Raw genomic sequence first — 115,343 nt, forward strand, 5'->3', positions numbered from 1 at the left:
AAATAACCTCACCCGGAATCACAAGTGGAATGCCTGGCGGATAAATCATAATAGAATCGGCACTTATTCGGCCAATTGCTTCATATATATTGATCGTTTCATGCAACTGCTGACTTGCCTGCTGTGGTGTCATGGCAAGTTCATTCATTTTCTCATTTAAAACATTTGGCAAATGGATCGGCTGTTGTTTGGCAAAACGTTGTTCAATATCCTTTAATGCATGGACTAACTTCGTCAGGGATTGTTCACTGTCCTTATAGCTAATGACACACATCACGACATAACCTTCCGCAAGTTCAGCTTGGATACCATAGTGTTTTTTTAATAATGTATACACTTCAAAGCCTGTTAGCCCTAAGTCATTTACGCGAATGACTAGCTTTGTCCAGTCATACCCTTGCTTGAACTTTTTGTTAACATAATCTGACTTTAATACTTCGTAGCGTGAATTTATTTCAAGTATTTCAATCGCCTGCATGACAACTGGCTTCAATGCTTCAAAGCGTTCGCGGCCAAATAATGCGAGTTCTTTTCTTGCGACATCGAGTGAGCTCATTAATAAATAGCTGGCACTTGTTGTTTGCAACATATTTATAACTTTTTGCATATGATTACTAGGAATTAAAGTTGTCTTTTGCAGCAAAAGCGAGCTTTGTGTAAGGGAGCCCCCTGTTTTATGCATGCTAAGTACAACCAAATCCGCGCCCGCTTTAATCGCATCAAGTGCTTCTGGCAATACAGTTAAATGCGCGCCATGTGCACTATCAACTAATACAATTGTATTTTGTTCATGCGCTAATTCACAAATTTTCTTAAGTCCATTCATCGCCCCAAAATACGTTGGGTAGGTGACTAAAATCGCTTTTGCGTGTGGATTTTCCACGAGCGCTTTTTTGGCACTGTCGACAGAAATACCATGTGCAATGCCGAACTTTTCATCGATTTCGGGCTGAATAAATACCGGCTTGGCGCCACTTAGCAAAATACCGTTCATGACGGATTTATGGCAGTTACGTGGAACGAGTATTGTGTCGTTTTGCTTACACGTTGCTAAAATCATGGCCAAAATTCCAACTGTCGTACCGTTCACTAAAAAATACGCTTCATCTGCATCAAAGGCCTGTGCCGCTAAGCGATGAGCTTCTTTAATAACACTTTCAGGATGGCTCAATAAATCGAGCTCCTGCATGGAATTGGCGTCCATTCGCAATGTCATTTCACCAAGCGTATCGTTTAGTGGATGATCATCGATTCCGCGCTTATGGCCGGGTACGTCAAATGGGGTAATGTCTTTTTTTGCATAGCTTACGAGTGCGTCGTAAAGCGGTGTGCGCTGCTGTGTAGTGACGAATTCATCCGCCACTACACGCTCTACAACTAGCATTATTGTACCTTTACTAAAAGCTGGTGTTTTAAGTCGCTTACTTTATCTGTTCTTTCCCAAGGGACATCTAGTTCGGTACGTCCAAAATGACCATACGCAGCAACTTGTTTGTATTGCGGTTTACGTAAATCGAGCATGTTAATAATGCCGTTTGGTGTTAAGTCAAAAATTTGACGAATCGCACGAATGATTTCCTGTGTTGAAACCTTTTCGGTACCGAATGTTTCAACGGCGATACTAATTGGTTCACTTACCCCAATGGCATACGAAAGCTGAATTTCACATTTATCAGCTAAGCCTGCTGCGACAATATTCTTTGCCACATAGCGCGCTGCATATGCTGCAGAACGATCTACTTTTGTGCAGTCTTTACCTGAAAATGCTCCGCCGCCGTGACGAGCTGCCCCGCCGTACGTATCAACAATGATTTTACGTCCTGTTAAACCAGCATCTCCGTGAGGTCCGCCTACAACGAAGCGTCCTGTTGGATTAATTAAAATGCGGAAGTCATCATTCATCGCAAATTCACGCGCAGTTTGTTTAATAATGTGCTCAGCTACGTAAGACTTAAACGCCTCTTCTTCAAAGTCATCATCATGCTGAATTGACATTAATACGGTATCTACCTTCGGGGTAACTGATGTGTAATCAATTGTCACTTGTGATTTCATATCGGGACGAGCCCACTTAAATTCACCTGACTTACGTAATTTGCTTGCACGCTTCACAAGTGCGTGTGCCATCTCAATTGCAAGTGGCATATAGTTTTGCGTTTCATTTGTCGCAAAGCCAAACATAATGCCTTGGTCACCGGCACCAACCTCTTGCGTATCACTTGAAGCATCTACACCCATTGCGATATCTGGAGATTGTGTGTGTACCAGTACTTGTACGTTACAGTTGTTACCGTCAATGCCAAATTTGTCATCTGTGTAACCAATATCAGTTAACGTTTGACGGGCGATTGCCTCAAAATCAATTACGGCTTTTGTCGTAATCTCTCCACCAACAATCACGGTATTCGTTGTTGTAAATACTTCACAAGCAACGCGTGATAGTGGATCTTGTGCTAACGCTGCATCTAGCACTGCATCTGAAATTTGGTCTGCGATTTTATCTGGATGCCCTTCCGATACGGACTCCGATGTAAATAATACTTTTTCTAACAATTGTCACTTCTCCTAACATTCATCATATTTACTTGAATTTAGGCACAAAAAAAGCTCACCCAATTTTTAAGGAAAGCTTCGAAAAGTATCATCTGCTGTTCCTCTTATTGTTCACAAAATAATTTTTGTGCTCAGGTTCGGCCCACAGGATTCTACCCTGCTTGAATAAAATTGTTTGGCCACCACATCTTCGACCCCTCGTCTCAGTGGTTATTAATAAGAGCTATATTCTTTATGCTGAGACTCATACTAAGTTATAAAGATTTTAAAGTCAACAGTATTTTTGATAAATTTTTAGGATTGATATGCTAGAAAATGGATCCCTATTGCTAGAATACTACTCAATATGCAAAATAATAAAGGTTTTTTATGATTGTATTTTAATGCAATATTACTCATAAATATAAATTCAAAGGTTTTCCATTAGTAATAGAAGAAACTCCTATATTATTTGGTACTAATTGTGTTACGAAAACAAAAAGCCATTTAAAGAATGACACTTTTCAAGCAGGAATTTTCCATACAATTGAATACTGAAAATACGCTTCAACACACTAAAGTTCTAAAATTCATAATATATAGACATTTAATTTGCAACCGAATCAAGTCAAAAAAACACTAAAAAGACCATCACCTCACACCTGTGAAATGATGGCCTATTTTAAACTTATACTTTAAACTTATACTTTAAACTTTCCAATTTCCTGCTGTAATTCTGCCGCGCTATCAACTAACGCTAGGGCAATGCCACTTACTTCTTGCATCGTTGCCGACTGCTCCTCCATCGCTGCTGCAATGGAATCGACGCTTTGTGAAGCTGCATCTGCCCCAATAGCAATTTCATTGACCGATGCCGAAACTTCTTCAGCACTTGCTGATAGCTGCTCCGCTGTTGCTGAAATGTCTTGGATTTGATTTGTCATGACACTTACAGCACCAACGATTTCATGGAATGATTCTCCGGCATTTCCGATAATCTTTACACCTTCTTTTACAGAGCCTAACGCACTCGATACCGCCTGTTCAACGTTTGCTGTATCACGCTGGATTTCCACTGTTAACCCAACAATTGAGTTTGCCGATTGCTTCGAGCTTTCCGCTAAGTGACGGACTTCATCTGCCACAACCGCGAAGCCTTTCCCGTGCTCTCCTGCACGTGCTGCTTCGATTGCTGCGTTGAGAGCAAGTAAATTTGTTTGATCGGTAATATCGGTAATCACTTTTGTCATATGCTCAATTTCAATCGTTTGCTGAGCTAGTTTTTGCACTAATTCATTTACCGTTGCCGTTGAATCGTTAATTGTCGTCATCTGGACTTTTGCTTGTTCAATTGTGTCGACACCCTTTGAAGCGGTTTGACTAGCATCCAACGCTGAATTATGCAGAACTTGTGATGATTCTGCGATACGCTGAACACCTTGAGCCGTTTCTTCCATCGCACGTGCACTTTCACTTGATGCGGATGCCGATGCTTGAGCTGAATCTGAAGTTGCCTCTAATTGCTTTGTGACATCTTCTGTTGTTGCCGTAATTTCTTCCGTACTTGCCGATAGTTCCTCAGATGCTGCCGTTAACTGCTGGGCATTTCCCTGTACAGATTGAATCAGCTGATGCAAGTTATCCTTCATTTTATTGAAAATCATACCAAGTTGGCCGATTTCATCTTTTGAAATCACTTTAATGTCTTGCTGTGTTAAATCGCCATCCGCAATGAATTCTGCCGCATGCATTAATCGACTAAGTGGATGAATGATTGTACGGCGGATAAAAATAATTAAAACAATTGCTACTACAATTGCTAATACAACACTTACTAATGACACAATTCTTGTATAGCTAATCGCCTTTTCTGATTCCTCTTTTATTTTTACCAGCTGTTGTTCTTGATAACTAACCATCTCAGTTGCCGCTTCTAAAATCCCTTCATTAGCTACAACAAGATCTGAATTGACAATGTTAAAACTCACCATAATATCATCATTACGATCTAATGAAGCGAGTAATTTTTCTACACCTTCATTAAAGGTAGCATTATGTACTTTAATTTCAGCAATTAAGCCTTTCATTAATTCTGAGCTAACCATGCCCTCTAACGTATGAATATTTTCATCAAGTGCCGCTGCGTGCGTTGTTAGTAAATCACGGTTTCCCTGTGAATCTTCTAAAATTAATGCACGTGAATAAGCACCTTGAAAAGCTAAATTTGCACGAATATCATCGACAATCCCAATTTGCTCCACACGATTATCTAAAGCATCTGATTGTTTGTTTTCTACTGTCGATAAGTTTATAAAAACAAGGATTGTTGTCAAAATCATCAAACCGATGATGGTATAAAACGATAAATTCAACTTTAAACCGACCTTCATAATTAATCCCCCATTTTACTATATTTTTATTTTAATAGTAGCATTGATTAATAGTATTTCAGTTGAAATTTATGAACATTTTTAGTTTTTTAGTTCTATAACGAACTGTCTAAAAATTAAAGACACAAATCATTAATCCAAATCGGGTGTGCCCCTTTCTTCTATCTTTTCTAGTTGTTCTATTCCCGTTTTCTTCTATAATGAAAAGGAAAAAGGAGTGATTCGATTGTTCGAGCAAAAAACAGTCATTATTACCGGCGCGGCACAAGGTATGGGGCGCGCGATTGCTAAACATTTTGCAAAAGCGAAAGCAAATGTTGTGGTGGCAGACATCGAAGAAAACGGACAGACTTTAGTAAATCAACTAATTGAGGAGGGCTACTCCGCCATTTTTGTAAAAACGGATGTACGCAGTGAACAGCAAATCAAACAGTTGATCCATACTGCAGCAACTCAATTTAATGGCCTTCATGTCATCATTAATAATGCAGGTAAAGGTAATTGGCAATCACCACTAACACTCTCTTTGGACGAATGGGATGATGTCGTAAACACGAATTTACGTAGCGTATTTTTATGCGCGCGTGAAGCGGTCCATTATATGAAGGAAGGTGGGGCGATTATTAATATGGCTTCCACACGCGCCTTTATGTCAGAGCCCCATTCTGAAAGCTATGCTGCGACAAAGGCTGGCATCATCGGCTTAACTCATGCACTTGCCAGTTCACTAAGTGCATACAACATTACAGTCAATGCCATTTCACCGGGATGGATTGAAACCGGCGACTACAGTGAATTACGCGACATCGATCATAAGCAACACTTTTCAAATCGAGTTGGGACACCGGATGATATTGCGCGCGCATGCTTTTACCTAGCGAATCCGCTCAACAATTTCGTAACGGGCACGAATTTAACAATTGATGGTGGTATGACAAAGAAAATGCTATACGAGGAATGAAAAAAAGCGAACGCTCCTATTACTTAGCGTTCGCTTTCTTCATTATTTTAAAAGCTTTTGTAAATATTCAATTTCGGCATCTAGTACGCCGTGCCCACCATCGAGTAACTTCATCGTTGTATTTAGGAATGTTTGCTAGATAAATAGACAAAAAGCTGTGCCTTTTTTGGCTCAGCTTTTTGCTTATTCTCTAACTATTTTGCTTTAGCAAATGTTTGTAAAAACAGCTCGATTGGCTGTACACCTGTAATCATGTATTTATCATCAATAACAAACACAGGCACACTACGAATCCCTTCGTGCCCAGCTTCCATACGGTCTTGGTCAACCGCATCTGCATACTCTCCATTGACAAGCACTTGTTTTGCTTGATCTGTATCTAATCCAATAGCTTCTACTACACTTAGTAAGTCTTGTTCTAGATTTAAATCCTTTCCTTCTGTGAAAATCGCGCGGAAGAAACCTTCAGTAGCTTCCTGAGATTTGCCGAATGTTGCGGCCCATTTCGTCAATTGATGTGCTTTTTTAGTGTTCGGTGCTTTCATCGTATCGTAGTTGTATTGTAAGCCCATTTCCGCCGCTTGAGCACGTAAGCCTTTTGTTGTTTCTAGTGTTTCCTCGCGTGTACGGCCAAACTTCTTTGCGAGTAAATCCACAGTGGGCGTCGATTTTTCAGTTGAGGCATCCGGCGTTAATTGGAATGCCTTTAATTCAAATTCTACCGCTTCCCCACTTTGTTCGATTGCTTGATCTAAGCGGCGTTTTCCCATATAGCTAAATGGGCAAGTAAAATCTGCATATAATTGAACTTTCATAACGTTCATCCCCTTTGTTCTTGTTAGCATCAGTATAGGTACCTTAACGTTTTACAACAATATGCAAATACCCGTTTTCGTCGGTTAAGCAACATCTAACGGAATCTGTTGCCGAAAAAAGTCCTGCTAGGGCGTAACTAGCAGGACTTACTATTATTATTTCTTCGTTTCTTTTTCTAACTCTTTTAAAATCAATTCGCCTTCGATATCAATGTTCGGTAGGATTTTATCTAACCTTTTTGGCATATACCAAGCCGCTTTGCCTAGTAAAATCATGACCGCCGGCACAATCATCATACGTACAATAAAGGCATCAAAGATTCCCCCGAACGTTAACGCTAAACCGATAATTTTAGTCATTGGGTCTGGTATACCGCAATCATAATCAGACCTAGCTGTTACAACACCGCCGATAGGTTTTAATTTTGTTGACAGCTACTTTTTCTCATGGTATATTTATTTCGAATTCAAGATAAATGATTTCAAAACAAATTCTGCAATCCTTCCCTTTTACATTTAGGGAATTTTATTTTACTTATATATCTCAAATTCGAGATAATTTTAGGAGGAAAAGAACATGACAAACTGGACAATCGATCAATCACACTCAACGGTAGGCTTTGAAGTAAAACACATGATGGTATCAAAAGTGAAAGGCCAATTCGACAGCTACACAGCAAATCTTGACGTAGCAAACCCAGCAGATTTATCGGACGCATCAATTAGCTTCATTTTTGATGTAGCAAGCATCAATACAAAAAGCACGGACCGCGACAATCACTTGAAATCAGCGGACTTCTTTGATGTAGACACGTTCCCAAGCATTTCATTCACTTCTACAAACGTAGAAAAAGATGGCACTGACTACAAAGTAACGGGTGATTTAACAATCAAGGATGTAACAAAACCAGTTACATTTGATGTAGAATTCGGTGGTAAAGGTACTAATCCATGGGGCGTAGAAGTTTACGGCTTCGAGGCTTCAGCAAAAATCAACCGCGAAGAATTTGGCCTAACATGGAATCAAGCGCTTGAAACAGGCGGCGTGTTAGTAGGAAAAGACATTAAAATCAATGTGGAACTAGAGGTTAACCCGGAACAATAATTTTTGGGGCTACACGATTCTTTGTAACTTTGCCAAACTAGAAAAAGCATCTCCAGCACATGGGAGATGCTTTTCTTTATACACCGTTAGCTGCTGCACTTTGATCGGCCTTCACACAATCAATCGCAACGACTAACGAGATGATAATCATTTCCCACTTTTCCTCAAACACCTGAATCTGATACGTATCGCCCCATGTAAGCCATTCTTTACTCACACGGCCTATCGTTTCACCATCTTTTACAACATCAAATTCCATATCCCACACATTGCCGGTCACTTCAATCCCCTCACCAACAACAGAATACTTCGCTTTAAAAAAGCTAAATTCTTTTTTAATCGTAAAGAGATTGCGTCCTTCTACTTCCACATAAAACGTCGGTAACCAACTCAATGTTTTCTTTGTGATTAGAGCTCGCTCGTTTTGTTGCATATCACGAATGGTAAATGTTTTCGGAATTTGCAGGAAGCTGCCTTCGATTTTATACACTTCTTGCTGTAATTCATCGAATACATTAAAACGCCCGCGCATGCTCATGATTTTTTGTTTTAAGTAGAAAGATTTCATTAAAACCCGCCCCTTTTCGATTGCTTTAGTACATATACGAATTCACGTATAAAAAGATTCAACCTTGTTATAACACCTAAATTCATTCTATCAAACTTCAAATTGAAGTAATTTTTACAATTGTCTGATAGTTGACGCTTTTTAAATTTACAAAATTAGTATATATTAAAGTTGATTCAATAACTTTTCAAATCTGGAGGGATATTTATGAGGGTAAAGTCTAGGTATTCAGTATTGTTAGCAAGTGCATTATCCATCGCTTTATTAGTTGGGTGTGGCGATTCAGATTCTGGAAGCGACGTTCAATTAAACGATTTATCCATCGCTGATATTGAAACAAAAGCAAAAGAAGAAGGTAAAATCAACTCAGTTGGGATGCCTGACGCGTGGGCAAACTGGAAAGAAACCTGGGAAGAGGTATCCGACAAATATGGCTTAAAGCATGTCGATACAGATATGTCGAGTGCTGAAGAACTTGCAAAATTTGAAGCTGAAAAAGACAACGCTTCTGCCGATTTAGGTGACGTAGGTATTGCTTATGGCCCAATCGCAGAAGAAAAAGAACTTACACATAAATATAAAACTTCGTACTGGGATGATATTCCGGACTGGGCAAAGGATGATGACGGGGACTGGATCGTAGGCTATACCGGTTCGATCGCATTCATTGCAGACAAAAACAAAGTGCCGAACATTCCAAAATCTTGGAAAGAACTTCTTGAATCAAACTATACCGTGACAATTGGTGATGCCCTAACAGCAAACCAAGCACAATTTGGGATTTTAGCAGCAGCGATGGCAAATGGTGGTGACGAGTCAAACATCCAACCAGGGATCGATTATTTCGCTGAATTAGCAAAGCAAAAGCGTTTATCCGTAGTTGACCCTACTGTAGCGACACTTGAAAAAGGTGAAAATGAAGTTGCAATTGTTTGGGACTTCAACGGCTTAGGCTACCGCTCACAAATCGACGAGTCTCGCTTCGATGTGACAATTCCGTCTGATGCATCTGTTGTATCAGGCTACGCAACAATCATTAACCGTTATGCTAAAAATCCACATTCTGCGGCACTTGTGCGTGAATATATCCTTTCAGATGAAGGCCAAGATAACTTAGCAAAAGGGTTCGCTCGTCCAATTCGTGAAAACGCGAAACTTTCAGAAGAAGGTAGCAGCAGCCTATTAGATGCTTCCTTATATACAAACGTTCAGCCAATTGAAGATTATGATGCATGGAGTGATACAACTGCCTCATTACCAAGCGTATGGCAGGAACAAGTATTAGTACATGTTAAATAACTTCAAAACGCTCTATTTAGAAGACAAATTGCATATTTAATAGCATTAGGCAGCTTGCTTGCTAGCGGCTGTCTAATTTCACCTTTTCATATCATTCATCTTGATAGCTGCTTAGTAGAAACAAAGGAGTGATTGTATGAAGCGCTTGAATTCCGCCCTTATTTTTCTTATTCCTCTTATACTAATCGTTTTATTTTATTTTTTCCTACCGCTCATTTATATGCTGTTTTCTAGCTTTATGTCGAATAAAAGCGTATCATTCGAAAACTATATGAGCATTTTTACGAGTAAGTTTTTACTGCTAAGCTTTTGGAATAGTATTAAACTATCCTTCCTATCAGCGATTGTTGCACTCATTGCTGCTTTACTCGGAGTGTATGCCATTTACTCGTATTCTGAAACCGTGCGTGAACGTATTTTAGTCATTATTAATTTAACCTCAAATTTTTCAGGTGTTCCACTAGCATTCGCCTTCATTATTTTATTAGGTAATAGTGGCTTCATCACCATTATTATGAACAAAATGAATTGGAATTTCGACTTCTCGATTTATAGTTGGAGTGGCCTTGTGCTGATTTATATCTACTTCCAGTTACCGCTAGCAATCATGCTCTTATATCCGATTTATTACGGGATTCAGCAAAATTTGAAGGATGCGGCCACTCTTTTAAAGGCAACACCGTTTGTCTTTTGGCGTAAAATTGGCATTCCGATCATTCTTCCTAGCGTAGCCGGTACCTTTGCAATTCTTTTTGCAAATGCGATGGGGGCTTATGCCTCTGCCTACGCATTAACCGGTAGTAGCTATAACTTAGCCGCGATTCGAATCGGTAATTTACTATCAGGTGATATTTTTGCCAACCCAGAGCTTGCCAGTGCGATTGCCGTTGTCTTAGGCTCCATTATGGTAACAAGTATGCTGCTTAGTGAATGGCTTACAAAACGTGCGAGAAAGGATTTGATTCGTAAATGAAATTTTTCAACTTCCTTGTCTTTATATGCATTTTGATTTATTTAGCCGTTCCATTACTTGCAACAGGTCTTTATGCGGTTTCAACGTCTTGGAACCATTCGATTTTACCTGAAGGGTTAACGTTTAAATGGGTCGCACAGCTTTTTCAAGATGAGCATTTTTTAATGGCATTCGGGCGTTCGGTTTTACTGAGCGGGGGCTCTGTTTTACTATCGATTATCCTTGTCATTCCGGCAATTTGCATCATTTTATTGTACTATCCAAAATTAGAAAAATGGTTGCAACTCATTGTGGTTTTAATTTATTCATTCCCAGGCATTATTTTATCAGTTGGGTTAATTCGCTTATATTCAGGCACAATGATGCCGTTATTAGCCGTTATTGTCGGCGTTTATATCGTTCTGATTTTACCGTACATGTACCAAGGAACAAAAAATGCACTGAGCAATGTACAGGGCCGTCAGTTAATGGATGCCGCGGAACTGCTCGGCGCTTCGAAGTGGGTTGCCTTTAAGCGCGTTCTTCTGCCATCGATTTATCCCGGTATTTTCGTTGCAACCTTGCTCTCATTCTCCATTTTATTTGGCGAGTTTGTGTTAATCAATTTAGTCGTTGGTGCGAAGTTTAAAACGCTGCAAATCTATTTAATGGAGAAACTCACGGAAAGTGGGCATATTGCTAGTGCGATTGTATTAATTTACGTGATTTTAATGTCGATTTTGACACTAACTATTGCAAGAATTTCAAGTAAGATGAAAGGCGCTGAAATCAAATGAGTAGTGTATCCCTAAAAAACATTTCAAAATCCTTTAAAGATACGAGTGTCTTACAAAATATTGATATGCATATTGAAGACGGGCAATTTGTTACATTACTCGGACCAAGTGGATGCGGGAAAAGTACAATTTTACGTATTTTATCAGGGCTTGTTGAGCAAGATGCTGGTGAAATTTTCGTCGATGCTACCGAAATTTCATCGCTTGCCGCTAGTAAGCGTAATATTGGCATGGTGTTTCAATCCTATGCGCTGTTTCCAAACTTGAATGTCTTCGATAATGTCGCATTTGGTTTACAAGTTCAAAAGCTACCGAAAAAGGAAATACAGGCGGAGGTTCAAAAGATTTTGCATCTCGTTGACCTCGAAGACAAAGCAGATTCATTTCCACATGAGCTTTCTGGTGGTCAACAACAGCGTGTCGCGTTAGCGCGTTCAATCATTGTCAAACCACGCGTGCTCTTACTAGACGAACCACTAAGTGCCCTTGATGCACAAATCCGTAAAAGACTTCAAGATAAGTTACGCGAAATTCAGCAGGAGCTTAAAATGACGATGATTTTAGTGACGCATGACCAAGAAGAGGCGATGCATGTGTCAGATAAAATTTTCGTCATGAGTAAAGGAAAAATCGCACAGTATGGCACACCGCTTGAAATTTACACGCAGCCGAAATCCGATTTTATCGCCAGCTTTATCGGTAATTATAATATTTTCACTCATGAGCAACTTGTTGCCATTCTTGCGCAAGAACCGATTACAAAAGCAAGAAAATATGCCATTCGTCCAGAAGCAATTCACACGAATCGTCAGCCAAATAGCTATACATTTGAAGCGACGGCAAAGCAATCGATTATGAGTGGCAACATTATTAAAACTGTATTCGAGAAAAACAATCAATTATTTTCGATTGAGCAGCTGCATCGTGATGCCGTTCAATTTGTTGAAAACGAGCCCTATACGCTTTATGTAGAAACGGAAAATGTCATGCCACTAACAGAATAATTAGAAGGCTGGTGTTCGAGTCTAAGCTTTTTAAACGTATTATTAGCACATGATGTTGCGATTACATTAAGCTCAGATGCCCATCAGATGATTTAGGCACTTTCATCCAGGAAAACGCCACGTTGCTAAATGGTCGAAGGATAGCTCGTTTTGAAAAACGGCAAAGATTGTGAGACAAGTTGGTGCTTTAAAAAACACGCAAAACCAATTACAAAAGCCACTACCCAGTTGAATAACAACCGGTAGCGGCTTTTATTGATTAAGCGAGCTCTAATTACCCAACCGAATCCAATGCAAAATGCATAACTTTTGGTGCTGTTGAATCGCATAGAATGTAAGGCTTGGCTACTTCGAGATTCATTTTCCCTGAGTTTTTATGGCTCGTAAAAGCTGTTGAATACAAGATCGTGTTGAATTTCGAGCAGGCTTGACGGATTTTTTCAAATGGACCCGTTCCATCAACGACCTCTACTTCATAGCCAAATTCCGCAAAATATTTCTTATAGCGTTCAGAAATACGGATATTGCCAATAATCAGTAGTTCCTTATCCTTCATTACTTGGGTCTTCGTCTTACGTGTCACCTTGCGTCCACCATCTAACAGCTTTTTCTCGATGGTATCAGCCGCAATGTACTGCTCTTCTACTTCCATGCATTCAATGAAGCGGTTGTACTCATCCACCCACACCATGTCGCCAAGTTCAAGCTGCACGGTTTTTGGGACATCATGGAGCTGGACGTATTCCTGATTTTGCTTGAGTACATAAATGTCATCTTCCATTTCAGAAACAGAAGCTAGCTGCTTATATTTATACAAGCTTGAACCCTTGTACATCAGGCCACTTTGCTCCACGTATTGCACCTGTTCTTCCTCATCAACAATAATGAAGCTATGCGCTAGTAAATCCTGATTTAGCTCTAGGTAGCGCTGATTTTCATTTAACCCACGTACAACATAACCATTTGCCAACGCCATTAAGACGTATAAGGGTTCATGACGCTTTACATGGATGGATGGTAGCCAATCATCGAGCTGTATGGACCGATTTCGGTAATAGCTCACGAGTTCTTCAGATGCATTAATACTAATGACCTGATCGTGCTTAATAAACGCTGTATCGCGATATTTGATTTGCGTTAGCTTACCATTTACCTTCGCAAAGGCTTGGTTATGGCGCTCTTCAATAGCCACAAAATGTGTAATCGTATGGTCTTGTGGCCCTTCTGTGTAGAAATAAATAAACGGGCGCACAAACTCAATGTCCTTCGTCACCTCGACAAACTGCGCATCGCTTAAATACGTATTTGACGGGATGTGCAGGATTTCATGCCATTCCCCATCACCGAAATTCACAAAGTGCCCGCGCTCATCGACACGGCAATGGCCAACACGATTCGAAGACAAATCATTTTTCGGACGTGCAAGACTGCGTTCCTGCATCATATTTTCTGCGATTGCAATGAAGTCCTTCATGTCCTTTTCTTCATCGAGCGTCATATGCTGAATGAAATCACGGCCTTTTTGGAGCCACTTGGCAAAGGTTAACTCTTCGGTTTGAAGCTTCAACCGTTTTTCTGCAGTTAGTTGTTGCTGCAGCGAGCTCACATTACCAACGAGACGCTCATTTTCACTTAATGCGTTCTCTAGCTTTCTCTCCGCCGTATCTCGTTCTTTTTGGTATATCTTTTTGGCCTCTTTCGCCTCTTCTTTTACTATTTTCAGTTGCTGCTTGAGCTCGTTCGTTTGCTCGCCTATTTTCTTCTCTACTTCTGCACTTGTCACCGTTGCAGCAGCTTTCGTCGTTAATTCTTTTTTTAGTAGCTGTGCCTTCTCAAGCTGCTCATCAAATTTTTCTTTTTGCTTATCCAGCTTTTGTTGTAGCTCGGCGAATTTTTTTGCTTGCTGCATTTCCTTTTGTTCGAATTTTTCGACTTTTTTCGACAGATAATTATCATAGCAAACGCTTAACACTTCTTCTTTTTTTACCATCAGGAAGGGTACATCGTTTTGCAACTCATCAATGAAATCCAGTTCAGCCTCAAGTTCTGGCAATAAAAAGGCATCTGTTACATAGCGAATGGTTTTTACATAGGTCGCCATTGCAAACAGCATGGACGTCATAAAATTAGAATTCTTTAAAACAAAGAAACCAGTTAAATCCTCTTCTAGCGCAGCTTTCACATAGCTTTTCGCAAACGTTGCCTCTGGGTGCTCGCACTTGCAATCCACAATACGCTTTTCATCTAAACGATGATGAATTTCGTTAACAAATAAAAAGTAGATTAAGCTCTGAACTGAAATGACAAACGACTGATCATATAGGCTGATATGAAGTTCCCCATCGTAAAAGGCATCTTCCGTAAACGGAATCAACTCTTCGCCTTCTTTATGAGCAATCACATAGTTCGCTACATTTTTTTCAACGATATAGTCGGCAGCAAATGGAAGCACACTAAAATCCGTTAATATGCGATGAAGGGATACTTGCTGTAAAAATTGCTCCACCGATTCACGCTGCTCTTTCATATTGGCTTTTGTATTGACGGTTTTACTTAATTTAAGAAAAATCGCTCGCTGCTTCTTTCGATTCGCTAACAGCTCTAAAAACTCCTGTGGCTTGTTTTCGTATAAGTCCATATACTCCGTAATAAAGGCAATTTCTAAATTGGATAGCTCTAAAAACCAGTCTTCATGTGCCAGCTTTGAAAAACGTTGCACCTTTTTTTGTAAAACATCTTTTTTCCATGTATCCTGCATCATCATATTTTTGCTCCTTTGTCAGGTAAATTTTGTATACCCTTATTGTACAAAATAACGAAGACAGATAGTGTCCACTTAGCTGGAATCCTCCATTTAATATAAGTTTTTGTTTTTATCCACAGAAATTATGTTATTTTCTAAGATAACCTTATACACCCTAAAAGAACTATCCACATAGTACATTTCTACTTCGTTACAACGATTTGTCACACTGAAATACATAAAATCCCGTGATTTCATTGGCATTACATCTCTCAAATAGCGCATTTTTAATATATTTGTAAAGAAACTGTAACATTCATCTGATATAATTTGTTATAGTAATATATTAAAAACAATAAAAATAACATTCACATAAATTGAGGTATATATACATATGAAGAAAATTATGAAGACCCTTGCAAGCTTTGCATTCGGGACAGCGATTTTATTTACAACAATTTCTGGTGCATCTGCAGCGAGCCATACAGTAAAAAGTGGCGATACATTATCAAGTATCGCAAGACAATACGGCACAACTTATCAAGCAATTATGAGCAACAACGGTTTAATGACGACGAATATTAAAATTGGCCAAACACTTGAGGTAAGTGGCAAAAAAGTAGCCACATCCGCAAAGACATCAGCAAGCTATGCAAATGTTGTATCCATAGCAAAACAATATTTAGGCGTGAACTATCGCTTCGGCGGATCAACTCCTGCTGGCTTTGATTGTTCAGGCTTCGTGACATACGTGTTAAATAAATCAGGCAAACAAACATACCGCACAACAGCAGCGGGCTTCTACAATAAAGCAACAAAGGTATCGAATCCAAAAGTGGGCGATTTAGTGTTCTTCAGTAACACCTTTAAAAAGGGCATCTCACATGTTGGGATCTATATCGGTGACGGCAAAATGATTAACGCAAGTGGTTCAAAGGTGAACATTTCGTCGATTCACTCTGGCTACTGGAAATCGAAATTCACAGCATACGGTCGTATTTAACGTAATTTCCCCCCTCCTAGTACTTTACTACGAGGGGATTTTTGTCGTTGAGTTACATAACGTTATATAACAAAACTATTACAAAATAATATCTAACTTTAATATTACTGAAAAGTAATTGAAATATTACTTTGTTATGATAAGCCTAGTTGGTTCAAGTCTGAGCCAAAAATTATAAAATTAACGAGGTTAACTATATATCATGAATAAATTTTTTAAGACCATTGCAGCATTTGCACTAGGTACTTCTCTATTATTTACATCTGTATCAGGCGCAGATGCAGCGGCAACTACATATACCGTAAAAAGTGGCGATACATTATCTGGAATCGCTAAAAAATACGGGACGACTTACAAATCGATTATGAGCACAAATGGCTTAAAATCGACAAACATAAAAGTTGGACAAAAACTAAACGTTAGCTCAAAAACAGCAACAACTACTAAAAAAACAACGGCAACGGCAACAGCCACAACTTCAACTAACAGCAATAAAGTCGTGAATGTCGCAAAAAAATATCTCGGCACACGCTATGTATACGGTGGATCAACGCCTTCAGGATTTGACTGCTCAGGTTTCGTGTCTTACGTATTTTCAAAATCAGGCAAATCAATGGGCCGCCAAACTGCTGCTAGCTTCTATAAAAAAGCAACAAAGGTATCGAACCCAAAAGTAGGCGATTTAGTGTTCTTCAGTAACACTTCGAAAAAAGGCGTTTCACATGTCGGGATTTACATCGGCAGCGGTAAAATGATTAACGCGAGCGGTTCAAAGGTCAACATTTCATCGATTCACTCTGGCTATTGGAAATCAAAATTCACTGGATACGGTCGTATTTAATTTTATAAACACAAAAAGCCTATTTACACACTCTATTGAAGCTGTGTAAATAGGCTTGTTTTATGATTTTATTTGTTTAGCATATCATATACTTGCGCAACATCTTTATCGCCACGACCTGAAATATTAATAATAATCGAATCTTCTGGTGATAACGTTGGCGCGAATTTTAACGCATACGCCACAGCATGTGATGATTCAAGCGCTGGAATGATTCCTTCTACACGGGATAATGTTTGAAATCCTGCTAACACTTCTTCATTTGAAACCGCCACATATTCCGCGCGACCTGTTGTTTTTAAATGGCTATGCTCTGGACCAACCCCTGGATAGTCTAAACCCGCTGCAATCGAATAAGTTGGAAGTGGATTACCCTCTTCATCTTGAAGAACTAGACAACGGAATCCGTGTAAATTCCCAGGTGTCCCGTGTTGCATCGTTGCAGCTTTATCAGGTTCGACACCAATTAAACGCACGCCCTGGTCATCAATATATTCGGCAAATGCGCCAATCGCATTACTACCACCGCCACAGCAAGCTAGAACTGCAGTCGGCAACTTGCCTTCTTTTTGCAGGTGCTGCTCCTTCGATTCACGACTGATTACCGATTGGAAATGCTTCACCATCGTCGGGAATGGGTGCGGACCTACCGCCGATCCTAATAAGTAAAACGTATGGTCGTAATTGGCAACTAAATCTGCAAATGCCTCATCTACAGCATCCTTTAAACGTGCTTGTCCTTTTTCCACCGCAACCACTTTTGCTCCTAGTAATTCCATACGAAACACATTTAATTCCTGACGTTTTGTATCCTCTGCGCCCATATAAATCGTGCAATCCATATCAAACATTGCACATACAGTCGCTGTTGCTACTCCGTGTTGTCCCGCCCCAGTTTCAGCAATGACCCGCTTTGCCCCCATGCGCTTTGCTAACAGAATTTGGCCTAATACGTTATTAATTTTGTGAGAGCCGGTATGATTTAAATCTTCACGCTTTAAATAAATTTTCGCACCACCAAGTTGCTGCGTTAAATTTTCTGCATAATATAATGGCGATTTACGCCCTACATATTCTTCAAGGTAGTAATTTAATTCCGCAACAAACTCTGGATCTTCCTTATACTTTTCAAAATTTTCTTCTAAAACATCAAGCACCTGTTGTAAATCCGGCGGTACAAAGCTTCCCCCAAATTCACCAAAATACCCTTTACCTACGACTGTCTCCATCTAAAATTCCCCCTAAACTAATATGAACCGGCATATTATTAAAGCTATTCGCCATTTCCATCAATTCATCTTATGTGTAATCTCCCCATTTCATGTACGCTAAGTTGAAAAGAAAAGAAAGCATTCTTAAACCTCCTTGCATATTTATAAAAGATACATGACATGAATGGGAGGTATGTATGAACATGACACATTTTAAATATTGGACACCTTTTATAAGTCCCCGCGATCCTTGCCCTCCAATTAAGGTGAAAAGCTATTCAACGCCACCTCATCTCTATTTGTCATTCCAGCCTCCTGGGTTGCCACAATTTCAGACGCCCGAAGAAGCGTTAAAACATGGCACACTCTGGCCACAGCTTTATAGCCCTTATCCAAATCCGCAAAAAGGAATGAGTACAGATGAGTAAAAAAATGCCCGATGAATTTTATCAGCGCCTCGAGGAATTACAGGCCATTGATTTTGTGCTCGTCGATTTAAATCTCTACTTAGATACCCATCCGGATGATCACGAAGCAATCCAGCAGTTCAATGAATATGCAAAGAAAAGCATGACGTTAAAAACCACCTTTGAACAGAAATTCGGTCCTTTAATGCATTTCGGGATGAGCTATTCAAATTACCCGTTCAATTGGGTCGACACGCCCTGGCCATGGCAAGTCTAGCGAAAAGGAGAAATCTGTATGTGGTACTACGAAAAAAAATTGCAATACCCCGTAAAGGTGAGCACCTGCAATCCAACGCTCGCAAAATATTTAATCGAGCAATACGGTGGAGCGGACGGGGAACTAGCTGCCGCCTTGCGCTATATGAATCAGCGCTACACGATTCCTGACAAAGTTGTTGGTCTGTTAACGGACATTGCGACAGAAGAATTTTCGCATCTCGAGATGATTGCCACGATGATATACAAGCTGACAAAAGATGCCACACCCGAGCAGCTAAAAGAAGCCGGCCTGGCAGACCATTACGTCAATCACGATAAAGCGCTATTTTACCAAAACGCGGCTGGTGTCCCTTTCACCGCCAGTTACATTCAAGCAAAAGGCGACCCAATCGCCGATTTATACGAGGACATTGCCGCTGAGGAAAAGGCCCGCGCCACGTATCAATGGATTATTGATATGTCAGATGATGTAGACTTAAACGACAGCCTTAAATTTTTACGCGAACGAGAAATTGTTCACTCCCTTCGCTTTAGAGAAGCGGTTGAAATGTTAAAAGACGATCGCGATACAAAGAAAGTGTTTTAAGCTACCTGGACTAATTTAAAACCCGTGCCCTTCTATGCTAAAGCTTCAGCTAGAAGGGCTTTCAATTGTTTAGACTCTCCCCATTTCATATGCACAAAAGCTTTTCATTATGGGTATTCTTACTGTAAGGAAACTTATAGAAGGATGTGTGCACTATGTTGAAGGAAATTTATGCAGATTTACATATACATATTGGGCGAACGGAAACAGGACGAGCTGTGAAAATCACGGGTAGTAAAAACTTAACGCTACAAACGATTTTAAAAACTGCCACTGCGCGTAAAGGCTTAGATTTAATCGGTATTATCGACTGCCACTCACCTGAAGTAATAGAAGAAATCGAGCAACTGATTCAAGAAAAGCTAGCCTACGAGCTCACTTGCGGCGGTGTGCGCTATGAAAGCACAACGCTTATTTTAGGCGCTGAAATTGAAATTTATGATGAACATTGCCAAGGCCCGATTCATGTCCTTGCCTTTATGCCAACGATTGCGGCCATGAAAGTTTTTTCAAACTGGATGCGCGCGCACGTAAAAAATATTCATTTAAGTTCGCAACGCATCTATTGTGAGGGGCGTACCTTACAGCACAAAGTACATGAACTTAACGGTTTGTTCATTCCTGCGCATGTATTTACACCTTTTAAAAGTCTTTTTGGCAGAGGCGTAAAGAAAAGCTTAACGGAAGTGTTTGATCCGGATCTCATTGATGCTATCGAGCTTGGACTTAGCTCTGATACGTATATGGTAGAAGGGATAAAAGAATTAGCCCGCTATAGCTTCGTCACAAATTCCGATGCCCACTCTGTTGGCAAACTTGCGCGCGAATATCAAAAATTAAGCCTAATGGATGCCAATTTCGAGGAACTAAAAAAAGCGCTACATCAAACAGATGGACGCATGATTACGGCGAATTATGGGCTAAATCCATTACTCGGCAAATACCACGAAACAGTATGCGCCAATTGCGGGGAGCAGGTCGCTGAAAATGAAACTACGCATTGCCCCTATTGTGGAAAACAACAGCTTATTAAAGGCGTTGCCAAAAGAATCCGTGAGTTATCTAGCACACCGAAGCCCGAAATAATTAGACCACCCTACATTCACCAAGTCCCTCTCGATTTTATACCTGGGATCGGGCCGAAGACGATTGAAAAACTACTAAATGCTTTTGGTACGGAAATGAATATCTTGCACAAAGTAACCGTTACGGAATTACAAGAAATCATTCCAGAAAAACTAGCTGCTCGCATCGACCTCGCAAGAACTGGAAAACTTGGGATTACGGTTGGCGGTGGTGGGGTTTACGGGAAAGTGGATTTTGGGGAATAATTCTTTTGAAAATTAAATATATTCCAACTTTTCGAAGTCTATAACATTGCTTGCTTTTTTCATGTATACTAAACAAGCTTTAGGTAAAAAGGATATTAAAAACAAATTTACCATTAGTCTTATTTTACTAAAATTTACATTTCACACAAGGAGACCTACTATGATTTTTTTGAATACAACTTATGTTTCACCTTTACTTGAACAAACGTTGCTCGAAAATAATGTTGCGATTTATGATACGCAGCGACAAATATTTTTAAAAACAACACAAGAACAAAAGACAGCCATTTTAAATTCAGAAGATGCATTTTCCGCCTACAAAATTCATTTTCCTGATACTAAAACAACAAAGCTAGCTGAGTTATTAAAAAACAAGATTTCTTTTCGAAAGCATTTAGCAACACAGCAATCCGATTTTTTCTTTAAAGAAATAACGTTTGCAGAACTCCATACCGTTGACGCTAACACATTTCCTTATCCATTAATTATTAAGCCTGCTATTGGTTATTCAAGCTTAGGCGTATATCGCATCAATCATGCTGACCATTTTAAACATATTTGCGACACACTAAAAGAAACCATGCTCCTCACAATGAATCTATCTCACTTAAATGAGCAGCTATTCTTAATAGAGAGCTTCATACCCGGACAAGAATTTGCTATAGATATGTACTATAACGAGGAACTTGAACCAGTTGTTTTAAATGTTTTTACACGCTTATTTAAGGATGCACACGATATGAGCGACCGGATTTATTACACTTCAAAGGAAACATTGGAATCTTATTTAGCACCTATCACCGAGTATTTAACAAAACTCAGAACTATTTTTCAAATAGAAGAGTCCTTACCCCTACATATTGAGCTAAGAATTGATGGATTTGGAAAAATTATGCCTATTGAAATTAACCCACTACGTTTTGCAGGTGAAGGGACAACCGAGCTTGGGCATTTTGCTTATAACGTCAATCCGTACGACTACTTCTTCAATAACAAACAGCCTAACTGGCAAGTTTTAGTTGAACAAATGGATGATGCAATTTATTGTTTCACCTGCGCGGTACTAGATACCCCGCTTTCAGATGCTTTTGAAATCGATCATAGCGAGCTTAAAAAGCACTTTCATCAGCTACTGGAATATCGTCACTTACCAAAGGAAGTTGGCGCTACATTTGCAGTAATTTTCTACAAATGCGACACACTTGAAGCACTGCAGCCTATATTAACGCTGGACTTCGATGCTTTTTTAACACTAAAACAACAACAAGGAGTTACTAATGCTTAAAAACAGAAAATCTTTAAAAACAAAAATCTTATTGTCTATTATAAGTATTCTATTACTATCAACTACGATTTTCACGGCCATTTTGTTTAACGTTTCAAATAACTTAATTGAAAAATACATTTTGCCCCAATACCAAGAAAATTTAGTACTGCATATGAATAACTTTAATGAGCTATTTCCTGCAGACTTAGTCAATCAGGCAAAAGAAAATGAAGAACAATACGCAGAGCTGTTAGCGCGTACAAATGATTTCCAAAAAGAACTTGAAATTGAAAACGCGTATATTATGAGTAAGGTAGACGGTGAAGAGGTTATTTTAGTACTAGGTAATGCCGATGAGTATTTAACACCACTTGCCTTTACACCCGATCAAGCACAGGCATTACATACAGAGGATTTAATTTTAAGTGAGATTTACGAGGATGATTACGGGAAGCACATTTCAACTTTCCTACAAATTCCCGGGACCGATTCTGTTTTAGGGCTTGATGCAGATGCGGACTTTATTAGTGATATGAATACCACTCTGTTATTTTTAGCTCTTTCAATTGCTGTTCTGACAATGATCATCGGTGCAATTTTAGCAATCTTTGTTGCTCGATCAATTGTGAACCCAATCAAAAATCTTGTTGCCCACACTGAGCAAGTCGCACAGGGTGACTTAACAAAAACACTTGCTAGTGAAACAAAAGATGAAATCGGTCGTTTAGTAACAAGCTTTAGTATCATGCAACAGCAACTACAAACAACACTTGGTCATGTCAACGAGACCGCACAGCACGTTGCCGGTGGTGCCGAAACATTACAGCAGAGCGTCAGCCAAGTGACAGAAACAACAACCCATGTTTCAAGCGCCATTCAAGAAATTGCAGCAAACACCGAGCAGGTTTCCTCAGACGCCAAACAAACATTAGCATTTGTCTCTGCCTTTACGAATCAAATTAATGCAATTTCTAAAACAACGACACACTTAACAAATGAAGCGATTCATGCTTCAAATGTAGCGATAGATGGAAAAGATAGCATCCAAAAATCTGTAGAGGGCATTGATATCATTAGTCAAACTGCCAAAACATCATTAACGATTACAGAAAAAATGAACACACGCGCACAGGAAGTTAGTCAAATCACAAAAATCATTTCTAGTATTTCTGATCAAATTAACTTACTTGCCCTAAATGCTGCCATCGAAGCAGCACGCGCTGGTGAATACGGGAAAGGCTTCGCAGTCGTATCCGATGAAATCCGTTCACTAGCCGAGCAATCTGCAAAATCAGCTAGCAGTATTTCAACGCTAATTGGTGAAATGCAAAGTGATTCACACAATACCGTTGTTGCGATTACGAATGTTGTCACTAAAATCGATGAAGAAAGTTCAACAATTTATAATGCTGGCGAAACCTTCAAGGATATTTCATCATTAGTTAATACGATTAAAAACGACATTCAATCTGTAACAGCTACGATCCAACAAATGTCCTCGAGCTCACAACAACTGGTTGATACAACAAATATCACTGTCGATGCACTCCAGGTAACAAACAACAATTCACAAAGCATCGCTGCTTCGATGCAGGAGCAATCCGCATCTACAGAAGAAATGCTGAGTATCACGGTTGAATTAAATGACCTGATTAACCATTTAACACAACAAATTCGTCATTTCAAATTATAACTTCAACGCAAAAAGCCAAAACCCACATTGACCCGGGTTTTGGCTTTTTCTATAAAACAAATGGCTTTGCTATTATTTCAGTTGTTATTGTCTAGCTAGCTCATTATAAGTTTAGTTCATAGGATACTGCTGCAATAATTCTTCACTACGCGCTATCGTTCTTGTATAGGTTTCTTTTGCCGCATCTAATTTTGCCGTGTCATCGTTCATGCTCAATTGTTTGGCTTGCATCGATTTTAAATCTTGCAACCACTTTTGTTGATCCAGCTGCAAATGTGCCTTTTCTTGACCGGATAATTTGCGATTTAACGTTTCATAGACATTATTTAAAGACGCCTTTGCCTGCATATAAGCATCTTCGTAATGCATTAGAGCTTCTGTTTGTTCATCCTTAGCCAAAAGTTCTTGTTCTGATGGCAGGTCATTCATTGCACTTTTTAACTGTTGAAGCTCGCTGTGCAACGCTTCTGTCTCACTTGAAGCAGAAGCATTTCCGGCTACTGCCTCTTCTTTTTTCGGAGCTGCTTTCTCCTCTTTTGCTGTTCCTTGCTGTTGTAGCGTGTCAATTTCTTCATTTTTTGCTGTTACCGTTGATTTCATGTAAACAAACGCAACGATTAATAACACAACCATTACGACATTGACAACGAAAGAAGCCATCGCAACTACTTTCCAATCCTTCATTATGTACACCTCAAGACTATTTTCTTCTTTTCAAGTATACCGTGAAGGGCTTACCTCTTCCTGCGTTTTTACCAAAAAAATGATTTTTGTTGATAAAAATGTGATATTCACTGTTATTGAGTGTATTTCAAGTAATTACGCTCATCTCTGAATTGGACAATTTTTTCTCGTAGCTTTTTGGTCGTTTAATAACTTCTCGCGTAATGCCTTATCACTCGCGTAAATATACAGTCCATGAATCCCGCGTTTCATTAAAATATTAATTGAATTTAACACGATTTTTTCTTTTGCTTCAGCAATATTTTGTATACCTTCAGAGCCTGTATACGCTCCCTTATCCATATATTTACTTGTATCAATAACAATTTCATCTTTCGCTGCATCATATTGAACAGATGGCCCAAGTACAACGCCTACATAATTTAGGTCAAAGCCTTGAATCGTATAAATCGAGCCGACTTCATTGATGGTCGCCTTTTCTTCTGCCCATGCTTTAGTGCTCCCTGTTGAATTCCACGGCAGCTTATATTCTCCATTCGATTCCGTTACGTAATACGTTTCACCGTCTTTTTTATGTAAATAATCAAACGTCGATACAACACGGCTCAAACCAAACTCCTGGTTTTTTGCAATGATTGCTGCATGCATTTCTTCCATTGTCTTAAATATTTTCAGTTCGTACTTATCATCTTTTGGAAGAGGGAGTAACACCTTAGATTTAAATTGATTAATCCAATTGATTACAGCGTCATTTGCTTTCATACGAAACTGGTTCGTTAAAGGGTACACTTCTGCACTTGTGCTTAGCTTTTTCATTTCCTCTAATTTCGCAACGCCCCACAAGCTTTTAAACTTTAACACTTGGTCTTGATCAAAAATCACAATGACTACCTTTGCCCGTTTTAATAGCTCCTCAAGATGATTTTCATATTGAAAACTATTGAACTTATCAGGCTTCGTTAATAAAAGATGTGCTTCATCGACTAAAACGACATCTACTTTTTGATTTTCTTTATCCAACTTGTTAATTAATTTCGTAGGTTTTTCAAAGCTTGATACACTCAGATGCTTCACTTGGCGTGCGATGTCTTTATAGGTTTTTAGCATTTCTTCATGATGAACAACTAAGTAATTTTTTGTTTCATATAGATTTGATGAAGCTTCACTCTTTTGTTCTTGAATCGTATTAAAAATCGAACTTATCACGACACTTTTCCCTACACCTGCTTCGCCTTCAATCACAAGTAGGCTGCCATATTCACCAGAAGATGCTTTTACTTGTTTCTCGCAAAATGCTAGTACCTTTTCTTTTAAATCTTGCTGTTCGATAGATAATTCTTTGAACGGAGACAGCTTAAAAATGTCCTTATTTTCAATAACATGGAGCTCATGGTCAACAAGCTTTTGTTCATGTAGCTTTTTCCAAAGCTCTTTAAATAAGTCTTGATCATAATATGGTTTGTTGTGATAGTTGTGGGTGAAATCATTTACCGTTTTACTTTTATTTTGAAGTGTATATTTCTCATCCCCTAAAAAATAATTTATTAGCTTTGTTTCCAAATGAAACGTTGCGGAACGATTAAAGGTATCGTGCTTTATAAGATTAATACGATCAATATTTTTTCGAGATTTCAAATGTGCCTTCATACGTTTTTTAAAATATACGGTTTCCCCTATGTAAGCTTCTTTGTTTCCATTCAAAACGTAAATAACCGGATAGTTCAAAAATTGTTCGTCTCGATTAATATTATCCATGCTTTCTGATTTGAATGGCCATGATAGGATTTCAATTGCTGACATGTTTACACCTTCTTAATTATTATTAGAATTAGGTATATAAAAACAATTATTACCAATATATTATCGAATTACTGTAGCTATATAATATATTATTAATTATATACAGAGGTCTACAGACTAGACATATAAATCGACTATTTACTTACTTGTTTTTACCCCCAACAGTCATAATAAAAAGCCAAAATCCGCATCTACTAAGGATTTTGGCTTTTTCTATCTTAGTTCAAGTTGTAACTTTTCATTCAAATAAGACGAACGCATCATACACATCATATTTCGGCAATCCGTCATTATCGATTTCTATTTAAAGTGTAAACCGTTTCACAACATCGTTTAATTCTGTTGCGACATTGGCTAAGCTTTGGCTAGATTGCTGCATATCCTCCATAGATGCGGCCTGCTCTTCAGATGCGGCCGATACCATTTCGCAGTTTTTCGAATTATTTTCAGCAATGGATAAAATCTCCGCCGCACTTTGTGTAAATGTTTCAAAGTCGTCTACAATATGTTCCACCGACGCAGCTGTTTGATTTAATACCGGCGCTACTTCTGATGTATTTGTTAAAATATCTTGGAACTTGCGCGCAGTATTTTCTGTAATTTCTAACCCATTATCGGCCTCGTTATATACGACATTCATAATTTCAACAGACTGTGCTGTGTCGCCTTTAATATTTGTTAAAATCGTACCGACTGATTTCGTAGCTTCAATTGATTGTTCTGCAAGTTTTCGTACTTCATCGGCTACCACTGCGAAGCCTTTTCCGTGTTCACCTGCGCGTGCTGCTTCAATCGCTGCATTTAGCGCCAGTAAATTCGTTTGCTGGGAAATGCTGTCGATTACTTTTAAAATTTCATCAACTTCTCCTACTTGATTAGCGAGTGCTTGTACGACACGATTTGATTGCTGGATCGAGTCCTTAATTTGTTTCATTTGTTCAAGGTTTTCCCCAACAATCGTCGAGCCTTCATTCGCCTCTTTAATGGCTGTCGATACTAGGTTCTCTACCTCTCTAATGTTTTCATGAATCATCGTAAAGCCACTCGCAACACGGTTAATCACAATTGCATTTTCTTCTAAACGATGTTGCGTTTGCTCCGCGCCTGCTGAAATTTCTTGAATCGACGATACGACATGCTCGGCTGCAGAACTCGATTCTTCAACGTTTAACATTAGCTGTTTTGACGTCTGGTCGACATGTGATGAAGAAGACTGCACCTTTTTCATTGCATCACGAATCGATTGAAACGTTTCATTAAATGCAATCGTTAACTGCCCTAATTCATCTTTTGATTGGTAGCTGCCCTGTATCGTAAAATCACCATTTTGTGCTTTTTGTAATTGCTCACGTAATTGTTTTAACGGATTTGTTACCATACGTGAAACACTTAAGCTAAATATTATTAAAAGCGTTAGCGAGCCTAGGTTAATAAAGGCATTTCTCATTTTATTTGTATTAGCTGAAGCAATACTCTCAGCAACAATTTGTTCAGTTTGCGTAACTTTAAACTGCTGTAATTGTTGTAAAATCGACACTAGCTCCATGCGTGAATTTTTAACCTTTTCACGATATAGCTGATACGATGCCTCATTATTCCCCGCTAACGCTAACTGCATCACCTGTTCTTGGTCATCCGCTAAACTATTAACTGTTGTATAAAATTGTTCAAGCTTACCTTTTTCCTCCGCTGTTAATGGCAAGTTCTCGTATTTTTCAAAATCTGCGTATACTTTGTCAATGCCATTGTTAATTTCGTCATATAAGTTTTGTTTTTCCTGGAGTGTTTCAGCTGATATCATTTCAATAATGATCGTATTAATGCGTAAGTTTACCGCAACCGCATTACCCAGCCAATCGTTCGGTATAAACTTTTCTTCATAAATGGTTTCTATATCCTTCGACATCGATTGCACTTGATAATACGATAATGTCGCAATTGCTAATGAAATAATTATTCCAATAGAAACAATTATTAATAGCTTACTCTTAACTTTTAAATTTTTTAGAACGTTCATTGTAGTCCCCTTTGTGAAATGTAGTTTTCCCTTCGGTATACTAGTCCTATAAATTTCTTAATGATGAAAAGTCACCGTAAAATGTAAATTACTCATTAAAAACATATGGGAATTAAATACTTTTCTAGAATTATAACACTATATATATTACTCCTACAATCTGTAGATTAATTTGGGATTTTATAAATTAATTTGTTAAACCTACACCGTTTAATTCAATCGATTGCGAATAAACAAGTTTAAAAAATACCGAGTCCCTACGCCATTTAAAATGTGCGAGGGACTCGGTATATTCATGTGAAGCTTAAATTATATTTGTTTGCAATTTTTCTACAAGCTTTTCTAACCAAACAATTTCATGCTCAATAGAATGATGGATATATGATTGCAAATAATGAGCATTTCCTTGCAGTGACTGGTTTTCTGATAGCTGTGCGTACATGTTATTTAAATTCGTTTGCTTTGTGTAATAGTCAGCTATTTTCTTTTCTAAAATAGTGATGATCCGGTTTTTATCGGCATGTCGGATAAACACAATGCCGACAACCATGTCTGATACCTTATTGGCCTTTTCGAATAATTCATAAATTTTTAATGGAAGTTGCTCTCTCCCTTTGTCCGTGATCGCAAATACTTGCTTGTCCGGGCGGTTTTCTTCCTTTATGATTTCTCGTGGCTCGACTAATCCTTGTTTTGTAAGGGAATCAAAATGATAATACAGCTTACTTTCTGTCAAATTCCCCATTTTATCGAATGGAATGGGCTCGGATAATTCCTTTTTCAATTTATACGGGTAATTATCACCTTGCATCAGCTTACTTAAAATATAAATTTGAATCGACATGATCTACCTCCATCCTTCACTTTACCGAATAAAACGAAAAGCTTCAACCACTTAGAAGGATTGAAGCTTTTTGATTACTTAGAAATGACTGGTGATGGCTCGATTGGCTGCTTTTTGTGTAAAAGCGTGACGATTAATGCATTAATTAGCACTGCGCCTACGCCTACTGCTACTAAGCCCCAAAGGAATGGTGCTTGATCGGTTGAACCGAACATCACCGCAGAGTATGATTGCACGGAATGGTACATTGGTGTGATGTAGCTTACAACATCGAAATAGCTATACATCATCTCACGCGGCATTGTCGCACCGTTGGCAATTGTTTGTGACAGTAGTACAGGAATATTTAAAATCATACCTGCTTCACCAATTAAGAATGTGAAGATGGCACAGAAGTTAAACGCTACCATGTATAGTAACACTTGCTGACCGTAAACTTGGAAAATAACATCTGTATTTAAATCGGCAATTAAAAATGCAATCCCTACTGCAAAAATTGAAGATACAATCGCAATGATTAATGCTGATAATTGTACATAACCGAAAAGTTTTGCTTTTGACGCTTTACTACGGCTTTGATTGTATGCTTGTACTAACTGCATCGCGGCAATCATAGCCCCAACATAACATGCCATTGTTAAAAACATTGGTAGCATATTATTGTGCATACCGTCTGGCACATCGTTCATGATGACATAGTTACCTACATATGCGTCTTCAATTTGTTTGGCAATTTCATCAGCTTGCTCCTCAGGTACGTTCATATTTAAGAGAACGCCTTTTGCTGTTTGTGTAGAGAAGCTTGCACTTAACTGATTGTTGATTTCTGTTACTACAGAATTCATTGAGGATGCAACCATTGTGGCACTTGCTTCATTGACGGTGAAATCAATTTGTGCCGATTGCCCTTTTTGTGCACTTTCCGAGAAGTCTTCTGGAATGTGAATAACTAATGCGTATTTATTGTCGCCTAATTTATCTAATGCTTTTTCGTTCGAAATATTTGTTGTTATTTCAAACGGTAAGCTTTCTGCTAGCTGCTCGGCAATTTGAGTACCTGCTTCGCCTTTATCATCATTTACAAGCGCAACTTTTAACTCATCCATGTTTCCTGGTAATGCTGTGTAACCTAATAAAAAGATTAATAGCATCGCTACAGCATAGAATATACCCATGAAAACAGACGCCCCGAAGCCTTGTAAACGCATAAACTGTTTAAATTTCATTCGTTTAATTCCCTTTCTTTCTTTCAATCTCATAACAATATACTCTAATTAGAGTACTTTACTTGAACTATATTATATTATTATTCTAGAAAAGTAAAGTTCGTGGTCCTATTGTGTTGGAATTGGAACGACAAAAAAGACGCTGATTCCAAAATGGAGTCAACGTCTTTTTAATCCCTGTAGCCGGGTCAGGTTATTTAATTTTCTCCTTTTAACTCACTTTAGTTCCAACAATGATATGCATCACTTTTACAATAAAAAAACGCACGAAAGGCTGCTCACCTTTTCGTGCGTTTAATTTATTATTATGCCTTTTTTACCGGTTTAAAGATTGATAATCCGTAAACAACAAACCCAACAACCCCAATACCTAAAATCGTATTGAATGAAGCACCTGTGTAGAAGCCGCTACCGAAGTAGAAGATATCACGTAAGCCTTCAGATGCGAAGCGTAGTGGAATCCATGGACGAATGAAGTTTACAAAGAAGTCTGGTAACATTTCTTGTGGTGTCATTAATACACCCATACCTAACAGCATTACAACCATTAATAAGGTAATCGCTGGCTTGCCGACCCATGCCGTAATGGCAGATACTAGTAAGTAGAAGCAGAATGCCGCAAAGGATACGAATAACGCCACTACCCAATAGCCTGGCATATTAATTCCTGCGATTTGTGCAAGTGTTGCTACTGTAAAGCCTGAGAATAATGCGATGATTACACCGAATAAAATCTGACCAAACATTAATTCAATCGTTTCTTTACGTGTAAGCATTTCACGTTTTAAAATACCTGATGTTGTTAAGAATAAGACAAATCCACCGATTAACGCCCCTACCCAAGCTGGTACTGCCATTAATACTGGCGCACTACCATTTGCTGTTGAAGCGGTAATTTCATTAAATACTTGTTCTTGTGCCACAATTGGATTTACTAAAACTGCAGCTTGTGTTGCATCGATTTTTTTATCGCCCATTTGTTCAACAAAGCTTGTTGAATACTGACTGTTAATTTGTGCAATTAGGCCATTCAAAGCTGTTTTTGCAACATTTGAACCTTGCGCATTAAAGCCTTGGTTTAAATATACTTTTAATGTTGCGGCTTCATTATTCGTTAACGCATTTTGTAAGGTATCATTATAACCTTCTGGAATAACGAATGCTGCGTAGTATTCTTTATCCGCAAATAATTGTTCAATGTCGGCCTCGTTTTCCGTAGTAAATGCAAGTACTGGCTCAGCCCCGTCTACACCTTTACCCATTTGTTCGACTGCAGCTTTTACCGCGTCTACATGTTGCCCTTCATCATTAACGATAAATGCGACTGGTAAATTTCTTACCTGTGGATCGCCTTGCGCGAATAAGTTCACCGAAAATAGCGCGATAATTAGTATAACAGCGATGGGAGCGGCCCATGCTAGTTTTTCTTTAAATAGTCTCAATGCCCAACACTCCTTTAAGTTCTCAACACATTGTTTATTGTTACCCGTTTATTTTATAATTATCACAATACCATAGCAATAAACAAAATCAGACACATTGTTCATTTTTCGAAAACTAGGAGGCGTCATTTTGAGTATATATATCGAAAAAAATCGCAAAACGAAGCAGCTTATTCAACAGTCATTTATTCAGCTATTAGCAGAAAAGCCGTTTGATAGTATTACGGTTGGAGATATTTCGAAAGTTGCTAGTATTAACCGCGGAACGTTTTATTTACATTATCTCGACAAATACGATTTACTGGATAAAATCGAACAGCAGCTCTTCGAGAATTTAGGCAATCATATTGACGAATTACAATCACGCTACTTGGCTACGCAAAATTTCCAAGAGCATCAAGAGCAACTTGCCGCATCTCTTTTTGGCTCGATTCAAGCGCAAGCTCCGCTCCTGAAAATTTTCTTAAGCCACCATGGCCGCGCTGGGTTTCACTTTCGATTCCGCGATGCCTTTTCACAAAAAGTACGGGTAAACCTCGAGCAAAACGAAGCGATTCAAAGTCGACTCAACCTGTCGATGGATTATTTTCTAGCGTTCATCACATCTGCCTTTTTAGGACTGGTGGAGCAGTGGGTACAAAACGGGCTCGACAAAACACCGGAAGAGATGACGTCGCTTTATGTTAATATTATTCGGTTTATCCAGAGAAGTGAGGGATAAGGTGAAGTAATTTATGTGTAGCCGAGCGCTGGGCAACACGTACTTTAGAACATGCATCCCTGTGAAAATTCGCAAATAAAAAACCGCGCAACCTTAATTACTCTAAGGTTGCGCGGTTTTCATTTACTACTTATTTTTTCTCTTCAATCGCTTCGATTAATGTTGCAAAAATTGCAGCTTCTTCTACATCTTCATCCGTAATCTCGTTTAAGATTTCGAAATCCTCTGTATCTACAAGTAAAATGCTCATGCCTTCTTTAATGAATTCGTCGGCTTCTACTTCGCCTTCGTAATATTGGTATGATGCGCATACAACGTTCGCGCCCGCTTCTTCATCGAAAAAAGTGTAAAGCTTATCTGAGTTGCCATATACCTCTTCTAAAGCAGCGGCTAATTCAGGTGTACCCGCGCTCCATGTTACTTCGTTATTAATTGTTGCTGCTACTAATGACTCTACAAATTCATCGACTGTGTTCATATTAAATAACCTCCATTGCGCCTTTCAAACGGCGGTAGTGTTGCTACTGTATCATAGATTGAATGGTGGTGCTAGGTTGTGACATTTATTCTATTTCCGTTTTGCATTCTTTAAAACATGTCGCACGATAAACAGTTTTTTAAAATTAAATTAAGTATCTCTGTTTATTTTATTTGCTAATGGATTTTATTCCTATACACCTATATAATTCCCTATAACAAACCAAAAAGGCAGGTCGATTCGATGCTTAAAAAATTCTCACAAAAGTCAGGTCAACTTTTAAACGGCGCAATTTCTACTACAGGGAATTTACTTAGTAAAGGCGTTGAAAAAACCGGCTACGATAAGCCCGCAGAGTGGATTAAAGAGGCGTCTGATAAAGCAGGGCGCGCTACAGAAGCGAGTCTTTCGTTAACTGGACAAGTTGCGGAAGGCGCATACAAAACGGCAAAAGGACAAATCCAAAAAGATTCAAACACGAGAGCTGATGGTGTCGATGAACTAAAGGGCGCGGGAAAATCGCTCGTTAAGGGCATTGGTGGCTTTTTAAAAGAAGGGGCAACAAGCTCCTATGAAACAGCTTCTGGGCTAATTACAAAAGACTATGGCCGCGCAAAAAATGGCGCATGGCGCTTATCTCAATTAGCGGCTGTATCGATTTTCGCTATTAGTGTAGTGGATCTTTTAGACGGTGCGGACGCGGTACAAGCAGAAAGTATACAGGCAATGAACGCAACACTTGAAGGCGATGTACATCCTGAAACAGGCGTGGCATTTGAACGCGCTGTCGTCGAGCATAATGGCAACGTGATTTCCGATGTGTTCCCCGTTTTTGAAAGTAGCTTTACTGCGGAATTAAGCTCGGAACAATACTTACAGTCAGATTCATTACATTTTAAAGAGGCTAATATACAGCTAGCAGTGGCGATTTCTGACAATCCGTCACTTGCACATGAGCTTGGCCTTTCAACAACTGATGTTCAGTTACTTGCGCACAACATTACACCCGATGGCTATACATGGCATCACCACGAACAGCCTGGTGTGTTACAGCTTGTGGAGAGCGAGGCGCATAACGAAACTGCACATACAGGAGGCCGCGTGATTTGGGGGGGCGGCAGTGCGTATCGATAAAATATAGATAAAAAAGAAACCTAGTACAAATTGCTAGGGGTTCTCTTTAGAAGTGCAAAAACTAAAATAACGATTAAAATACCTTGCGAAAATCACTAGACTTCACAAGGTATTTTATCCACTATATCGTAAAGTGAATAGACAAGAGGATTATCGTTATATTTGTCGAATCTAATTACTTTATAATGTAGAAGTGGATAACGTTCCCAAACAACGCTTTGGTAACTTTATTGTAATTAAATAACATAATTTAGTTGAATTACCCTACAAATAAAAATATGTGTAACATTAGGGGAATTCTACACGTCTATGTTTTACGAGGGGGGAAGTGTATGAAAAAGGTATTAATTTCTTTATTAGCTGTAGTTGTGTTAGTAGGTGGGATTTATTTTGTACTTAACCTTAAACCACCTAAACCAGTCATAACTATAGAAAATAAGACTGTAGAAGTGGCGCAAGGTTCTTATTGTTGGAATGGACTTATTAACGCACAATGTGTTGATATGATTTCTCCACCAGATATGATTAAACATCACGAACTTAAACCTGTTGTTGTATCACCTGGAGCTGAATTAAAAATAAAATTTAAGCGTAAACCACTAGTAGATACGTTAAACGCATCTATATGGTTTAGTAACGATGAAATAGAAAATGCCCCATTAAATGACAATGTATTAGTAGCGCCAAAAGAAAAAGGTGTTTATATTTATAGTGTTTCTGCAAATTGGGAAAAGGGAAGTTCGGGTTATGTCTTTGTAATTGAAGTTAAGTAAGTTTTTTTCGCTAACAGAGTGCTTTAATGCGACAAGGGTTTATTACGTATACATAAATAAATCTAATAAAGTTCCCAAATGATACTTTGGTAACTAACACCCCATTTAATTGAATGTGGGTGTTTTTTTGTTGCTTGTGAATAAGAAAATTCCCAAACGAATATTTAGTGACTTGTTTTTCAGAAAAATGTAAAGTAAAGCTAATTAATCCCCTCATTGAATATTCTTCTAAAAATTATACGAAATCCATTAAAAATGTCACATTTTCTAATTCTTATTTGTCCTTATATATAGAAGGTTATGAAAGGGGTGAAGATAAATGTTTGAAAATATTGCAGTACCCAGTTTTGAAGAATCTAGGGAAAGTAAAATATCACGATTAATCAAAGAATACCATGATAAAATCTACATTTACTGTTTCAACATATTAAGAAATTCGCATGATGCAGAAGACGCCGTCCAAGAAGTTTTTATTAAAGCATTTAAGAGTAATAATCTCCTGACAATTGATAATTACAGTTCTTGGTTATATAAGATTGCTTATAATCACTGTATAAATCAATTCAGAAGGAAATCAATGGTCAGTTTTATATCCTTTAATTCATTTACTGAAAAAGAGAAGAATCAATTATTAAAAGAAGACATTAATCAAGACGTTGGTACGGATATTGAATTGGACTACATCTTCTCTATGTTAAAGCCAAAAGAACGTGCATTACTTACACTACGGATTGTAGAAGATAAGGATTTTAATGAAATTGGATCGATTTTAGGCATTTCAAATGCTACTACTAGAAAACGATTTGAAAGGGTAAAGAATAAAATTCAAAATATAATAAGAGGGAGGTTACAAGATGAAGGAAAAAATTAAGTCATTTGAGGAATTTGAAGAACGATTAAGAGATCAGCCAATGCCAGAGATTCAAAGTATCGAGGTTTTTGAAGAGCACATTTTTGAAAAGAATAATCGGTTCAAACCATATACTAAATTTTCAATAGCGACCGTATTAGTTAGCTTGTTCGCATTTGCTACAATCGGTTTCGCATTTGAGACAATTAATTGGAAGTTTTTTAATGGCGAAGGAGAAGAAATTTATAACATTCAGCCAATAGATGAAATAGATGCAGAGCGGGAAAATGAAAGACAACGGATTAATAGAAAGTATAACAGCATTAGAAATGATATAAAAGAAAATCTTTCTGACGGAAAGTTCGCATATTTTATAACAACAGAGGGTTATGAATTTAATCCGACGTTAGTTGATTTCATTGTGGATGACCAAAAAATTGTAAGTGTTACTGAAATTCCAAGTAATCTTTCAAACTTCCTTCACCTTAAAGATGAACTATTAGATGCATATACTCTATCTGAAGGACTAATATATTATCAATTTCCTGAAATTGACTCTACCGAAAAGGCAGAGGAATTGTATTTGAAAGCAAAACAAGAAGGGGTTCCATACATGGTACAAGAAGGTGATTTAACATCAGAGGTCTCTTCTCTACACCTGTTATATAGTCACAAAGAAAAAGAAAAATATCAAGGCTTCCAAATTAATATTAGCGATGCTGGAAGGAGTATGCACACCACCCAAGATTTAACCCAATACACTCGGATAAATGAAATGGGAATGGAATTCTTATTTAATCAAAACGAGCAAGAACTTTTATTTATTTTAGAAGAAAATGACAAAAATCTTATGGTGGAAATACGTTTTAATTATAAAGAAGGATTGGAAGAATTATTGGCGATTGTAAAAGATGTCATTAATAATTGATACAGGGTTAAATTAGTCAAACCTAATAAAGCATACAAAATAAATTCAAAAAACGTTCCCAAATCGAAGTTTGGGGACATACCAAAAAGCCGTAAACGCTGTTAAATCAACGTTTTCGGCTTTTTTATGGAACATTCTTTATACGGAATTTTATGCATGTTTTTATAAAGACGCTCACAGTAATAGTTGAAGGGACTTTTAAGTAAAGGTGCAGCGTTCGCTTTCTTGCATAAAATCGTGCATATTTTCTAATCTAAAATCGCATGTTTACTACAACAATTTAACCCGCAATTCAATACTCAATCACTTAAAAACATTGATATAACAATAAAAAATAGCCCATTAATCATGTGTCGATTTAATGAGCTACTTTAGAGTTTATTTTATAAATTGTGATTCAAAAGAGAACCCGTAATACAAATTGCTAGGCTTCTTTTATTTCCTGATTTAATTTTATAAACTTTATTATTCACCGCCAAAAAAACTATTTAACTCTTCAATAATTTCTTCATCTGTCATTTCATCGACTGGTTTATATTCCCCGTTTACGCTGTAATCTTCTGGACTTTCACTCACGCCATTATGTGGGACATATTCGCCATCTTCATTGTAGTCATTCGGATTTGTTGATGGGGCGTTTGGATCATTACGAAGCTCATCCTCAGTATATGGGGAACGAGAATCTTCTCTTTTATTAGCATCTCTTTGATTGTCCCAATATGCATCTCTTTTCGCCTCTATTTGGTTATAGAAGCCTTCTAACTCCATCACATATCTTGCAAGTTCATCTTCTAATGCTTCTTCCCTTAGTAAAATGTACGCACCGTAAAATGAATCAATTTGTTCAAAAGTTAAACTATTAGCACCTTGCTCATAAATTTCCTTGCCCGTACCTTCTTTAAAATATTCATGGACGATGTCATTATAATAAGTTAATGTTTCCGTTAAAAGATCGTTTTCATGATGCTTTTCATTTTGTAAATAATACGCATAATTAGCGGCATCATTCATCATTGAAATAGCTTCACTTTTATCGCCATTCGCATATTTCGCCTTAGACGCTGCAACATCTCGTTCAATTTCGGCAAGCATTTCTTCTGTAGCCTCTTGCATTTCCTCTTCGATTTCCAATTGCTCTAGTTTCTTTTCATTCTGAATATTAAAGTACGCAACAATGATGATGAACACTGTAGGCAATCCTATAATAGCTAGCCACTTCAAAATAGTATTTTTCAACTTAATACCCCTTACAATTTATCTATTTTTATAGTAAATATATACAACAAATAATTATATTACTATATTATTGATATAATTGTAAAGAACTAGAGTAATCTATCGAAATCATTTCAATACAAACTTAAATAAACAAATAAAACCCCAGCATCACTACTAAATTCGGCAGCGCAATCAGAAGTGAGCGCGTCACCAATCGATTCCGTTCCTCCCGCCCTTTATCAGTTTCTGTTGCGGCATTCAAACGTACACGGTCACCACTGACAAACGCCCCTGACATGATCATCGATAGGACTAAAAATACCAACCCAATCATCCCCGTCACATCTGCCACCATATGAACATCCCAAATAACAAGCGCTACAACGCTCCCAAGTAGTGATAATAATAGACCAATCGCTACATACTTCATCCGCATCTCTCCCTAAATACAATCACTACAGTTAGATTTCTACTAGTAATACGTATGGCAGCATCATTTAGCTTCAACTATTAGTCAAAATGAAAAATCATTTCCCTCCTAACTAGTCCTAGAAGTCCCCACTTCCGAATAAAATGAGACAAAAGATTAGTGGAGGGTTGTTCATGAATTCGATATTCACCTATGTTTTTTTAGGCATCTCGATGGCTTCAACCATTGGACCTGTTAAGACCGTTCTCTTAAATACTGGGTTTAAAAACGGCTTCTTTCATGCTTGGTTTTTTAGTCTTGGTGCTTTGACAACTGACATCGTGTATATGTTTGTCGTGTATTTTGGCGTTGGTCAATTTATTGATTCCTTACTATTGAAAACGATACTTTGGTCTTTTGGCTGCTTTGTTCTTTTATATACTGGTATAGAAAATTTACTCTCGCTACATAAAATTGAGCTCGATTCAAATACTGGTAAAAGAACGCGTCTTCGAAAATCAATCCTCTCTGGTTTTTTTATGTCACTACTCAACCCACTAACAATCCTTTTTTGGCTAGGGATTTATGGTTCTATCCTTGCAAAAACGGCCGGATCTTTCAACGGCTATCAAATCATTATACTGAGCATTGCTATTTTAGTAGGTATTGTTTTAGTGGATATTACAATGTCCTTTTTCTCTAGTGTCGCGCGTAAACTATTATCGACCAAGCTATTGAAAACGGTTTCCCTTATTTCATCCATCTTAATGATTGCTTTTGGCATTTATTTTGGGAAACAGGCCTTTGATGCGTTATTTTAACTTCTAAAAAGCATAAAACAAAAAACACTGGATATCCTAACCTTATTCAAAACAGGACTAGTTGAGGTGTGGTAATGAAAGATAAGGATCAAGTAAGTGTCTGGTGTATTGTAAGTATCACTTCCATTCCGCTCATCATGACGCTGGGAAATTCCATGCTTATTCCGGTGCTCCCGAAACTGGAAGAGAAGGTCGGGATCACATCATTTCAGTCGAGCATGATCATTACAAGCTATTCCGTCGCGGCAATTTTCCTTATTCCCGTAGCTGGCTATTTATCAGACCGCTTTGGTAGAAAAATGGTAATACTGCCGAGTTTAATTTTAGCTTTAATTGGTGGTTTGATTGCCGGGTTTGCTTCTTGGAAAATGGACGACCCGTATACAATGATTATCGTCGGTAGGATTATACAAGGTATCGGAGCGGCTGGAGCGATGCCCATTGTTTTACCACTTGTCGGTGATCTTTATCAGGATAATGATGAAAAAATCAGTTCTACTTTAGGCATTGTTGAAACGTCCAACACGTTTGGCAAAGTATTAAGCCCCATTTTAGGTTCGATATTTGCCGCAATCTTATGGTTCTTGCCCTTCTTTTCGATTTCAGCACTTAGTTTAATTTCAATTGCACTTATCTTTTTCTTTGTTAAAGTTCCTAAAAATAGGGATGAACCTGTGAAATTTAAGAAGTTTTTAAATAACACAAAGGAAGTATTCAAGGCGGAAGGAAAATGGTTGTATACCGTATTCCTGAACGGGATTCTTGTGATGCTCATATTATTTGCGATGTTATTTTTCTTATCCGAAAACCTTGAAAAAGTGCATGATATAAAGGGCATTAAAAAAGGCTTTGTTTTAGCCATCCCATTGTTATTACTTTGTATCGCTTCCTTTATTTCCGGACGAAAAATTAAAGGCGACCTTGCAACGATGAAAAAAATCATCGTCGTTTCGTTGATTGCCATGTCTGTCAGCATTGCCTTTGTCGGGTTTACAAGCAAAAAATTAATTCTGTTATTAGTCGTTACAAGTATTGTGGGAACCGCTATTGGTGCACTCTTGCCTGCACTTGATGCCATTATTACAGAAAATATCGAAAAAGAGTTACGGGGAACCGTTTCCTCTTTTTATAGCTCGGCCCGATTTATCGGCGTTGCAGCGGGTCCTCCTATTATGTCACTCGTTATGAAAAATTATCTCAATATCAGCTATATTACGGCAGGTGTATTGGGAGCAATTCTATTGTTCGTTGTTTTTAAATTCATTAACGTTGATGAAATCGGAAAAGCCAATAAAGCGACATAAAAATAAGGATCAATTAGCTACTGAGGCTAATTGGTCCTTTTGTGCGTTGTTTTATTCAGATTTTAAGCTAAACAGAATCAGAAAAATCCCACCAAAAAGGCAGAGGATTCTTGTTAATGAAATTTTCTCAGCTAATCCAAGCAACGCAATACCCGTCGTCGTAATTAAGATAACGGGACCGACTAAGGCCAGCAGTGTATTAATATAAAAGGCTTTTTCTAAATCATTGAATTTAAACATGAGTGCAGCAGCCGTCAGCTCGATACTTCCTGAAATCAGTCGCAGGGCAACGATTAGAATCAGAGCCTTTTCAATAACGATCACATCCCCTACTAGTGTTGCTACCTAACATATGCAACATGTCCATCAATTATTTTCATTCTATAAGCTCCTTTATTCGCCAAATCTTTTCGCTGCAGTGAAATCCATTTCCCTTCTAATGGATTTCTAATAATTCTCTATGTAATACTCATTTGTGAAAGGTATTCTACAAATACCAGCGATTAATTCGCTTTCTTTACCACATCACACCATGAAAACTATTCAACAAAAAAGAACGAGTGGCTACCGATATCATTCGGAAAGCCTACTCATTCTTTTCAATTATCCTTCAATATAATTCGCTTCTAATCGACGCGCAATGTCGATTGTTTTCTCTAACACAACCGGATGCGTAATCGCTACATAAAGCTCGCCCTCATAAAAACGAAACGGCACTTGTACATTTTCTAACTGCCACATAAAAAAGTGACCTTTGATTTTCATATGTACACCGTCCTGGCTAGCACCAAATGAATCATTGTACTGGAAATCAGCCTGCGTTGCGAAGAAACTTTGGCATTCTTCTAACGTTAATAGTGGATTTCCTTCTCGATCAAGACGTGTAATTTTATAACGTGTGTTCATGAAACAATCTCCTTTTAAACCATTACTGTTGTTTTATTATAATGGGTGAATGTTGTATAAGCAAAAGGTAGAAAACGAATTAATAGGAAAATCCCCGAAAGTTAGTGTCTAACACACTAACTTTCAGGGTCTGATATAGCTTAAGCATGTTTTTCCTCTAAATATGGCACACGGACCTTCTGATAAACAACTCCGTACACAACAGTCATCAATACGACACTCGATACCATCACGATCACACTTGGCACAATGAATGTTTTACTCATGGCAAATAACACATCTGTACGGAACCAGCTTTGGAACGGTACACCAACACTTAACAACGCCGCAAAGAAACCGATTTTCACCCCGATATGTTTGCCTTTCATTTTACTGATCATCCCATTAATGAATAGACGCAGCATCGCTAACCCAGCCCCTACAAAGAAGAATGTCACTAAATAACCTTTCACTGCTTCATCGAACATAAACGCTTTACTAATCATCGCTATAATAATTGCACCTGCAATGGCCATCATTACTTTTGCTTTTTTACTCATCATTTGTTTCCTCCTTCAAAATTAAACACCTTGTTGATTTATATTTATAGTTTATAATGAATGCGTTATTGGAGCAATCGACAATTTTCAACACGTTGTTGAATTTTACTATCAAAAAGGGTTGGCCTAAAAGCGATTACTTTTTTGGACAGTACTCAGTTCTTGTATTAATTATCCGCTGTAGGCGGTGCTTCTGCGTTGGCGGATAAATTTCACTAGAATTTTTTTACTTAATCAAAAAATCCCTCATCCAACAAACATGCGTAACGCTGTTTGCTAAATGAGGGATTTATTATAAACGATTAATGAAGCATGATCGAGCCACCATCAACCATTAATGTTTGACCTGTAATATATTTTGAATCCTCTGATGCTAAAAAGACCGCTACACGACCGATGTCTTCCTCTGGGTCACCGAATTTGCCCATCGGAATACCTGCTAGCACTCCTTGATAATATTCTGGTTGTGCCTTAGCCCAAGCTTGTACACCTTCAGAGTTGGCGATTGGTGAAATCAGATTTGCTGTAATACCATCAGCACCAAATTCGTTGGCAACAACACGCGTAATACCGCGAATTGCTTCTTTCGCTGCTGCATAAGCTGCCTGCGTTTTATGACCTTTTAACCCAGCTCCTGAAGCAAAGTTAATAATATTGCCACGCGTTTTCTGTAAATGAGGAATCGCTGCCTGCATTAAATACCAAGTAGGGTAAAAGCCCGTATCCATCGACAACGCTAAATGTTCTGGCGTTGTTTCAAGGAATGGCACTTGCTTAGAGGCATGTGCATTGTTCACTAACACATCTAAACGTCCATATTTCTCTACGACTTGCTCCACTAAATTTTTCAGTTGATCATGCTTTGTTAAATCAAATTGAATAAAGCTAGACTCGGGTGAATATTGCTGCAAGTCCGCTACCGTTTTTGCCCCTGCCTCAGGATTCACATCGACTGCTACAACGATTGCGCCTTCCTTTGCCATTGCACGTCCAATACCAGCGCCAATACCACCAGCACCACCTGTAATGATCACTACTTTGTCTTTTAATTTCAACACAATTTCTCCTTTTCAGAAAAACTTCAGATTCTCTATAGCTTTTCCCTGTTTGGTTAATCGCTTAAGCTTTTAACAATTTAAATATATAGCGGAAAATTTTTATGCGCAATGTTTTGCTCCTTCAATTATGTTGCCTCGTATGCACTTCCCCTTCTAAGATATTTTCACTATAACCTATGAATTTTATACATACTTTAGATACAATTTAGTGTTATTTCACAATTCGAAATGAAATGTTTTCAACTGAAATAATAGCTTCTAGCATTCTCATAAATTATGTAGTGATTTATTCTTGGACGTCTCCATGTGATGCACTTTTAAAAAATCAATGCATACAATAAATAAGCATTTACTTATATTTAATCGCGTGATAAATTATATAAGTAAATACTTATGAATGAAGCAGGAGGTTACATATTGGATTTATTAGAAAAACAATTAAAGGCACTCGCTGATAAAAATCGGCTTACATTGCTAGCTTGCATGAAAAACGGCGAGGTATGTGTATGTGATTTTGTCGAGGTTCTTGGCATTTCGCAGCCTGCAGTTAGTCAGCAGTTAAAAAAATTGAAAGAGGCAGACATTATTACAGAACGAAAAGATGGCACATGGAAATATTATCGACTAGCTAAAGAGCTGTCACCTGTTGTTCATGCAGTGATTGCAGAGATTCAAGCAAATGATACATGTCGCTGTGAGGGTACAACATGTTCATCTTAGCGAGCGCTCTCTTTATCATTACATTACTCTTCGTTATCTGGCAGCCAAAGGGATTAAATATTGGCTGGTCTGCGATGGCTGGGGCTACCATCGCATTGTTAGTGGGGATTGTTGATTTTCAGGATGTCGGGACCGTTATCGACATTACGTGGAATGCTACCCTGTCGTTTATTGCGATTATTTTAATTTCGCTTATTTTAGACGAAATCGGTCTTTTTGAATGGGCTGCACTCCATATGGCACGCGTGGCAAAAGGTAGCGGGATTAAAATGTTTGTGTACGTGAGTTTACTAGGTGCAATCGTTGCAGCATTATTTGCAAACGACGGCGCGGCTCTGATTTTAACGCCGATTGTCCTTGCGATGGTGCGTCATTTGCAGTTTAGCGAAAAAATGATTTTTCCGTTTATTATGGCAAGTGGTTTTATTGCTGATACGACGAGCTTACCGTTTGTCGTCAGTAACTTAGTAAATATCGTGTCCGCAGACTTCTTTAATATCGGGTTTGTGGAATATGCCTCGCGTATGCTACTACCGAACTTGTTTTCGCTTGTTGCAACAATTGTCGTACTACTCATCTACTTTAACAAATCGATTCCACGTCAATACGACGAAAAGATGCTAAAACAACCGCATCTTGCGATTAAAGATATGAAACTATTTAAGCTATCTTGGGTTGTGTTAGCCATTTTAGTAGCTGGCTATTTCTCAAGTGAATTCATTGGCGTACCGGTATCACTTGTGGCAGGACTTGTTGCGATTTTCTTTTTAGCATTGGCAAAGAGAAGCGCCGTTGTTGATACAACAGCTGTTGTAAAAGGTGCACCTTGGAACATCGTGTTCTTCTCGATCGGGATGTATGTCGTTGTCTACGGACTAGGCAATGCCGGATTAACACCGGCCTTAGCAAGCGTCATTGAATGGACAGCACAGCAAGGCTTGTTTGTGACAACAGTCGGGATGGGCTTTATCGCTGCATTTTTATCTTCTGTTATGAACAATATGCCGACTGTCATGGTCAATGCCCTAGCAATTGCCGAAACCTCGACTGACGGCACATTACGTGAGGCTCTGATTTACTCCAATGTCATCGGCTCTGATTTAGGGCCAAAAATTACACCGATTGGTTCACTCGCGACACTCGTTTGGCTCTACGTACTGGCAGGAAAAGGTGTCAAAATTTCTTGGGGCACGTACTTTAAAACAGGAATTGTATTAACGATACCGATTTTACTATTTACATTAGTTGGACTATATATCACATTATTAATTTTTTAGGAGACACTCATTATGACAACAAATACACTGTATTTCTTATGCACAGGCAATTCCTGCCGCTCCCAAATGGCTGAAGGCTTTGCGAAAAAACATTTACCATACTGGAACATTCGAAGTGCAGGCATCGAAGCGCACGGTTTGAATCCGAATGCGGTAAAAGCTATGGCTGAGGTAGGCATCGATATTACGTCACAAACTTCAGATATGATTGACGCAAGCATTTTAAACAATGCGACACTTGTCGTTACACTATGTGGCGATGCAGCGGATAAATGTCCGATGACACCAAGCGCTGTTCACCGTGAGCATTGGGGCTTTGAAGATCCGGCAAAGGCAACGGGAACAGAAGCTGAAAAGTGGCTGGTTTTCCAGACGGTGCGCGATGCGATTGAAGCACGCATTATCGAATTTGCACAACAGCAATCAAGCACTTCGATGAACGAAAAAGGAAATGAGGAATAACTAATGGAATTACCAATTTTAACGAACACAACTTGCTGCGCGCCAAGTACTGGTTGCTGTGAGCCGAGCTATCCTGTTGCGATACTTGGCGCTGGCCCAATCGGTCTTGCAGCTGCTGCTCATTTAAAAGCGTACAATATTCCCTTCATTATTTTAGAAAAAGGTGAAGCTGCGGCAAACGTGGCCACATGGGCACATGTTCAGCTATTTTCTCCGTGGGAATATAATGTAGATTCTGCCGCACAAAAGCTGTTAGAAAACACAGACTGGCAGATGCCGAACAAGGACGACATCCCAACTGGGCAAGCGTTACGCGAACAATACTTACTCCCTTTAAGCAAGTTATTTCAAGAGCAGCTACGAACAGGTGAAGAAGTGATTGCCATCACCAAGCTGAACACCGATAAAATGAAATCAACAAACCGTGCAAACCAGCCCTTCTTAATTTTCACAAAAAATGGGCAGTCCGCTAAAACATATAAAGCACGCGCTATCATTGATGCAACCGGTACATGGGGACACCCAAACCCAGCTGCAAGTCACGGTGTCTTATTACCTGGCGAACAAGCGGCACATGCAAACATCGATTATATGATTCCTAATATCGCAGCGGAAAAAGCACGCTTTGCCAATAAACGCGTGGCTGTTGTTGGTGGCGGACACTCGGCCATTAACTCATTGCTGCAATTAGTATCCTTAAAGGAAGCCTCTCCCCAAACTGAAATCACATGGATTTTACGCAAAAACCGTGTGGAGGATGCTTTAGGTGGTGGCACGAGCGATGAACTAGCTGCACGTGGCGAACTTGGTTTAAAGATGAAAACGATCATTTCAGAAAACATGATTCATGTCGAAACACCCTTTTCAATCCAGTCAATTTTAGAAAAGGAACACGGAATCATCTTAAAAGGCGCTGACAAAAAAATCGGTCCTTTCGATGAATTAATCGTCAATACAGGCAGCCGACCAGACTTTTCGTTCCATCAAGAACTACGCTATGAGGTCGATCCATTAACGGAGGCCGTGCCAGCAATTGCCTCACTCATAGATCCCAACCTGCATAGCTGTGGAACGGTCCCTGCACATGGCGAGAAAGAATTACGCCAGCGCGAACAAGACTTTTATATCGTTGGTGCAAAATCTTACGGCCGTGCCCCAACATTTTTAATGGCAACAGGCTATGAACAAGTGCGTTCAATTGCCGCTTACCTTGCCGGCGATAAAGAAGCCGCACTTGATGTCAAACTCGCTCTTCCTGAAACTGGTGTGTGTCATACTGGGATTGATGGGTGCTGTCAGTAAATTATTATGTTCATAAAAACAGTAGTGCGAAAAGCTTTTATGCTTTTGCACTGCTGTTTTATTTTAGTTGTCTTATTTAGCCCAACTACTCAAATCAATCCCAAGCCTCACCATATCCCGACAATGAATGCCGTTTTCGAAAATAGGTTCGTCGTAATTGATGACAAAAAAGTCATGAACAATTTCCTTCATACGAAACCCACACTTCTGATAAAGCGCGAGCTGCTGAATACTGGAGTTCCCTGTCCCAAGCTCAATCGATTGCATCCCGCTATTTTTGGCAGCTTCAATCGCATGTTGCACTAACGCTTTTCCTAGTCCTTTTCCTTGATGCGACTCTGCTACAGCAATGTTCATGAGCTCTACTTTTGAAGGGCCGATTTCTTTTAGCAAGTACACACCAATAATGACTTCATTTTCAAGCGCAACATAGACGTCGCTCTTATTGAGATACTTCAAAATATTTTTTTCGGATGGATCAGCTAATAACAGGAGCGGCATTGGTGCAGATTCGTTGTTTTCAAGTTTTGTTATTGTTAGGTTTCTTTGCATGTCATCACCTCGTCTAGAAATTAATATACCGGGTGCAGATACAATTTTAATTGCTCTTGCACCCGGTATTTTCTTCATTTCAGCATAACTATATATGTAGTATTTTCTCTAAAAGAGCTTCTATCCCCCAGGTTATTTCTGATTTTTCAAAATTAACGCCACCTTCAATGTAAAGGCATCCTCAAAGTTTACCGGATTATAACCAGTTAGCTCCGTAATTTGATTGAGACGATATTTTAATGTGTGGCGATGAATTTGCATCGCATTTGCACAAGAATTGAGCTGCAAATTGCAATCAAAAAAGACCTCGAGCGTATGTAACAGCTTATCCGATAATTGCGCAAGCTTAGCAACAAATTTTTCAACTGCGAGCGTAGACTTATTTTTAAAAACCGTATGAATTTCAATATCTTGAAAATACGTGATTCGTTTCGACGTACTATAGGCCAATGCGGTTTTTGTACTAGCGTACGCAAAAGGTAGCGCTCTTTTTCTACGATTTCTATTTTACCTGTTTAGAATTTAAACGAAATTAAAAATCGAATTCCCCCCGTTTTTTAGTTACAATGGAAATACATGGTTAAAACGATTAAAAAAGGAGTTTCTTATGCCAAAAAAGTATTATCAACAATCTTCTACAGACGTTTTAGAGACGCTTGGGGTAAATGAAAACGGCTTGACGGCAAATGAAGTCGAGAAAATGCGTACTACATACGGCACTAATGAACTACAAGAGACCGACCGAAAAAATATTGTGCAAGTATTTCTTGAGCAATTTAAAGATTTCCTTGTCATTATTTTAATCCTAGCTGCGACGATTTCAGCATTTTTAGGTGAAATTGAAAGTTCCATCGTCATCTCCGTGGTCGTCTTACTAAATGCCATTTTAGGAGCTGTGCAACACGTCAAAGCCGAGCATTCACTAAATAGCTTAAAAGCGATGGCTTCGCCTACCGCAAAAGTATTACGCGACGGGCAAATAGTTGAAATCCCTTCGAAGGACGTCGTAGTTGGCGACGTTGCACTACTCGATTCTGGCGACTTTATGAGTGCAGATGGTCGAATCATTGAATGCCACAGCCTACTATTGAATGAAAGCTCGCTAACCGGCGAATCGCTTCCCGTTGAAAAAACAAGTGCATTAATCGAGCATCATGATTTACCGATTGGTGACCGTAAAAATATGGTATTCTCGGGTAGCTTTGTGACGAATGGGCGCGGTAAGGTCGTTGTTACATCGATTGGCATGCAAACCGAAATCGGGAAAATTGCTCATTTACTTGGCCAAGCGAAGGAAAAGAAAACACCGCTCCAAGTAAGCCTTGATCAATTTGGTAAAAAGCTTGCCTTTGCGATCATATTAATATGTATCGCTATTTTCGTACTCGATGTTATTCGTGGTCGCGAGCTTGTTGATTCATTTATGTTTGCCGTTTCACTAGCCGTTGCTGCCATTCCAGAGGCACTAAGCTCAATCGTGACAATCGTTTTAGCATTTGGCACAACGAAGATGGCCAAGGTAAATGCCATTATCCGCAATCTCCATTCCGTTGAAAGTCTTGGTAGTGTGTCTGTCATTTGTACCGACAAAACGGGCACATTAACGCAAAACAAAATGACGGTTCAACATGTTTTTATCGATGGTGCACAACTACCAGCGAACGCAATCAATAAAGACGACGAGCTACATAAACGATTTGTGCTCATGTCCCTACTTTGTAATGATTCCGTTACGCTTGATGAAAAGGAATTAGGCGACCCTACCGAAATTGCACTCGTTAACTTCGGGGAGCAGCACGGTTTAGATGAATTGATAATACGCGAGCAATTCCCTCGCGTTGGTGAAGTGCCATTCGATTCTGATCGTAAATGTATGAGTACCGTCCACCAGCTAGAAAATATGCTCGTGATGATTACAAAAGGCGGAGTCGATGTTCTTTTATCACGCATCAGTTATGTAAGTGGCGCACATGGCATCGATGCTGTGACGCCGGAGTATATCACGAAAATTGAACAAGCGAATAAACAACTTTCATCAGCTGGTTTACGCGTCTTAGCCTTCGCTTACAAACCCGTTTCCGTGCGCGAAATTACAACTGACGACGAAGACAACTTAACCTTTGTCGGGTTAGTAGCGATGATGGATCCACCTCGCGCAGAAACAATAGAGGCAATTGCTGAATGTAAACATGCTGGCATCAAAACGATCATGATAACGGGCGACCATTTAATTACCGCCGCTGCCATTGCCAAGCAAATCGGTATATTAGAAGACCCTTCTGAGGCAATCGAAGGAAAAGATATTGAATCACTTTCAGACAGCGAACTGCAAAACCTTGTCGAACGCATTTCTGTCTACGCGCGCGTTTCTCCCGAGCATAAAATTCGAATTGTTCGAGCATGGCAAGAAAAAGGCCATGTCGTAGCGATGACAGGCGACGGTGTGAACGACGGACCGGCGTTAAAGCAATCGAACATTGGTGTTGCGATGGGTGTTACCGGTACAGAAGTTGCAAAAGACGCTTCTGCAATGATTTTAACGGACGACAACTTCTCTACGATTGTAAAAGCGATTTCAAATGGCCGTAGTATTTACAACAACATTCAAAACGCCATTCAGTTTTTATTATCAGGCAATACGGGCGCAATTTTAGTCGTACTATTTGCCACAATTTTTGCGTTACCAGCACCATTTGCACCTGTTCATCTATTATTTATCAACTTATTAACGGACAGCTTGCCGGCCATTGCGATTGGGCTTGAGCCGCATAACGATAAGGTCATGAAGGAAAAACCGCGCGATATTCGCATTCCGATTTTAAATAAATGCTTTGCACTGAATGTATTAGTTGAAGGACTACTTATCGGGCTAGCAACTGGAATCGCCTTTTGGATTGGGTTGTCGGCAAATGATGCGATGCTAGCAAGTACGATGGCATTTGCAACACTTTGCTTATCACGCTTATTCCATGGCATTAATTGCCGTTCGAAGGAATCGATTTTCAAAATCGGATTTTTCACGAATAAACAAAGCTTACTCGCATTCGGCGTTGGTGTAGCACTTTTACACATTGTCCTCTTCACACCTGGTTTAAATGGAATTTTTGAAGTAGCCAAGTTAGACGGAACGCAGCTTGCTATCATTTATGTGTTAGCGATTGCGCCTTTCATTGTCAATCAAGTGTGGAAGTTAATTAAGTCATCCAATTAAGTAGCGTACAGCTGAATACCCATTGACGGGGAACCCACCTAACTTTTGCATAACAAAAGTTAGGTTTTTCTATTCGATTTTTAAGAGCTGGTTGCCACCAGCAACTTTTTAATATCAATGCTTGCTTCACATGCACGTGGAATATTCAATATGATACTATCTTGCTTAGTAAAATCGCTTAAATTCTCAGGCTTTCCTTCATAAACCACATGAATACGTTTCACACAGCGTTCAATCGTCGTCACTTTATTTAGTAAAACATCATTCTTAGAAAATGAAATTCCATATTACTTGAGAACAAATCAACTGCAATGACTAATCAATCTCAGTTCATTACTTTTTAAATCAATACTTAACCTCACCATATCCCGACACTGAATCCCCTGCTCAAAAATCGGTTCGTCATATTGTTCAACGAAATGGTCATGAATGATTTCTTTCATTCGAAAACCACACTTTTGATACAGTGCCAGCTGCTGAATGCTAGAATTTCCCGTCCAAGCTCAATCGACTGCATACCATTCGCTCTCGCTACCTCAATTGCATGAAGAACGAGTGCCTTCCCCATTCCTTTACCTTGATGCGAATCAGCAACAGCAATATTCATAAGTTCTGCTCTCTTTGGTCCGATTTCCATTAATGCATATACGCCGATAATGATGTTCTTTTCAACTGCTACGTACACTTCACTTTTATCAAGGTACTTCGTAATGCTTTTTTCTGAGGGATCGGCTAATAGTAGTAAATCCATAGGCTGGTTTTCATTGTGCTTAAGTTTACGAATCATTAATTCCGTATTTTTCGACTTTGCATGTTCGGTTGCTTCATTTAGGTTATTTCCCATATTCAACACCTCCACTTAATCCATTTTGCTGTTTAGTTAAAACGTAAGTGCCAAATACACAAACAACTCACTACAATATTTAAATCAGCTTGTATCAGTACCTAGTGTTATGTTTACAATTATGAAGTTTCGTAAATAATCCTGTGCCTGAATTTTCACCGTCGTTTCGTTTAATTCATCAGAAATAAACTGCAGCGCTCGCACCATCAACTCGTGCGCTAATCTTTGCCCACGGTATTCCTTTTTCACAAGCACACGGCCAATCGACAGCTCCGCATAGCTTACACCTGGCGGCAAAATTCGCAAGTATGCAACAATCTCCCCATTTTCTTCTATATATAAATGATAAGACTGCGCATCCTTACCATCGACCTCTGGATACGGACAGTTTTGCTCAACGACAAAGACATTTGTCCGCTCTTGTAAAATAGCGTACAGCTCCTGATTTGTTAGTTGGTTAAATGTTTTTAATTTGAAATTCATTTTGTGTCACCTCTGATTTTTTTAAAGCAAATAGACGTAAGCGACAAATAACGCCGCCTATTATTTTTAGGGGCGTTATTTTTATGCTATTTCTCTAGGGTAGTTCGCAGGCTGAAATAAAGTAAGTGTACCGGGTGCATTATTTTTACTCAATTCCACTAATGACTACTTGTGGAAAATGTCCCGCCCATTCCTTCAAATTATCGCAATCACATAAAACAATCCCCATAATGATTCGAAACAAAACGTAAATGACAACAATTAGGTCATATTACATAAAATATCAAATATATTAAAGTACCTATAAAGTTCTTTTCAAAATTACGAAGTTACATTTATTTCAATACCTTTCGCTCCCTTACTTCGTCATCATTTACAAGCTCTACTCCGCCTTATCATTCTTATAACAAATCTACTAAATTAATCTATTCCCTAGACAGTTCTAATAATTGCAACATACAATAAAGGTAGTAGGGAAAATATTACTTTCCACTTAGTTAATCACGTAAATCCCTTTAAATAGAACTACAAAAGAAAGTAGGTTCAAGATGAAGCGTAGACGAATAGGTATTAGTTATAAAATTACGAGTGGCTATGTAATTTTGATAGTCTGTATAGCCATATCAACCATCTTATTAAACACTCAAATTACAAAATTACAGGAAGAGCGCAATGGAATTATCCAATATGATTCAGGCATGCGAACGTTATCAAATACGCTTGAGCGTCAAATTATTAAGATGGAATCTAACCTAAACCGATTTTTAATTACGGATAATCAAACGTATTTACAAAATTACTATGAAGAATTGGCGACTTGGGAATCTAATTATGCGGAACTCACGAATTTAGTGCAGGATTACTCAGGTAATGAAAAACTGCTAGAGCCAATTTATTCAGGCATTCTGAATTGGATTGATACGGTCGGGGAGCCCTTAAATGATGCGATTCTTAATAATAATGATGAGCAAGTAGCCATATTAATTGATGGTACTCAAAGCAGTAATGCAATCATGTCCTTGCAAGAAGGGTTTTCCACATTCCGAAATTCAGAAACGGCGGCTATTCAAGATAAAATCACAGAATTAAATAATAAAAATACAAATTTAACATTTATTCTTTTCTTCAGCTTATTTGTATTAGCTATCATCACGATTGTTATTTTTACTATTATTTCGCGTAAAATTTCAAGCTCAATTAAAGACGTAACGAGCGCAATCGAAGATATTAACACGAATGAAGGACATGCCTATACACAACTTGTCGTGCGCACGAATGATGAAGTACAAGATTTAGTTCAGGCAGCGAATGAGTTGTTACAAACGATGAATGCACGAAATTGGTTTCAAAAGAATTTGGCCGATATTGTCACAGCCTACCAAGGTGTCGATACGTTATATGAACTGGGTGATAATTTACTAAATTCCCTGACGACGAGTACGAACTCTGTATATGGGGCGTTTTATATTCAAGATCCGCAGAACAAATCGAAATTTAAAAAGGTTTCTGCTTTCGCTGAAGGAAGTAGTAATGTAGGCCGAGAAGAAATTATAAGTACGCACGGCTTCGTTGGTCAAAGTATTAAAGAGAAACGAATTTTAACATATGGTACGGCAGATGATCACCTTCATTATCTTGAAACAGCATTTGGTAACATCCCGATATCACATGGCATGATTGTACCTGTAATATTTGGTCAAGAGGTCATCGCGGTATTAGAGTTAGCTGCGTTAAAGCCATACAGCGGGCAACAACTAGCTCTCATCGAAGAAATAATCATCCATCTTGGTGTCACGATTAACAGCATCCAAGGACGTATGGAAGTTATTCGACTACTAAATGAATCCCAAGCAATGTCAGAAGAGTTGCAAGTGCAATCGGAAGAACTTCAAACGCAGTCAGAAGAATTACAAATGCAAACAGAAGAGCTAACTACGATTAATGAGCGCCTTGAAGAACGTACACGCGATGCTGAGCAAAAAACGCGTGACCTACAAAAAACGCAAACAGATCTTAAACAGATAGCACTTGAGTTACAGCAAAGCTCGAACTATAAATCTGAGTTTCTAGCAAATATGTCACATGAACTGCGCACTCCGCTGAATAGTATTCTCATCTTGTCAGAGATGTTAGCGGAAAATAAAGCGCAAAGCTTATCCGATGATGACCTTGAGTTCGCAAAAGTTATCCATAAGTCCGGTAATGATTTATTACTACTAATCAATGATATTTTAGATTTATCGAAAGTCGAGGCAGGTAAGCTCGATTTATGGTATAGCGAAACGGATCTTTATGAAGTACCAACACATATTCAAAATTTATTTGCCCCGATTGCTAATCAAAAGGGCTTGACTTTATCGGCAAACGTAGACAGTGCTCTAGAAGCGGTGTTCCACACAGATGCGAAACGTTTCTACCAAATTATTAATAATTTATTATCCAATGCGTTGAAATTTACGGAGTCTGGTTCTGTAACAGTTAATGTCACTATTCCAGAATTGACACCTTCTATGGAAAAGCTTAGCCAGACATGGATTAAATTAAGTGTGACCGATACAGGCATTGGTATTCCACAAGATAAGCACTCGATCGTCTTTGAATCATTCCAGCAGGCAGATGGAGCAACAGTTCGCAAATATGGCGGCACAGGTTTAGGATTATCGATATGCCGCGAAGTGTCGAAGCTTTTAGGCGGTTGGCTAACATTGCAAAGTGAGGTAGGTGTCGGAAGTACGTTTACACTTTATTTACCAAGCCTATCGGAAGGCAACCCAATGAATGTTTCAATGATTGAAGAAATGGTTGCTGAAAAAGAAATGGTTCAGATAGAAGTTCCAGCTAGTGCTATTCATCACTTCCAAAATAAACGAATAATCATTGCCGATGATGATTATCGTAATATTTATGCATTACGTCATGCGCTCGAGCAAAAAGGGGCTCACGTAATTGAAGCAACTAACGGGGTAGAGTGTTTGAATATATTACAATCAGGCGAACATGTAGATGCGGTGTTAATGGATATTATGATGCCAGAGATGGACGGCTACGAGACAATCACCCATATTCGTGAAGTGTTACAACTACATGACTTGCCGATTATCGCTCTAACAGCGAAGGCGATGAAGCAAGATCGCGAACGTGCATTCGAAGTTGGTGCTTCGGATTACATTAGTAAGCCATTAAATTTAGAGCAGCTCTTTTCTCTCTTAACAGTGTGGCTCACAAGCGAGGCTAATTCTATAAATGGATAAAAAGAAATTAGAAATACAATTATTATTAGATGCCATTTATGCACTTTCCGGCTATGACTTTCGACGCTACAATCAGCAGTCGATTCTACGTCGGATTGAGCATCGAATGCGCATTGCGAATATCCCTTCAGTTACAAGACTTACAGATGCAATTATTCATGATGAAGGGATGCTCTCGCAAATTTTACAAGATTTTTCGATTAATGTGACTGAGATGTTTCGCAACCCTTCATTTTTTAAAGCGATTCGCGAACAGGTCATCCCGCAGCTAAAGAAGCTCAACCAAATTCGTATTTGGCACGCAGGCTGTGCGACAGGTGAAGAAGTGTACTCAATGGCGATTTTACTAAAAGAAGAAGGCTTATTAGAGCGGTCTATGCTGTACGCGACAGATATGAGTGAATTAGCGTTAGAAAAAGCGCGACGTGGGGCTTACCCGATTCAAAAAATGCAAGCTTTCACACGAAATTATATTATAGCTGGCGGCGGCGAAAGTTTTTCTGAATATTATAAAACAGATGAAAGTTACGCCTACTTCCAACCTGAATTTCAACATCATATAATGTTTGCCCAGCATAACTTAGTGATGGACTCATCTTTCCAAGAATTCGACATTATTATTTGCCGCAATGTACTTATTTACTTTACAGCAGAGCTACAGGGAGATGTGCATCAATTATTTTACGATAGCTTAGCACCAGGTGGTTTTTTAGGGTTAGGCGATAAAGAAACATTGCAATTTACACCGTTTGACGCCCATTATTCGGCGATTAACTTTGGTGAGCGCATTTACCAAAAAAAGAGCATTTAGACGCAGAAACCCGCGTTTAAATGCTCTTTATGTATGTTTGGATAATTTACTATATTAATGCGCTTGAATTAACAGGACACACATGTCATCAGGCTGATTTTCTTGCTGCTCAGCCTCCACTAAATAATCTATAGGATTGTCACAAAGTGGCCAGGTTTTCCCTGCTAGCTCTCCAACCTTTTTCTCTGCTACTATCTCATCTTTATTGATAGCCTCTAACACACCGTCCGTATACATAACGATTTGTATCGATGAAGTATACGTAATAACCTTTTTCTCAATTTTCATCTGATCTGTAAAACCAACTGCACTGGTCGTTTGTGTTAAAGGAATCGTTTGTTGCTCATCGACTAACGCATACCCCATTGGATGCCCAGCATTGACATATTCCAGCACTTTATTTTTTGTATCAATAATGAAATAAATGCCTGTAAAATAATACAGCAAAAGCTCTTTCTCATTTTGTAGTAAACTCATATAGCGATTCATTTCTCTAATGACAAGCTCGGGCTCCTTTAAGTTATTAATCGCTTCACGTAAGACGGATGAAATATACATGCAAACAAGTGATGCCGATACACCGTGCCCCATCATATCATGTAACATAATCGCATAGCGATGGTTATCAAGCTTCTCCCAATAATACATATCGCCTGCCAAATTTGATGATGGCAAATACGAAGCTCTAATCGATAAATTTGGTTCAGTTACAGCTGGGCTTAACAAGCTTTGTTGGACACGTGATGCTAAATTCATTTCTTGTTGAATTTTATCTTCTTGCGCCTTATGCCAATCCAGCTCGCCCTTTAATCTTTTTGCCACGCGAATCCGAGCAAGCAGTTCAATTTTATTAATCGGCTTCGTTAAATAATCAATGCCACCAACATCAAGGGCTTCCGATAGCTTTTCTTTATCTTCTAGCGCTGTTACAAAAATAACCTGTACATCTTTAAACTGCGGGTTTTGTTTTAAAATACGGCATGTCTCAATTCCATCCATAACTGGCATCATAATATCTAGTAGAATAACGCTCACTTCATAGCAATGTGGCGAGTTCGATGGATCTAAATAATCGAATAGCTCCTTTGCTGACTGTAACGGCACAATTTTCTCATATTGCTCACTCCGTAAAATTTTCTCCATTACAAAAAGATTCACTTGATTATCGTCTACAACAACAATTGCCATACATTCACCTATTTTCTCTCTACGAATTCACAAATTCATTTTAATTATACTGAATATTAAAATAGAATCCAAACGGTTGCCCCCTTCTCCCTCAGTTATAAGACTTTATTTTTTCCCATAGCCAAAATTTTAGAGCCCCTGCATAGCAGTAAGGGTCATTTACCCAGAAAAACGCACTTTGATATACATCTAAGTGCGTTTTTTCATATTTTGAAAACTCTCTAAAAATACCCTTTTGCAACGGGAACTCCCCCAACGATTTCTTCTGTCGGCACACTTAGAACAGAAGACAATAGCTTTTCTGTATAAGGATGCTGAGGATTTTCAAATACATCTTGAGTTTCCCCAACTTCTACTAGCTCTCCCTTAAACTTGCGCCTGCACGGACACATCCAATGCAGACGTTGGCTCATCAAGTACAATAAAAGATGGATCTGTAATAAGTGCACGAGCAATCGCGATTCTTTGTCGCTGTCCACGCTAAATTCATGGGGAAAACGGTCTAGATGTTCTTCTTTTAACCCAACTCGTTTCATTAATTCCACGAGTCTCTTCAAATCGCCTTTTTCTTTTCGATCTGAGCTTGGTAATCCTAATAAAGGCTCCATAATAATATCCTTTACGCGCATCCATGGATCTAAGGAACTTTGCGGATCTTGGAACACCGTTTGAATCTCGCCTGGACGTGGACGCAAATATTTATTTTTTTGCCATAAAACCTTTCCGTTATAAGTGATTGTCCCACTCGTCGGTGCTTCCTAACCAATTATCATTTTCCCTAGCGTACTTTTACCTGAGCCCAATTTACCAACAGCTATACAAAAATCTTTTTAACATATTACTCCCCCTATTCAATTATTTAGTTCAATTCCTTCATAAATTGGGCTTTTATTTATAGCTTTAGCCCATCGTAAATTCCCATAGTCAAAATGCCACCACTCATTTGTATAGAACGTAAAACCAACGCTTTCCATAGAGTTTCGTAACAGACGCCGATTATCTCGAATTTCAAGTTCCTCTATAGTTAAGTTTTCTTTTCTTTCGAAATAAAGAGCACTTGCCTTATCCGTGAAATCATCGAAATCTGTTCCCATATTCAGCCAACCTTCTTTATTTGCAATGGTTAAATCAACGGCTCCCCCTGTGTAATGAGGGGATGGCGGATCTTTGGCTGGTAAGGCTACAAAATTAGATACGAAATTTAATAAATCTGATTCCTCATTAAACAAAGAGCGATAATGTTGTTTCGTCATTTCATAAAGTGCATGTTGCGTTTCAAATGAGCGCCAGCCATCTAAAATGACTAAATAATAGTCTATTGGAAGCTGATTTGCCACTTCAATTAATTTCTTCACAACACTCCCTCTTAAGTAACAGCCATTATAAGCACCAGGCATTTGATGTTTAAAATAGTAGGGGTAGACTTGTATTCTCTCAGATGCACCTGACAATGAAATTAACGGTTCTTGAGATAGCATTCTATGTTGATTGTTTAAATTCAAACATTACACCCCCTTTAATATTTTAACTATTTAGAATATTTTATCGAAATAGTATAAAAAATTCAAACAATTCTGATTAAAGGAGGCTCTTAAATTATTTTTGCATAAATAGCTTAAAATTATTATTCACTACAATAATATGTGCAATTTATCCATTGTATTTTGAAATAAACAAAATGCCAAAATAAAACGCAAAAGCCCCAAGACCTTTGAACCGTTCCATTTGGAGACGCAAAAAAGTCGAACAGACAGTTTGTCCATTTGACTTATAGGCACGCTAAAATAAGCAGACGTTCTATTCATTTTTTGCCTAAAAATGCGCGGTGTTTGCGTTTTCACTGAATGTTCTACGGTGGGATGCTTTTAGAGAGTACAAGAAATTACTATTTCCGAGTAACATTCAAATGAATTAGTAAAATTAATCTCTAATTTAAAAGATACTACGTGATTTACAAAAACTCTGTTATAAATTCAAAAATAGGGAATATATAAAAGCGAGTTGTTTTTTAAGTAGAGGCTCAAATTGTATATATACGGAGGCGTTATGATGGCAAAAGTAGCGATTATTACAGGGGCTGGGAGTGGCTTAGGTCAAGCAACAGCACTTCGACTAGCAGAGGAAGGCATCAATATTGCAGTCGTCGATGTCAACGAAACAGGCGGCAATGAAACTGTAGAACTCGTAAAAAAATTAGGTGTAGATGCATTTTTTGTAAAAGCAGACGTTTCAAAATTAGAAGATGTAAAAAATTACGTAGAGAAGACGGTTGAAAAATTCGGTACGATCGATTATTTCTTCAATAACGCTGGGATTTCCGGCAGTGGTAAATACTTTTTAGAAACATCACCTGAAGACATTGAGCAAATCGTAGGTATTAACTTACTTGGCGCCTTATACGGAGCACGTTTTGTAGCAGAAGTCATGCTGAAAAACGGTGGCGGGTCGATTGTCAATACCGCATCAAGTGCTGGAGTTATCGGTCAAGATACGGTCGTAACATACTCAGCAACGAAGCACGGTATTGTCGGCATGACGAAAAGTTTAGTCGCAGAATATGCAAAAGACGGCCTACGTGTAAACGCGGTTGCTCCTGGTCCAACAGAAACGCCGATGGTCAAAGCGTATTTCGAAGCGAATCCACAAATGAAAGAAAACGCAGAGAGCGGCATTCCTCAAAAACGCCTCGGCACACCTGAAGAAGTAGCCGAGCTCGTAGCATTTTTACTCACATCAAAAGCACAATACATTAACGGCGAAGTCATCAGCATCGATGGCGGGTTTACGAATGTGAAATAAGGACTGGCGATGAAAAAGCAGATGTGCTTTTTCATCGTCTTTTGATTGTCAATTGCAGATACGATTTACTACAATTCCTAAAACAATCCTCCCTCCCCTATTGAGTACGGAATATTACATTTAGCTATTTTAAAGCAATACGACACGCCTGCTTTATATTCAATAATAACTACTGGAAACACTTTATTATATAAACAAATTGTTGCGTAACTCATTCTCCAATTTCAATTTACGTTAATGCACCGGCTTAAAGCCAAAGTATTTATACATCCACTGAAGGGGCAACACTACTGCTACTAGCAAAAGACGGGACGCTGCTCGATCAGATCGCTGTCCCTCATCTGGTAAATGAAAGTACGCCAACAACTCTTTTATTTTCGCAAATGCCTGATGATCAATAACTTCACCTAGGGACAGCAGGTGAATTTTTAAAGCAGAACCGTGTATATTTTGCAACGTTAGACAAGGAAGGATTGCGGGAGATTATGTTAGTGATTGCTAGAGATTAGTTGGAAAAGGAAAAAGGCATCCTGGAGTGGAGTTCACTTCAGGATGCCTTTTTATGGTTTGCTTGTATGTATGGAGACGGCGGGAGTCAAACCAACGACCTCAAAAAACGCTATAATACCAGTGTTTGCAAGGGTTTATAGCTACTATTGAAAGCTTTTGACTACGTTCGATAGATATTACGTTGCGGGGGCAGATGATCTCTTTAATAAACTTAGCATTTAGGCAACCCAGGCATTTCCAATGGCCTTAATTGTAAACCCACACACTACACGTATAACAAGACTGTGTGAACAGATTTACGGTGTATGCCCTGATGCTATTCCAACAGATTCTTACAAGCTAATTTCACTATTAAATTTTCAAAAACTGAAGGGAGTAATAAAAAGATGTCTTACAATACACAAACCACGTCGTCAGAATTACTAATAAAGTTGATTAAGAACGAACAGCACCAAATAGAACTCGATACAAAAGAGGTAGCGGAGTTAGCTAGAATTGTTACCGACTATGTAAAGAGAATTGAGACTGTTAATGAAGTTTCAGATATAGAGGTAATCAGCAGCCCTCCATATCGTGAAATAAAAAAGAAGCTTGGCGAACTTGAAATTGTAAATGAAAAGATGAATTTCAGGAAAGGGCTTATTCGTTATTATATCCATCAATTGTACTTAATAAATGGTATTATGATGGTGAGTGTATTTGTTAAGCTAAAACTGAGCCACTAACGCAATTGAAATGAGAGCCACTTTATATCAAAATAACCCTAACTGTTAAAAGTTGGGAGGATATAGAGGTGATCAGTTTGGAGAAAAAGCAATTAGTGCTGATTGAGTACTACCAGCACAAGACAAGCCAACGTCAAATTGCGGAGAAGCTCAAGATGTCACGCAATACCGTTAAAAAATATATAGAGCAGGATCTCGCAGCAAGACAACAAGATACGAGGAATTTACCGGTTACAGACAATTACGTAACGCCTCCGGCTTATAAAAAGCGAAATGGAAAAAAGGTAGCTTTAACAAATACGATTATGAAACGACTTCGTCAAATGATGAAACAGAATGAACAGAAGCGTGAATTAAATATGCATAAGCAACAGTTAAAGATCATTGATATGCATGAAAAGCTTTTGGATGAAGGATTTAAAATTAGCTATACGACCGTTCGCAACTTCGTTAATCGTGAGGAACAAAAGCAGAAAGAAGTATTCATCCGTCAGGATCCAGCTGTAGGTCGTGAGATTGAGTTTGATTGGGGAGAAGTAAAGTTATTTATCGATGGCAAGCTAAGAAGTTTTTCACTAGCAGTATTTACCCTAGCCTATAGTAATGAACGCTATGCACGTCTTTATGAATCTGAAACGATGATTTGCGTACAGGATGCACATGTAAAATGTATAGAAGCATTAGGATTTGTGCCGAATGTTTTTACATATGACAATATGCGAACAGTTGTCAAAAACTTCGTTGGGAATGACCGCTTCATTACCGATGGTATGAAAAGTTTATCCTTACATTATCATTTTCAAATAAGACTTTGTCAGCCTCGTAAAGGAAATGAAAAAGGCCATGTGGAGCGAAGTGTAGAATACATTCGTCGGAAAGCATTTGCGCATCGAGATACGTATATTTCTTTGGAAGAGGCACAGCAATATTTAGTCTCCATCATTGAAAAACTAAATAACCGTCCACATTATTTGAAAGAGAAAACGCATCATGAATTAATGTTAGAAGAAAGAGCTGAACGAGCAGGTAGTTTAACAGCAGCACCGTTTGATCCAGCAGAATTAGTGGAGCTACGTGTGGATAAATATAGTACCGTTACCTATCGTCAAAATCGTTATTCTGTCCCTGAGGGACGTGTAGGAGAATACATTAAGTTGAAAGCTCGCGCAGAAGAAGTGCTTCTATTTAGCGAAGGTGAATGCATCGCGAAGCATAAAAGAAGCTGGCAAGTTCATACTTGGGTGATGAATATCTACCACTATTTAAATACCCTTGAAAAGAAAAAAGGTGCCTTAGCCCAAAGTGAATGTTTGAGCCAAGCACCAAAAGATATAAAAAATATCTACCAACGCTATTATATCGGAAATGAAAAAGATTTTCTAGAGCTGCTTGTCTATGTAAAAGAACGAGATTGCCTAACAAGAGTACTAGAAGTAATTACCGAACTTGAAAAGAACCCTTTGGTTCATATAACAACCGAAAAAATCATTTTCTTAGCAGAGCAGTCAGCTGAAGTACGTACTGTTCTTACTGACCAAGATGATGTCACCAGCCAATCCTTAGATAATTTATCGTCATTAGCAGCATTATTTCATTCTAAAGGAACAGGAGTGATTCATTAATGGACAAGCAAACAGAAATGATTGAAATGTGTAAAGAACTACGTTTACCAAGTATTCGCTATTTACTTGAACAGGAAGCCATATTTGAGCAGCATTCCTCGCCGGCCGAGTTTATGTATTTCGCTTTAAAACAGGAAATGGAGGACCGATACGTTCGAGCAAAAGCTAACCGAATCCGATTAGCGAACTTCCCAGAAAAAAAGCTTTTAGAGGAATTAGATGTAGAGGCACTGCCGCAAAATGCGGCGGTTCGCCTTCCCCATTTGAAAGAACTAAAGTTTATTCAAGAGAAGCAGAATGTATTATTAATTGGATCCCCTGGTACCGGTAAAACCCATCTTGCGATTGGATTAGGAATTGAAGCCTGTTTAGCAGGCTATAAAGTGTATTTCACAAGTGTAGCCTCACTTGTGAATCAATTAAAAGAGAGCCGTTCAGCAAGAACGTTACGCTCATTTGAACTGAAATTTGAGAAGTATGATTTAGTCATTATTGATGAATTAGGTTACATTTCATTTGATAAAGAAGGAGCAGAGCTTCTTTTCACACACTTATCATTACGTGCTGGTCGGGCAGCGACCATTATTACAAGTAATCTAACATTTGAGCGATGGGAAGAAGTATTCCACGATCCAGTACTAACTTCAGCTTTAACTGATCGACTCACACATCGAGCACACATCATCAACATGGTCGGTAGCTCATACCGTATTTTGGAGACGAAAGAATGGATGGAACAGAGCAACTTTTAAGTGGCTCATATTTTAATTAATAAATGGCTCAATTTTTAGTTGCGAAATACAGGTGAGTGGATAGAATAGGAGTATTCATTCCACATTTATAATTAAGAGGACACTTTTATTAAAGTCTGGACGAAAAAACCGTACTCTTCCTTCCATCCTCTTTTGCAAGTGTAGGGTATCTGATATCCATCAAGAACTTGTGAGACTGAATTCTGGTACGTTTAGCGTTTTTTTAGGATTATCTGTATAATCTATATTTCCATCCAGATTACTTGTTCTTTTCAGTTCATCATTCAACCACACTACTTTTTCATCCAACTCTTTCTTCCAATTCCGTTTCATTGCTTGCGTATACTTAATTGGGTTGGCTTCCTTATGTTTAGCTTTGTAGCTTTCATAATTTCTGCTATCAATAACCCTTCCAATGTTGGGAATTTCATGAATACCCACAACATACTGTATAGCTGATAGATTAAGTTCATCTTCCGAAACAAACCACTCTTTAGAAAAGTCCTTAATGACTTGATCTCTAGCCTGCGTAAAAAGTTTAACTTTCAGTTCTAGTACATCTTCTTTTGAATTATATTTTTCATGATCATTCGCAATGGAAATCACACTAGCAATTTCATGATAAATCCCCATTACAATTTCAGCTTTATTCTCTTGCCGTAAAGCCGTAAAAAGTTCTTGAGATGTAGATATATTTCCTATTGCGTAATCATATAACAAACTATCAATTGTAGTAAATACATAATCCTTTTTATTATTAACTGATTTGCTTACCGAATCATATTCGGTAGTGTGATTTGAACCATTCACATCATTTTGTTCTATATCCAGGTCCGTCGGCTCAACAGTTTGAATTTTCACATCTAGTTTAGTATTCATTTCATCTAAAAATTCTTCAATAATTGATTGGCTTGTTAAATTCGATATTCTTAAAAATAGCTTTTCAAATTTTAAAAATATACTATTATCTATTAATCCCTCGAATTGATTAAAGAATTGAATATAAGGGTCTTTAAAATCCAAATAATATTCCTTAATTGTTTTTATATCTTTCTCCACGATAAATTTAATATCATTTGAATAGACATCTAAAATAACATCTACAATAAGATTACGGCATGAAGTCATTTGATCAGGGGTTTTCAAATGAAAGAGTATAAGTTTAGGGAAGCCTACTGACTGTTCATTACTTTTCATAATCGATGAAAGCTTAATAAATTCATCGGAATATCCTATTATAGTTATTTCCTTAATTTTGTTCCCTACTGTTATGTTAGGAATCAAACCAGAGGAATGATCAATTTGTAAAACTTCCAAGTTTTTTAAATGAATCTCTTTTTGGTTAATCTCTTCTTGGTAAACATTTTCATTGGTTATTAGGAGATTAAGCTCTGTTAGATTTGTTGATTTTTCTAAGACACTTTTCTCAATCACAATATTGGTATTTCTCAATACTGTTAATTTTTCTATATTGTTCTGTGATTCTGATTCAATATAAAAAACCCTTTTTTTTGTATCTAAAAGATCAGATGTAAAGATACAGTCGAGTATTTCAAGCCGCCTTAATGACTCACATGTAGATATATTTACACTTACATTATTTCCATTAACTAATGTACAATTTTCCATTCTAATATAAGCCAAGCTACTACCATACTCCAAAAGTCGGACAAAAAAATCACTATCTATTTCAGTATTAGAAAAATCAATTTTTTTCACCCATTTTAGCAACTTTAAAAAGTCCTCAGAATTACTGAGTTTTTCAAAGTTGGTTGAATCTATTGTTTCCTCAAAATATATGCGGGCAATCCTAGAAGCATTTTTATTTAGTATCAAGTTTTTTGATATTTGAAGCACCCTATCTATATTACTTGTGCTTATTCTTAATTCATTAATATTACGAAGGCTAAAATGGCTTATCGTCAATGATAGCTCAGATAATATAGATTCTTTTGGAAACTTATTTGATACAAAAGAATCTATAGTCAGATACTCCTTAAAATTTGATACAATTAAACTTTCTTGCAATAAAATTTCTAAGAAAGGAACCAACACAATTTTCTCGGCAACGGATGAACCAAATTTCCTTAGAATTTCTTCCATTTTAAAAATGTAATCATCTTCATAATAAAATATAAACACCTTGTTTGCTTTTTGAATTAATTTTGATAGGAATGGAAAATCGCTTCCCTGAAGAGAATGTCCTATAATAAATAAATCATTATTCGTAACTTCACTGTCCAAACCTATAGTAGACATTATCTTATTTCTTGTTGAATTTAATAACTCATTTTCCTTAATTCTGAATAACTTATCATTAATTAATGACTGTGAATAATGAATCTGGCCAATATCCTCAGTATCAGTAAACCCACCTCCAAATAAAATGTTTTCTTCTTCTAAGCTTCCATGTATATGAAAAACTCTTTCTTTCGCTTTCTTCACTTCTAAACTAGACTTTGCAATGCTACCAGTGTCGTAAAGTACACTTTCGCATAGGTCCTCAATTGTGTTCGTATAATTAAAATTAATAAAGAATGTGTTTTCATCTTTAATCATTTTCTCAAAAAAAGGGTTCACTTCTACTGTAAATCGTTTAAAATCAGAATTCCCAATCGGAATCGTATTTTGTTTAACCCACTTTGGGTATTCATCTAAAAGATATTCATGAAAATCTTCTTCTAATCTTTTAATAGAATCATTTACCGATGCTATGTCAAAGATATCTTGCGGTTCTTCATTTTTCTCAGATCGATTATTTATTTTTCTTACAGTCTCCTCATATAAGCTTTCAAAATCGGACCAATTCAAACGGAAATTTTCATATTTCCTTAGAAAAAGTCTATTATAATTGTATAACTCGTAATCTTCAGCAAACCTTTTTCGATTCTTAATATATTCAATGAAATTCTGATATGAGCTTTTGAGACCAATACTCATATCGAATCCGTTTCCAACAATAACTATATTCTTTAAACTATTATTAGCATCTAACTTTTCTTGCTCCTCTTTGCTCATAAAGTATTCTCCCTACAATCATCTAATTGTCCGTCAAGTTCATCAAAAATAATCATACCTAATGTAACTCATCCCCCAAAGGTACAATAACCTCATCCACCGCCGCTTCAATTTTAGTCCGTATTTCAACGGCTTTGCATCTGGATTTACGGCTTTATACTGATCAAATTGCTTGCTGTTGATGACTCCGCCAATATCCGGAATAGGTTCTGTTCCTATTATGTATTGAACCACGGATAAATGCAGCTGATTTTCTTCCACAAACCAAGTATTTACAAACTTATCAATTGTTTTATTGTAGGATTCAGTGAATTGTAAAGGTGTCACTCACACAATTCCACTAGCGCTCCCCACTAACTTCATCGCAACTCATCTCCATAAGGTACAATCGCCTCATTCAATACACTTAACCACTCACGTTTCATTTCCGGTCCGTACTTCAATGGCTTTGCATCTGGATTTACGGCTTTGTACTTATCGAATTGTTTGCTATCAAGAATCCCCCTGATATTCGGAATGGAGTCTGATCCAGCCATGTATTGAATTGCGGACAAATGCAGTTCACTTTCTTTCACAAACCAAGTTTTAGATAGCTTTTCAATCGTGTTGTCATAGGCATTCGTAAAATAGCGTCTCTTTACAGTCAGAATATCCTCATCTGTGTCTACTTTCCCCGCATCAATATCGTTTAAAATAGCATCATATACAACTTTTACGACTGCTGGTTTATTCAATTTTTGAAGTGCTTTTGCAATCTCTTCCCGGATATCCTGATTATTGGCTGAGTACGTATCTAACAGTCGGTCAATATAAGTGGCATCAATATCATAGATCTTAATCGCATTTTCACCATAGAATTCAATGTCTGAGAAATCATGAACTGTTCCATCTTCGCCTCCCTCATCTACTAATGACCCCTTAACGGTGTTGTATACGCCGATATATTCTTCTAGCGTTTTCACTTGCTCTTGAAGTGCTTTTGACGTCTCCATATTATCGTTGTAATCATCATACGTCACTAGAGCTTCATATGCATTGTTTAGTTCCTGGAATGCTTTCACAAATTCAATTCGCGTTTCCAGGGGTGAATGCTCATTGATGTCGTTTGGATTTGGAACGACTGTCGTTAACGTCTTATGGCCCTTTTTGAAGCGTTTTTTCGAATCATCGTAAGATGCATATACGAGTGTAGTTACCTCTTGTTCTTGTGAATATAACTTCGTAGCGTCCTCTACATGCTTTTCCATTGTCGAAGGTTTTCGAAATGTTACAATCAATCCTTTTGTCTTTCCTGGGTAGGTACGATTGGTGCGTGAAAAGGCTTGTATCAAGTTTGCGTAACTCAAATTACGATCCACAAATAACGTTTGAATGGTCGGTGCATCGAATCCCGTCAATAGGCGGTCTACAACAATCACTAAGTCAATGTGTTTCCCAAACGCTTTGAACTCTGCCTTCTTACGAGCTAAACGGTTGTTTATATCACCATTGTATCGTTCAATATCTTCTATCGACCAAGCTGTATGATAATAATCATTGTAATCCTGAATAACGGCTTTCATTTCATCTTGCGTTTGTTTAGAATCCTCTTCGTTTTCTTGCATCGAATAGGTAATCGCAATTCGTGGAAAATCTGGATCTTCAATCGTCCGCCCCGTTCGAATTGGATGTCCTGCAAATTCATTAGTCAGCCACTCAGGATCTTTCGTCATGTCCTTGATAGCCTGATAGTAGCGTTTCGCCATATTAATGGAGCTTGTTGTTAAAATGGCCGATTTTTGCGGGCGACCATTTTGGAAATCGAATTTGATGTAGGCATTATCTGGGCGGAAAATCTTATGAATGACCTTTTGAATATGTTCATCCTTTTCGAACGTATCCGTATCCAGATATGTCTCCTTTTCCATCCCATTCATTTGGTCGATAACAAGATTGATTTCATCATCCGTAAGGCCAGCATACTTCTCCTGTTGACGTAGCCGATTGAAAATAGAATTCGTTAGCGATGTGGGTTCAATCGAATCCTCGTGCTCTACTTGAAACCCTAAAACAGCCCCATCTTCTAACGCATTTTTAATCGTATAGGTGTGCAAGACTTCCCCATATTGGTCGTGTGTGGTGCGAGCCAATTGACCTTTCGCCTGTTTCTTGTTTTCTTCGAATATCGGTGTTCCCGTGAATCCAAACCATGTTGAATTCGGGAAAAAGTCTTTGATGGCCTTCATACCTTCTGCACTTAACGCCCGGTGGCATTCATCCACGACAAAGACAATATGTTGCCCCATTAGTTTCTTAAAGCGCTGAGTGCCTTTTTGTTCTTCTTGTCTTTCCGCAAAGCGCAAGGCAGCATCTAACTTTTGACGAGTTGTAATAATGACAGTATTGGAATTGGAATCGGATAGTAGGGTATTACTTAGCTCTTTCGCACTTCCAGTTCCGACAATTAAGCTATTGGACTTGGCATTTCCAGAAGAAATACCTGTATTAAACTCGGACGCGAATTTAGTGAATTCAGATGTCGTTTGATTGTCCAAGTCTTTTCGGTCAATGAGCATAATGGTACGGTCTATGCCCGGTTTTCGTGCCAGTAACTTCGTAGATACAAAACTTGTCAACGTCTTTCCCGAACCCGTCGCATGCCAAACATGTCCTGATTCATGTTTTATGGCAGATGTAAATAAGGCTTCAATCGCATGAATTTGATAAGGGTGTAAGACCATTAAGACTTTATTGTCTTGGTCCTCACTTACAATCGTATAATTGGCAACCAGGCGATGTGCATCCGGTATATTTAAGACTTGTTTCACAAACTCATAAAGGTTTTCGACTCTGCGATTATCTGTGGTCCGCCAGCTAAAAACAAATTTCTTATGCATGTCTTTTGGCATCGCATTGGCAAAATAGCGAGTCGTTTGTTCGTTGGAAATAACAAATAACTGAAGGGTAGAAAAGATATTATTCCTAAACATCCCTTCCTCAGCGTATTTCTTGATTTGATTGTAGGCTTGGAATACACCATCTTTGGCACCTACCTGTTTCAATTCAATCTGAACAATTGGCAACCCATTGATGAGAAGCGTCACATCGAATCGTCGATCACGATCATCCATGTTCACCTTTTTCTTCGCAATTTGATGAACAACTTCATATGTAGAGATGCCGCCGCCAATGTCTTGGTTGGAATATAATGTCAATGATATTGAACCTAGGGACACATCTTCACGTTCAATTGTTATGCGGGAGATGCCATTCTCACCCTTAAGCCATCTTGCGGCCTCAAAGGGTGTTATTGTTTTCGATAACAATTCTGTTTTAATTGTGTCGAATTCCTTATCAGAAATGGGGTGTTCGCCAATTTCTGATAAGTTATTTTGCGTAATCTTTTGGTATAGGTTCTTCCATAAGTCTTCTTCTGACTTTAAATCAGGGCGATAATTCCACTGATTATGCCCTTCCCCAAGCACTTCAATGAGGCGGCGTTCCACCTCAGCTTCATCATTGTGCGGTATCTTTGTCATGGTTCATCCCCCCTTCCATTTACTTAGACAAACATCTTTTGTAAGAAAGCTATTTTAGTTTCTTGTAAGACTTCTAACTCACGCTGATAAAGAGCGATGAGGTTGTCTAGTTCTTTGAAGAACGAGCCGATTTTCTGTTGTTCTACTATGTTGGCTGGAAACTGGAAACCCCTTTCCTCTATTGAACCTTTGGTAACATGAACCATAGTAGTACCATTTGTTGTTTGCTTGATTCGCTCTTTATCAGTTTCTAACCAAGTATACAGGTACTGTTTATCTATATTTTCATCTTGAATTTCTAACTTCCATATATGGTAATGAAATATTACACGCTCTTGATTCCATATTTCCGGTCCAAAGCTAGTAGCCCACAAATAAAGTAAGTCTCCTGTATTTGCATATTTATTATCTTCTAACTCAAGATCAGAATAATACCATCTATCATTAGTATTGAAATTCCCTACTCGCAACACCCTATATTTCCCTTTATCCAATAATTCTTTTTGTTTATATGCGCGACCATTTATGAACTTCACCGAACTACCCAACTCACGCTGTTCCCAAGCGTCAGTAAATCCTGGGAACCGAACTTCCGGTGCAAACTCCCCTTCTCTTGGAAACATTTTTTGCAAGAATCCTTGTTTTGTTTGTTTGAGAATGGCTAGCTCTTGCTGATGAAGGGTGATGAGGTGGTCTAAATCGTCGAAGAACTCACCCAACTTTGCTTGTTCTGTTTTTTCAGGAATAGAAATCTTGTAATTAGACACGTCTTTTTTTGTTAGTTGTGGTTGCGCTGAACCAAAGCTAATCAAATCAATTTGTCTTTTTCCAAGTGGCGATTTCAAATATTGTGCAATATAACTTGGTTCTACATCTTCCTTTGAGCGTAAAATTAACATTCCTGAATTAATTCGTGCAAACGGCACTAATGACTTAATATCGTTGTTATACCATGCAATATGACCTATTGAGCCACGAGAAGTTAACACAATGTCATTAAGTTCAAGTTTTCCATTTCCTAAGGCATTAGATTTTTCCTCTGTGATATATTGGTCACTTTCAAACGAGAATCCATTTTTAGTAACGTTTACGGCACTTAGGAATATTGTATGACCCTGATCGGAAAAGTCATCACCAGATGGATAGTTCTTCCCCCTATCCCCATCCATCAAATCAGCAACTTCAGAGAGCCTCCGCTGTTCCCAATCCTCAGTAATCCCCTCAAATCGAATGTCCGGTGTCCGCTTATTTGCCACGATTAAACACCTCCAATGTACCCCTTACCCATTCCGCGTTTTCTTCATCAAATTGTAGTGAAGAAATCATGTCATATAGTTTAGATTCTAGTCCCGCTTTTTCTTTGCGAATGTCTTGGATGTTTGCTCCAATGGTAGCCATGTCCACGGGTACTTCTTCTTCAAATGTGTCTACGTATCTTGGGATGTTTAGGTTAAAGTCATTTTCTTTGATTTCCTCAAATGTAGCAACGTGGGCGTATTTCTCCACGTCTTCTCGCTTCTTATAGGTTTCAACAATCTTATCAATATGTTCTTCGGAAAGTTTATTTTGGTTCTTTACTTTCGTAAACTCGCTACTTGCATCAATAAATAACACATCGCGTGTGCTGCGATTTTTCTTCAAAATGATAACAGTTGTTGGTATGGATGTCCCATAAAATAAGTTGGCTGGCATACCTATTACCGCATCAATACTGCCATCTTCTAATAATTTCTTGCGAATCACACCTTCTGCCGCTCCACGGAACAGTACGCCGTGTGGTAAAACGATTGCCATTGTGCCCAAATCTTTCAAATGATAAAACCCGTGCAATAGAAAAGCAAAGTCTGCCTTCGATTTTGGTGCTAATTTCCCGTAACGATTGAAACGAGAATCATCTAAGAATGTGTCATCAGACGACCAGTTTGCAGAGTAAGGGGGATTCATCAGAACCGAATCAAAGGTATACGGCTCATCTGTCGGCCAATCTTTATTTAACGTATCGCCATTGCGTAAGCGCATATCTTCTTTATCCACACCATGCAAGATTAAGTTCATCTTCGCTAGGTTATACGTCGTTGTATTCAGTTCCTGCCCGTGATACTTTACACTCTCTGGATGGTTAATGTAGTTGCGAATATTTAACATCAAAGAACCTGATCCCATAGTCGGGTCAAATACGCTGAACAGTTTTTTGTCTTCTTGACCAATTGCCGCAATACGAGCCATCATGTCCGAAACTTCATGAGGTGTATAGAATTCCCCAGCCTTTTTGCCCGCTTCGGAGGCAAATTGACCAATCAAGAACTCGTAAGCATCCCCAATGACATCACCATTATGTCCCAGCACGTCCACATCATTTAATTTCTTCAAAACTTCTGTAATGGTAATGTTTCGTTGTTGGTCATCTGATCCTAGCTTTTTTGATTGCAAGTCCACATCATCAAACAATCCGTTGAATTGGTCATATTTTGTAGACAAGTTGATAAAGGCTTTATTCAAGTCATTCAACTGAAACGTATTTTGTTTCGCTTGGTCGGTTAAGACATTGAATAAATACGTCGGCTCAATGTCATAGCCCAATGTATCTACTAGCGTTTCAATTAAGTCATCTTTTATCTCTTCGTCTGTCAATAAATCCGTATACAATTTAGTTTGGTTTTCTTGGGTATTGTATTCTTCTAGCGATTCATCTGCTATTTCAACTACTTTTGCTAATAACTTGTCCGATAAATACTTGTAAAAGATCAATCCTAATAAGTAGTTTTTGTATTCTGATGCATCCATTTTGCTGCGCAAGTTGTCTGCGGCACTAAATAATTTTGTGTTTAATTCAGCCATATTGTGTACCTCACTTTTCTGTATGGGTCTACTTGATTCAATACTTCTACATAAAGTTGGTTTAGGTAGACCATCCCTTGTTAGTATACCATCAAGCGGATTGCTTCACGAGATGTATAGTGCCTCCCTGCAAGTTCAGTGTAGTGGCTAATTAGTTCTTCTGTCTTTCCTTCCCCCTCGTAATATCATTAATGGAAGATATAAAGAACTATTTAGAGTTTCAAGAAATCAGAATTATTGGTCTTTCACTTACTAATGAAAATCCGACTTTATTGGCCTTGAATAAAAAGAAAGTAGAGAGTTTTAAAGAACTTCGATTGAAATGCTTGTTTAATGGAGAAGTTTGTATAGATATACCTAAAATTACGAAATAAAAATAATCCTTTTCAGTAATTGTTTTATTGTTTGACCATTTCAGTCATCTAATGACTCGAATCAATTTAACATAAACATTGATGTAAACCGTCTCTTTTTCATACATTTTATCGTACGATAAGTAAAAGGAGTGTTGACGATATGGACGCAGTAAATTATTCGACCCTACGAAATAACATTAAAAGCTACATGGATCGTGTAACTGATGATTATGAAACACTAATTATTACAAGGAAAAATGGTAAAAATGTTGTAATGATGCCTCTGGACGAATACAACAAATTAATGGAAAGTATCCACTTACTAAGCAGTGACTTAAACAGGGTTGCCCTTGAGAAATCTCTTAAACAACTGGAACATGGCTTTACTGTAAAAAGGTCATTGGTAGATGCGGAGGACAGCCAATAAACATAGTTTTTACAAATTAGTCCTCCCAAAATTGAAATGCAACAAAAATTAGGGGAAATTCCCTTCCGTATACGAACCACCTATTTGTGAGCATAATCCGTGTTGTAAGTATTTCAAATTATATATAATATCAAATTAAATAAAAAAGAGAGGGGGCGACTAACTCCCTTCCTCTCACGAAACCGCGCGTACGTTTATAATGATCTAACCTGATGCCTGTACTACTTTCTGATTTGCTCCCTAGCTTCTAATAACTGCTTTCTCTTTTTTAACATCATTTTCATTTCTCTATTATAATAAACATTGGAGCAATCATTCGTACAGAAGCGGTTGCCTCTCGTATTAGACACCTTCCATGTAATCGATACGATGTAATACGCTTCAGCCTCGTCACTTTTAACATTCCCCCCGCAATGGTAACATTTAAATCCCCATGCCCTTTTTACGTCATTTCTGAAGTATTTTTTATAATGGTTCTTCTCTAATGCTTTAATGTTCAATTCACCCTGTATTAATTCCATCAATAAACAATCATCTTCTGTGGCGTCTATAAAGCCTTCTAATTGCTTTGCTAAATCCATAATGCCCCTCCCCTATTGTCGTTGTCCACATTCACTATCTGCTCTTTCTATATTCTGTTCTTAATAATTATCCCCCTACTTAATATAGTATAGGGTTAAATCCCCAAATTACATTTCTCCCTATTGATAGGATAATGTACTACCGAACTTCTGCAAAAATATGACCTGTTTGAAAGGTATGTAAAAAACATGTAACTGTAGAGAGAGTAGTTACTATAAGCGCGGCTCTAGATATTACATTTACTTCATTTTTCCCGCGCCACATATTATATTCGATTGATTTATTAATAAGATTGGAAAGGCAATTAAAATGCAACATGTAGCACAATTCACCATTTAGTGCAATTCGGTGCGGTAACTTTTTTCTATAAACCGCACCACTACGCTGTACTTTCACCCCCACAGAAAACAAGGCCTAGCTAAACCATTACTTTTTTATAGTTTTTGTTAGGTGAAAATCATACTTTCGCAAAGTAGCCATTTGTACAATAGATATCTATTGTATTTACCGTATACCTCTACTATATTTACCGTAGATTTCTATTATATTTACCGTAGAAACAAGCATGTACAATACTATAACTAGCTGTACATGCTCTTATCTTTTTTTAAGCAAAAAACTTTTTCATGTTCACTTTAACAAACACTCTTGCATTCAACACAACTATATTATTCAATCTACGTAGCATTATAAACTCATCCATTCTAAGTAAACGTTGCAACCGCTTTTTACCAGACGCCCCCTCCAAACTTAATATATCCCGTATATCCTTTTTATTTATCTTCTCACCAATCCCTATTGTAGATAACAAAGCGTTTACTTTATCATACCAAAATGGTTTGTGACCAAATAAATCCCATTTCTTAATTCTACTACCGCCAAAATATTCATGTAGCATTTTTGTTAAAACCGTATCCCTTGTGAAAAGAAATACTTCTGCATCTTGTGTGTTACCATTATTAGCCCTTGCACGATTAAAGCTTGATGTGGCGAGTGGTACGTACAAAAAAGAGCGTGCTGAAACGTACCAGGAGCTTTACGACTTATGGGTGGTTCAATATGAAAATACTGTAGAGGAAAGTACGTTTGTAAAAACAATAGGCCTTTTCAAAAACCATATACTCCCTTCAATGGGCGCATATAAGATTGAAAAAATCACTATCGATATATGTCAAAAGCATGTAAATGAGTGGGCGGGGAAATTGAAGAAGTTTCGTACCGTTAAATCATATGCAACAAAGGTATTAGACTTTGCCATTAAGCGCGGATTCATACAAACGAACCCATTTACACATGTTGAAACGTCTATTAACACTGTTAAAAAGCGGATTGTTGAAGATGACGAAGAATCGGAAAACTTCTATACACGTGAGCAATTAATTCACTTCTTATCATGCTTAGAGCAAGAAAGTAATTTCAAAGCATATGCCCTATTCCGTTTACTTGCCTTCAGCGGTATGCGTAAAGGTGAAGCACTGGCGCTTTCATGGAATGACTTAAACTTCACAACAAACGAGCTGCGTATTAATAAGGCTCTTTCACGAGGGAAAGATAATAAGCTCTATGTTAAATCTACAAAAACAGGTGTTGCTCGTACGATTAAAATGGACGACAAGACAATGACAATATTAAAAGAGTGGAAGAAAAAGCAGAAGCAGGATTATTTAGTGCTAGGCTTCAATACAATGCAACCTAAGCAACTCGTGTTTAGTAATGAAGTGAATGAATACCTACAGCCCACAAAGACTCGTAAGTGGATTCTACACATTCAGAAAAAATATGGGCTAGGTACAATTACAACACACGGATTACGTCATACGCATTGTTCGTTATTATTTGAAGCGGGTGCTAGTTTGAAGGAAGTACAAGATCGTTTAGGACACAGTGATGTACAAACGACAATGAACATCTATGCACACGTTACGAAAAAGGCAAAAGAAGAGGCTATACAGAAGTTTGCTAGCTATATTGAAATGTAATTTTCGTGACTACGTTTTGACTACGCTTTTGACTACGTTCGATTGATATTAAATGAAACTATATGACATAGGGCAAAAGAAAAAACCCTTGATATACAAGGGTTTTGAGGCTCATTGAAATTCAATGAAATCGTATTATGGAGACGGTGGGAGTCGAACCCACGTCCAAAGGCTCCAATACGCCGGCTTCTACGCGTGTAGTCTACCTATTTACAATTCGCGAGTCTTTATGCCGGTAAACAGGCGTCCAGATCGCTAACCTACTAAGCTCTTATTACTGACTCAGGTGGCACCAGTAATCGTATCCCACTAAAGTTGAGCCCGACGATTCTGCACATGGGCGATGCAGAGGCCGAGCGCCTACGAGCTTACGCTGCGAAAGCTAAGTTTTGTTGTTTGCCAGTTATTATATAACTTCCGTTGATGACGAAGACGAGACCTCCGACGCGCGACCAGAGCTTGAACCACCCCTGTCGAATCCGTAACGCCCCCGAAGTATAAGAAAAACTCCGAGTGTTTCGGGAAAGAGTAACAAACTCTTTTAACGTATACCGTATGAGTAGGCATACACTGGCTAGTACAGGTAATTATATGACAAAAATAGCATTCATGCAAGTAAATACGCTGAAATTCTACCTTGCCAATGTTTAGTTAAATTGTCTTTAAAATTTGGTTACGGTAGCTTGCTGGGGACATGCCATTGAAGTGCTTGAACAGCTGTGTAAATTCAAAATAGCCATTTAAGCCAATTGCTTTAGAAATGTCCTTTAAGCTTAATTCTTTTTGTTCTAATAGCTTTTCCGCATGCTTTAGGCGCTGCTTTATAATATAGGCATCAGGTGTTAAGCCCATTTCCTCTGTAAAAAGCGCATAGTAGTTTGAATCATTGACTAAAATTACGTCTTCTACCTTTGCCAGGCAATGTGGATGCTGTAAGTTTTCTTCGATTAATAACAGCACTTTTTTTGTTAACTCCGTGTTTTTATGTTCCATTTTCTGTCATACCCCTATTCGAAATTCATTTTACAATAAAATCCCAAATAATTCATAGAAATCACCTTGGCAAATCAAAAAGGTTATGTGAAACAAAGAAAAGGTACATAGAGTGTGACTCCATGTACCTTTATCACTATTATTGTTGGCGCTCTTTGAAAGCACGCTCCATATCGCGTTTTGCTTCTTTTTGTTTCATGTCGTTACGTTTATCGTAATCTTTTTTACCTTTTGCAAGGCCGATTAAAAGCTTCGCGTAGCCATCTTTAATATAAATTTTTAACGGCACGATTGTGTAGCCATCGCGTTTGACCGCGCCGATTAATTCACTTATTTGCTTTTTATGTAACAGCAATTTACGCTCGCGTAACGGATCATGATTGAAGCGGTTACCTTGTTCAAACGTGGATACATGCATGTTGCGAATCCATGCTTCCCCGTCACGAATACTAACATATGACTCTTTTAGCTGCACACGTGCATCACGGATCGATTTAATTTCGGTACCTGTTAACACCATGCCTGCTTCGATTGTTTCTTCAATAAAGTAATCGTGGCTCGCTTTTTTGTTTTGCGCTAAAACCTTACCTGTGCCTTTTGCCATCATCTACACCTCTATTTATAGAAAGCGTGCTGTAGCATCACCGACACTACAGCAAACAGCCTTATTTATTCTTTTTCTTACCTTTTTTCTTCTTGCCTTTGGCGACTTTTTCGTAGAACTTTGGCTTATCGTCTGATTTGCCTTCTACACGACGACCGCGTGGATCACGATCAGATGTGCCTGTACGCTTTTCTTTTTCAGGGCGTTTTTTACTTTCACCGCGCGTTTTCGGGTTACGTTTCTCGCCCGTACGCTCTTCTTTACGGCGGCCACCTTCACGACGACCTGCATGGATCACTTTCGACACTTGACGACGCGCTGGACGTGCAGTAGACACCATATCTACAATTTCAAAATCAACAGAAGATTCTTCAATGGTCACATTGGCCACACGAATTTTCACTTCATCGCCAATACGGAATTGACGGCCTGTACGCTCACCAATCATTGTTAGATGGCGATCTTCAAAGCGGTAGTAATCATCTGTCATATTTGAAATATGCACTAAGCCTTCAACCGTGTTGTCTAACTCAATGAACATACCAAAGTTCGTAATTGACGAAACAATCCCGATGAATTCCTCGCCCACTTTATCACTCATAAATTGTGCTTTTTTCAGTGCATCCGTATCACGCTCGGCTTCTACCGCGCGACGCTCACGACCTGACGTATGATCAGCGATTTCGTCCATCACTTGACCCCACTGGAATACCGTTTCGCTAGACGTATCTTCATTAATTAAATACGTGCGAATTAAGCGGTGCACGACTAAATCTGGGTAACGACGGATTGGCGACGTAAAGTGCGTATAGAACTCTGTCGATAAACCAAAGTGTCCTAAAGATTCCGCATAGTATTTTGCCTGCTGCATTGAACGCAGTAGCATCGTTGAAATAACAGGCTCTTCTGGTAAGCCTTCAATCGACTTGATTACTTCTTGTAATGCTTTCGGGTGCACAGAGTTACCAGAGCCTTTAATCATAATCCCGAAATTCGTTACGAACTCGAAGAAGCGCTGTAATTTCTCAGGCTTTGGATCTTCGTGAATACGGTAAATAAACGGTACTTCCATCCAGTGGAAATGCTCGGCAACCGTTTCGTTCGCTGCTAGCATGAACTCCTCGATTAGGCGCTCTGCCACTGTACGCTCACGAAGAATAATATCAGTCGGCCAACCGTCTTCATCTACAAGTACCTTTGATTCTTTGAAGTCAAAGTCAATGGCACCACGGTTCATACGTTTGTTACGTAGAATTTGCGCTAAATCCTTCATATCGTTAAACATCGGCACTAGATTTTCATAGCGCGCTATTAACTCCGGATTTTCGTCCGCATTTTCTAAAATGTTATATACATCCGTATATGTCATACGTTCTGTCGTATTAATGACACTTTGGAAGATTTCATGCTTCACGACTTGTCCGGCTTGGTCAATCGTCATTTCACACGATAATGTTAAACGGTCCACTTGTGGATTTAATGAACAAATGCCGTTCGATAGACGGTGTGGAATCATTGGGATTACGCGGTCTGTTAAATATACAGACGTCGCACGCTCATATGCTTCCTTATCGAGTACCGAACCTTGCGTCACGTAATAGCTTACGTCCGCAATGTGTACACCTAGCTTGTACGTACCGTCATCATTTTTAATGACCGTAACTGCGTCATCTAAGTCTTTTGCGTCCGCGCCGTCAATTGTCACGATTACTTCATTACGTAAATCACGACGACCGACTAAGTCTTCTTCTGAAATTTCATCCGGAACCTGTGTTGCTGCTTCTACTACTTCTGATGGGAACTCAGGTGGAATCTCGTATTTATAAAGGATCGATAGAATGTCCACACCTGGGTCATTTTTATGTCCTAAAATTTTTGTAATCATGCCGGTAGCTGATTTTGTTTCATCTGGCCAATGCGTGATCTCTGCCACTACTTTATGGCCATCTACCGCGCCAAGAGTATCCTCTTTGGCAATGAAAATATCCATATTTAATTTTTTATCGTCTGTTACGACGAAGCCAAAACCGCGATTTGCTTGATATGTCCCAACAAATGTTGTCTTGCTGCGCTCAACAACTTTCGTAACCGTACCTTCACGACGATCACCGGATTGCTCTTTTAAAATGCGCACAAGAACGGTATCGCCATTTAATGCGCCGTTCGTTTCGTGTGATGGAATGAACACATCATCCGTTCCTTGCTCTTCTGGTGCTACGAAACCAAAACCTTTTGCGTTACCAATAAAGCGACCGCGCAGTAAGTTCATGCGATCTGGTAAACCGTATCGATTTGAACGAGAACGCACAATATAGCCTTGTGCCTCCATTTTTACGAGTGTTTTGACTAATTCGCGGAAATCATCCGCCTCTTCTAATTCAAACGCATCTTCAATTTCAGATACGGTCATTGGTTTATATTCTTCTTCTTTCATAAACGCTAAAATGCGTTGTTGTAAATCATTTTGTTGTGTCATATAGTTTCCCTCCTTTGAACAGAAAAATTTTATCCCAACATTAGACTATCCAATCTAACGAATTTAAAAACGTGAGAACTGCTTCGTGTAGTTTGTCTTTTTCTTTATCGAGTGTAATAACATGTCTTGATTCATCAAACCAGCGTATATGCTTATCATTTGATTCCACCGAATGATAAATAATATTCGCTGAATCGGGATCGATTACTTCATCATGTGTTGCTTGAATGACGAAAATGGGTGCATATAGCATATCAATGGACTGTCTTACATCGGAAATGAGCTGTTGTAATGCAGGTAATGAATCCATGCCCTGCTTTTCAATCGCTTCTATCTCTATGTTAATTTCCTGTTCACTTTTACGTTGTTGTTTTTTATATTGTTTTGCATATTCAAGTACGCCTTCAAACATTTTGTCTGTCGTGCGCATTGTCATTGGCGAGCACATTGTGACTACACCCTTTACTGGCTGCTCCAGCGCAAGCTTTAATGAAAATACACCGCCAAGCGAAAGGCCAGCGACAGCAATTTCTTCATAACCAGCTGCTTTTAATTCATTATACCCACAAATCACGTCTTGCCACCATTCATTTGGATGGGAAGCAATTAATTCTTCAGGCGGTACACCATGTCCCTTATAGTGTGGCGCAAGTGATGTATAACCATGCTTCTCTAAGTAGCGTCCAAGCATGCGCACATCGGCACTGCTACCGGTAAACCCATGTAATAATAACACCGCTCGCTTTCCTGCTTGGAAGAAAAACGGTGAAGACAAAGCTGTTTTCATGCTCATGGCTCCTGTCTTAGGTATATGAAAAATACGATCCAAGCACACCCTCGAATCGCGTAAAACTTTCCATTTCTTCTATTATACTGTGTTTCTTCGTGGACTAAAAGAAAAAGCCTAACCCAAAGCTAAATAGCTCGGTTAGGCGTTTGAATTCATTCGATTAGAATTTTGTAATAGCTAATGCTAATACGAAGAATAAAACAGAAAGTACGATTGTTACGCGGTGTAATACTAAATCCATCCCGCGAGCCTTCTGCTTACCGAAAAGTTGTTCAGCTCCACCAGAGATGGCACCTGATAAACCTGCGCTCTTACCTGATTGTAATAATACTACTACGATTAAGGCTAAAGCTACAATAAGAAGTAATACAGTAAATAACGTATGCATTTGCTCCACCTCCTAGACATGGACGTCACAATACACAATAGTATAGCAAAATCCGCTCACTTTTACAATCTTTGTTTGGCAAAGAACACCAAATTTTCTTACATTATTAAAAAGAATTTATACAGCTTAAAGCATATCTACATTTTAGCTTTCCCACTATATAAAAAAACCTCACACTTTTTAGTAATGCGAGGCGTTTGTCAGGCTTAATTATATACGTTTAATATTTAGCGGCGTCTGACGATGGGTGTAAAATTTGCTCTACTTCTTCATCCGTTACATTAAAATCATAAAAATCTTTATAGTAGCTCTTAATTTCAGCGTTCATGTCATAGTTGAATAACTCTGGCTGGTTTTTGTTCGCTAACCATTTCAACATTAATGGCGCGTCACCACTTGGTGGGAACCAACGATAAATCCCTAAAGGAATCTTATATACTTGTTTATTTTTAACTGCGTCAACACTGCTCCAGTCTTGGCCAGGAATTGTATTGTTATAAAGATCTTCTGGTTGGATTGGTGTGAAGTTTGTTAAATAAATAATGTCTGGATTCCATTCGTAAATTTGTTCCATGTTGATATCTTTACGACCTGTTACCTCATCTTCTGCTACATCATTTGCGCCTGTCGCGTTTAACCACTGATTACCGAAGAAGTTTTTACCACCAACTGTGATGGCCTGCTCTGATAATTGGTACATCATTAACGCATTTGGCTTTTGTTCTTTCGTTAAGTCGCCTATTTTCTCGTAAATTTCCTCTTGAACAGCAGTACCTACTTCAATAAATTTATCTGCACGGTCTGTTGTGTTTGCGATTTCACCTGTTAATTGTAACCAGCTGTTAAATGTCGCAAGTGGCTCTGCAGCAGCTGCATCAATTGCTTTAATTGCCACGGTGTTAATGCCTGCTTTACGCGTTGCTTCAATTGATTTTTCATCTGTTGAGAGCTCAAAATACACGTCTGGTTTAATGTTCAGTAATTCCTCTACGTTCATTTCGCCATTTTTAACAAATGAAGTATCCGCATTTAAAATCTCTGGTGCCATTTTCGCTAAAATTGAATTTTCTGCCGCATTATAAGAGTTCGGGTGCATCCCAACGATTTCTTTTGCTGAGTTTGTTGCCACATACCACGTGTGGAAATACGGTAAAATACCACCTGAAACGATTGAATTTACTTCACCCGGAATCGTTACTTCTGTGCCCGCTTGGTCGATGATGATTTTTTCCTCTACGGTTGTTTGAATCTCTCCACCTGTTTCAATTGCTGGTGTTGTTCCTTCTTTATCTGAACATGCCGCTAGCGCCATCGCTGCTAATGCAAGTGTTGTTAACATTGCTTTACGTCTAAACATTGCTCTCTCTCCTTAAACATTTATAAGTCATTTGAATTAGTTGATTTTTCTAAAAATCGACCACAAATCAAAAATACATAAAAAATGATTTGAATTCATTATGATATTGAGTATAATTGATAATGATTTTCATCGTCAATAAGCTTTTGGGAATTAAATGAGAATCAGTATCATTTAAAATAATTTTCTTGTTTGAAGGAGCATTTTTATGTCTAAATACAAAATTGTTAAGTTAGACGGCGGACACGCGTTTAGCTTAGAGGGCCGTGCGATGAACGTATCGAACGAGCCAATGGACCATGTAACATTTATCGATCAATACGAAATCCAAACAGCAGACCTAACTGATTTCAACGTATTAGTTGTGACAGATTTCATTGACCAAGAGCATCTTTATAAACATAAAGAAGTAATTGAAAGCTTCTTAAATGATGGCAAAATTGTTGTCGTAAATACGCATATGTTCCGCCCATGGATTCCTGGGGTCGGTCTATTCATGCCAAAGGAAATTCGCAAGCACTCAGATTATGTGATGGAAGCAGCACATAACAACACATTCTACAGAGGTGTGGATATGCAGGAGTTAACATATCGTAAAGGCGTTTCAGGCTTCTATGCACGTGGCTCACACCCTGTAGTAAATAAAAACGCAGAAATCGTTTTACAATTCACAGATGGCACACCAATCGTTTTCATCGACCGTGATTCAACAAAAGGTACAGTTATTGCTGGCGCTTGCCGCGATTTCTTCACGTACGCAACAGGCCAAAACTCAACGCAATTAATCGCACCACAATTTTTAGCATTTTTAGATGAAGAATTAACACGATTACAAGGAGTACAAGCATGAGAAAAATTGCAACATTATATAGTGGACACGCACCGCACTACGTAACTTTCAATACACCAAAATTCAATCAATACTTAAATAAAATCATCTATTTACCTGATTTTAATGAGCAAGATTTAGACGGAATGGACGTATTAATCGTACCTTCTCAGCTTCATAACAAATACTTACTTGCTGCAGCTCCTTCGATTCGTCGCTTTGCAGACAATGGCGGTGTTGTTGTCGCATTCGGTCCTCAGCCTTGGAGTTGGATTCCAAGCCAAAAATGGGAATCGCGCCCTACTAACTTCTGGTGGTGGCTAGAGGACAATGCTGATAGCGGCTTACGCATGCAGGATTTAAATTATCCACTATTCCGTGACGGTTTCTTAAATGAAGATGCTTGTACATGGCATCAGCACGGTGTATTCCACTTACAAGAAGGGATGCAGTCATTAATCGATATGAAGGATGGTGGCTCATTACTATACGTCGATAAAGTAAGCTCAAACGGAACCTGGATCGTTACAACACTTGACCCAGACTTCCACTTCGGCTCATACTTCATGCCAGCAACAGAGAAGTTTTTAGACGGCTTCTTACCTTGGCTAGCATTTGGAGAAATTTAAATATTAAAGAACAAAAGCGCCCTTTCAGCCCCGACAGGCATTGGAAGGGCTGGCGCTTTAGCCTAGACGTAGATAAAATTTTATGCAAGTTTCCCACAATGCGATAATTTAAAATTTCCTTAATAAAAACAAAAGCAGCGTAGCATTATTTCACTACGCTGCCTTATTTATTTAATCATCATCGTCGTCGTCATCATCGTTATTGTTGTTGTTGAAAATGCCGCCATCATTATCATCATTATTGTCGTTATTACAAGCGACAAGCGAAAACGACAGTAATAATGTAAGCAGTAACATTAGGTACTTTCTAATCTTCATCACAGCGCCTCCTTTTTTTAAGAACTATTTCCGAAAATAGCCTTCGAAAAACATTTACTGCTCCTTTATATTTTTTTACGCGACTTATCGGTGGTATTTCGATAAATTGTTCACACCGCCCCTTGTTCAAACTTTACAAAACGGCAGACGAACGGATGCGATATCTGGCCCCGCTCATTAAATACTTGAATGGTTACCTCATCTTCATCAAGTAAGGCGACTAACGGGATTTCAAAATGAAATGACGTTTGGCCTGCTGGAATTTTTGCCGGGTAGCCGTACGTTGCAAAGTCCTGCTGTCCACTCAGTTTAAATCGCAGAAACTGAGTCAGCCCTTTATTTTCAATGTCTCCAGTGAACAGGACGATTTCAGCACTTTCATCGATACGAAATTGAATATTTTTTGGAGAAGGAAGCAATGTTTTTTTCATTATTATATTGTTACGTTTTTGTTTTTTGCGCTCCGCCTTAGTTGTTTTTTTTCGTTCATTTCCAGATAACATAATATCCCCACCCTTTTCTAACCATTATAAATAGATAACCTATATTTTTACAATCAACATCTATAACCTATAGAAAAAAACAGCACCGGAAATCAAACCGATGCTGTCGTGTAAACGATTTATAAAATTCAACTTGAGCAATTGAATGTAAATTTGATTAATGACCTACTGGCTTACTGTTCTTCACGAAGAATGAACCAACTAAGCCGATTACTGCGATTACTGTTACAACGATGAACGCTGTGTGTACACCATGTGCTAAAAATTCTGCTGGTAATGCATTGTTGAATTTTTCGATGTAATTTTGTTGACCGATTGTGAACATTGTAATTGCGATCGCTGTACCAGAAGCACCCGCGATTTGTGTTAATGTGTTTAATGCTGCAGAACCATCAGCAAATTTTTGTGGTGCTAATGAGTTCATTGCATTTGTTTGTGCTGGCATAATTGTCATCGATACCCCTACGAAGAATACGCATAGGTTAACGATAATGATCCATGTCGCTGTTGTTGCAGAAATTGTTGTTAAGAAAACGATCATTGAAATTAAAATCATTGTGAAACCGATACGTGTGAAAATTTTCGCACCCACTTTATCGAAGTTCACCCCAACAATTGGAGACATAATGATGTTTAATACATTACCTGGTAACATACATAAACCTGCAGTTAATGCTGCGAAGCCTAATACTGTTTTTAAGAACATCGGTACTAAGATTGCTACTGAAAGAATCATGAACATTGATGCTACCATTAATGCAACACCTAAAGAGAACATTGGTGATTTGAATACTGTTAAATCAATCATTGGCTCATCCATTTTTGTTTGACGAATACCGAAGATTACTAATAGTACCAAACCTACTGCAAGTGGTCCATAAACGATTGGCTCTGAAATTGATTCTTCTGCTAATGTCGCAAGAGCGAATACAACGCCACCAAAACCAAATGTAGAAGAGATTAATGATAGTACATCAATTTTAGGACGTGTTACGTTTGATACGTTATCAACTTTTGCAAATGCTAAGAATAGAACAAGGATGTAAACAACAACCATAATCCAGAAAATATAGTGCCAGCTAAGTGCTGATACAATTAAACCTGCGATTGATGGCCCTAAAGCTGGTCCCGCAGTTAAGATGATCCCTACGATTCCCATTACTGCCCCACGCTTTTGAACCGGGAAAATTAACATTACGACGCTAAACATTAACGGTAAAATAATCCCCGTTGCGATTGCTTGAACGAAACGACCTACTAATAACACCGTAAAGTTTGGTGCTATTGCGCCTAATAACGACCCAATAATCGCTAAAATTACCGCAGAGATAATTAATTGTCGTGTTGTAAACCAACGTACTAAATACGATGATAATGGAACTAATACTGCTAATACTAATAAATACCCTGTAGTTAACCATGCTGCTGATGCTGCTGATACGCTATAGTCTGCCATGATGTTAGTTAACGCCATATTTAACGCCGTTTCACCAAATAGACCAACGAATGTACCAATCATTAGAACAGCTGCCATGCCTTTTGGGCTTTTAACATTGAAAAAAGGTGCTGCCATGTTGTGTTTTCCTCCTGTACTATATTAATCTTTAATGAAAGATGATAAGTGCTTTCTATCATGCTTTTTGCTGTTATAGAACGAACGCTTTAACAGCACGCTTTAAAATATATCAAATTTTTTCATAGAAATTCAATCGTTTCAGCAAAATTATTAGACCAGTCGTTATAATTGTGAACGGTTATTTACCTTTTTTTAACTAAAATAGTAAGATTGAATAGTGCCACTTTTTCAGATGTCCTATATGAAAACGATTGCATTTGAACATCTCAAATATGAACATTTCGTGACAAAAGCGTTTAAATCAACCTTCCTAGGCGTTTTTGAATGCTTTGCTATGAAAAATACGTTTTTTTCAACTACTTTCTGTAATTCTCCCGATAAATATCGCTAATTGTGAACAACTTTTCACAACTTTTTTATATCCTTTAATTCCCAAAAAACGATATTTACATGTAATAGAGGGAAATAAGGTTTTTCCCATGTGAATTTCCTTGAAAAATTACTGCTTACCTCTGACACTAAAAAAGAATTGAAGTCAAAATCTCTCCACTACTTTCCCATTCATGGTACAGTAAGAGAATAAATAATTGATAAAGTAGGATACATGACATGATTGAAGTAAAAATTTCATCGATTAGCGATGGAGAGTTTAACAGAGGCGTCTTCGCTTCAACAGATATTACAAAAGGTACAATGTTTCACCAAGCACCCGTTGTTGCTTATCCAAATGATCAACACGAGCATATCGAAAAAACGCTATTAGCAGATTACGCGTTTGAGTATGGCATTAACCATACAGCGATTTTACTTGGCTACGGTATGCTGTTTAACCATTCTTACCATGCCAATGCAAATTACGAAATTAACTTTGATAACCATACGTTCGATTTCTTTGCGCATACAGATATTAAAGCTGGTGAAGAAATTTTCATTAACTATAACGGCGAAGTAGACGACCCAGAGTTACTTTGGTTCGATAGAGACGAAGAGTAAGGAAAAAGAGTGCTGACACATTGATTTAGTGTCAGCACTCTTTTTCGTTATTTATATTGTTTTAGTAAACTTGGAATGACCGTACTAATGATTCGCAGTGGCTCATTTGAACGTTGCGATAATGAAAGCGTCACGGCCCCTTCAATTAGAGCACTTACGGTTTTACTTAGTGTTACAGCCGATTCATCGCTAAAGCCATTTGCAATGAGCTTCGTATAATAAATCGACTCCCAGTATTTATACGTATCCCCGCAAGCTTTACGCAAACGCTCATTCATAAACGCCGATTCCGCAGCAAGTAGCCCAAACGGCATCATCGTATACGAATGCTCCTCTAACCCATTATCTAAATCAAACAGCTCAGCCATTGCTAAAATATGCGCATTTAATGCTTCTTCCGCTTCCTCAAACTCGTTCATATAATGTTGAATGACATTGCCAATACGGCGCTTTGACAGCACAATCGCCTCTTCGGCAAGCTGCTCCTTCCCCTCAGGAAAGTAATGATAAAGCGAACCCTTTGGACAACCGGATTCTTTAATAATTTGATTTAAGCCCGTACCATGAAACCCTTGAAAATAAAATAGACGTGTTGCCGTTTCTAAAATTTTATCTTTCGTTTGATTAGACATTTCATACCCCCACACACTATAACAACTGGTCTAACTTTCACCAGATTATACGGTTCCATTTAATTATCGTTACCATATCACAAGTTGTTGCAAAATTATAAGTAATAACTGTCATCGTTCACAAAACAGAACAGATATTGGATTTTATTGGTAAAATGCTCTTAAATTTGTGATTTCTGCTCATATACATAACATAATCGCTCATAAACCATCTTAAAGCACTCATTAAATGAAGAAATTCACTCATAATCTAGCTATATCCAAATATCTGACAAGGTTAACGTTTGAAAAACACAAAAATGCCCGAGAGAAATTCCCCCGAGCGTTTTGTAACATTATGATTAGTTGTTTAAGTTATAGAAAGATTTTAAACCTGCAAAGCGTGCAGTTGCGCCTAATTGGTCCTCGATGCGTAGTAATTGGTTATACTTCGCAACGCGGTCAGTACGTGAAGGAGCACCTGTTTTGATTTGGCCAGCGTTTGTCGCGATGGCAATGTCAGCGATTGTGTGATCTTCAGATTCTCCAGAACGGTGAGAGATAACCGCTGTGTAACCCGCGCGTTGAGCCATTTCAATTGCTTCGAATGTTTCAGTTAATGTACCGATTTGGTTTACTTTAACTAAAATTGAGTTCCCAACACCTTGCTCAATCCCTTGAGAAAGTTTTGCTGTGTTTGTTACGAATAGATCGTCACCTACTAATTGTACGCGGTCGCCGATACGCTCCGTTAATAACTTGTGACCAGCCCAGTCGTTTTCGTCTAAGCCGTCTTCGATTGAGATGATTGGGTATTTAGATGTTAACTCTTCGTACCAAGCAACCATTTCTTCAGACGTTTTTTCAACGCCTTCACCAGCTAATACGTATTTGCCTGTTTCTTTGTTGTAAATTTCAGAAGATGCCACATCAAGTGCGATGCGGATTTCTTCACCCATTTTGTAGCCAGCTTTTTCAACTGCTTCAATAATGATTGTAATCGCTTCTTCGTTTGAACCTAAGTTTGGTGCGAAACCACCTTCGTCACCTACAGCTGTATTGTAGCCTTTGCCTTTTAATACGGCTTTTAAGTTATGGAAGATTTCTGTACCCATACGTAATGCTTCTTTGAACGATTTCGCGCCCACTGGCATAACCATGAATTCTTGGATATCTACGTTGTTATCAGCGTGTGCACCACCGTTGATGATGTTCATCATTGGTACTGGTAATTGTTTTGAGTTGAAGCCACCAAGGTATTGGTATAACGGAATATCTAAGTAATCTGCTGCTGCGTGTGCTACTGCCATCGATACACCTAGGATTGCGTTTGCACCTAATTTACCTTTGTTATCCGTGCCGTCAAGCTCGATTAACGCTTGGTCGATTACTACTTGATCTAATACAGAATATTGACCTTCTAATTCTTCAGCGATAAGCGTATTCACGTTTTCTACCGCTTTTTCAACACCTTTACCTAAGTAGCGGCCTGCATCTCCATCGCGTAATTCTACGGCTTCATATTCACCAGTTGATGCACCAGATGGCACGATCGCACGACCAAAAGCACCTGATTCTGTGAATACTTCTACTTCTACTGTTGGGTTACCGCGAGAGTCTAATACTTCACGAGCATATACTTGAGTAATGAATGGCATAATAAAAATCTCCTCTGTAATTAAATTTAAATTTTTATACAAGCTTATATAATCAACCGCGCGAACTAATTTTCGTTTGGTACAATTAACGATTTCCCTGTCATTTCAGCCGGCTGCGCGATTTCCATCAGCGCTAGCATTGTTGGTGCTAAGTCAGCTAAAATGCCATCTTTGTGTAACACCGCACCTGGCTTTGTTACGATAACTGGTACTGGATTTGTTGTGTGAGCTGTCATTGGCTGATCATTTACTGTGACTACCTCATCAGAATTCCCGTGATCGGCTGTAATAATCGCCTGACCACCTTTTGCAAGTAACGCATCTACCACGCGACCTAAGCATTCATCAACTGCCTCGATTGCTTTAATTGTCGGCGCAAGCATACCTGAATGACCAACCATATCTGGGTTTGCAAAGTTTAAAATAATCCCGTCAAATTTGTCCGCCGCAATTGCAGCAACAAGCGCATCGGTTACTTCATAAGCGCTCATTTCTGGTTTCAAATCATACGTTGCCACTTTAGGTGATGCGATTAAAATACGCTCCTCACCAGGGAATGTTTCCTCACGACCACCACTCATAAAGAACGTTACATGTGGATACTTCTCTGTTTCAGCGATACGTAGTTGTGTTTTACCCGCGTTTGAAATGACCTCACCAATCGTGTTGTCTAAGTTCTCTTTATGGAACGCAACATCCGCTGGCACCTCGTCACTATAATGTGTGAAGGCCACGAATTTTAAATTGTTTGGTTGCTTTTCAGATAACGCTAAGCCTGTGCAAAAATCAACATTCGTACAAGCTGCCGATAATTGAATCGCCCGGTCTGGACGGAAGTTGAAATCAATGACTGCATCGTTTGTATCGATTGTCGCCACTGGACGACCTTCTTCTGTAAGAACAAATGGAATAACGAATTCATCATATACTTCACGTTCATACGATGATTCTACACCTGCTGAGGCACTTGATGAGGTTTGCCCAACACCTTCAATTAACGCATTGTACGTTAATTGAACGCGCTCCCAGCGTTTGTCACGGTCCATCGCATAATAACGACCGTGAATCGATGCGAATTTGCCAATACCGATTTCTGTCATTTGCTTTTCTGTTTCTAAAATATATCCTAAAGCCGTTTTTGGACCCACGTCACGACCATCTAAGAAACCATGTACGTACACTTCATTTAAGCCATTTGCTTTTGCTAATTTAAGTAGCGCAAACAGATGCTCATAATGGCTATGTACCCCACCGTCAGACAGTAAGCCCATAATGTGTAGTTTCGAGCCGTGCTTTTTCACATGCTCCACAGCCCCTAAAAAGGCCTCATTATGGAAAAAGTCTCCGTCACGAATGGACTTGTGAATACGTGTTAAGCTTTGATACACAACGCGCCCAGCACCAATATTTAAGTGTCCTACTTCAGAGTTCCCCATTTGACCATCTGGTAGACCTACCGCCTCACCGCTCGCGATTAATGTTGCGTGCGGATATGCGTTCCAGTATCGGTCAAAATTTGGTTTATTCGCTTGTGCTACGGCATTACCTTTTACTTCTTCACGAAAGGCAAAACCATCTAAAATAATGAGTGCTACCGGTTTTTTAGGCATTTGCTGCCGCCTCCAATAATTTCATAAATGATGCTACATCTAAGCTTGCGCCTCCAACTAATGCACCATCAATATGTTCTTTCGTTAATAATTCTTCGATATTTTCAGGCTTTACACTACCGCCGTATTGAATACGGATTTTGTCGGCTGTGTATTTGCCGTATAAATTTTCTACTACCGCACGAATCGAACCACAAACCGCATTTGCATCGTCTGCTGTTGCTGTTTTACCTGTACCGATTGCCCAGATTGGTTCATACGCAATTACCATATGCTCAACTTCTGCTGCTGCGAAGCCTTCTAACGCTTTTGTGATTTGCCCTGCAACCTTCGTTTCAGTCGAACCAGCTTCGCGCTCTTCTAATGTTTCGCCGCAGCAAATAATTGGCACGATGCCATGATTTAAGGCCGCGCGTACTTTTTTATTTACCGCTTCGTCTGTTTCGTTGAACATTTCACGGCGCTCAGAATGCCCTAATACCACGTAATCTACGTGAATATTTGATAGCATCGCTGGGCTAATTTCGCCTGTAAATGCACCTTCGTCTTCAAAGTGCATGTTTTGTGCGCCGATTGCTAGTGATGAATCCTCAGCCGCTACGACTAATGTTGGTAAGTATAAGGCTGGTGCACAAATCACCGCGTCTACTTTATCTGGAGAAGGAATCGCTTGTTGAATTTCTTCAACAAAATCAACCGCCTCATCAAATGTTTTATACATTTTCCAGTTTCCTGCTACGATCGGTTTACGCATAGAAAATCCCTCCGTTTTTAATATAAAGTCCGTTCTGCTACGGCTACGGGGTGAGCACATCGAAGCAAGTTTAATTTAAACTCACGTCCGTTGTACTGCTTTCCGGAGGCCAACACGATGTTGGTCACGAATGCGTTGCCACACGATGTGGCGCTCTTAGCATTCGTTCCTCTGATTCTGGGGGCGTGGCTCCAAAGCTTTTGACAAAAAGCTTTGCTACGATAGCGCTAGCGACAGGAGCAACCCATTTTCCGCGCACGCTAATCCCCAAGGAGTCCGCCCCTTTACTTCGCTCCACTATAAATCGAAATAAAGTTTACTTTGTTATAAAAATATCTAAAATAAGTCTTATTTATCGTTTAACGCCACAATACCCGGTAATGCTTTACCTTCCATTAATTCAAGTGATGCGCCGCCGCCTGTTGAGATGTGGTCCATTTTATCTGCTACTTCGAATTTTTCTACTGCCGCTGCTGAGTCGCCGCCGCCGATAATTGTGTAGCCTGCTGTTGTTGCCATTGCGTCTGCTACTGTTTTTGTGCCGTTCGCGAATTTTTCCATTTCGAATACACCCATTGGTCCGTTCCAAATGATTAATTTTGAATCCTTAATCACGTCAGCATAGTTCACTGCTGTTTTTGGCCCGATATCAAGCCCCATCCAGTCAGATGGAATGGCATCGATTGCTACGACTTGTGTTTCTGCATCTTTTGAAAATTCGTTCGCTACTACTGCATCAACTGGCATGTGTAACTGCACACCTTTTTCTTTTGCCTTTTCAATGAAGCTTTTCGCTAACTCAATTTTGTCTTCTTCAAGTAAAGACTTTCCGATGTCATGGCCCATTGCTTTTACAAATGTAAATACTAAGCCACCACCGATAATTAAGTGATCAACTTTATCTAATAAGTTGTCAATTACGCCGATTTTATCTTTAACTTTTGCCCCACCAATAATAGCAGTAAATGGACGCTCTGGATTTGATAGCGCTTTACCAAGTACATCTAATTCTTTTTCCATTAGTAAGCCTGAAACCGCCGGAACAAATTTCGCGATACCTTCTGTTGAAGCGTGTGCACGGTGCGCCGCGCCAAATGCATCGTTTACATAAAGGTCTGCGAATTTTGCGAATTCTTGCGCTAAAGCTTCGTCGTTTTTCTCTTCGCCTTTATGGAAGCGTACGTTTTCAAGAAGCACGATGTCGCCGTCTTGCATGTTGTTTACCGCTTCTAGAACCGCTTCGCCAATTGACTCATCTAGCTTTGTAACCGGTTTGTTCATTAATTTGGCTAAGCGCTCACCAACAGCTGTTAAACGCATATCTTCGTTTACTTCGCCTTTTGGACGACCAAGATGTGAAGCTAAGATCACTTTTGCACCTGCTTGAACTAATTGCTCGATTGTTGGGATTGCTGCACGAATACGTGTTTCGTCAGTAATTTTGCCCGCTTCCATCGGCACATTGAAATCCACACGTACAAATACGCGTTTACCTGTTACTTCTACATCGTTCATTGACTTCTTTAAAAACATAAAGAAAATCCTCCTTCAATTTGAATTTAAGTAATTGTTATGTGTTGAATAATAGTTGTACGTTCAAGTTAAATAGTATCAAAATTTATGAGGGCTGTCTTGTGTTGCCCCTATATCCATAAGAAAAGCGCATTCGCGCCCTTTAAGCCCCGACAGACATTGGAGAGCCCGACGCAAAAGTAAACGCTCTACCACTTTTGCAAGAGGGTTCGAATAACGCTAAAATTTTATATTTTCATATCCAAAAAAGAGCGGTTAGGCAATTCCCTTCCGCTCTTTACCCTTATATATTATAAAACGTCCCGTAATTAAAGGCTATACTTTTTATGACCAATAACTAGTATTATGTCACACTTTTTCTTTAATTTTCAAAAAGTATGTCACATTCATTCAAAAGGTTAAAGCGCCCGTTTAGCTCCGCGTCTGTCAAAACGCCACGTCCATGTGGCATGACAGACATGACTCACATCATGTGAGCCTCAGTCGGCTTCTGGGCCCGACTAAAAAGTAAGCGTTCACCACTTTCGACGACGTGACCGAAAAGTCCGAGGAGCTGACGCTTTAACCTAGCTGATTTTTACGCTCCTTCTAACCCTTGACCAGCGATGTATAACGCTAAGTCCATTAAACGTGTAGAGTAGCCGATTTCGTTGTCATACCAAGAGACAACCTTCACCATACGACCTTCCATTACCATCGTTGATAAACCATCGATTGTAGAAGAAGCTGGGTTACCATTGTAATCGATTGATACTAGTGGTAATTCGTTATACGCTAAAATACCTTTTAACTCGCCCTCAGCCGCTGCTTTTAACGCACCATTTAAGCTTTCTAACGTTACGTCTGTATTTAACTCTGCAACTAAGTCTACGCATGATACGTTAGGTGTTGGTACACGCATTGAGAAGCCGTCTAACTTTCCTTTTAATTGTGGTAATACTTTTGATACAGCGAGTGCTGCACCTGTTGTTGTTGGAATCATTGATACCGCGCCTGCACGTGCACGACGTGGGTCAGAGTGCGGGAAATCAAGGATACGCTGGTCATTTGTGTATGAGTGAATTGTTGTCATCATCCCGCGCTTAATGCCGAATTGTTCATCTAACACTTTTGCTAGTGGTGCTAAACAGTTCGTTGTACAAGAAGCGTTTGAGATTACGTCTTCTGATGGCTTATAATCTGTGTGGTTAACACCCATTACGTACGTTGGCATCTCACCTTTTGCTGGAGCAGAAAGAATCGCTTTTTTCGCACCTGCTTGGATGTGGCGTGACACTTCTTCCATTGAACGCCATTTACCTGTACATTCTAATACAACATCAACACCTAGCTCACCCCATGGTAAGTTGGCTGGATCTTTTTCTGAAAACACTTGAATACGTTTGCCGTTTACAATAAATGCGTTATCTTCTGCTTGTACGTCCGCATCGTATACACCATGTACTGAGTCATACTTTAAAAGATGCGCTAACTGGCCAGCGTCTGTTAAGTCATTTACTGCAACTACTTCAAATTCCTCATGCTTCATCGCTTCACGGAACACTAAACGTCCGATTCGTCCAAATCCATTGATTGCTAATTGTAATACCATGTGTAATTCCTCCAATAAATTATTTATTTAACAGTATGTGACCATACTTTCAAAACCATTTTATTTCGCAAGCATTTCGTTTGCGGTTTGTTCATCGGTAATTAAAATTGTTTGCGCAGCTGCGTTTTTAAAATACGCTTGAATCGCTGTCGCTTTATTAGCCCCTGCTGCAATCGCCAACACGTGGCGTGCTTTGTTTACCTGTTCAAGTTGAATGCCAATTGTGCGAATATGATGTACGATGTCGCCTTCTTCGTTGAAGTAATAACCGAATGCTTCACCGACCGCGCCCAAGTCATCAAGCGTTTGTTGCTCAAGCTGCGAGCTATTACGACGCTTCGCCATCTCATATGCCGCGCCAATGCCGTGAACGACAATACTTACTTGTTCGTATTGTGCAATCATCTCTTGAATAATCGGCTCGTGCTGCATCGCTTCATAAGCCTGTTCACTTAAATGCTCCGGTAAAAATAATGTGCGATAAGTTGCGACACAGCGTTTTGCAAACTTAGCGACGATTGTATTAGCCTGAAATGTCATTTCATCACCCATACCACCACGCGCTGCAAGAAATTCTGTTTCACTTAGTACCGTATGTGGTGCTAAATATTCCTTTAATGAAGCGACACTGCTCCCACCTGTCACGGCAATTTTGTCTTTTGCCTGTGCCAACTGCTGTAGAACTTGTGCTGCTTCTTTACCAAGTTGCTGTTTCACTGTTGCGTCACGTTCCGCATCACCTGGAACAATGATGACCTTTGCAATTGCAAAGCGTTTCGCAAGCTGCTGTTCTTTTGCGACAATTCCTGATAATTCCCGGAAGAGCTCTGAAAGCCGCCCCAATACTTCATACCCATTTTGCGAACAAATCATGCCTTTTTTCTGAATAAGAATGAGTTGTTGCTCACTAAGTACCGCCGTTTCATTACGGATATCGCGTTCTGTCATGTTTAATTGCTCAGCCAATGCACGGCGCCCAATCGGACCAAATGTCGCAAGCGTCTGCAAAATCCGAAAACGCTTTTGAAATATGACATCGATCTCTGGCATTAGTTTGCGCTCTGCTTCAAAAAATGAAACGTTGTCCAAAAAATCACCTACTCGTACTTATTGGACATTTTTTGCCCCACCAATTATTTTTCAGTCCCACTGAGAACAAAAAAATAATTTGTGCCTTTATTATAAAATGAATAATATTATTTTGCAACCCATATCTTGTCGTTTCATGCGAAATCATGTACATCACGCTAAACGATTACTCGTTTAGCGCATCTAATAACGTGACATAATCGAGCCGGCCATACTGAATAACTTTTCCATCTTTTTCAACAACCGGAATCATCAACATGTATTTTTCATGGAGCGTATCGCTTTCTTCAATATTATATTGCTCAATTGTGAACGCGACGTCCTCTTGTACGATTTTTAATGTTTGTAACCCTTCAACGCAAAGCTCGCAGTTTGGGCGCGAGTAAAATTTAACGATCAACCTTATAACCTCCTCGTTTTTAACAGACTTTAAACCAAAAATGTTAAAGTAGCCCACCAATTGGCAAGCTACTCTTATTTTAACGCATATTCCCAATAATAGAGCTTCTATTATCTTGCATTTTTTTAATGAAATTTGTCATCAAGTCAAACGCTTCATTTCGTTTATTTGACAGCGACTGCAAACGAAGCATGTCCATTTGTTGACTGTTTGATTGTTGATCAATTAAACGTTTCGCATTTTCAATCGCTAGTTCTAATTCATTTTTAGTAGTAATTTTACTACTGTCAACTCCATAACTCTCAAGTACCTTTTTCACTTCATCAAATTTCCCTTTTAAATCTCCCTGTAATTCACTCAATTGATTCGGTGCATTATCCCCCATCGAACCTAATATGTTTCGCATATCGCTTATCGTTGAATTGAGCTCTCCAATTTTTTTATTACGCTCTGTAACCTCATCTAATTGGTTCTTCACTGGCCCCTCTAATAAACTTGCGCGTTGCGATTGTTTAGCCATTAACGCCGATTCGAGGTCCATGGTTTGTATATTAGTCAAGGGCAGTGGACGTGAATTAACGCTAGAGTTTTGTGATGTTGCAGCATCACTATTATTAGTTTGTGGATTTACCGCTGGATTATTCGTTGACGGAATGTTGTTAGCTAGTAAATTAGCCCCTAATTGGTTTGCACTAAATTGCAACCCATTATTCATCAGTTGGATTGTATCTACAAGCGGTATCGGCTGATTCGGTCTCAATGGCGTTACCCCATTTAATAAACCAATTCGATTAGCTAAATCAAGAGATCCACCAGCAATAGATGTATTTGGGACAACTGCTGGTGTTGAGGCGCTAGCTGGGCTGTTTGTATTTATTACATTACTTTGACTAACAGAAACAACGCCTGCCTCAAGTCCTAAAGAGCGTATTGACACCGTTAACGCTTGATTGAACGTAAAATCTCCATCTGAATCAAGCGAACCTTGTGGATTACCTCTTATAATTCGACTATTTATAAGCGGTACCGCACTTGGGGGGATATCTGTTAAGATTAATGGTGGTGGAGGTACCACTGCATAAAGCCCACTATACGTTCCTGTAAATTGCAATTCATTATCATTTTGTTGATTCCATGTCGGAATTGACACCCAAGTTCCTAATAGTTCGTCAAAGCGCGCGATTGTTCTTTCTCCTAATGGCCCATCGATATTCAAACGATTTTGTGTGAATAAATTCATCGTTATTGGGTCAATTACAACTTTCGAGCCATCCTTCATAATTAAATGTTGTTCAAATCTCGTTGGATTGCTGGCATTTTCTACAGTAAATTGCTGACTAGGAACCGTTGTTACTGCTAGTTGAATTCCTTGCGAGCCTGTTAGTAGTTGTTGGTTAATCGTCGCTAACGAATAGCCGCTAGAACCGACTTCCGTGCTAAAATCAATGAACAGATTTGGATTCGATTTCGCTAAAGCAATAATTGCGTCCGATGAAACGATGATATTTCCATCAATCTTTCCTTCTAGCGAAAACTTTATTATTTGACGTCCTTGTGATTCAGATTCATTTAATAATGCTGCTAGCTGATATAACAGTTCATCGGGAATAGCTCCAGTTAAATCTGTTTCAATAGTAATAACAATTTCGCCAGCTTGCTGCGATGAAATTTCTAAGCCCTCAGGTAATTGAAGAGACGAAGCGCCTGAGTCAGGATTATCGACAGTAGTATCATTCGCTGGTTCATCGTTAATTACTGGCGGCGTTATTTCACTTTCTCCTAAATCTGGATTATTCTCCACTGGTGGTTGAGCTATGCAGGATGTTCCTGCTTCATTCAATACCGTTCCTTCTCCACATACTAATGGCGGGTCTTCTTTTGGTACGTCTTCGCAGTGTGTTCCTGCCTCATTCAGTACCGTTCCTTCTCCACATACTAATGGCGGGTCTTCTTTTGGTACGTCTTCGCAGTGTGCTCCTGCCTCATTCAGTATCGTTCCTTCTCCGCATACTAACGCTAGGTCTTCAGCTAAAGCTACATTAGATGCTTGCAAATCCAGGGGCCATAGCGTTATACAAACAATCAAAAAATAGGTAATAGTTTTTTTTATTTTATCCATACCACCACTCCTTTTAGAAACATTCAAATATCATAATAAATTTACATATCAAAGGTTAAAATTAGGTTAAAAAACAAAAAACCTCATAATTTCAAATTTCTTCAAAATTACAAGATTCTAAATTTATTTATGTTAAAACTTCCGTCCCGCGCCGCCTCCAGATGAGCCACCGCCACCAAAGCCGCCGAAGCCACCTGATGAACCGCCTCCTCCGAAACCACCGCCAAAGCCACCACCAAAACTACCTGGATAGCCGCCTGTACGATATGCGCGTCTTGCTGTGCGTCGGCGTCCACCTGGGCCACCGCCACCACCAAATTTCGTGAGAATTAAATACACAATAACAATGAAAATCAGAAAGCCAAGCGAAATCCCTTCACCGCCATCAGTTGAAACAGGCTGAACTAAATCCGCGCCACTTGCCTCGCCGCCCATTTCGTCATAAACTTGCGAAAAAATATTCGCAAAGGCATTCGTATAATCACCATTCGCTAAATGCGGCATCATATAGGCATCAATCATTTGCCCGATTCGTCCGTCTGGATAATCCCCTTCAAGGCCATCTCCAACTGCAATCCACACATCATTTTCCCCTGGACCTTGATCCGTCGTTGCAAAAATGAGCATCCCGTTGTCTAGTTGTTCATCACCAATGCCCCACGCGCGCATCGTTTCCACACCAAACTCATATGGTGCCAAACCACCAATGGTATCAATCGTCATCATGACAACAACATTACCAGTCGAGCCTTCAAGTGCTTTTGCTGCTTGAATAAGGTTTTGTTCCATATCATCATTAACGACATTTTGATAATCATATACATACGAATTATAGGCTGGCTTTTGTGGAATTGCCGCCAATGCTTGAAGCGGCATCAATACGCACAACAATGCCACGAGCCATAGTTTTTTCACATGCCACTCCCCCTCTAGCAGTTACGGTTTTCACTGCAACCTCTGCAATTAGTCACTACCTCCAAAATCAACGGTTGGCGATTCTTCTACTCCATCTTTAATTTCGAAGTAATCCTTTTTCTCAAAGCCAAACATGCCCGCAATTAAATTGCCTGGGAAGCGGCGTACATCACCGTTGAATGTTTGTACCGTCTCATTATAATCTTTACGCGCCACCGCTAAACGGTTTTCTGTCCCAGCTAATTCATCCATTAAACGTGTAAATTGCACATCTGCTTTTAATTCCGGATAATTTTCTACAATAACTAATAGACGCGATAATGCAGATGATAAATCATCATTTGCAGTAGCAGCATCCTCTACCGTACTCGCATTCCCATACTCGGTACGCGCATTCGCAATTTGCGTAAATACTTCTTCCTCATGATTAGCATACCCTTTTACGGTATTCACTAAATTTGGAATCAAATCGAACCTGCGTTGTAATTGGTTTTCAACTTGCGCCCATGCTCCGTCGACTTTTTCTTCACCTGTCACTAAACTATTGTATTTTGGCACAATCAAAACAGCCGCAATCACGACCACAGCTACTATGGCAATTAGCGCAATTAATAGCGCACTACCTTTTTGATTTTTTACTTGCATCAAAAACACCCTCTCTTTTTAAAATTGCGTATAAAATTTGTTTTGTTCCCCACAATAAGAACGTACGAAATTTCTTAAATGGAGGTTAAATAATGTTTACCCAATCATCCCAATCTCAAGACAACCAAATGCCCTTTTCGAATAATCACGGTGCTCACGAGCTACTCGATGTCCATGAAGTATTAAGCGCTATGATTGGCGGCTTAAACCAATATGTGCTCCTGCGTGATCAAGTTCAAGATAGCGAACTACTAGGTATTATGGATCGCCAGTACGCCTTTATGCTTGATGAATACAATATCACAATGGAAGCCTACAAAACCGGGCATGATCCACAGCATCCAACGCGTAGCTACAAAATGCAAATGGGCAACGATACAAATTACGGCCTCACACCGAGCGCTCCGAAAAAGCCGATGACATCTGCGAATGAAATCAATGATGCGGTAATTTCAGGCTTTATGCTTAGCTGTCATAAAGCAGGCGCAACAGGGAAAACCACCGCGGCACTAGAATCAACAAACCCTGTCGTACGTAGAGTACTACAAGATTCCGTACCAAACTGCATAGAAATGGCTTACGAAATTTCGCTCTACCAAAACAAAAAAGGCTATTACCAAGTCCCACAATTCTCAGAACAGGAAATGAACGTGATGTTAAATGCGTATGGTCAGGCCGAGCAAGCTAAAAACATGCCGAATTAATTTTGACGATTATTCCCCTAATAAAATGTATTAAAAATAGAGTAAGCACTACTTTTATGCTCTAGTTAGTACTGGTTTGTTATTAAATTATTCATTTTATTATTTATTATCCAATGTTATTTTACAAAAAATCAAAAATGAGTTCGACGTGATACGAGAGCACTAAAAATATCATTAAGCATAAGCGCGGGTGAAAAAATAGACAATGAAATAAGGCATTTTCCATTCGAATTTAACGGAAAATGCCTTATTATTTATCTGAACTGCAAAATAAAATAACTTTGTCTAACTTCTTCACTTCAAATTAAAGTTCAAATTTTTAGTTGTTCTGATAATTTAGATGAGAAATATTTTCGCGCATCCGCCATTTTTATATGCAATAAACGCTCATCATTGTTTTCTGCATTCATAAAAGTAACAAAAGCTCCTTCTAAATCTTCCTTGATACTTTTAAAAATATAGTTTTCAGCAAGTAATTCATTAATTTGCTGAATTTCTTTTTCTACAAACTGATATTCCGACACAGTAGCACCCCGTTTACATTTTAATCTGTAGAAACTGTTGGTTGAACACCAATCGGTTCAGGATTCACATCAATTTCCCAACTACGTCCAGCGGTAATACCTAAATATTCTTCATCACTTGGATTAACAATTTCAGCTTGTGGATACTTTTTGAACCACCAGAATTTTGCTAACACGTAATAAATTGCAGCCCCTACAAAGAAACCGATGAGTGATGAAAAAGTCGGCCAAATATTGGCGATTAATCCACCAAGAATCCAAGCAATAATTCCCGCTACGTTAACACCTTTTAAGTAACGATATTGTCCATCTATCTCATATAAGTCCTTTACATTAACTCTTCGCTTACGAAGTAAATAATAGTCAGCAAATAAAATTCCTACAATTGAAGATAAAATTCCACCAACCACTAGTAATACACTATTTAAAACATCAAACAAATTCCATGGCTGAACAACTGTACCAACAATTCCCGCAATGACTACCCCTACCCAAAACGGTACTTTCGGTCCACCGATATTGGAAAAAATCGTGGCTGCCGGAATTACGTTTGCAGAAGTGTTAGTAGACCATTGAGCTAATACAATCATTGATAATAGCACAACTAGTACAAAACCGCCCGCCGCTTGTTGAAGTGCGTTAATTGGGTCACCTGAACCAGTCGCCATATAACATACCGCACCAATAACAATCATTAATGTATTAAAAATAGGTTGAACAATTAGTGAGCCTAATAATTGTGATTTATTTCGTTTGAACCAATTACGTTCATGTTTAGGTGCCTTAAAATGACGTGAAAGCGTCGGCATATCTGCAGCTAACGTAGCCCAGAATCCCATGATCGCCATTGCAACTATCATAAATGCAGTAAACTGTTCAAAACCAGTTTGCGGTGCTTCTACCCAAGACCATACTGCTTTTCCTTGTGCTTTTGCTTCAGCCGATAATTGTAAGTACATCCAAATCGAAATAAAAATGATAATAGGTGCAGCAAAATCTGCGAAACGCTCGATCGATTTAATTCCTAGCGAAACGTTTAATAGTTGTAACCCCGCAAATACAAGGAAACATACAAACCAATTGTCAAAGCCCACCATAATATTTAAAATTCCATTTATCGCTAAAGCACCAAAATACGTATTGATACCAAACCAACACGAAGCCGTAAATGCACGTGCAAATGATGGCAAATGTGTCCCAAATGTTCCAAATGGGGCACGCATATAAACCGGAAACGATAAGCCGTGTTCTACACCGATATCACCAATAACCACCATGAAGATACCAATTAAAATTGACCCTACTAACGTTGCAAGTATTAACATCGGCATACTTAAATTTATAATCCCACCTGCGCCTATAGCAAATGCTGCTAATACAATAGCCATACCTACCCAAATTACGCCAAAACCGACCATCCCGATACTACGCTTCTCATGTGTGATAGGAAGTAAATCTGGAGACTTTAAATAATTTTTACTTGAACTATTTGAATTTGACATGGCTACACCTCATCTTATTAGATTTCACAAGGCCAATTAACGGACAGTACTTGAACTATTTGTAGCGAATCCTGCAATTAATGACTGCCTTTCATTCCATGTCATTGGTGGTTGCGTATGAGGTAATTCCTTCATCGTAATTGCACCCTCTGCCGGACAGACTATCGAACATAAATTACAACCTACACAGTCCTCTTCACGAACTTTTAGCATCGGACGCCCATTTTCTGAATATAAATCGATACATTGATGAGACGTATCTTCACAAGCAATATGACACTTATTACAATTAATACAAATGTCATTATTAATTTCCGCAACTACTTTGTAATTTAAGTCTAAATCACCCCAATCAGAATATTTTGGAACTGTTTTTCCGACTAAGTCCATTACTGATGTTAAGCCTTTTTCATCTAAATAGTTGCTTAAACCATCAATCATGTCCTCTACAATGCTAAAGCCATGATGCATTGCTGCCGTACAAACCTGTACGCTTGTAGAACCCATTAATATAAATTCAGCAGCGTCCTGCCAGTTCGAAATTCCACCAATACCTGAAATCGGTACATTTATATATGGATTTCTTGCGCATTCACCAACCATATTCAGTGCAATTGGCTTCACCGCTGGGCCACAATACCCTCCATGTGCGCCTTTGTTTCCAACGTGAGGAATGGTATTCCAAGAATTTAAGTCCACACCAGCTAAACTATTAATGGTGTTAATCATACTAATTGCGTCTGCACCACCACGAATAGCCGCTTCCGCCGTTACAGTAATATCTGTAATATTAGGTGTTAATTTTACAATTACAGGTACTTCAGCATACTCTTTCGCCCAATAAGTTTGCTTTTCTACCAGCTCCGGTACTTGACCTGAAGCTGCGCCCATCCCACGCTCGGCCATTCCATGTGGACAACCAAAATTCAATTCGAAGCCATCTACCCCGACATCTTGTACTTTTTTTACAATTTCATGCCATTTTTCAGCTTTTGGCTCTACCATTAAAGAAGCGATAATTGCATGATTTGGAAATCTCTTTTTCGTTTCATAAATCTCTTTTAAATTCACTTCTAATGGACGATCCGTGATTAACTCAATATTGTTGAAGCCAGCGACTTTTTGACCATTAAAACTAACAGCTGCAAAACGGGAAGAAACGTTTAAAATGGGATCTCCCAAAGTTTTCCAAACAGCGCCACCCCAGCCCGCTTCAAAGGCTCTTTGAACTTGATAGCCCGAGTTTGTTGGTGGTGCTGATGCTAGCCAAAAAGGATTTGGTGACTTTATACCAGCAAAATTTATTCTTAAATCTGCCATTTGAATACCCCCTATGCAATTTCTGAATTTGCGTTTAGTTCATTATGAATTGCGTATGCCGAATCTTTTCCTTGTTGTGCCGCGGATACTACAGTTGCTTCCCCGTAGCCATTGCCAAAAATAGCATCACCACAAGCGTAAATTTTCGGATTCGATGTCTTTAAACTATTCATATCTACATCAATCACACCACGTGTATTTGCTAATCCTAAATGTTCGATTAGCTCATATTGTTTTGATTGACCGATAGCTCGAATGACGGCATCCGTTTCAATGACAAATTCAGAATGAGGGATTTCAGTTAAAGAACCTTTTCCATTTTCAATTCCAGTTAACTTCATTTTCACACATTCCATACCAATGACTTTGCCGTTTTCATCTCCAATGATTCGCTTAGGTAATGTTAACCATCTAAATTCAACACCATCCTGCTTGGCAAAATCATATTCAAAATCATAGGCCGTCATTTCTTTTGATGTACGGCGGTAAACAATCTGAACTTGCTCTGCGCCTAATCGTACCGAACATGTCGCTGCATCAATCGCTGTATTTCCAGCACCGATTACTACTGCTTTTTTGCCTAGTACTTTGTCCGTAAACGAAGCTTTTGATTCTTTGACGAAATCAATCGCATCATATACACCCTCTAAATCTTCACCCTCAATACCTAGCATCGGCACTTTCCCCATTCCAACCGCTACGATGATGCGATCGAAATTGGCAAGGAGATCATCTACTAATACATCTTCTCCAATTTTTGTATTCGTTTTTATTTCAACGCCTAGGTTTTGAACTTGTTGTACTTCCCATTCCACGACATCTTGCGGTAAGCGGAAAGAAACAATTCCGTAGTAATTTAGGCCGCCCGCTTTTTCGTCTGCTTCGTAAATCGTCACGCTATAGCCTAATAACGCCAATTCACGCGCAGCAGATAATCCTGCAGGTCCACTTCCAATAATCGCAATTTTCTTGCCGTTCGCTGGTTTTGGCGTAAACAATTTTACATTGGATTCGCGTAGCCAATCTGTTGCATAGCGCTGCAGGTGACCAATTTGAATTGGTTTTTCCTCGCTATTTAAAACACAAGCCCCCTCACAAAGCTCGATTGTTGGACATACACGTGCACAGCTCGCCCCTACTGGATTTGACTCCATAATGACACGCGCAGAGCCCTTCATATTATTCGAAGCAATTTTCTTTATAAAGCTTGGAATATTAATACTTGTTGGACACGCTTGAATGCAAGGCGCATCATAGCAATACAGACAACGATTTGCTTCAACAGTTGCTGCGTATGTTGTTAAGCCCCCAAACATTTCTTCAAAGTTTTTTGCTAAACCATTATTCATTTCATAACAACCCTCTCTCCAGTGCGATTTGTTATTACTTGTCTAGTGGATTTAATGCTTATGAATTTACTTTCTTTTTACTCTTTACTTCGCGACGAATATATTTCCCGCTACCTAGCTCACCTACAAACTCTTTATCTTTAATTACATACTCGCCACGTACTAAAACGCTTGTCGGTTCCCCCGTCACTTCCAAACCTTCAAATGCGTTATAGTCCACATTCATATGATGTGTTTTTGCAGAAATTGTTCGTTTTACAGTCGGATCAAATAATACGATATCCGCATCTGAGCCAATTGCAATCGTCCCTTTTTGTGGGAACAATCCAAAAATCTTTGCAGACTGTGTAGAAATCATATCTACAAATTCATTTACTGAAATACGACCTTTTTCTACTCCTTCTGAATACAAGACAGAAAAACGATCTTCAATAAATGGACCACCATTTGGAATCTTCGAGAAGTCATCTTTCCCTAATGATTTCTTACCGTTGAAACTGAAGGAACATTGATCAGAACCGATTGTTTGTAATTGTTTGGCTTTCAATGCATTCCATAATACTTCTTGATGTTCTTTTGGACGTAATGGTGGTGACCATACATATTTTGCCCCTTCAAAGTCCGGCTTTTCTAATGCAGTTTGATCGAGTACTAAATAAGGCGGACAAGTTTCACCTAAAACATCGTAGCCTTTATTACGTGCTGAAACGATTTCATCCACTGCTTCTTTACACGTTACGTGTACAACATAAAGTTTTGCTCCTGCTAAATTAGCGAGTTCTATCGCACGTTTTGTCGCTTCACCTTCAACTTCTGGCGGACGAGTTAATGCGTGATAAATCGGTGCGGTATTACCGTTCGCTTTTGCCTCTTCCACAAGCTCATCAATAACTGAACCATTTTCACAGTGCACCATAACCGTTGCTCCTAGCTCTTTTCCAACTTTAAATGCCTGGAATAATGTGCGATCTGATGCTTGGAATTCTTTTGCATAAGCTAAAAAAACTTTGATTGAACTAATTCCGCCTTTATCCAATGCTTCTGGTAATTCTTTTAGACGTTGCTCATTTAAGTCACCAATCATTAGGTGGAAACCGTAGTCTATAACAGCCTTATCCTTCGATTTACTATGCCAAGTTTCGATTGCATCCATTAATGTCGGCGATCCTGCACTAATACAAAAATCGATAATTGTTGTCGTTCCTCCAAAAGCAGCAGCAATTGTTCCTGACTCCCAATCATCATCTGTAACTGTATTGTTAAATGGCATGTCTAAATGAGTATGAGGATCAATTCCACCAGGGAATAAAAGTTTACCTGATGCATCAATAACCTCCGCTTCTTCATCTTGGATACTTAACGCAATTTGTTGAATAATCCCATCCTCAATTAACACATCAGCTTTATAGGTATCCGTAGCCGTAACAATTGTTCCCCCAGTAATAATCTTCTTCATAGAAACCCCTCCTGTTTTCTATTTACTTATCTAAATTCTTGCATACTTAACTTTTTATAAGCATATTATTAAAATAATATACATATATTATATGTTACTTTTTTTTACATATAATCCACTTATATAAAATAATACAAGTATTTCTCTTTATAATTTTTATTTTACTTGATAAGTAATCGTAGTTTAATATACAAAAAGTATGTTTTTGTTAGGCTTTTTTAGACATAAGGTAAAAGAGGGCACTTTTCCTTACTTTCAGTGTCATTTCTTCTTACATATAAGTACCTAAGTATTTTAAAAACGTCGTTATTTATCTCTACTCCGATTTTTTAAGAATAAATGTATTTTTATTAAATTTAACGGTTTTATATACAACTATAAAAAGACAAACAGCTGGCCTCTATTTTTTAGAGACCAGCTGTTTTAAAAATTAGTTAATTATTGCTAGGAAATGCGAATGTAGAAGCTGATTTTTCCGTTGTCTCTGGCCAGCGCTCTGATACGGTTTTCGTTTTTGTGAAGAAGCGAGCCTGATCCGGACCAAACATATGCCCTTCCCCGAAGCGAGAGCCTTTAAAACCAGCAAAGTTATGGTATCCAACTGGAATTGGAATCGGTACATTGACACCTACCATGCCAACATCAATTTCAGTTGTAAATTTACGTGCGGCATGACCATCATTCGTAAAAATCGTTACGCCATTTGCTAACTCTTGAGCGTTTATGAAATCAATTGCCTCCGAAAGTGTATTTACTCGCACAACATTTCGAGCTGGTCCGAAAACCTCTTGTTCAAAAATATCCATGTCCTTTGTAATATGGTCTAATAATGTCGGACCTACAAAGAAGCCTTCTGCATTTTTCACAATATCCAATTCACGACCATCATTTACTACCGTCGCCCCTTGTTGTTCAGCTAAATCGATTGCCTTTATGATACTTTCTTTTGACTCTTTTGAAATAACAGGCCCAAAATCCGTACCTTCTTCTGTGTAGCTGCCAACTTTCAACTTGCTTATTTTGTCTTTTAAAATCGCGACTAATTTATTTGCTGTTTCTTCACCAACTGGCATAATCGTAGAAATCGCCATACAACGTTGAGAAGCCGCGCCATATGCTGCACCAATAAACGCATTCGCTACTTGCTCTAAATCCGCATCCGGCATAACCACCATATTATTTTTCCCACCACCTAGAGCCGTTACACGCTTCCCATATTTAGCCCCTGTCTCGTAAATATATTTTGCAACGGGTGTTGACCCTACAAAAGAAATTGCCTGGACAGCGGGATTTTCTAATAGCTCATTTACAGCTTCTTTGCTGCCGTTTACTACTGTCCAAATCCCATCTGGCAAACCTGCTTTTTTCCACAATTCACTGATGAATAAGGAAGTCATCGGCACCTTTTCAGAAGCTTTTAAAATAACGGCATTTCCTACAGCAATTGCCATAGACGTTTGCGCTAATGGCACCATTATCGGAAAGTTGAATGGTGATATAGCCGCAACTACACCTAAAGGATATTTAGCAGAATAGGCATTAATTTGACCACCGACGTTCACCGAATATTCACCCTTTACTAAGTGAGGGGCTCCAATCGCTAAATCCACTGACTCCAATGCTCGTGTAACTTCACCACGTGCATCCTCTAATGTTTTGCCGCTTTCAGTACAAATGATTGTTAATAATTGTTCCATGTTTTCTGTAATTTGATAACGGAAGCGCATCAATACTTCTGCACGCTTCGCCACAGCAAGATCTCTCCATGCCGGAAAAGCGGCTTTTGCTGTTGCAATTGCTTCACGCGTTTCTTCAGCTGTTGCAATCGGAACATCAGCAATCACTTCACCAGTAGATGGATTAAAGACTTTCGAATAATGCCCGCTTTTCCCCTCGATTAATTTCCCATTGATAAAATGAGTTAATTTCCTTACCGAAACTGCATCTATCATACTTAATATCCCCCTTATTTAATACTGTTTACGGCCTCAATAAATATATTTGCAATAAAATCTTTTTCCTCTACTGTAATGGAAAGCGGTGGTGATAACGTTAATACATTATTAAAATCCGCTACAGTAACGCCATTTTTCCCGATGATTAATCCCTTTTGCTTACAATAAGCAATTACAGCATTTACCTTCTGGACATCAAGTGGCAATTTCGTTTCTTTATTTTCAACTAGTTCAATACCGATTAATAAACCTTTCCCACGAATATCCCCTACGTACGGATGATTACTTAATTGTTCTGTTAAAGTGTGCATGAGTACTTCTCCAAGCTGCGCAGATTGCTCAAATAAGTTTTCGCGTTCCATCACTTCAATATTTTTTAAAGCGACCGCGCAAGCAACTGGTGACCCACCGAATGTATTGACATGACGGAAAAACTCATAGTCCCCACCATCCATAAATTGTTCATAAATTTCTCGACGGATTGCCGTTGCCGACAATGGCATGTAGGCACTCGTCAGTCCCTTCGCCATCGTCACAATATCAGGCTTAATTCCATAGTTTTGGAACCCAAATGCTTTTCCTGTTCGCCCAAAGCCACATATAACCTCATCAACAATTAATAATGCCCCGTGTTTTTCACATACTTCTTTAACACCCTTTAAATAGGCATCATTCGGTACAAGAACGCCACCACCCGTAATAATAGGCTCCATAATAACTGCGGCAATCGTTTCTGACATTTCCCAAGTCATCACTTGATCAAGGTTTTTCACACTAGGTAGCGACGTAACATCCCCATTTTGCACTTCTTCTGGATGACGATATTGATCAGGTGGTGCTACATGTAAAAAGCCCGGAGCAAGTGGCTCGTATTTATATTTACGCTGCGCTTGGCCCGTTGCTGCTAAAGCACCCATCGTATTCCCGTGATACGCACGGTAACGCGAGACAATTTTATAGCGGTTGGTTTCCCCTTTTTGTTGATGGTATTGACGCACTACTTTAAACGCGACTTCATTTGCTTCCGAACCACTATTTGAATAAAAAACGACATATTCATCCCCAAGCAATTCGCTAATTTTTTGGCTTAATAAAATCGCCGGTGTGTGTCCATTTGTTAGCGGTGTATATGAATTTTTTAGCATCTGCTCATAAGCAACTTCAGCAATTTCCTTTCGACCATACCCAATATTGGTACACCAAAGTCCCGCCATCGCATCTAAATATTTATTGCCATCAATATCCGTCAACCAAGCCCCTTCTGCTCGTTCAACAATAAATGTAGCATCCGGGTTATAAGGCTTCATCGAATGCCATACATGCTTTTCGTCATTTGCCTTCCAGTTGTACTCTACGTATTGGCTCATGTACTTCCCTCCTAAGTTTCGAACTTATCTATATTTTCGCTTATTAGAAGTATTAGAGCACTATACATTGTGTAAAATGATTTTTTACATGTATTTCACATTAAGGCAACTTTTCTTCCCTCATATAATTATGCTTTGTCATCAATAACATGATTTCTAAACATAATCGATTTTCATAATTCATAAAATTATCGCCAATGATATGTTCAATTTTCTCAAGACGATGATAAAGCGTTTGACGAACGATAAACAATTTTTCCGCTGTTTCCTTTTTTAATCCATTGCATTGAAAATAAATATCCAATGTTTGAATTAAGTTGGTATTGTGCTTGCTATCATACTGACTTAGCTTTTCAATCTTTTCCTTTGCGGCTTGCATCAAGCTATTGTTATTTTGTAACACCTTCACCATGTGATAAAGGATTAATTCATCATAAAAATAAGAGAGCTCCATATTTTTCATGCGGATTTGTAATGATTCCTGAGCAGTTTGATAACTCTCTTTTAATTCATTATAGTGATAGACATATTTCCCAACAGCAATGAGCGTATCCAGTCGATATTGATTAATAATTTCATTCATCGCGCGCTTCATTCGTTCTTTATACGTATCTGCCTGTGCTAGATCGTTTAAGATGAATATTAAATATTGGGACTGTTCTATAATAAATGTATAAAAACCCTCTTTTTGCAATGCTTGGCGAAGATTGATTTTATAATTGGTTAAATCGTTTTTAATATTTTTTCTTTTCAGCTGATGAATCATTACCATCCAGCCATTTTGTTTTAATTTTTGGTCGATTTCTTCAATAAAATAAAGCATTTCCTCATCGCTAATTTCATCTTCCAGCCATTTTTCAAAAAATTTACGGTTTTCACTTTCAAGCTTTTCTTCAATATATAAATCTCTTAATACAAATTGAGACAACGTAACGACTGTGCGGTCTAAAATTAATAAATCCAATTCGGTAATTTCTTTTTTCTCAGAATATATATGTACCGTTCCATATACTTGATCAAATAGGTTCATTACATTGCTCGCTTTATACTTACTGCCTAAGTTCATGATGTAATTTTTATAATTTTCAATCTTTTTATCAGGGATTGCTAGGCTTGTTCCTTTGTTCACTTCAAAATAAATATTTACGTTTAAATACTTTTGCATATACTGCAAGATCTTTACTTTGTCATTCACTTTTAAAACATAGTTATTTATTTTTTGCGAGTAATCTTCTAGCTGCCTTAAAACATCATACTGTTGATGAATAATCTCTGTATGCAAGTCTTGTGTAATGCCAATAAACGGTACAACTTCTTGGAAAACTATAAGTGGAAAATCCAAGCTATCCGCTAAAATGATGACACTTTCCGGGATGACTTCGATATACATGCCTAATTCAATACATAGTCCAGCTACATCTAAATCACTAAGCTGTTGGACAAATTGTAAAAAGCCTTGTTCATTGTCCTTTAAAATAACTCCCGTAGTAAGGATGAGTTCATTTCCCTTTATTAGCTGTTTCACATCGATAACTTCTAATATATGAATCCACTTTATGCCATGGTTTAAGCCTGTTTTACCTGCAACTACTTTTGCAGATTCAAAGTGTTTCCGATTTAAAACTTCTTTTACAGTGATCATAAGCAATTCCTCCTACAATTAACAAACTGTCTATACAATTATTGTAACATTTTACAATAAGTATATATAAATATGTTATATGTCAGTGCTAAAGTATATATATTATGGATTTAAAGGAGGACGCACAATGTTAAAAACAAATCGTGAACGTCTTAAACAAACTATTGAGTTATTTAGTCAAATTGGCGCAACTGAAAATAACGGTGTTACGCGTCTAAGTCTTTCAAGCGAAGATATTGTTGCGCGCAACAAATTGAAAGAAATTTGTGAACAGCTTGGTATGACTGTAACCGTCGATGATATGGGCACAATGTATGCAACACTCCCTGGCAAATCCGATTATTTACCAATTGTGATGGGCTCACATTTAGATTCAGTTATTAAAGGAGGACGCTTCGATGGCGTTCTAGGAGTTTTAACAGCTTTGGAAGCCGTACAAACCATTCTTGATGAAAAGATAGAACTAAATCACCCCTTAACAATAGTAAACTTCACAAACGAAGAGGGTGCACGTTTTGAACCATCTCTAATGGCTTCGGGCGTTCTTTCAGGAAAATTTGAAAAGGAAAAGATGCTTGCTTCTACTGATCCAGAAGGTGTGACATTTGAACAAGCCTTGAAACAAAGTGGTTATGAAGGGGATATTGCACATCGTTTAACGGATGCACATGCCTATTTAGAGCTTCATATTGAGCAAGGTCCCGTACTTGAACACTATAAAAAAGACATTGGTGTAGTGGAAGGTGTTCTAGGCATGGTATGTTATGATATCTCATTAACTGGCGAATCGAATCATGCTGGTACGACCCCTATTTCTATGCGTAAAGATAGTATGTTTGCCGCGATGCATATTATTTCAATCTTGCAAAACAAATTAAAACAACTTCCAGATGACCTGGTATATACGATTGGACGTATTAATGCCTATCCAAATATTCATACAGTCATTCCAAATAACGTGACATTCTCATTAGAATCCCGCCATCAAGACCCTGCAGTTATTCAGCAAGTGGAACAAATTATTTTTGATTTACCAAAAGAAATCGAAAATTGCCAGCTTAGCTATACGAAACTATGGAGTCGAGATACCGTGTATTTCGCATCTGAGGTAGTGAATGTAGTCGCAGCAAGTACTGACGAATTAGGTTATTCAAGCCATTCAATGTTTAGTGGTGCTGGTCATGATGCACAATTTATCGCCGGGTATATTCCTTCCACAATGATTTTTGTACCAAGTGCTAAGGGCTATAGTCATCGGGAAGATGAATATACTACCTTTGAAGAATGCTCAAAAGGTGCTGATGTACTCGTAAATGCGGTAGTAAAAGTTGCTAATCTTAAAATTCCATCTAGGAAAACAACTGTATAGGCGGTTATTAAACATTAGAGTTATGTTGAAAATCAATGGTTAATCGACAGGCCGTGCCCGCGGAAAGCGTACCCGTAACGGAAACCAATTTTTTCTGGCATGAAAAAATACAAATTTTCTCCATGGAGAAAATTTGTATTTTTGTTTTGTCCCAGCCTCAAGCTTTTTTGATCAAGTTAGTCGATTTTTTGACCTGTAATTTCTTCTAATTTTCCGTTGTCTTTAATTTTTTGTAAACCTTCATTTAAAAGGTCTAGTAATTCTTTATTGCCCTTTTTCACCATGAAGCCGTAGTATTCCTTTTCAAACTCACTAGATTCGATTGCTTTTAAACCTGATTTTGGATTGTTCTTTAAGTATTCTAATACAACGGCATTATCGCCAATTGCCGCAGCAGCTGTTCCATTAATTACTTCTTGGAAGGCGATTGGTTGGTTTTCATAAGCTAAAATTTTTGAACTTCCCACACCTTGTAATTTTTTCGCTGCTTCGTGACCTGTTGTATTAATTTGTACAGCGATTTTTTTATCTTCAATTTCTGCAAGTGTTGCAATTGGTGAATCTTCTTTTACAACGATCATTAGCGTCGCTTCGTAGTATGGATTTGTGAAGTCATACGTTTGTTTACGCTCATCTGTAATTGTAATACCTGATGCCCCTAAATCTAGTTCTTTATTTGTTACTTGTTGGAATACTGGCTCCCAACCTACATTTTTAAATTCAACCTCTGCCTCGATTTCAGCACCGATTGCATTCATCACATCTACATCAATTCCGATGATTTCACCTTTGTCATTCATTGACTCAAACGGTGCAAATGTCGCTTCTGTACCAACTAATAATTTCGAATAGCCTTTGTCGCCCTCTGTTCCTGACGAGCTATCTTCTGAGCCACATGCTGCAAGTACGATCGAAAATGCTAATAACAGCATCATCATAAAGCCTGTTTTCTTGTTAAACATTGAAAATCCCCCTGTAAATTCGCTTTTTTCATAATTATACACCTAAACTAATATTCATTCAATATACATTATTTAATTTTTCAAAAAATTTGACCTTTAAAAATCTCGCCGCAAACTCTATTAATATTTATACAATACATATTATGGGATTTATTTTCAAGAGGCGTTTTTGTTTGATTACTGTATTTATTATCCAAATCTTTAAGATTCTCCTTCTAAATTTTAAAGAATTTACGTTTTCTAATATAATTTCACTTAATTTATTGGTGGGCAATCCAGACTCAAATGCCCTTTAATTTGAATCTGGATTTGCGACGAAAGAGCAGCGACAGGAGTAGGTCTTTTGGATGGTGAAAAATTCACTATTTCTTAATTGAATCTACCTAAATCACCATTAATTAGTCATTTTGTTAAAGAACACACTTTATGCGGAAGTAGAGTGGCGCGGAGTGAAGGCGGCAGACTCCTGCGGGAACAGCGCGCGCGGAAAATCCATTTTTTTTGCCACCGTAAGAGGCACAAAAAATTAGTTGAAGCCGTGCCCGCGGAAAGCGTCCGCCGTAACGTAGCAGAACGGTCCCAATAAAAAACACCAAATCGCACTTAACTCGTGCGATTTGGTGCCTATTCTCATATATATGTCATAAAG

Annotated in this window: 102 protein-coding genes, 1 other RNA gene and 4 pseudogenes (1 of these 107 running past the window's edge); 40 read left to right on the forward strand and 67 right to left on the reverse strand. The window is 38.6% G+C overall.

What is annotated here, in order from left to right; genetic code table 11:
- From NSQ62_RS16765 to NSQ62_RS16775, 3 genes are all read right to left on the reverse strand, one after another.
- Nucleotides 1-1,384, reverse strand: partial view of an aminotransferase class I/II-fold pyridoxal phosphate-dependent enzyme gene (locus NSQ62_RS16765; protein WP_341321234.1) — the 5' portion only. The gene continues 107 nt to the left of window position 1, outside the view; only the first 1,384 of its 1,491 coding nucleotides appear in the window; it begins with the start codon at nucleotides 1,382-1,384; its stop codon lies beyond the left edge, outside the window.
- A complete protein-coding gene (metK, locus tag NSQ62_RS16770) occupies nucleotides 1,384-2,553 on the reverse strand; it encodes a methionine adenosyltransferase (RefSeq protein ID WP_341321235.1) in 1,170 nt (389 codons plus the stop codon). The genes NSQ62_RS16765 and metK overlap by 1 nt, the downstream gene beginning before the upstream one ends.
- 680 nt (nucleotides 2,554-3,233) lie before the next feature.
- Complete coding sequence (locus NSQ62_RS16775) at nucleotides 3,234-4,922, reverse strand: methyl-accepting chemotaxis protein (protein ID WP_341321236.1); 1,689 nt, start codon at nucleotides 4,920-4,922, stop codon at nucleotides 3,234-3,236.
- Nucleotides 4,923-5,148: 226 nt separating this feature from the next.
- Here NSQ62_RS16775 and NSQ62_RS16780 point away from each other — a divergent pair, with 226 nt between their 5' ends.
- Nucleotides 5,149-5,883 (forward strand): SDR family oxidoreductase, encoded by a 735-nt coding sequence (locus NSQ62_RS16780; RefSeq protein WP_341321237.1) that lies wholly within the window; start codon nucleotides 5,149-5,151, stop codon nucleotides 5,881-5,883.
- Between the two features lie 194 nt (nucleotides 5,884-6,077).
- On the opposite strand, the gene NSQ62_RS16785 is transcribed toward NSQ62_RS16780, so the two are convergent.
- Both NSQ62_RS16785 and NSQ62_RS16790 read right to left on the reverse strand, forming a co-directional pair.
- Nucleotides 6,078-6,698 carry a DsbA family oxidoreductase gene (locus NSQ62_RS16785; protein WP_341321238.1) on the reverse strand — a complete coding sequence of 207 codons (621 nt, stop codon included), beginning with the start codon at nucleotides 6,696-6,698 and terminating at the stop codon, nucleotides 6,078-6,080.
- A 156-nt stretch (nucleotides 6,699-6,854) separates the two neighbouring features.
- A pseudogene (locus tag NSQ62_RS16790) lies at nucleotides 6,855-7,046 on the reverse strand (hypothetical protein); the annotation flags it as partial.
- Nucleotides 7,047-7,275: 229 nt separating this feature from the next.
- On the opposite strand from NSQ62_RS16790, the gene NSQ62_RS16795 reads away from it, so the two are divergent.
- Entirely contained in the window at nucleotides 7,276-7,803 is a 528-nt protein-coding gene (locus NSQ62_RS16795) for a YceI family protein (RefSeq protein ID WP_341321239.1), read from the forward strand.
- A gap of 76 nt (nucleotides 7,804-7,879) precedes the next feature.
- Here NSQ62_RS16795 and NSQ62_RS16800 read toward each other — a convergent pair whose 3' ends face one another.
- Nucleotides 7,880-8,371 (reverse strand): LURP-one-related family protein, encoded by a 492-nt coding sequence (locus NSQ62_RS16800; protein ID WP_341321240.1) that lies wholly within the window; start codon nucleotides 8,369-8,371, stop codon nucleotides 7,880-7,882.
- A 207-nt stretch (nucleotides 8,372-8,578) separates the two neighbouring features.
- Here NSQ62_RS16800 and NSQ62_RS16805 point away from each other — a divergent pair, with 207 nt between their 5' ends.
- The 4 genes from NSQ62_RS16805 to NSQ62_RS16820 all read left to right on the forward strand — a co-directional run bounded on the left by NSQ62_RS16805 (nucleotide 8,579) and on the right by NSQ62_RS16820 (nucleotide 12,423).
- Complete coding sequence (locus NSQ62_RS16805; RefSeq protein ID WP_341321241.1) at nucleotides 8,579-9,670, forward strand: ABC transporter substrate-binding protein; 1,092 nt, start codon at nucleotides 8,579-8,581, stop codon at nucleotides 9,668-9,670.
- A 136-nt stretch (nucleotides 9,671-9,806) separates the two neighbouring features.
- Nucleotides 9,807-10,643, forward strand: a complete 837-nt coding sequence (locus NSQ62_RS16810; RefSeq protein WP_341321242.1) for an ABC transporter permease subunit — start codon at nucleotides 9,807-9,809, stop codon at nucleotides 10,641-10,643.
- Nucleotides 10,640-11,419: an ABC transporter permease subunit gene (locus NSQ62_RS16815; protein ID WP_341321243.1), complete on the forward strand. Its 780-nt coding sequence runs from the start codon at nucleotides 10,640-10,642 to the stop codon at nucleotides 11,417-11,419. Before NSQ62_RS16810 ends, NSQ62_RS16815 begins: the two co-directional genes overlap by 4 nt.
- The gene (locus tag NSQ62_RS16820) at nucleotides 11,416-12,423 is read left to right on the forward strand and encodes an ABC transporter ATP-binding protein (protein WP_341321244.1); all 1,008 of its coding nucleotides are present in this window, start codon (nucleotides 11,416-11,418) and stop codon (nucleotides 12,421-12,423) included. The genes NSQ62_RS16815 and NSQ62_RS16820 overlap by 4 nt, the downstream gene beginning before the upstream one ends.
- 274 nt (nucleotides 12,424-12,697) lie before the next feature.
- Here the strand turns inward: NSQ62_RS16820 and NSQ62_RS16825 are convergent, their stop codons facing one another.
- Entirely contained in the window at nucleotides 12,698-15,187 is a 2,490-nt protein-coding gene (locus NSQ62_RS16825; protein WP_341321245.1) for a hypothetical protein, read from the reverse strand.
- Nucleotides 15,188-15,560: 373 nt separating this feature from the next.
- Between NSQ62_RS16825 and NSQ62_RS16830 the strand changes: the two genes are divergently transcribed.
- Both NSQ62_RS16830 and NSQ62_RS16835 read left to right on the forward strand, forming a co-directional pair.
- Nucleotides 15,561-16,169 (forward strand): NlpC/P60 family protein, encoded by a 609-nt coding sequence (locus NSQ62_RS16830; protein WP_341321246.1) that lies wholly within the window; start codon nucleotides 15,561-15,563, stop codon nucleotides 16,167-16,169.
- 202 nt (nucleotides 16,170-16,371) lie between these two features.
- Nucleotides 16,372-17,010: an NlpC/P60 family protein gene (locus NSQ62_RS16835; protein ID WP_341321247.1), complete on the forward strand. Its 639-nt coding sequence runs from the start codon at nucleotides 16,372-16,374 to the stop codon at nucleotides 17,008-17,010.
- 68 nt (nucleotides 17,011-17,078) lie between these two features.
- Here the strand turns inward: NSQ62_RS16835 and trpB are convergent, their stop codons facing one another.
- A complete protein-coding gene (gene trpB, locus NSQ62_RS16840; protein WP_341321248.1) occupies nucleotides 17,079-18,239 on the reverse strand; it encodes a tryptophan synthase subunit beta in 1,161 nt (386 codons plus the stop codon).
- A gap of 185 nt (nucleotides 18,240-18,424) precedes the next feature.
- On the opposite strand from trpB, the gene NSQ62_RS16845 reads away from it, so the two are divergent.
- From NSQ62_RS16845 to NSQ62_RS16870, 6 genes are all read left to right on the forward strand, one after another.
- Nucleotides 18,425-18,649, forward strand: coding sequence for a spore coat associated protein CotJA (locus NSQ62_RS16845; RefSeq protein ID WP_341323960.1), 225 nt, complete (start codon nucleotides 18,425-18,427; stop codon nucleotides 18,647-18,649).
- A complete protein-coding gene (locus NSQ62_RS16850) occupies nucleotides 18,642-18,905 on the forward strand; it encodes a spore coat protein CotJB (protein ID WP_341321249.1) in 264 nt (87 codons plus the stop codon). Before NSQ62_RS16845 ends, NSQ62_RS16850 begins: the two co-directional genes overlap by 8 nt.
- An 18-nt stretch (nucleotides 18,906-18,923) precedes the next feature.
- Nucleotides 18,924-19,493, forward strand: coding sequence for a manganese catalase family protein (locus NSQ62_RS16855; protein ID WP_341321250.1), 570 nt, complete (start codon nucleotides 18,924-18,926; stop codon nucleotides 19,491-19,493).
- A gap of 155 nt (nucleotides 19,494-19,648) precedes the next feature.
- Nucleotides 19,649-20,824, forward strand: a complete 1,176-nt coding sequence (locus tag NSQ62_RS16860; RefSeq protein WP_341321251.1) for an endonuclease Q family protein — start codon at nucleotides 19,649-19,651, stop codon at nucleotides 20,822-20,824.
- Nucleotides 20,825-20,885: 61 nt separating this feature from the next.
- Nucleotides 20,886-22,109: an ATP-grasp domain-containing protein gene (locus NSQ62_RS16865; RefSeq protein ID WP_341321252.1), complete on the forward strand. Its 1,224-nt coding sequence runs from the start codon at nucleotides 20,886-20,888 to the stop codon at nucleotides 22,107-22,109.
- Nucleotides 22,102-23,784 (forward strand): methyl-accepting chemotaxis protein, encoded by a 1,683-nt coding sequence (locus NSQ62_RS16870; RefSeq protein WP_341321253.1) that lies wholly within the window; start codon nucleotides 22,102-22,104, stop codon nucleotides 23,782-23,784. Before NSQ62_RS16865 ends, NSQ62_RS16870 begins: the two co-directional genes overlap by 8 nt.
- Before the next feature lie 111 nt (nucleotides 23,785-23,895).
- On the opposite strand, the gene NSQ62_RS16875 is transcribed toward NSQ62_RS16870, so the two are convergent.
- The 6 genes from NSQ62_RS16875 to NSQ62_RS16900 all read right to left on the reverse strand — a co-directional run bounded on the left by NSQ62_RS16875 (nucleotide 23,896) and on the right by NSQ62_RS16900 (nucleotide 31,797).
- On the reverse strand, nucleotides 23,896-24,468 hold the full coding sequence (locus tag NSQ62_RS16875) for a hypothetical protein (RefSeq protein ID WP_341321254.1): 573 nt from the start codon (nucleotides 24,466-24,468) through the stop codon (nucleotides 23,896-23,898).
- Between the two features lie 141 nt (nucleotides 24,469-24,609).
- The gene (locus NSQ62_RS16880) at nucleotides 24,610-26,268 is read right to left on the reverse strand and encodes a DUF2075 domain-containing protein (protein WP_341321255.1); all 1,659 of its coding nucleotides are present in this window, start codon (nucleotides 26,266-26,268) and stop codon (nucleotides 24,610-24,612) included.
- Between the two features lie 304 nt (nucleotides 26,269-26,572).
- Entirely contained in the window at nucleotides 26,573-28,285 is a 1,713-nt protein-coding gene (locus NSQ62_RS16885; RefSeq protein ID WP_341321256.1) for a methyl-accepting chemotaxis protein, read from the reverse strand.
- 304 nt (nucleotides 28,286-28,589) lie between these two features.
- Nucleotides 28,590-29,129, reverse strand: coding sequence for a helix-turn-helix transcriptional regulator (locus NSQ62_RS16890; protein ID WP_341321257.1), 540 nt, complete (start codon nucleotides 29,127-29,129; stop codon nucleotides 28,590-28,592).
- A gap of 74 nt (nucleotides 29,130-29,203) precedes the next feature.
- Nucleotides 29,204-30,355 carry an ABC transporter permease gene (locus NSQ62_RS16895; protein WP_341321258.1) on the reverse strand — a complete coding sequence of 384 codons (1,152 nt, stop codon included), beginning with the start codon at nucleotides 30,353-30,355 and terminating at the stop codon, nucleotides 29,204-29,206.
- Between the two features lie 305 nt (nucleotides 30,356-30,660).
- Nucleotides 30,661-31,797, reverse strand: coding sequence for an ABC transporter permease (locus NSQ62_RS16900; protein ID WP_341321259.1), 1,137 nt, complete (start codon nucleotides 31,795-31,797; stop codon nucleotides 30,661-30,663).
- A gap of 130 nt (nucleotides 31,798-31,927) precedes the next feature.
- On the opposite strand from NSQ62_RS16900, the gene NSQ62_RS16905 reads away from it, so the two are divergent.
- Complete coding sequence (locus tag NSQ62_RS16905) at nucleotides 31,928-32,518, forward strand: TetR/AcrR family transcriptional regulator C-terminal domain-containing protein (protein ID WP_341321260.1); 591 nt, start codon at nucleotides 31,928-31,930, stop codon at nucleotides 32,516-32,518.
- 130 nt (nucleotides 32,519-32,648) lie between these two features.
- On the opposite strand, the gene NSQ62_RS16910 is transcribed toward NSQ62_RS16905, so the two are convergent.
- Nucleotides 32,649-32,996: a hypothetical protein gene (locus tag NSQ62_RS16910; protein WP_341321261.1), complete on the reverse strand. Its 348-nt coding sequence runs from the start codon at nucleotides 32,994-32,996 to the stop codon at nucleotides 32,649-32,651.
- Between the two features lie 243 nt (nucleotides 32,997-33,239).
- On the opposite strand from NSQ62_RS16910, the gene NSQ62_RS16915 reads away from it, so the two are divergent.
- The 4 genes from NSQ62_RS16915 (at nucleotide 33,240) to NSQ62_RS16930 (ending at nucleotide 36,681) form a co-directional block, all read left to right on the forward strand.
- On the forward strand, nucleotides 33,240-34,130 hold the full coding sequence (locus NSQ62_RS16915) for an HNH endonuclease (RefSeq protein WP_341321262.1): 891 nt from the start codon (nucleotides 33,240-33,242) through the stop codon (nucleotides 34,128-34,130).
- A gap of 332 nt (nucleotides 34,131-34,462) precedes the next feature.
- Entirely contained in the window at nucleotides 34,463-34,903 is a 441-nt protein-coding gene (locus tag NSQ62_RS16920; RefSeq protein WP_341321263.1) for a hypothetical protein, read from the forward strand.
- 319 nt (nucleotides 34,904-35,222) lie between these two features.
- Nucleotides 35,223-35,774, forward strand: a complete 552-nt coding sequence (locus NSQ62_RS16925) for a sigma-70 family RNA polymerase sigma factor (RefSeq protein ID WP_341321264.1) — start codon at nucleotides 35,223-35,225, stop codon at nucleotides 35,772-35,774.
- The gene (locus NSQ62_RS16930) at nucleotides 35,758-36,681 is read left to right on the forward strand and encodes a hypothetical protein (protein ID WP_341321265.1); all 924 of its coding nucleotides are present in this window, start codon (nucleotides 35,758-35,760) and stop codon (nucleotides 36,679-36,681) included. The genes NSQ62_RS16925 and NSQ62_RS16930 overlap by 17 nt, the downstream gene beginning before the upstream one ends.
- Nucleotides 36,682-37,146: 465 nt before the next feature.
- Here NSQ62_RS16930 and NSQ62_RS16935 read toward each other — a convergent pair whose 3' ends face one another.
- A complete protein-coding gene (locus NSQ62_RS16935; RefSeq protein WP_341321266.1) occupies nucleotides 37,147-37,917 on the reverse strand; it encodes a hypothetical protein in 771 nt (256 codons plus the stop codon).
- Nucleotides 37,918-38,041: 124 nt separating this feature from the next.
- A complete protein-coding gene (locus NSQ62_RS16940) occupies nucleotides 38,042-38,329 on the reverse strand; it encodes a DUF5316 domain-containing protein (RefSeq protein ID WP_341321267.1) in 288 nt (95 codons plus the stop codon).
- 173 nt (nucleotides 38,330-38,502) lie between these two features.
- On the opposite strand from NSQ62_RS16940, the gene NSQ62_RS16945 reads away from it, so the two are divergent.
- Both NSQ62_RS16945 and NSQ62_RS16950 read left to right on the forward strand, forming a co-directional pair.
- Nucleotides 38,503-39,129, forward strand: coding sequence for a LysE family transporter (locus tag NSQ62_RS16945; protein WP_341321268.1), 627 nt, complete (start codon nucleotides 38,503-38,505; stop codon nucleotides 39,127-39,129).
- A 74-nt stretch (nucleotides 39,130-39,203) separates the two neighbouring features.
- Nucleotides 39,204-40,433 carry an MFS transporter gene (locus NSQ62_RS16950; RefSeq protein WP_341321269.1) on the forward strand — a complete coding sequence of 410 codons (1,230 nt, stop codon included), beginning with the start codon at nucleotides 39,204-39,206 and terminating at the stop codon, nucleotides 40,431-40,433.
- Between the two features lie 51 nt (nucleotides 40,434-40,484).
- On the opposite strand, the gene NSQ62_RS16955 is transcribed toward NSQ62_RS16950, so the two are convergent.
- From NSQ62_RS16955 to NSQ62_RS16970, 4 genes are all read right to left on the reverse strand, one after another.
- On the reverse strand, nucleotides 40,485-40,757 hold the full coding sequence (locus tag NSQ62_RS16955) for a YqhV family protein (RefSeq protein ID WP_341321270.1): 273 nt from the start codon (nucleotides 40,755-40,757) through the stop codon (nucleotides 40,485-40,487).
- Between the two features lie 279 nt (nucleotides 40,758-41,036).
- Nucleotides 41,037-41,339: an excinuclease gene (locus tag NSQ62_RS16960; protein ID WP_341321271.1), complete on the reverse strand. Its 303-nt coding sequence runs from the start codon at nucleotides 41,337-41,339 to the stop codon at nucleotides 41,037-41,039.
- Nucleotides 41,340-41,479: 140 nt separating this feature from the next.
- Nucleotides 41,480-41,881, reverse strand: coding sequence for an MFS transporter permease (locus NSQ62_RS16965; protein ID WP_341321272.1), 402 nt, complete (start codon nucleotides 41,879-41,881; stop codon nucleotides 41,480-41,482).
- Between the two features lie 299 nt (nucleotides 41,882-42,180).
- The gene (locus tag NSQ62_RS16970) at nucleotides 42,181-42,936 is read right to left on the reverse strand and encodes an SDR family oxidoreductase (protein ID WP_341321273.1); all 756 of its coding nucleotides are present in this window, start codon (nucleotides 42,934-42,936) and stop codon (nucleotides 42,181-42,183) included.
- Nucleotides 42,937-43,353: 417 nt separating this feature from the next.
- Between NSQ62_RS16970 and NSQ62_RS16975 the strand changes: the two genes are divergently transcribed.
- Genes NSQ62_RS16975 through NSQ62_RS16990 form a run of 4 tightly spaced genes read left to right on the forward strand, consistent with a single transcriptional unit; the run spans nucleotide 43,354 to nucleotide 46,697 of the window.
- Complete coding sequence (locus NSQ62_RS16975) at nucleotides 43,354-43,656, forward strand: metalloregulator ArsR/SmtB family transcription factor (RefSeq protein ID WP_341321274.1); 303 nt, start codon at nucleotides 43,354-43,356, stop codon at nucleotides 43,654-43,656.
- Nucleotides 43,644-44,933, forward strand: a complete 1,290-nt coding sequence (locus NSQ62_RS16980; protein WP_341321275.1) for an arsenic transporter — start codon at nucleotides 43,644-43,646, stop codon at nucleotides 44,931-44,933. The genes NSQ62_RS16975 and NSQ62_RS16980 overlap by 13 nt, the downstream gene beginning before the upstream one ends.
- Before the next feature lie 12 nt (nucleotides 44,934-44,945).
- Nucleotides 44,946-45,395: an arsenate reductase (thioredoxin) gene (arsC, locus tag NSQ62_RS16985; RefSeq protein WP_341321276.1), complete on the forward strand. Its 450-nt coding sequence runs from the start codon at nucleotides 44,946-44,948 to the stop codon at nucleotides 45,393-45,395.
- Between the two features lie 3 nt (nucleotides 45,396-45,398).
- Nucleotides 45,399-46,697 carry an NAD(P)-binding domain-containing protein gene (locus NSQ62_RS16990; protein ID WP_341321277.1) on the forward strand — a complete coding sequence of 433 codons (1,299 nt, stop codon included), beginning with the start codon at nucleotides 45,399-45,401 and terminating at the stop codon, nucleotides 46,695-46,697.
- A gap of 72 nt (nucleotides 46,698-46,769) precedes the next feature.
- Here the strand turns inward: NSQ62_RS16990 and NSQ62_RS16995 are convergent, their stop codons facing one another.
- Nucleotides 46,770-47,249, reverse strand: coding sequence for a GNAT family N-acetyltransferase (locus NSQ62_RS16995; RefSeq protein ID WP_341321278.1), 480 nt, complete (start codon nucleotides 47,247-47,249; stop codon nucleotides 46,770-46,772).
- Between the two features lie 132 nt (nucleotides 47,250-47,381).
- The gene (locus NSQ62_RS17000; protein ID WP_341321279.1) at nucleotides 47,382-47,699 is read right to left on the reverse strand and encodes a helix-turn-helix domain-containing protein; all 318 of its coding nucleotides are present in this window, start codon (nucleotides 47,697-47,699) and stop codon (nucleotides 47,382-47,384) included.
- Between the two features lie 157 nt (nucleotides 47,700-47,856).
- On the opposite strand from NSQ62_RS17000, the gene NSQ62_RS17005 reads away from it, so the two are divergent.
- On the forward strand, nucleotides 47,857-50,460 hold the full coding sequence (locus NSQ62_RS17005; protein ID WP_341321280.1) for a cation-translocating P-type ATPase: 2,604 nt from the start codon (nucleotides 47,857-47,859) through the stop codon (nucleotides 50,458-50,460).
- Between the two features lie 92 nt (nucleotides 50,461-50,552).
- On the opposite strand, the pseudogene NSQ62_RS17010 reads toward NSQ62_RS17005, so the two are convergent.
- The 3 genes and pseudogenes from NSQ62_RS17010 to NSQ62_RS17020 form a co-directional block, all read right to left on the reverse strand.
- Nucleotides 50,553-50,741, reverse strand: a pseudogene (locus NSQ62_RS17010) (hypothetical protein); the annotation flags it as partial.
- 21 nt (nucleotides 50,742-50,762) lie between these two features.
- Nucleotides 50,763-51,247: pseudogene (locus NSQ62_RS17015) on the reverse strand (GNAT family N-acetyltransferase).
- A gap of 141 nt (nucleotides 51,248-51,388) precedes the next feature.
- Nucleotides 51,389-51,787, reverse strand: a complete 399-nt coding sequence (locus tag NSQ62_RS17020; RefSeq protein ID WP_341321281.1) for a GNAT family N-acetyltransferase — start codon at nucleotides 51,785-51,787, stop codon at nucleotides 51,389-51,391.
- A 548-nt stretch (nucleotides 51,788-52,335) separates the two neighbouring features.
- On the opposite strand from NSQ62_RS17020, the gene NSQ62_RS17025 reads away from it, so the two are divergent.
- Both NSQ62_RS17025 and NSQ62_RS17030 read left to right on the forward strand, forming a co-directional pair.
- On the forward strand, nucleotides 52,336-55,038 hold the full coding sequence (locus NSQ62_RS17025; RefSeq protein ID WP_341321282.1) for an ATP-binding protein: 2,703 nt from the start codon (nucleotides 52,336-52,338) through the stop codon (nucleotides 55,036-55,038).
- Entirely contained in the window at nucleotides 55,031-55,849 is an 819-nt protein-coding gene (locus tag NSQ62_RS17030; RefSeq protein WP_341321283.1) for a protein-glutamate O-methyltransferase CheR, read from the forward strand. Before NSQ62_RS17025 ends, NSQ62_RS17030 begins: the two co-directional genes overlap by 8 nt.
- 54 nt (nucleotides 55,850-55,903) lie before the next feature.
- Here NSQ62_RS17030 and NSQ62_RS17035 read toward each other — a convergent pair whose 3' ends face one another.
- The 4 genes from NSQ62_RS17035 to NSQ62_RS17050 form a co-directional block, all read right to left on the reverse strand.
- Complete coding sequence (locus NSQ62_RS17035) at nucleotides 55,904-57,037, reverse strand: fused response regulator/phosphatase (protein ID WP_341321284.1); 1,134 nt, start codon at nucleotides 57,035-57,037, stop codon at nucleotides 55,904-55,906.
- A 221-nt stretch (nucleotides 57,038-57,258) separates the two neighbouring features.
- Nucleotides 57,259-57,429, reverse strand: a complete 171-nt coding sequence (locus NSQ62_RS17040; RefSeq protein ID WP_341323961.1) for a hypothetical protein — start codon at nucleotides 57,427-57,429, stop codon at nucleotides 57,259-57,261.
- Complete coding sequence (locus tag NSQ62_RS17045; protein ID WP_341323962.1) at nucleotides 57,404-57,499, reverse strand: hypothetical protein; 96 nt, start codon at nucleotides 57,497-57,499, stop codon at nucleotides 57,404-57,406. Before NSQ62_RS17045 ends, NSQ62_RS17040 begins: the two co-directional genes overlap by 26 nt.
- Nucleotides 57,500-57,888: 389 nt before the next feature.
- Nucleotides 57,889-58,539: a M15 family metallopeptidase gene (locus NSQ62_RS17050; RefSeq protein WP_341321285.1), complete on the reverse strand. Its 651-nt coding sequence runs from the start codon at nucleotides 58,537-58,539 to the stop codon at nucleotides 57,889-57,891.
- Nucleotides 58,540-59,086: 547 nt separating this feature from the next.
- Between NSQ62_RS17050 and NSQ62_RS17055 the strand changes: the two genes are divergently transcribed.
- From NSQ62_RS17055 to istB, 4 genes are all read left to right on the forward strand, one after another.
- Nucleotides 59,087-59,836, forward strand: coding sequence for a glucose 1-dehydrogenase (locus NSQ62_RS17055; RefSeq protein ID WP_341323963.1), 750 nt, complete (start codon nucleotides 59,087-59,089; stop codon nucleotides 59,834-59,836).
- A gap of 896 nt (nucleotides 59,837-60,732) precedes the next feature.
- Nucleotides 60,733-61,071, forward strand: coding sequence for a hypothetical protein (locus NSQ62_RS17060; RefSeq protein WP_341321286.1), 339 nt, complete (start codon nucleotides 60,733-60,735; stop codon nucleotides 61,069-61,071).
- A 68-nt stretch (nucleotides 61,072-61,139) separates the two neighbouring features.
- Complete coding sequence (gene istA, locus NSQ62_RS17065; protein ID WP_341320290.1) at nucleotides 61,140-62,693, forward strand: IS21 family transposase; 1,554 nt, start codon at nucleotides 61,140-61,142, stop codon at nucleotides 62,691-62,693.
- Entirely contained in the window at nucleotides 62,693-63,445 is a 753-nt protein-coding gene (gene istB / locus NSQ62_RS17070; RefSeq protein WP_341320291.1) for an IS21-like element helper ATPase IstB, read from the forward strand. The genes istA and istB overlap by 1 nt, the downstream gene beginning before the upstream one ends.
- Nucleotides 63,446-63,625: 180 nt before the next feature.
- On the opposite strand, the gene NSQ62_RS17075 is transcribed toward istB, so the two are convergent.
- The 5 genes from NSQ62_RS17075 to NSQ62_RS17095 are packed head-to-tail and all read right to left on the reverse strand — an operon-like array spanning nucleotide 63,626 to nucleotide 72,819.
- A complete protein-coding gene (locus tag NSQ62_RS17075) occupies nucleotides 63,626-66,463 on the reverse strand; it encodes an AbiH family protein (protein WP_341321287.1) in 2,838 nt (945 codons plus the stop codon).
- A 42-nt stretch (nucleotides 66,464-66,505) separates the two neighbouring features.
- Nucleotides 66,506-66,790, reverse strand: a complete 285-nt coding sequence (locus tag NSQ62_RS17080; RefSeq protein WP_341321288.1) for a hypothetical protein — start codon at nucleotides 66,788-66,790, stop codon at nucleotides 66,506-66,508.
- Nucleotides 66,791-66,822: 32 nt separating this feature from the next.
- Nucleotides 66,823-69,981, reverse strand: a complete 3,159-nt coding sequence (locus tag NSQ62_RS17085; RefSeq protein ID WP_341321289.1) for an HsdR family type I site-specific deoxyribonuclease — start codon at nucleotides 69,979-69,981, stop codon at nucleotides 66,823-66,825.
- A 23-nt stretch (nucleotides 69,982-70,004) separates the two neighbouring features.
- Nucleotides 70,005-71,237, reverse strand: a complete 1,233-nt coding sequence (locus tag NSQ62_RS17090) for a restriction endonuclease subunit S (RefSeq protein ID WP_341321290.1) — start codon at nucleotides 71,235-71,237, stop codon at nucleotides 70,005-70,007.
- Nucleotides 71,227-72,819, reverse strand: a complete 1,593-nt coding sequence (locus tag NSQ62_RS17095) for a type I restriction-modification system subunit M (protein WP_341321291.1) — start codon at nucleotides 72,817-72,819, stop codon at nucleotides 71,227-71,229. The genes NSQ62_RS17090 and NSQ62_RS17095 overlap by 11 nt, the downstream gene beginning before the upstream one ends.
- 516 nt (nucleotides 72,820-73,335) lie before the next feature.
- Between NSQ62_RS17095 and NSQ62_RS17100 the strand changes: the two genes are divergently transcribed.
- Nucleotides 73,336-73,602, forward strand: a complete 267-nt coding sequence (locus NSQ62_RS17100) for a type II toxin-antitoxin system prevent-host-death family antitoxin (protein ID WP_341321292.1) — start codon at nucleotides 73,336-73,338, stop codon at nucleotides 73,600-73,602.
- A 221-nt stretch (nucleotides 73,603-73,823) separates the two neighbouring features.
- Here the strand turns inward: NSQ62_RS17100 and NSQ62_RS17105 are convergent, their stop codons facing one another.
- The gene (locus NSQ62_RS17105; RefSeq protein WP_341321293.1) at nucleotides 73,824-74,183 is read right to left on the reverse strand and encodes a hypothetical protein; all 360 of its coding nucleotides are present in this window, start codon (nucleotides 74,181-74,183) and stop codon (nucleotides 73,824-73,826) included.
- A gap of 608 nt (nucleotides 74,184-74,791) precedes the next feature.
- Complete coding sequence (locus NSQ62_RS17110; protein WP_341323993.1) at nucleotides 74,792-75,190, reverse strand: hypothetical protein; 399 nt, start codon at nucleotides 75,188-75,190, stop codon at nucleotides 74,792-74,794.
- Here NSQ62_RS17110 and NSQ62_RS17115 point away from each other — a divergent pair.
- Together NSQ62_RS17115 and NSQ62_RS17120 are read left to right on the forward strand one after the other, a co-directional pair.
- Nucleotides 75,171-75,365 (forward strand): annotated as a pseudogene (locus tag NSQ62_RS17115) (N-terminal phage integrase SAM-like domain-containing protein); the annotation flags it as partial. The gene NSQ62_RS17110 and the pseudogene NSQ62_RS17115 sit on opposite strands and share 20 nt — an antisense overlap.
- Before the next feature lie 21 nt (nucleotides 75,366-75,386).
- Complete coding sequence (locus NSQ62_RS17120; RefSeq protein WP_341323964.1) at nucleotides 75,387-76,163, forward strand: site-specific integrase; 777 nt, start codon at nucleotides 75,387-75,389, stop codon at nucleotides 76,161-76,163.
- 135 nt (nucleotides 76,164-76,298) lie between these two features.
- Here the strand turns inward: NSQ62_RS17120 and ssrA are convergent.
- The 7 genes from ssrA to NSQ62_RS17155 all read right to left on the reverse strand — a co-directional run bounded on the left by ssrA (nucleotide 76,299) and on the right by NSQ62_RS17155 (nucleotide 82,771).
- Nucleotides 76,299-76,655: a transfer-messenger RNA gene (gene ssrA, locus NSQ62_RS17125) on the reverse strand.
- Nucleotides 76,656-76,814: 159 nt separating this feature from the next.
- A complete protein-coding gene (locus tag NSQ62_RS17130) occupies nucleotides 76,815-77,156 on the reverse strand; it encodes an AraC family transcriptional regulator (RefSeq protein ID WP_341321294.1) in 342 nt (113 codons plus the stop codon).
- Between the two features lie 139 nt (nucleotides 77,157-77,295).
- Entirely contained in the window at nucleotides 77,296-77,760 is a 465-nt protein-coding gene (gene smpB / locus NSQ62_RS17135) for an SsrA-binding protein SmpB (RefSeq protein ID WP_341323965.1), read from the reverse strand.
- A gap of 61 nt (nucleotides 77,761-77,821) precedes the next feature.
- A complete protein-coding gene (rnr, locus tag NSQ62_RS17140) occupies nucleotides 77,822-80,236 on the reverse strand; it encodes a ribonuclease R (protein ID WP_341321295.1) in 2,415 nt (804 codons plus the stop codon).
- Nucleotides 80,237-80,276: 40 nt separating this feature from the next.
- Complete coding sequence (locus tag NSQ62_RS17145) at nucleotides 80,277-81,023, reverse strand: alpha/beta fold hydrolase (RefSeq protein ID WP_341321296.1); 747 nt, start codon at nucleotides 81,021-81,023, stop codon at nucleotides 80,277-80,279.
- 163 nt (nucleotides 81,024-81,186) lie between these two features.
- Entirely contained in the window at nucleotides 81,187-81,414 is a 228-nt protein-coding gene (secG, locus tag NSQ62_RS17150) for a preprotein translocase subunit SecG (protein WP_341321297.1), read from the reverse strand.
- Between the two features lie 220 nt (nucleotides 81,415-81,634).
- Nucleotides 81,635-82,771 (reverse strand): ABC transporter substrate-binding protein, encoded by a 1,137-nt coding sequence (locus NSQ62_RS17155; protein WP_341321298.1) that lies wholly within the window; start codon nucleotides 82,769-82,771, stop codon nucleotides 81,635-81,637.
- 208 nt (nucleotides 82,772-82,979) lie between these two features.
- Between NSQ62_RS17155 and NSQ62_RS17160 the strand changes: the two genes are divergently transcribed.
- Both NSQ62_RS17160 and NSQ62_RS17165 read left to right on the forward strand, forming a co-directional pair.
- Nucleotides 82,980-83,621, forward strand: a complete 642-nt coding sequence (locus tag NSQ62_RS17160) for a phosphate starvation-inducible protein PhoH (protein WP_341321299.1) — start codon at nucleotides 82,980-82,982, stop codon at nucleotides 83,619-83,621.
- Nucleotides 83,618-84,229 carry a hypothetical protein gene (locus tag NSQ62_RS17165; protein WP_341321300.1) on the forward strand — a complete coding sequence of 204 codons (612 nt, stop codon included), beginning with the start codon at nucleotides 83,618-83,620 and terminating at the stop codon, nucleotides 84,227-84,229. The genes NSQ62_RS17160 and NSQ62_RS17165 overlap by 4 nt, the downstream gene beginning before the upstream one ends.
- A gap of 171 nt (nucleotides 84,230-84,400) precedes the next feature.
- On the opposite strand, the gene NSQ62_RS17170 is transcribed toward NSQ62_RS17165, so the two are convergent.
- From NSQ62_RS17170 to NSQ62_RS17180, 3 genes are all read right to left on the reverse strand, one after another.
- Entirely contained in the window at nucleotides 84,401-84,547 is a 147-nt protein-coding gene (locus NSQ62_RS17170) for a hypothetical protein (protein WP_341321301.1), read from the reverse strand.
- 110 nt (nucleotides 84,548-84,657) lie between these two features.
- Entirely contained in the window at nucleotides 84,658-85,050 is a 393-nt protein-coding gene (locus NSQ62_RS17175; protein ID WP_341321302.1) for a hypothetical protein, read from the reverse strand.
- Nucleotides 85,051-85,207: 157 nt separating this feature from the next.
- A complete protein-coding gene (locus tag NSQ62_RS17180) occupies nucleotides 85,208-86,623 on the reverse strand; it encodes a DHA2 family efflux MFS transporter permease subunit (RefSeq protein ID WP_341321303.1) in 1,416 nt (471 codons plus the stop codon).
- A gap of 612 nt (nucleotides 86,624-87,235) precedes the next feature.
- On the opposite strand from NSQ62_RS17180, the gene NSQ62_RS17185 reads away from it, so the two are divergent.
- Nucleotides 87,236-87,619: an SET domain-containing protein gene (locus NSQ62_RS17185; RefSeq protein ID WP_341321304.1), complete on the forward strand. Its 384-nt coding sequence runs from the start codon at nucleotides 87,236-87,238 to the stop codon at nucleotides 87,617-87,619.
- 47 nt (nucleotides 87,620-87,666) lie between these two features.
- Here the strand turns inward: NSQ62_RS17185 and NSQ62_RS17190 are convergent, their stop codons facing one another.
- The 11 genes from NSQ62_RS17190 to NSQ62_RS17240 form a co-directional block, all read right to left on the reverse strand.
- Nucleotides 87,667-88,251, reverse strand: a complete 585-nt coding sequence (locus NSQ62_RS17190) for a TetR/AcrR family transcriptional regulator (RefSeq protein ID WP_341321305.1) — start codon at nucleotides 88,249-88,251, stop codon at nucleotides 87,667-87,669.
- A 341-nt stretch (nucleotides 88,252-88,592) separates the two neighbouring features.
- Nucleotides 88,593-89,888: a phosphopyruvate hydratase gene (eno, locus tag NSQ62_RS17195; RefSeq protein WP_341321306.1), complete on the reverse strand. Its 1,296-nt coding sequence runs from the start codon at nucleotides 89,886-89,888 to the stop codon at nucleotides 88,593-88,595.
- Between the two features lie 65 nt (nucleotides 89,889-89,953).
- Nucleotides 89,954-91,498: a 2,3-bisphosphoglycerate-independent phosphoglycerate mutase gene (gene gpmI / locus NSQ62_RS17200; RefSeq protein WP_341321307.1), complete on the reverse strand. Its 1,545-nt coding sequence runs from the start codon at nucleotides 91,496-91,498 to the stop codon at nucleotides 89,954-89,956.
- A complete protein-coding gene (gene tpiA, locus NSQ62_RS17205) occupies nucleotides 91,491-92,252 on the reverse strand; it encodes a triose-phosphate isomerase (RefSeq protein ID WP_341321308.1) in 762 nt (253 codons plus the stop codon). Before tpiA ends, gpmI begins: the two co-directional genes overlap by 8 nt.
- Nucleotides 92,253-92,600: 348 nt before the next feature.
- On the reverse strand, nucleotides 92,601-93,785 hold the full coding sequence (locus NSQ62_RS17210; RefSeq protein ID WP_341321309.1) for a phosphoglycerate kinase: 1,185 nt from the start codon (nucleotides 93,783-93,785) through the stop codon (nucleotides 92,601-92,603).
- 577 nt (nucleotides 93,786-94,362) lie between these two features.
- Entirely contained in the window at nucleotides 94,363-95,376 is a 1,014-nt protein-coding gene (gap, locus tag NSQ62_RS17215) for a type I glyceraldehyde-3-phosphate dehydrogenase (protein WP_341321310.1), read from the reverse strand.
- Nucleotides 95,377-95,436: 60 nt separating this feature from the next.
- Nucleotides 95,437-96,465, reverse strand: a complete 1,029-nt coding sequence (locus NSQ62_RS17220; RefSeq protein ID WP_341321311.1) for a sugar-binding domain-containing protein — start codon at nucleotides 96,463-96,465, stop codon at nucleotides 95,437-95,439.
- Between the two features lie 166 nt (nucleotides 96,466-96,631).
- Nucleotides 96,632-96,865 carry a glutaredoxin family protein gene (locus NSQ62_RS17225; protein WP_341321312.1) on the reverse strand — a complete coding sequence of 78 codons (234 nt, stop codon included), beginning with the start codon at nucleotides 96,863-96,865 and terminating at the stop codon, nucleotides 96,632-96,634.
- A 79-nt stretch (nucleotides 96,866-96,944) separates the two neighbouring features.
- Nucleotides 96,945-98,984 carry a hypothetical protein gene (locus NSQ62_RS17230; RefSeq protein WP_341321313.1) on the reverse strand — a complete coding sequence of 680 codons (2,040 nt, stop codon included), beginning with the start codon at nucleotides 98,982-98,984 and terminating at the stop codon, nucleotides 96,945-96,947.
- Nucleotides 98,985-99,116: 132 nt separating this feature from the next.
- Entirely contained in the window at nucleotides 99,117-99,899 is a 783-nt protein-coding gene (locus tag NSQ62_RS17235) for a TPM domain-containing protein (protein WP_341321314.1), read from the reverse strand.
- A 48-nt stretch (nucleotides 99,900-99,947) separates the two neighbouring features.
- The gene (locus tag NSQ62_RS17240) at nucleotides 99,948-100,544 is read right to left on the reverse strand and encodes a LemA family protein (protein ID WP_341323966.1); all 597 of its coding nucleotides are present in this window, start codon (nucleotides 100,542-100,544) and stop codon (nucleotides 99,948-99,950) included.
- 92 nt (nucleotides 100,545-100,636) lie between these two features.
- Here NSQ62_RS17240 and NSQ62_RS17245 point away from each other — a divergent pair, with 92 nt between their 5' ends.
- Nucleotides 100,637-101,248, forward strand: a complete 612-nt coding sequence (locus tag NSQ62_RS17245) for a spore coat protein (protein ID WP_341321315.1) — start codon at nucleotides 100,637-100,639, stop codon at nucleotides 101,246-101,248.
- 311 nt (nucleotides 101,249-101,559) lie between these two features.
- On the opposite strand, the gene NSQ62_RS17250 is transcribed toward NSQ62_RS17245, so the two are convergent.
- From NSQ62_RS17250 to NSQ62_RS17285, 8 genes are all read right to left on the reverse strand, one after another.
- Nucleotides 101,560-101,772 carry a hypothetical protein gene (locus NSQ62_RS17250; RefSeq protein ID WP_341321316.1) on the reverse strand — a complete coding sequence of 71 codons (213 nt, stop codon included), beginning with the start codon at nucleotides 101,770-101,772 and terminating at the stop codon, nucleotides 101,560-101,562.
- A 20-nt stretch (nucleotides 101,773-101,792) separates the two neighbouring features.
- A complete protein-coding gene (locus NSQ62_RS17255) occupies nucleotides 101,793-103,274 on the reverse strand; it encodes an NCS1 family transporter (RefSeq protein ID WP_341321317.1) in 1,482 nt (493 codons plus the stop codon).
- A gap of 36 nt (nucleotides 103,275-103,310) precedes the next feature.
- Nucleotides 103,311-104,594, reverse strand: a complete 1,284-nt coding sequence (gene preA / locus NSQ62_RS17260) for an NAD-dependent dihydropyrimidine dehydrogenase subunit PreA (RefSeq protein WP_341321318.1) — start codon at nucleotides 104,592-104,594, stop codon at nucleotides 103,311-103,313.
- An 11-nt stretch (nucleotides 104,595-104,605) separates the two neighbouring features.
- Nucleotides 104,606-105,943 carry an NAD(P)-dependent oxidoreductase gene (locus tag NSQ62_RS17265; protein ID WP_341321319.1) on the reverse strand — a complete coding sequence of 446 codons (1,338 nt, stop codon included), beginning with the start codon at nucleotides 105,941-105,943 and terminating at the stop codon, nucleotides 104,606-104,608.
- 58 nt (nucleotides 105,944-106,001) lie between these two features.
- Complete coding sequence (gene hydA, locus NSQ62_RS17270; protein WP_341321320.1) at nucleotides 106,002-107,399, reverse strand: dihydropyrimidinase; 1,398 nt, start codon at nucleotides 107,397-107,399, stop codon at nucleotides 106,002-106,004.
- A gap of 434 nt (nucleotides 107,400-107,833) precedes the next feature.
- On the reverse strand, nucleotides 107,834-109,351 hold the full coding sequence (locus NSQ62_RS17275; RefSeq protein WP_341321321.1) for a CoA-acylating methylmalonate-semialdehyde dehydrogenase: 1,518 nt from the start codon (nucleotides 109,349-109,351) through the stop codon (nucleotides 107,834-107,836).
- A 14-nt stretch (nucleotides 109,352-109,365) separates the two neighbouring features.
- Nucleotides 109,366-110,721, reverse strand: a complete 1,356-nt coding sequence (locus NSQ62_RS17280) for an aspartate aminotransferase family protein (RefSeq protein WP_341321322.1) — start codon at nucleotides 110,719-110,721, stop codon at nucleotides 109,366-109,368.
- Nucleotides 110,722-110,821: 100 nt separating this feature from the next.
- A complete protein-coding gene (locus NSQ62_RS17285) occupies nucleotides 110,822-112,363 on the reverse strand; it encodes a PucR family transcriptional regulator ligand-binding domain-containing protein (protein ID WP_341321323.1) in 1,542 nt (513 codons plus the stop codon).
- Nucleotides 112,364-112,490: 127 nt separating this feature from the next.
- Here NSQ62_RS17285 and NSQ62_RS17290 point away from each other — a divergent pair, with 127 nt between their 5' ends.
- A complete protein-coding gene (locus NSQ62_RS17290) occupies nucleotides 112,491-113,732 on the forward strand; it encodes a Zn-dependent hydrolase (RefSeq protein ID WP_341321324.1) in 1,242 nt (413 codons plus the stop codon).
- Between the two features lie 176 nt (nucleotides 113,733-113,908).
- Here the strand turns inward: NSQ62_RS17290 and NSQ62_RS17295 are convergent, their stop codons facing one another.
- Nucleotides 113,909-114,694, reverse strand: a complete 786-nt coding sequence (locus tag NSQ62_RS17295) for a basic amino acid ABC transporter substrate-binding protein (RefSeq protein WP_341321325.1) — start codon at nucleotides 114,692-114,694, stop codon at nucleotides 113,909-113,911.
- Nucleotides 114,695-115,343 lie beyond the last annotated feature (649 nt).

It is taken from the genome of Solibacillus sp. FSL H8-0523, assembly GCF_038051985.1.
Taxonomy (GTDB): Bacteria; Bacillota; Bacilli; order Bacillales_A; family Planococcaceae; genus Solibacillus.

Coding starts and splice junctions, on each gene's coding strand:
- NSQ62_RS17285 (WP_341321323.1), bottom strand. CDS start 112,363: ATGATCACTGTAAAAGAAGTTTTAAATCGGAAACACTTTGAATCTGCA.
- NSQ62_RS17085 (WP_341321289.1), bottom strand. CDS start 69,981: ATGACAAAGATACCGCACAATGATGAAGCTGAGGTGGAACGCCGCCTC.
- NSQ62_RS16875 (WP_341321254.1), bottom strand. CDS start 24,468: ATGAAGGATTGGAAAGTAGTTGCGATGGCTTCTTTCGTTGTCAATGTC.
- NSQ62_RS17005 (WP_341321280.1), top strand. CDS start 47,857: ATGCCAAAAAAGTATTATCAACAATCTTCTACAGACGTTTTAGAGACG.
- NSQ62_RS16880 (WP_341321255.1), bottom strand. CDS start 26,268: ATGTCAGCAATTGAAATCCTATCATGGCCATTCAAATCAGAAAGCATG.
- NSQ62_RS16995 (WP_341321278.1), bottom strand. CDS start 47,249: ATGCAAAGAAACCTAACAATAACAAAACTTGAAAACAACGAATCTGCA.
- NSQ62_RS16825 (WP_341321245.1), bottom strand. CDS start 15,187: ATGATGATGCAGGATACATGGAAAAAAGATGTTTTACAAAAAAAGGTG.
- NSQ62_RS17030 (WP_341321283.1), top strand. CDS start 55,031: ATGGATAAAAAGAAATTAGAAATACAATTATTATTAGATGCCATTTAT.
- NSQ62_RS16890 (WP_341321257.1), bottom strand. CDS start 29,129: ATGTCGATTCAAATTTATATTTTAAGTAAGCTGATGCAAGGTGATAAT.
- NSQ62_RS16930 (WP_341321265.1), top strand. CDS start 35,758: ATGAAGGAAAAAATTAAGTCATTTGAGGAATTTGAAGAACGATTAAGA.
- NSQ62_RS16990 (WP_341321277.1), top strand. CDS start 45,399: ATGGAATTACCAATTTTAACGAACACAACTTGCTGCGCGCCAAGTACT.
- NSQ62_RS16855 (WP_341321250.1), top strand. CDS start 18,924: ATGTGGTACTACGAAAAAAAATTGCAATACCCCGTAAAGGTGAGCACC.
- NSQ62_RS16960 (WP_341321271.1), bottom strand. CDS start 41,339: ATGAACACACGTTATAAAATTACACGTCTTGATCGAGAAGGAAATCCA.
- NSQ62_RS17280 (WP_341321322.1), bottom strand. CDS start 110,721: ATGAGCCAATACGTAGAGTACAACTGGAAGGCAAATGACGAAAAGCAT.
- NSQ62_RS16870 (WP_341321253.1), top strand. CDS start 22,102: ATGCTTAAAAACAGAAAATCTTTAAAAACAAAAATCTTATTGTCTATT.
- NSQ62_RS16860 (WP_341321251.1), top strand. CDS start 19,649: ATGTTGAAGGAAATTTATGCAGATTTACATATACATATTGGGCGAACG.
- NSQ62_RS17130 (WP_341321294.1), bottom strand. CDS start 77,156: ATGGAACATAAAAACACGGAGTTAACAAAAAAAGTGCTGTTATTAATC.
- NSQ62_RS16915 (WP_341321262.1), top strand. CDS start 33,240: ATGCTTAAAAAATTCTCACAAAAGTCAGGTCAACTTTTAAACGGCGCA.
- NSQ62_RS17100 (WP_341321292.1), top strand. CDS start 73,336: ATGGACGCAGTAAATTATTCGACCCTACGAAATAACATTAAAAGCTAC.
- NSQ62_RS16815 (WP_341321243.1), top strand. CDS start 10,640: ATGAAATTTTTCAACTTCCTTGTCTTTATATGCATTTTGATTTATTTA.
- NSQ62_RS16885 (WP_341321256.1), bottom strand. CDS start 28,285: ATGAACGTTCTAAAAAATTTAAAAGTTAAGAGTAAGCTATTAATAATT.
- NSQ62_RS16925 (WP_341321264.1), top strand. CDS start 35,223: ATGTTTGAAAATATTGCAGTACCCAGTTTTGAAGAATCTAGGGAAAGT.
- NSQ62_RS16845 (WP_341323960.1), top strand. CDS start 18,425: ATGACACATTTTAAATATTGGACACCTTTTATAAGTCCCCGCGATCCT.
- NSQ62_RS17035 (WP_341321284.1), bottom strand. CDS start 57,037: ATGGCAATTGTTGTTGTAGACGATAATCAAGTGAATCTTTTTGTAATG.
- NSQ62_RS16785 (WP_341321238.1), bottom strand. CDS start 6,698: ATGAAAGTTCAATTATATGCAGATTTTACTTGCCCATTTAGCTATATG.
- NSQ62_RS17095 (WP_341321291.1), bottom strand. CDS start 72,819: ATGGCTGAATTAAACACAAAATTATTTAGTGCCGCAGACAACTTGCGC.
- smpB (WP_341323965.1), bottom strand. CDS start 77,760: ATGGCAAAAGGCACAGGTAAGGTTTTAGCGCAAAACAAAAAAGCGAGC.
- NSQ62_RS17105 (WP_341321293.1), bottom strand. CDS start 74,183: ATGGATTTAGCAAAGCAATTAGAAGGCTTTATAGACGCCACAGAAGAT.
- NSQ62_RS16830 (WP_341321246.1), top strand. CDS start 15,561: ATGAAGAAAATTATGAAGACCCTTGCAAGCTTTGCATTCGGGACAGCG.
- NSQ62_RS17055 (WP_341323963.1), top strand. CDS start 59,087: ATGGCAAAAGTAGCGATTATTACAGGGGCTGGGAGTGGCTTAGGTCAA.
- NSQ62_RS16965 (WP_341321272.1), bottom strand. CDS start 41,881: ATGATGAGTAAAAAAGCAAAAGTAATGATGGCCATTGCAGGTGCAATT.
- tpiA (WP_341321308.1), bottom strand. CDS start 92,252: ATGCGTAAACCGATCGTAGCAGGAAACTGGAAAATGTATAAAACATTT.
- NSQ62_RS17145 (WP_341321296.1), bottom strand. CDS start 81,023: ATGAAAACAGCTTTGTCTTCACCGTTTTTCTTCCAAGCAGGAAAGCGA.
- NSQ62_RS16945 (WP_341321268.1), top strand. CDS start 38,503: ATGAATTCGATATTCACCTATGTTTTTTTAGGCATCTCGATGGCTTCA.
- NSQ62_RS16795 (WP_341321239.1), top strand. CDS start 7,276: ATGACAAACTGGACAATCGATCAATCACACTCAACGGTAGGCTTTGAA.
- NSQ62_RS17245 (WP_341321315.1), top strand. CDS start 100,637: ATGTTTACCCAATCATCCCAATCTCAAGACAACCAAATGCCCTTTTCG.
- NSQ62_RS17155 (WP_341321298.1), bottom strand. CDS start 82,771: ATGTTTAGACGTAAAGCAATGTTAACAACACTTGCATTAGCAGCGATG.
- NSQ62_RS16835 (WP_341321247.1), top strand. CDS start 16,372: ATGAATAAATTTTTTAAGACCATTGCAGCATTTGCACTAGGTACTTCT.
- NSQ62_RS17075 (WP_341321287.1), bottom strand. CDS start 66,463: ATGAGCAAAGAGGAGCAAGAAAAGTTAGATGCTAATAATAGTTTAAAG.
- NSQ62_RS16980 (WP_341321275.1), top strand. CDS start 43,644: ATGTTCATCTTAGCGAGCGCTCTCTTTATCATTACATTACTCTTCGTT.
- NSQ62_RS17210 (WP_341321309.1), bottom strand. CDS start 93,785: ATGTTTTTAAAGAAGTCAATGAACGATGTAGAAGTAACAGGTAAACGC.
- NSQ62_RS16910 (WP_341321261.1), bottom strand. CDS start 32,996: ATGAACACAGTCGATGAATTTGTAGAGTCATTAGTAGCAGCAACAATT.
- hydA (WP_341321320.1), bottom strand. CDS start 107,399: ATGAAGAAGATTATTACTGGGGGAACAATTGTTACGGCTACGGATACC.
- gap (WP_341321310.1), bottom strand. CDS start 95,376: ATGGTATTACAATTAGCAATCAATGGATTTGGACGAATCGGACGTTTA.
- NSQ62_RS17175 (WP_341321302.1), bottom strand. CDS start 85,050: ATGTTATCTGGAAATGAACGAAAAAAAACAACTAAGGCGGAGCGCAAA.
- NSQ62_RS17180 (WP_341321303.1), bottom strand. CDS start 86,623: ATGGCAGCACCTTTTTTCAATGTTAAAAGCCCAAAAGGCATGGCAGCT.
- NSQ62_RS16865 (WP_341321252.1), top strand. CDS start 20,886: ATGTATACTAAACAAGCTTTAGGTAAAAAGGATATTAAAAACAAATTT.
- NSQ62_RS16940 (WP_341321267.1), bottom strand. CDS start 38,329: ATGAAGTATGTAGCGATTGGTCTATTATTATCACTACTTGGGAGCGTT.
- NSQ62_RS17165 (WP_341321300.1), top strand. CDS start 83,618: ATGAGAAAAATTGCAACATTATATAGTGGACACGCACCGCACTACGTA.
- trpB (WP_341321248.1), bottom strand. CDS start 18,239: ATGGAGACAGTCGTAGGTAAAGGGTATTTTGGTGAATTTGGGGGAAGC.
- NSQ62_RS17255 (WP_341321317.1), bottom strand. CDS start 103,274: ATGTCAAATTCAAATAGTTCAAGTAAAAATTATTTAAAGTCTCCAGAT.
- NSQ62_RS16895 (WP_341321258.1), bottom strand. CDS start 30,355: ATGAAATTTAAACAGTTTATGCGTTTACAAGGCTTCGGGGCGTCTGTT.
- NSQ62_RS17170 (WP_341321301.1), bottom strand. CDS start 84,547: ATGAAGATTAGAAAGTACCTAATGTTACTGCTTACATTATTACTGTCG.
- NSQ62_RS17230 (WP_341321313.1), bottom strand. CDS start 98,984: ATGGATAAAATAAAAAAAACTATTACCTATTTTTTGATTGTTTGTATA.
- NSQ62_RS17290 (WP_341321324.1), top strand. CDS start 112,491: ATGTTAAAAACAAATCGTGAACGTCTTAAACAAACTATTGAGTTATTT.
- NSQ62_RS17295 (WP_341321325.1), bottom strand. CDS start 114,694: ATGTTTAACAAGAAAACAGGCTTTATGATGATGCTGTTATTAGCATTT.
- NSQ62_RS16820 (WP_341321244.1), top strand. CDS start 11,416: ATGAGTAGTGTATCCCTAAAAAACATTTCAAAATCCTTTAAAGATACG.
- preA (WP_341321318.1), bottom strand. CDS start 104,594: ATGGCAGATTTAAGAATAAATTTTGCTGGTATAAAGTCACCAAATCCT.
- NSQ62_RS16805 (WP_341321241.1), top strand. CDS start 8,579: ATGAGGGTAAAGTCTAGGTATTCAGTATTGTTAGCAAGTGCATTATCC.
- NSQ62_RS16810 (WP_341321242.1), top strand. CDS start 9,807: ATGAAGCGCTTGAATTCCGCCCTTATTTTTCTTATTCCTCTTATACTA.
- NSQ62_RS17240 (WP_341323966.1), bottom strand. CDS start 100,544: ATGCAAGTAAAAAATCAAAAAGGTAGTGCGCTATTAATTGCGCTAATT.
- eno (WP_341321306.1), bottom strand. CDS start 89,888: ATGCCATTCATTACTCAAGTATATGCTCGTGAAGTATTAGACTCTCGC.
- NSQ62_RS16850 (WP_341321249.1), top strand. CDS start 18,642: ATGAGTAAAAAAATGCCCGATGAATTTTATCAGCGCCTCGAGGAATTA.
- gpmI (WP_341321307.1), bottom strand. CDS start 91,498: ATGCCTAAAAAACCGGTAGCACTCATTATTTTAGATGGTTTTGCCTTT.
- NSQ62_RS17185 (WP_341321304.1), top strand. CDS start 87,236: ATGATTGAAGTAAAAATTTCATCGATTAGCGATGGAGAGTTTAACAGA.
- NSQ62_RS17190 (WP_341321305.1), bottom strand. CDS start 88,251: ATGTCTAATCAAACGAAAGATAAAATTTTAGAAACGGCAACACGTCTA.
- NSQ62_RS17040 (WP_341323961.1), bottom strand. CDS start 57,429: ATGTGTCCGTGCAGGCGCAAGTTTAAGGGAGAGCTAGTAGAAGTTGGG.
- NSQ62_RS17025 (WP_341321282.1), top strand. CDS start 52,336: ATGAAGCGTAGACGAATAGGTATTAGTTATAAAATTACGAGTGGCTAT.
- NSQ62_RS17060 (WP_341321286.1), top strand. CDS start 60,733: ATGTCTTACAATACACAAACCACGTCGTCAGAATTACTAATAAAGTTG.
- NSQ62_RS16800 (WP_341321240.1), bottom strand. CDS start 8,371: ATGAAATCTTTCTACTTAAAACAAAAAATCATGAGCATGCGCGGGCGT.
- secG (WP_341321297.1), bottom strand. CDS start 81,414: ATGCATACGTTATTTACTGTATTACTTCTTATTGTAGCTTTAGCCTTA.
- NSQ62_RS17265 (WP_341321319.1), bottom strand. CDS start 105,943: ATGAATAATGGTTTAGCAAAAAACTTTGAAGAAATGTTTGGGGGCTTA.
- arsC (WP_341321276.1), top strand. CDS start 44,946: ATGACAACAAATACACTGTATTTCTTATGCACAGGCAATTCCTGCCGC.
- NSQ62_RS16775 (WP_341321236.1), bottom strand. CDS start 4,922: ATGAAGGTCGGTTTAAAGTTGAATTTATCGTTTTATACCATCATCGGT.
- NSQ62_RS17275 (WP_341321321.1), bottom strand. CDS start 109,351: ATGATAGATGCAGTTTCGGTAAGGAAATTAACTCATTTTATCAATGGG.
- NSQ62_RS17020 (WP_341321281.1), bottom strand. CDS start 51,787: ATGAATTTCAAATTAAAAACATTTAACCAACTAACAAATCAGGAGCTG.
- istB (WP_341320291.1), top strand. CDS start 62,693: ATGGACAAGCAAACAGAAATGATTGAAATGTGTAAAGAACTACGTTTA.
- NSQ62_RS16950 (WP_341321269.1), top strand. CDS start 39,204: ATGAAAGATAAGGATCAAGTAAGTGTCTGGTGTATTGTAAGTATCACT.
- NSQ62_RS17160 (WP_341321299.1), top strand. CDS start 82,980: ATGTCTAAATACAAAATTGTTAAGTTAGACGGCGGACACGCGTTTAGC.
- rnr (WP_341321295.1), bottom strand. CDS start 80,236: ATGACACAACAAAATGATTTACAACAACGCATTTTAGCGTTTATGAAA.
- NSQ62_RS16920 (WP_341321263.1), top strand. CDS start 34,463: ATGAAAAAGGTATTAATTTCTTTATTAGCTGTAGTTGTGTTAGTAGGT.